General features: G+C 71.0%; 106 protein-coding genes and 2 pseudogenes (2 of these 108 cut by a window edge). 42 read left to right on the forward strand and 66 right to left on the reverse strand.

Going from position 1 to position 113283, the window contains the following annotated elements; translation table 11 throughout:
- The 12 genes from ACQP0N_RS17695 to ACQP0N_RS17750 all read right to left on the reverse strand — a co-directional run.
- Positions 1 to 1252, reverse strand: the 5' portion of a protein-coding gene (locus tag ACQP0N_RS17695) for a hypothetical protein (RefSeq protein WP_433111707.1). 776 nt of this gene lie to the left of the window's left edge; only the first 1252 of its 2028 coding nucleotides appear in the window; its start codon is at positions 1250 to 1252; its stop codon lies beyond the left edge, outside the window.
- Positions 1249 to 1896: a hypothetical protein gene (locus ACQP0N_RS17700; RefSeq protein WP_357118179.1), complete on the reverse strand. Its 648-nt coding sequence runs from the start codon at positions 1894 to 1896 to the stop codon at positions 1249 to 1251. The genes ACQP0N_RS17695 and ACQP0N_RS17700 overlap by 4 nt, the downstream gene beginning before the upstream one ends.
- A complete protein-coding gene (locus tag ACQP0N_RS17705) occupies positions 1896 to 2396 on the reverse strand; it encodes a hypothetical protein (RefSeq protein ID WP_053659787.1) in 501 nt (166 codons plus the stop codon). Before ACQP0N_RS17705 ends, ACQP0N_RS17700 begins: the two co-directional genes overlap by 1 nt.
- A gap of 2 nt (positions 2397 to 2398) precedes the next feature.
- The gene (locus ACQP0N_RS17710) at positions 2399 to 3148 is read right to left on the reverse strand and encodes a hypothetical protein (protein WP_433111711.1); all 750 of its coding nucleotides are present in this window, start codon (positions 3146 to 3148) and stop codon (positions 2399 to 2401) included.
- Positions 3145 to 3873: a hypothetical protein gene (locus ACQP0N_RS17715; RefSeq protein ID WP_433111714.1), complete on the reverse strand. Its 729-nt coding sequence runs from the start codon at positions 3871 to 3873 to the stop codon at positions 3145 to 3147. Before ACQP0N_RS17715 ends, ACQP0N_RS17710 begins: the two co-directional genes overlap by 4 nt.
- A complete protein-coding gene (locus ACQP0N_RS17720) occupies positions 3870 to 7091 on the reverse strand; it encodes a hypothetical protein (protein ID WP_433111717.1) in 3222 nt (1073 codons plus the stop codon). The genes ACQP0N_RS17715 and ACQP0N_RS17720 overlap by 4 nt, the downstream gene beginning before the upstream one ends.
- A gap of 2 nt (positions 7092 to 7093) precedes the next feature.
- A complete protein-coding gene (locus ACQP0N_RS17725) occupies positions 7094 to 7348 on the reverse strand; it encodes a hypothetical protein (protein ID WP_355051243.1) in 255 nt (84 codons plus the stop codon).
- Between the two features lie 28 nt (positions 7349 to 7376).
- Positions 7377 to 7805 carry a hypothetical protein gene (locus ACQP0N_RS17730; protein ID WP_355051244.1) on the reverse strand — a complete coding sequence of 143 codons (429 nt, stop codon included), beginning with the start codon at positions 7803 to 7805 and terminating at the stop codon, positions 7377 to 7379.
- Positions 7806 to 7821: 16 nt separating this feature from the next.
- Positions 7822 to 8991 (reverse strand): hypothetical protein, encoded by a 1170-nt coding sequence (locus tag ACQP0N_RS17735; RefSeq protein ID WP_433111721.1) that lies wholly within the window; start codon positions 8989 to 8991, stop codon positions 7822 to 7824.
- A 35-nt stretch (positions 8992 to 9026) separates the two neighbouring features.
- Positions 9027 to 9968 carry a hypothetical protein gene (locus tag ACQP0N_RS17740; protein ID WP_433111724.1) on the reverse strand — a complete coding sequence of 314 codons (942 nt, stop codon included), beginning with the start codon at positions 9966 to 9968 and terminating at the stop codon, positions 9027 to 9029.
- A 152-nt stretch (positions 9969 to 10120) separates the two neighbouring features.
- Positions 10121 to 10423, reverse strand: a complete 303-nt coding sequence (locus tag ACQP0N_RS17745) for a barstar family protein (protein ID WP_433111727.1) — start codon at positions 10421 to 10423, stop codon at positions 10121 to 10123.
- 36 nt (positions 10424 to 10459) lie between these two features.
- Complete coding sequence (locus ACQP0N_RS17750; protein ID WP_355051269.1) at positions 10460 to 10897, reverse strand: ribonuclease domain-containing protein; 438 nt, start codon at positions 10895 to 10897, stop codon at positions 10460 to 10462.
- Between the two features lie 242 nt (positions 10898 to 11139).
- Here ACQP0N_RS17750 and ACQP0N_RS17755 point away from each other — a divergent pair, with 242 nt between their 5' ends.
- From ACQP0N_RS17755 to ACQP0N_RS17770, 4 genes are all read left to right on the forward strand, one after another.
- A complete protein-coding gene (locus ACQP0N_RS17755; RefSeq protein WP_433111730.1) occupies positions 11140 to 11364 on the forward strand; it encodes a hypothetical protein in 225 nt (74 codons plus the stop codon).
- 5 nt (positions 11365 to 11369) lie between these two features.
- Positions 11370 to 11912: a hypothetical protein gene (locus tag ACQP0N_RS17760; RefSeq protein WP_433111733.1), complete on the forward strand. Its 543-nt coding sequence runs from the start codon at positions 11370 to 11372 to the stop codon at positions 11910 to 11912.
- A 61-nt stretch (positions 11913 to 11973) separates the two neighbouring features.
- A complete protein-coding gene (locus tag ACQP0N_RS17765; RefSeq protein ID WP_433111736.1) occupies positions 11974 to 12477 on the forward strand; it encodes a hypothetical protein in 504 nt (167 codons plus the stop codon).
- A 15-nt stretch (positions 12478 to 12492) separates the two neighbouring features.
- The gene (locus ACQP0N_RS17770; RefSeq protein WP_433111739.1) at positions 12493 to 12960 is read left to right on the forward strand and encodes a hypothetical protein; all 468 of its coding nucleotides are present in this window, start codon (positions 12493 to 12495) and stop codon (positions 12958 to 12960) included.
- A gap of 71 nt (positions 12961 to 13031) precedes the next feature.
- Here ACQP0N_RS17770 and ACQP0N_RS17775 read toward each other — a convergent pair whose 3' ends face one another.
- The 3 genes from ACQP0N_RS17775 to ACQP0N_RS17785 all read right to left on the reverse strand — a co-directional run bounded on the left by ACQP0N_RS17775 (position 13032) and on the right by ACQP0N_RS17785 (position 14751).
- Positions 13032 to 13982, reverse strand: coding sequence for a DUF559 domain-containing protein (locus ACQP0N_RS17775; RefSeq protein ID WP_433111742.1), 951 nt, complete (start codon positions 13980 to 13982; stop codon positions 13032 to 13034).
- Between the two features lie 127 nt (positions 13983 to 14109).
- Entirely contained in the window at positions 14110 to 14511 is a 402-nt protein-coding gene (locus ACQP0N_RS17780) for a hypothetical protein (protein ID WP_433111745.1), read from the reverse strand.
- Positions 14512 to 14751 carry a winged helix-turn-helix domain-containing protein gene (locus ACQP0N_RS17785; protein ID WP_433111748.1) on the reverse strand — a complete coding sequence of 80 codons (240 nt, stop codon included), beginning with the start codon at positions 14749 to 14751 and terminating at the stop codon, positions 14512 to 14514.
- Between the two features lie 198 nt (positions 14752 to 14949).
- On the opposite strand from ACQP0N_RS17785, the gene ACQP0N_RS17790 reads away from it, so the two are divergent.
- Positions 14950 to 15240, forward strand: coding sequence for a DivIVA domain-containing protein (locus ACQP0N_RS17790; RefSeq protein WP_355049631.1), 291 nt, complete (start codon positions 14950 to 14952; stop codon positions 15238 to 15240).
- A gap of 247 nt (positions 15241 to 15487) precedes the next feature.
- Here ACQP0N_RS17790 and ACQP0N_RS17795 read toward each other — a convergent pair whose 3' ends face one another.
- The gene (locus tag ACQP0N_RS17795; RefSeq protein WP_433111751.1) at positions 15488 to 16072 is read right to left on the reverse strand and encodes a hypothetical protein; all 585 of its coding nucleotides are present in this window, start codon (positions 16070 to 16072) and stop codon (positions 15488 to 15490) included.
- Positions 16073 to 16211: 139 nt separating this feature from the next.
- On the opposite strand from ACQP0N_RS17795, the gene ACQP0N_RS17800 reads away from it, so the two are divergent.
- Positions 16212 to 18923: a COR domain-containing protein gene (locus tag ACQP0N_RS17800; RefSeq protein ID WP_433111754.1), complete on the forward strand. Its 2712-nt coding sequence runs from the start codon at positions 16212 to 16214 to the stop codon at positions 18921 to 18923.
- An 8-nt stretch (positions 18924 to 18931) separates the two neighbouring features.
- On the opposite strand, the gene ACQP0N_RS17805 is transcribed toward ACQP0N_RS17800, so the two are convergent.
- The 4 genes from ACQP0N_RS17805 to ACQP0N_RS17820 form a co-directional block, all read right to left on the reverse strand.
- Positions 18932 to 19246, reverse strand: a complete 315-nt coding sequence (locus tag ACQP0N_RS17805; RefSeq protein WP_433111757.1) for a DUF559 domain-containing protein — start codon at positions 19244 to 19246, stop codon at positions 18932 to 18934.
- Positions 19247 to 19690: 444 nt separating this feature from the next.
- Positions 19691 to 20029 carry a hypothetical protein gene (locus tag ACQP0N_RS17810; RefSeq protein ID WP_433111760.1) on the reverse strand — a complete coding sequence of 113 codons (339 nt, stop codon included), beginning with the start codon at positions 20027 to 20029 and terminating at the stop codon, positions 19691 to 19693.
- A gap of 51 nt (positions 20030 to 20080) precedes the next feature.
- A complete protein-coding gene (locus ACQP0N_RS17815) occupies positions 20081 to 21604 on the reverse strand; it encodes a hypothetical protein (protein ID WP_433111763.1) in 1524 nt (507 codons plus the stop codon).
- A gap of 179 nt (positions 21605 to 21783) precedes the next feature.
- A complete protein-coding gene (locus tag ACQP0N_RS17820) occupies positions 21784 to 23562 on the reverse strand; it encodes an ABC transporter ATP-binding protein (RefSeq protein ID WP_433121683.1) in 1779 nt (592 codons plus the stop codon).
- A 93-nt stretch (positions 23563 to 23655) separates the two neighbouring features.
- Here ACQP0N_RS17820 and ACQP0N_RS17825 point away from each other — a divergent pair, with 93 nt between their 5' ends.
- Both ACQP0N_RS17825 and ACQP0N_RS17830 read left to right on the forward strand, forming a co-directional pair.
- Positions 23656 to 24084: a MarR family winged helix-turn-helix transcriptional regulator gene (locus ACQP0N_RS17825; RefSeq protein ID WP_433111766.1), complete on the forward strand. Its 429-nt coding sequence runs from the start codon at positions 23656 to 23658 to the stop codon at positions 24082 to 24084.
- A gap of 145 nt (positions 24085 to 24229) precedes the next feature.
- Positions 24230 to 26014 carry an N-acetylglutaminylglutamine amidotransferase gene (locus tag ACQP0N_RS17830; RefSeq protein WP_433111769.1) on the forward strand — a complete coding sequence of 595 codons (1785 nt, stop codon included), beginning with the start codon at positions 24230 to 24232 and terminating at the stop codon, positions 26012 to 26014.
- A gap of 46 nt (positions 26015 to 26060) precedes the next feature.
- Here the strand turns inward: ACQP0N_RS17830 and ACQP0N_RS17835 are convergent, their stop codons facing one another.
- The 4 genes from ACQP0N_RS17835 to ACQP0N_RS17850 all read right to left on the reverse strand — a co-directional run bounded on the left by ACQP0N_RS17835 (position 26061) and on the right by ACQP0N_RS17850 (position 30382).
- Positions 26061 to 27194 carry a carboxylate-amine ligase gene (locus ACQP0N_RS17835; protein WP_433111772.1) on the reverse strand — a complete coding sequence of 378 codons (1134 nt, stop codon included), beginning with the start codon at positions 27192 to 27194 and terminating at the stop codon, positions 26061 to 26063.
- A gap of 90 nt (positions 27195 to 27284) precedes the next feature.
- Positions 27285 to 28493, reverse strand: a complete 1209-nt coding sequence (locus ACQP0N_RS17840) for an RNA polymerase sigma factor (protein WP_433111774.1) — start codon at positions 28491 to 28493, stop codon at positions 27285 to 27287.
- Positions 28494 to 28495: 2 nt separating this feature from the next.
- Positions 28496 to 28849 (reverse strand): YciI family protein, encoded by a 354-nt coding sequence (locus ACQP0N_RS17845; protein WP_433111777.1) that lies wholly within the window; start codon positions 28847 to 28849, stop codon positions 28496 to 28498.
- Positions 28850 to 29083: 234 nt separating this feature from the next.
- Positions 29084 to 30382, reverse strand: a complete 1299-nt coding sequence (locus tag ACQP0N_RS17850) for an MFS transporter (RefSeq protein WP_433111780.1) — start codon at positions 30380 to 30382, stop codon at positions 29084 to 29086.
- 123 nt (positions 30383 to 30505) lie between these two features.
- Between ACQP0N_RS17850 and nudC the strand changes: the two genes are divergently transcribed.
- The 4 genes from nudC to ACQP0N_RS17870 all read left to right on the forward strand — a co-directional run bounded on the left by nudC (position 30506) and on the right by ACQP0N_RS17870 (position 33997).
- Positions 30506 to 31438 (forward strand): NAD(+) diphosphatase, encoded by a 933-nt coding sequence (gene nudC / locus ACQP0N_RS17855; RefSeq protein WP_433111783.1) that lies wholly within the window; start codon positions 30506 to 30508, stop codon positions 31436 to 31438.
- Positions 31439 to 31710: 272 nt separating this feature from the next.
- The gene (locus ACQP0N_RS17860; RefSeq protein ID WP_433111786.1) at positions 31711 to 32514 is read left to right on the forward strand and encodes a HalD/BesD family halogenase; all 804 of its coding nucleotides are present in this window, start codon (positions 31711 to 31713) and stop codon (positions 32512 to 32514) included.
- 26 nt (positions 32515 to 32540) lie between these two features.
- Entirely contained in the window at positions 32541 to 33686 is a 1146-nt protein-coding gene (locus tag ACQP0N_RS17865) for a fatty acid desaturase (protein WP_433111789.1), read from the forward strand.
- On the forward strand, positions 33683 to 33997 hold the full coding sequence (locus ACQP0N_RS17870; protein ID WP_355049645.1) for a hypothetical protein: 315 nt from the start codon (positions 33683 to 33685) through the stop codon (positions 33995 to 33997). The genes ACQP0N_RS17865 and ACQP0N_RS17870 overlap by 4 nt, the downstream gene beginning before the upstream one ends.
- Positions 33998 to 34059: 62 nt before the next feature.
- Here the strand turns inward: ACQP0N_RS17870 and ACQP0N_RS17875 are convergent, their stop codons facing one another.
- On the reverse strand, positions 34060 to 34692 hold the full coding sequence (locus tag ACQP0N_RS17875; RefSeq protein ID WP_433111792.1) for a hypothetical protein: 633 nt from the start codon (positions 34690 to 34692) through the stop codon (positions 34060 to 34062).
- Positions 34693 to 34802: 110 nt separating this feature from the next.
- Between ACQP0N_RS17875 and ACQP0N_RS17880 the strand changes: the two genes are divergently transcribed.
- On the forward strand, positions 34803 to 35789 hold the full coding sequence (locus tag ACQP0N_RS17880) for an ArsR/SmtB family transcription factor (RefSeq protein WP_433111795.1): 987 nt from the start codon (positions 34803 to 34805) through the stop codon (positions 35787 to 35789).
- 2 nt (positions 35790 to 35791) lie between these two features.
- Here ACQP0N_RS17880 and purU read toward each other — a convergent pair whose 3' ends face one another.
- From purU to ACQP0N_RS17940, 12 genes and pseudogenes are all read right to left on the reverse strand, one after another.
- Positions 35792 to 36658, reverse strand: a complete 867-nt coding sequence (purU, locus tag ACQP0N_RS17885) for a formyltetrahydrofolate deformylase (RefSeq protein WP_433121685.1) — start codon at positions 36656 to 36658, stop codon at positions 35792 to 35794.
- Between the two features lie 30 nt (positions 36659 to 36688).
- Positions 36689 to 37954 (reverse strand): annotated as a pseudogene (locus ACQP0N_RS17890) (methylaspartate mutase); the annotation flags it as partial.
- A complete protein-coding gene (locus ACQP0N_RS17895) occupies positions 37951 to 38409 on the reverse strand; it encodes a cobalamin B12-binding domain-containing protein (protein WP_433111798.1) in 459 nt (152 codons plus the stop codon). The pseudogene ACQP0N_RS17890 and the gene ACQP0N_RS17895, both read right to left, overlap by 4 nt.
- On the reverse strand, positions 38406 to 38843 hold the full coding sequence (locus tag ACQP0N_RS17900) for a rhodanese-like domain-containing protein (RefSeq protein ID WP_433111801.1): 438 nt from the start codon (positions 38841 to 38843) through the stop codon (positions 38406 to 38408). Before ACQP0N_RS17900 ends, ACQP0N_RS17895 begins: the two co-directional genes overlap by 4 nt.
- A gap of 43 nt (positions 38844 to 38886) precedes the next feature.
- Positions 38887 to 40170 (reverse strand): diaminobutyrate--2-oxoglutarate transaminase, encoded by a 1284-nt coding sequence (locus ACQP0N_RS17905; protein WP_433111804.1) that lies wholly within the window; start codon positions 40168 to 40170, stop codon positions 38887 to 38889.
- Between the two features lie 28 nt (positions 40171 to 40198).
- Positions 40199 to 41542, reverse strand: coding sequence for a phosphoribosylamine--glycine ligase (gene purD / locus ACQP0N_RS17910; RefSeq protein ID WP_433111808.1), 1344 nt, complete (start codon positions 41540 to 41542; stop codon positions 40199 to 40201).
- On the reverse strand, positions 41539 to 42849 hold the full coding sequence (locus tag ACQP0N_RS17915) for a glutamate synthase-related protein (RefSeq protein WP_433111811.1): 1311 nt from the start codon (positions 42847 to 42849) through the stop codon (positions 41539 to 41541). Before ACQP0N_RS17915 ends, purD begins: the two co-directional genes overlap by 4 nt.
- Positions 42846 to 43844: an asparagine synthetase A gene (locus ACQP0N_RS17920; RefSeq protein WP_433111814.1), complete on the reverse strand. Its 999-nt coding sequence runs from the start codon at positions 43842 to 43844 to the stop codon at positions 42846 to 42848. Before ACQP0N_RS17920 ends, ACQP0N_RS17915 begins: the two co-directional genes overlap by 4 nt.
- Positions 43841 to 45097, reverse strand: a complete 1257-nt coding sequence (locus ACQP0N_RS17925) for an ATP-grasp domain-containing protein (protein ID WP_433111817.1) — start codon at positions 45095 to 45097, stop codon at positions 43841 to 43843. The genes ACQP0N_RS17920 and ACQP0N_RS17925 overlap by 4 nt, the downstream gene beginning before the upstream one ends.
- The gene (locus ACQP0N_RS17930; protein WP_433111820.1) at positions 45094 to 46437 is read right to left on the reverse strand and encodes an ATP-grasp domain-containing protein; all 1344 of its coding nucleotides are present in this window, start codon (positions 46435 to 46437) and stop codon (positions 45094 to 45096) included. Before ACQP0N_RS17930 ends, ACQP0N_RS17925 begins: the two co-directional genes overlap by 4 nt.
- Before the next feature lie 48 nt (positions 46438 to 46485).
- A complete protein-coding gene (locus ACQP0N_RS17935; RefSeq protein WP_433111823.1) occupies positions 46486 to 47739 on the reverse strand; it encodes an ATP-grasp domain-containing protein in 1254 nt (417 codons plus the stop codon).
- Between the two features lie 44 nt (positions 47740 to 47783).
- Positions 47784 to 49013: an ATP-grasp domain-containing protein gene (locus ACQP0N_RS17940; protein WP_433111826.1), complete on the reverse strand. Its 1230-nt coding sequence runs from the start codon at positions 49011 to 49013 to the stop codon at positions 47784 to 47786.
- A 478-nt stretch (positions 49014 to 49491) separates the two neighbouring features.
- Here ACQP0N_RS17940 and ACQP0N_RS17945 point away from each other — a divergent pair, with 478 nt between their 5' ends.
- On the forward strand, positions 49492 to 50493 hold the full coding sequence (locus tag ACQP0N_RS17945) for a LuxR C-terminal-related transcriptional regulator (protein ID WP_433111829.1): 1002 nt from the start codon (positions 49492 to 49494) through the stop codon (positions 50491 to 50493).
- A 47-nt stretch (positions 50494 to 50540) separates the two neighbouring features.
- Here ACQP0N_RS17945 and ACQP0N_RS17950 read toward each other — a convergent pair whose 3' ends face one another.
- The 5 genes from ACQP0N_RS17950 to gntD form a co-directional block, all read right to left on the reverse strand.
- The gene (locus ACQP0N_RS17950) at positions 50541 to 51800 is read right to left on the reverse strand and encodes an MFS transporter (RefSeq protein ID WP_433111831.1); all 1260 of its coding nucleotides are present in this window, start codon (positions 51798 to 51800) and stop codon (positions 50541 to 50543) included.
- A 6-nt stretch (positions 51801 to 51806) separates the two neighbouring features.
- A complete protein-coding gene (locus tag ACQP0N_RS17955; protein WP_433111834.1) occupies positions 51807 to 53054 on the reverse strand; it encodes an ATP-grasp domain-containing protein in 1248 nt (415 codons plus the stop codon).
- Positions 53051 to 53284, reverse strand: a complete 234-nt coding sequence (locus ACQP0N_RS17960; protein ID WP_433111837.1) for a hypothetical protein — start codon at positions 53282 to 53284, stop codon at positions 53051 to 53053. The genes ACQP0N_RS17955 and ACQP0N_RS17960 overlap by 4 nt, the downstream gene beginning before the upstream one ends.
- A gap of 229 nt (positions 53285 to 53513) precedes the next feature.
- A complete protein-coding gene (locus tag ACQP0N_RS17965) occupies positions 53514 to 54323 on the reverse strand; it encodes a class I SAM-dependent methyltransferase (protein WP_433111839.1) in 810 nt (269 codons plus the stop codon).
- 2 nt (positions 54324 to 54325) lie between these two features.
- Complete coding sequence (gene gntD, locus ACQP0N_RS17970) at positions 54326 to 55351, reverse strand: guanitoxin biosynthesis L-enduracididine beta-hydroxylase GntD (RefSeq protein ID WP_433111842.1); 1026 nt, start codon at positions 55349 to 55351, stop codon at positions 54326 to 54328.
- A 146-nt stretch (positions 55352 to 55497) separates the two neighbouring features.
- Here gntD and ACQP0N_RS17975 point away from each other — a divergent pair, with 146 nt between their 5' ends.
- Together ACQP0N_RS17975 and ACQP0N_RS17980 are read left to right on the forward strand one after the other, a co-directional pair.
- Positions 55498 to 55644 (forward strand): hypothetical protein, encoded by a 147-nt coding sequence (locus ACQP0N_RS17975; protein WP_433111845.1) that lies wholly within the window; start codon positions 55498 to 55500, stop codon positions 55642 to 55644.
- Positions 55645 to 55754: 110 nt separating this feature from the next.
- Positions 55755 to 56741 carry an ArsR/SmtB family transcription factor gene (locus ACQP0N_RS17980; RefSeq protein WP_433111848.1) on the forward strand — a complete coding sequence of 329 codons (987 nt, stop codon included), beginning with the start codon at positions 55755 to 55757 and terminating at the stop codon, positions 56739 to 56741.
- 222 nt (positions 56742 to 56963) lie between these two features.
- On the opposite strand, the gene ACQP0N_RS17985 is transcribed toward ACQP0N_RS17980, so the two are convergent.
- Together ACQP0N_RS17985 and ACQP0N_RS17990 are read right to left on the reverse strand one after the other, a co-directional pair.
- The gene (locus ACQP0N_RS17985) at positions 56964 to 59603 is read right to left on the reverse strand and encodes a discoidin domain-containing protein (RefSeq protein ID WP_433111851.1); all 2640 of its coding nucleotides are present in this window, start codon (positions 59601 to 59603) and stop codon (positions 56964 to 56966) included.
- A 330-nt stretch (positions 59604 to 59933) separates the two neighbouring features.
- Entirely contained in the window at positions 59934 to 61136 is a 1203-nt protein-coding gene (locus tag ACQP0N_RS17990; RefSeq protein ID WP_433111854.1) for an ROK family protein, read from the reverse strand.
- Between the two features lie 237 nt (positions 61137 to 61373).
- On the opposite strand from ACQP0N_RS17990, the gene ACQP0N_RS17995 reads away from it, so the two are divergent.
- The 10 genes from ACQP0N_RS17995 (at position 61374) to ACQP0N_RS18040 (ending at position 71363) form a co-directional block, all read left to right on the forward strand.
- Positions 61374 to 62672, forward strand: a complete 1299-nt coding sequence (locus ACQP0N_RS17995; protein ID WP_355049669.1) for an ABC transporter substrate-binding protein — start codon at positions 61374 to 61376, stop codon at positions 62670 to 62672.
- Positions 62673 to 62742: 70 nt separating this feature from the next.
- Positions 62743 to 63735, forward strand: coding sequence for a carbohydrate ABC transporter permease (locus ACQP0N_RS18000; protein WP_433111857.1), 993 nt, complete (start codon positions 62743 to 62745; stop codon positions 63733 to 63735).
- Positions 63728 to 64567 (forward strand): carbohydrate ABC transporter permease, encoded by an 840-nt coding sequence (locus tag ACQP0N_RS18005; protein ID WP_357118087.1) that lies wholly within the window; start codon positions 63728 to 63730, stop codon positions 64565 to 64567. Before ACQP0N_RS18000 ends, ACQP0N_RS18005 begins: the two co-directional genes overlap by 8 nt.
- Positions 64568 to 64596: 29 nt before the next feature.
- A complete protein-coding gene (locus tag ACQP0N_RS18010) occupies positions 64597 to 65961 on the forward strand; it encodes a GH1 family beta-glucosidase (RefSeq protein ID WP_433111860.1) in 1365 nt (454 codons plus the stop codon).
- Between the two features lie 198 nt (positions 65962 to 66159).
- Complete coding sequence (locus tag ACQP0N_RS18015; RefSeq protein ID WP_433121687.1) at positions 66160 to 66657, forward strand: 2Fe-2S iron-sulfur cluster-binding protein; 498 nt, start codon at positions 66160 to 66162, stop codon at positions 66655 to 66657.
- A complete protein-coding gene (locus ACQP0N_RS18020) occupies positions 66654 to 67637 on the forward strand; it encodes an FAD binding domain-containing protein (RefSeq protein ID WP_433111863.1) in 984 nt (327 codons plus the stop codon). The genes ACQP0N_RS18015 and ACQP0N_RS18020 overlap by 4 nt, the downstream gene beginning before the upstream one ends.
- Positions 67634 to 69724 carry a xanthine dehydrogenase family protein molybdopterin-binding subunit gene (locus ACQP0N_RS18025; protein WP_433111866.1) on the forward strand — a complete coding sequence of 697 codons (2091 nt, stop codon included), beginning with the start codon at positions 67634 to 67636 and terminating at the stop codon, positions 69722 to 69724. Before ACQP0N_RS18020 ends, ACQP0N_RS18025 begins: the two co-directional genes overlap by 4 nt.
- A gap of 28 nt (positions 69725 to 69752) precedes the next feature.
- Positions 69753 to 70118, forward strand: a complete 366-nt coding sequence (locus ACQP0N_RS18030; RefSeq protein ID WP_355049675.1) for an ArsR/SmtB family transcription factor — start codon at positions 69753 to 69755, stop codon at positions 70116 to 70118.
- Positions 70118 to 70756, forward strand: a complete 639-nt coding sequence (locus ACQP0N_RS18035; protein WP_433111870.1) for an SRPBCC family protein — start codon at positions 70118 to 70120, stop codon at positions 70754 to 70756. Before ACQP0N_RS18030 ends, ACQP0N_RS18035 begins: the two co-directional genes overlap by 1 nt.
- A 28-nt stretch (positions 70757 to 70784) precedes the next feature.
- Positions 70785 to 71363, forward strand: a complete 579-nt coding sequence (locus tag ACQP0N_RS18040; RefSeq protein ID WP_433111873.1) for an NUDIX domain-containing protein — start codon at positions 70785 to 70787, stop codon at positions 71361 to 71363.
- Positions 71364 to 71864: 501 nt separating this feature from the next.
- Here the strand turns inward: ACQP0N_RS18040 and ACQP0N_RS18045 are convergent.
- From ACQP0N_RS18045 to ACQP0N_RS18055, 3 genes are all read right to left on the reverse strand, one after another.
- Positions 71865 to 73808, reverse strand: a complete 1944-nt coding sequence (locus tag ACQP0N_RS18045) for an ABC transporter ATP-binding protein (RefSeq protein WP_433121689.1) — start codon at positions 73806 to 73808, stop codon at positions 71865 to 71867.
- A gap of 93 nt (positions 73809 to 73901) precedes the next feature.
- Positions 73902 to 75341 carry an ATP-binding protein gene (locus ACQP0N_RS18050; protein WP_433111876.1) on the reverse strand — a complete coding sequence of 480 codons (1440 nt, stop codon included), beginning with the start codon at positions 75339 to 75341 and terminating at the stop codon, positions 73902 to 73904.
- Positions 75338 to 76996: an FAD-dependent oxidoreductase gene (locus ACQP0N_RS18055; protein ID WP_433111879.1), complete on the reverse strand. Its 1659-nt coding sequence runs from the start codon at positions 76994 to 76996 to the stop codon at positions 75338 to 75340. Before ACQP0N_RS18055 ends, ACQP0N_RS18050 begins: the two co-directional genes overlap by 4 nt.
- Before the next feature lie 145 nt (positions 76997 to 77141).
- On the opposite strand from ACQP0N_RS18055, the gene ACQP0N_RS18060 reads away from it, so the two are divergent.
- Positions 77142 to 79394, forward strand: a complete 2253-nt coding sequence (locus ACQP0N_RS18060; protein ID WP_433111882.1) for a hypothetical protein — start codon at positions 77142 to 77144, stop codon at positions 79392 to 79394.
- 25 nt (positions 79395 to 79419) lie between these two features.
- Positions 79420 to 79914, forward strand: a complete 495-nt coding sequence (smpB, locus tag ACQP0N_RS18065; RefSeq protein ID WP_433111885.1) for an SsrA-binding protein SmpB — start codon at positions 79420 to 79422, stop codon at positions 79912 to 79914.
- A gap of 1 nt (position 79915) precedes the next feature.
- Here smpB and ACQP0N_RS18070 read toward each other — a convergent pair whose 3' ends face one another.
- Positions 79916 to 80782, reverse strand: a complete 867-nt coding sequence (locus tag ACQP0N_RS18070) for an aldo/keto reductase family oxidoreductase (protein WP_433111888.1) — start codon at positions 80780 to 80782, stop codon at positions 79916 to 79918.
- A 141-nt stretch (positions 80783 to 80923) separates the two neighbouring features.
- Here ACQP0N_RS18070 and ACQP0N_RS18075 point away from each other — a divergent pair, with 141 nt between their 5' ends.
- The 5 genes and pseudogenes from ACQP0N_RS18075 (at position 80924) to ACQP0N_RS18095 (ending at position 84556) form a co-directional block, all read left to right on the forward strand.
- On the forward strand, positions 80924 to 81367 hold the full coding sequence (locus tag ACQP0N_RS18075; RefSeq protein WP_433111891.1) for a winged helix-turn-helix transcriptional regulator: 444 nt from the start codon (positions 80924 to 80926) through the stop codon (positions 81365 to 81367).
- A gap of 97 nt (positions 81368 to 81464) precedes the next feature.
- Positions 81465 to 81890, forward strand: coding sequence for a TOBE domain-containing protein (locus ACQP0N_RS18080; protein ID WP_355049684.1), 426 nt, complete (start codon positions 81465 to 81467; stop codon positions 81888 to 81890).
- Positions 81887 to 82681, forward strand: a complete 795-nt coding sequence (gene modA, locus ACQP0N_RS18085) for a molybdate ABC transporter substrate-binding protein (RefSeq protein WP_433111894.1) — start codon at positions 81887 to 81889, stop codon at positions 82679 to 82681. Before ACQP0N_RS18080 ends, modA begins: the two co-directional genes overlap by 4 nt.
- Positions 82678 to 83492: pseudogene (locus ACQP0N_RS18090) on the forward strand (ABC transporter permease). The gene modA and the pseudogene ACQP0N_RS18090 overlap by 4 nt, the downstream one beginning before the upstream one ends.
- The gene (locus tag ACQP0N_RS18095; RefSeq protein WP_433111897.1) at positions 83489 to 84556 is read left to right on the forward strand and encodes an ABC transporter ATP-binding protein; all 1068 of its coding nucleotides are present in this window, start codon (positions 83489 to 83491) and stop codon (positions 84554 to 84556) included. The pseudogene ACQP0N_RS18090 and the gene ACQP0N_RS18095 overlap by 4 nt, the downstream one beginning before the upstream one ends.
- 69 nt (positions 84557 to 84625) lie before the next feature.
- Here ACQP0N_RS18095 and ACQP0N_RS18100 read toward each other — a convergent pair whose 3' ends face one another.
- The 4 genes from ACQP0N_RS18100 to ACQP0N_RS18115 are packed head-to-tail and all read right to left on the reverse strand — an operon-like array spanning position 84626 to position 87086.
- Entirely contained in the window at positions 84626 to 85039 is a 414-nt protein-coding gene (locus ACQP0N_RS18100; RefSeq protein WP_355049688.1) for a type II toxin-antitoxin system prevent-host-death family antitoxin, read from the reverse strand.
- A 42-nt stretch (positions 85040 to 85081) separates the two neighbouring features.
- Positions 85082 to 85654, reverse strand: a complete 573-nt coding sequence (locus ACQP0N_RS18105) for a GNAT family N-acetyltransferase (protein ID WP_433111900.1) — start codon at positions 85652 to 85654, stop codon at positions 85082 to 85084.
- Positions 85655 to 85712: 58 nt separating this feature from the next.
- Positions 85713 to 85835: a hypothetical protein gene (locus tag ACQP0N_RS18110; RefSeq protein WP_433111903.1), complete on the reverse strand. Its 123-nt coding sequence runs from the start codon at positions 85833 to 85835 to the stop codon at positions 85713 to 85715.
- Between the two features lie 33 nt (positions 85836 to 85868).
- Complete coding sequence (locus ACQP0N_RS18115; protein ID WP_433111906.1) at positions 85869 to 87086, reverse strand: hypothetical protein; 1218 nt, start codon at positions 87084 to 87086, stop codon at positions 85869 to 85871.
- Between the two features lie 157 nt (positions 87087 to 87243).
- Between ACQP0N_RS18115 and ACQP0N_RS18120 the strand changes: the two genes are divergently transcribed.
- The gene (locus ACQP0N_RS18120; protein ID WP_433111909.1) at positions 87244 to 88815 is read left to right on the forward strand and encodes an NAD(P)/FAD-dependent oxidoreductase; all 1572 of its coding nucleotides are present in this window, start codon (positions 87244 to 87246) and stop codon (positions 88813 to 88815) included.
- A gap of 31 nt (positions 88816 to 88846) precedes the next feature.
- Here the strand turns inward: ACQP0N_RS18120 and ACQP0N_RS18125 are convergent, their stop codons facing one another.
- A complete protein-coding gene (locus ACQP0N_RS18125; RefSeq protein WP_433111911.1) occupies positions 88847 to 89272 on the reverse strand; it encodes a hypothetical protein in 426 nt (141 codons plus the stop codon).
- Positions 89273 to 89419: 147 nt separating this feature from the next.
- Entirely contained in the window at positions 89420 to 90340 is a 921-nt protein-coding gene (locus ACQP0N_RS18130; protein ID WP_433111914.1) for an RNA polymerase subunit sigma-70, read from the reverse strand.
- A 135-nt stretch (positions 90341 to 90475) separates the two neighbouring features.
- On the opposite strand from ACQP0N_RS18130, the gene ACQP0N_RS18135 reads away from it, so the two are divergent.
- Positions 90476 to 91183, forward strand: a complete 708-nt coding sequence (locus ACQP0N_RS18135; protein ID WP_433111917.1) for a DUF899 family protein — start codon at positions 90476 to 90478, stop codon at positions 91181 to 91183.
- Positions 91184 to 91239: 56 nt separating this feature from the next.
- Here the strand turns inward: ACQP0N_RS18135 and ACQP0N_RS18140 are convergent, their stop codons facing one another.
- The 4 genes from ACQP0N_RS18140 to ACQP0N_RS18155 all read right to left on the reverse strand — a co-directional run bounded on the left by ACQP0N_RS18140 (position 91240) and on the right by ACQP0N_RS18155 (position 96466).
- On the reverse strand, positions 91240 to 92496 hold the full coding sequence (locus ACQP0N_RS18140; protein ID WP_433111920.1) for a cellulose binding domain-containing protein: 1257 nt from the start codon (positions 92494 to 92496) through the stop codon (positions 91240 to 91242).
- A 35-nt stretch (positions 92497 to 92531) separates the two neighbouring features.
- Positions 92532 to 94046, reverse strand: a complete 1515-nt coding sequence (locus ACQP0N_RS18145) for a cellulose binding domain-containing protein (RefSeq protein ID WP_433111923.1) — start codon at positions 94044 to 94046, stop codon at positions 92532 to 92534.
- Complete coding sequence (locus ACQP0N_RS18150) at positions 94043 to 95104, reverse strand: pectinesterase family protein (RefSeq protein ID WP_433111926.1); 1062 nt, start codon at positions 95102 to 95104, stop codon at positions 94043 to 94045. The genes ACQP0N_RS18145 and ACQP0N_RS18150 overlap by 4 nt, the downstream gene beginning before the upstream one ends.
- Positions 95105 to 95218: 114 nt before the next feature.
- Complete coding sequence (locus ACQP0N_RS18155) at positions 95219 to 96466, reverse strand: MFS transporter (protein ID WP_433111928.1); 1248 nt, start codon at positions 96464 to 96466, stop codon at positions 95219 to 95221.
- 118 nt (positions 96467 to 96584) lie between these two features.
- Between ACQP0N_RS18155 and ACQP0N_RS18160 the strand changes: the two genes are divergently transcribed.
- The 6 genes from ACQP0N_RS18160 (at position 96585) to ACQP0N_RS18185 (ending at position 102538) form a co-directional block, all read left to right on the forward strand.
- Positions 96585 to 97523 (forward strand): LysR family transcriptional regulator, encoded by a 939-nt coding sequence (locus tag ACQP0N_RS18160; protein ID WP_433111931.1) that lies wholly within the window; start codon positions 96585 to 96587, stop codon positions 97521 to 97523.
- A 250-nt stretch (positions 97524 to 97773) separates the two neighbouring features.
- On the forward strand, positions 97774 to 98160 hold the full coding sequence (locus ACQP0N_RS18165) for a YciI family protein (protein ID WP_433111934.1): 387 nt from the start codon (positions 97774 to 97776) through the stop codon (positions 98158 to 98160).
- Positions 98160 to 99386, forward strand: coding sequence for an RNA polymerase sigma factor (locus tag ACQP0N_RS18170; protein ID WP_433111937.1), 1227 nt, complete (start codon positions 98160 to 98162; stop codon positions 99384 to 99386). Before ACQP0N_RS18165 ends, ACQP0N_RS18170 begins: the two co-directional genes overlap by 1 nt.
- A gap of 51 nt (positions 99387 to 99437) precedes the next feature.
- Entirely contained in the window at positions 99438 to 100379 is a 942-nt protein-coding gene (locus ACQP0N_RS18175) for a PaaX family transcriptional regulator (protein WP_433111940.1), read from the forward strand.
- Between the two features lie 198 nt (positions 100380 to 100577).
- Positions 100578 to 101810 (forward strand): cellulose binding domain-containing protein, encoded by a 1233-nt coding sequence (locus tag ACQP0N_RS18180; protein WP_433111943.1) that lies wholly within the window; start codon positions 100578 to 100580, stop codon positions 101808 to 101810.
- A 74-nt stretch (positions 101811 to 101884) separates the two neighbouring features.
- The gene (locus tag ACQP0N_RS18185) at positions 101885 to 102538 is read left to right on the forward strand and encodes a GNAT family N-acetyltransferase (RefSeq protein WP_433121691.1); all 654 of its coding nucleotides are present in this window, start codon (positions 101885 to 101887) and stop codon (positions 102536 to 102538) included.
- A gap of 13 nt (positions 102539 to 102551) precedes the next feature.
- On the opposite strand, the gene ACQP0N_RS18190 is transcribed toward ACQP0N_RS18185, so the two are convergent.
- Genes ACQP0N_RS18190 through ACQP0N_RS18215 form a run of 6 tightly spaced genes read right to left on the reverse strand, consistent with a single transcriptional unit; the run spans position 102552 to position 107615 of the window.
- Positions 102552 to 102842, reverse strand: a complete 291-nt coding sequence (locus tag ACQP0N_RS18190) for a DUF1905 domain-containing protein (protein WP_355049904.1) — start codon at positions 102840 to 102842, stop codon at positions 102552 to 102554.
- A complete protein-coding gene (locus ACQP0N_RS18195; protein ID WP_433111946.1) occupies positions 102842 to 103657 on the reverse strand; it encodes a hypothetical protein in 816 nt (271 codons plus the stop codon). Before ACQP0N_RS18195 ends, ACQP0N_RS18190 begins: the two co-directional genes overlap by 1 nt.
- 28 nt (positions 103658 to 103685) lie before the next feature.
- Positions 103686 to 104336 carry a response regulator transcription factor gene (locus tag ACQP0N_RS18200; RefSeq protein ID WP_433111949.1) on the reverse strand — a complete coding sequence of 217 codons (651 nt, stop codon included), beginning with the start codon at positions 104334 to 104336 and terminating at the stop codon, positions 103686 to 103688.
- Complete coding sequence (locus tag ACQP0N_RS18205) at positions 104327 to 105544, reverse strand: sensor histidine kinase (RefSeq protein WP_433111952.1); 1218 nt, start codon at positions 105542 to 105544, stop codon at positions 104327 to 104329. Before ACQP0N_RS18205 ends, ACQP0N_RS18200 begins: the two co-directional genes overlap by 10 nt.
- Positions 105541 to 106881: an FtsX-like permease family protein gene (locus ACQP0N_RS18210; protein ID WP_433111955.1), complete on the reverse strand. Its 1341-nt coding sequence runs from the start codon at positions 106879 to 106881 to the stop codon at positions 105541 to 105543. Before ACQP0N_RS18210 ends, ACQP0N_RS18205 begins: the two co-directional genes overlap by 4 nt.
- Positions 106878 to 107615, reverse strand: coding sequence for an ABC transporter ATP-binding protein (locus ACQP0N_RS18215; RefSeq protein ID WP_433111958.1), 738 nt, complete (start codon positions 107613 to 107615; stop codon positions 106878 to 106880). The genes ACQP0N_RS18210 and ACQP0N_RS18215 overlap by 4 nt, the downstream gene beginning before the upstream one ends.
- Positions 107616 to 107824: 209 nt before the next feature.
- Here ACQP0N_RS18215 and ACQP0N_RS18220 point away from each other — a divergent pair, with 209 nt between their 5' ends.
- Complete coding sequence (locus ACQP0N_RS18220; protein ID WP_433111961.1) at positions 107825 to 111289, forward strand: ThuA domain-containing protein; 3465 nt, start codon at positions 107825 to 107827, stop codon at positions 111287 to 111289.
- Positions 111290 to 111375: 86 nt separating this feature from the next.
- On the opposite strand, the gene ACQP0N_RS18225 is transcribed toward ACQP0N_RS18220, so the two are convergent.
- Positions 111376 to 112608, reverse strand: a complete 1233-nt coding sequence (locus tag ACQP0N_RS18225; protein ID WP_433111964.1) for an MFS transporter — start codon at positions 112606 to 112608, stop codon at positions 111376 to 111378.
- Positions 112609 to 112910: 302 nt separating this feature from the next.
- A protein-coding gene (locus ACQP0N_RS18230; protein ID WP_433111967.1) for a hypothetical protein crosses the window boundary here: on the reverse strand, positions 112911 to 113283 show its 3' portion. The gene runs 155 nt beyond the window's last position; 373 of the gene's 528 nt are visible here — the last part of the coding sequence; the start codon falls outside the window, past its right edge; the stop codon is at positions 112911 to 112913.

The raw sequence follows: 113283 nt of genomic DNA on the forward strand, positions 1-113283 counted from the left end.
CCTCGGCGGCGGCCACCCCGGGTGATGACGCCGGAGAGGCCGGCTCGGCGGTACCCACGCCGGACGCGTCGCTCCAGGTGTCCCACGCACTCGCGCTCGACGCGACCTCGACACCCTGCACGACAGTCACGAACCCGGCGGTACGCGACAGCGTGTGCCGGGCGGCGCTGAGGTAGAGCAGCTTCGACCCCGCGCCCAGCTCCCCGGTCGACGGGGCGAACGGCGCGGCGAACGAGCCGAGCAGCGCCGCGCCGACGCTGCCCAGCGTGGTGGCCTCGTCGGTGGCGGGCGGGTCGAAGCGCACCAGGTCGCCGGGCTTCAGGTCGGGGCGGCCCTTGAGGGTCAGCGTCCACGCCCGACGGCGCGGCGCGGCGGTGCCGCCGGTCTCGGTGGCCGCGTACGGGTCGGTGTCCTGGGTGCCGTTCTCGGTGCAGGCGAGCAGGCCGGTGGCGAGGGTCAGCGGCTTCGGCTCGCCCTCCGGGTACGGGATGGGGCGCTTGCCGACGTGCACGGTGCCGTCGCGGATCAGCAACATCCCCCGCCCGTACGCGTTGAGGGACTGCTGCAACGCGCCGCCGAGGCGTTCCAGGGCGGCGCGGTAGAGCAGCCCGGCACCGAAGGCGACCCGTTCGTCGCCGGCCGCCTCGGTCGCGCCCCGGGTCATCGTGCCGTCCGGGTTGGCGCCCCACCCGGTCACGTCCACCCTGGTCCGTTCGCCGATGGCGCGGATCGCGGCGGTGAACGTGGCCGCCTCGAACCGTTCGGTGACCCGCTGCCCGAGCCGGGCGTACGCCTGCTCGACGAGGGTCAGCTCGGTGTCGTACGTCCGCTCGCCGGTGAGCCGGCGCACCTTCGTGACGCGCAGGACGGCGACCAGCGCCTGGGTCAGCTCGGCCGGGGTCGGGCCGGCGTTCACGCCGACCAGGTTGGTGAAGAACGCGCCGACCGAGGTGTTGGCGTCGCGCCAGTACAGGTGCAGCTTCGCCACCAGCGGCGGTTGCCCCTCGGCGGTGCGCAGCGCGGCGAAGTGTTCGTCGACGAGCCCCTGCACGGTGACCGTGTACGCGCCGGGGCCCAGCCCGTCGGGCAGCGCGGCGTCGATGGCCGCGTAGTAGTCGGCGCTGGACAGGGTGAGCGCGGCGTCCGGGCTGATGCCGGTCGGGGTCTCCCGGTGGAAGGTGATGGTCCAGCCGGCGTCGTTGCCGACGGCGCCCTGGCGTACCTGGCCGGTCTGGAACGGCGTGAGCGTCACCGCAGCACCCTCCGCATCTTCTTGTCGAGCAGGTAGCGGTAGCGCAGCCGGGCGGGACCGAGGTCGGACTCGACGCGCTGCGCGGGCGGCCGGCGACGCCAGACGAACTCGTTGATCGGTGGTGGCCCGAACTGGTCCACCGCCCGGTCGGCGGGCCGCCAGGCCATGGTCAGGTAGGAGCCGTAGTCGCCGGAGCCGCGGACCGTCCCGGCGTGCAGCAGCCAGGCCAGCACCAGCACCTCGACGACGACCGGGGTGACGCCGGGGGCGGTCGGTGTGCCCGCGTCCGGGCAGACCCGGCGCAGGCCGGTGGCGAGCGGCACGGAGCCGAGGATGCGGGTGCCCTGGCGGACGACGAGACGCAGCGGCACCCGACCGACCAGCGCCGGTGGCCGGGACGTGGCCGTCGGCGTGGGTCGGGGCGCGAGGTCGTCGGCGGAGCTGCTGACCACGGCGAGTGGGTCGGTGGACAGCCACTGTCGGGCCAGGCCGGTGGGCAGGATCAGCACCGCGTGCACGCCCGCGCCCAGCTCGACGCGGTGCGGGAGGCCGGCGGTCAGGCCCTGGCGCACCTCGGTGAACCCGTCGGGCACCTCGATCGGTGTCTCCGGCAGCAGGTAGCGGTCGATCGGGAATGGTGGCATCAGTTGCCCAACCCGTCGGCGAGCGCGCCGACTCCGATGCTGGCCACGTCGAGCAGCTTGCCGAGCAGGCTGGGACGGGGCACGTGGACGAGGGTGATGGTGGTGTCCAGGACGTCGCGACGGGCGGCCGAGGCGTTGAAGGTCAGCGACTGCACCTGCATGTCGGTGCGGATGGTCATGGAGGTGACCAGGATCAGCCCGCCGAACTTCCCACCGGAGTACGCGGCGAGGGCGGTGCCGCGTTTGCTCGCCTCGGCCATCGTCTCCAGGGCGAACTTCCAGGCGTAGCGTTCCGCGCCGACGAGCACCCCGGTGAGCGTGATGGTGTCGTCGTGGGTGGCCACGATGGCCTTGTGGGCGGTGGAGCCGATCGGCGGCAGGTGGTACGTCTGGGCCAGGGAGATGGCGGTGACCGCCCACAGTGGGATGGGCAGCACCCCGTCGCTGATGATCGCCGACGGCACCGTGCCGTACCGCATGAAGCTGCTGGTGATCGCCATGCTCAGCGTCCTCCGGTGGGTGGCAGCGGCACCGGCGTACCGGTGGGTTCGACGGCCAGGCCGAGGTCGCGCAGGGCCTGGGTGATCTCGCGGACCTCGCCCGCGGCGCTGGTGACGCGCAGCCGCAGCCGGCGCTCGGCCAGGGCCGCGCTGATCCGGACGGGCCGGGTGGACGCGGACCCGCGCCGGTTGATCCGGTCGATCTCGGCGGCGGCGTCCTCCATCCGGGAGATCGCGTCGAGGATGCGCGGGTCGGGGGTGAACCCGGGGTCGTCGCGCTGGAGGCGGGCGATGGCGTCGCGGAAGTCGGCGGCGTCGCGGCGCAGGTTGGCCACGAGGTTGTCGGTGAGCGCGCTGACGCCGCTGACGCTGGCGGCCCGGTGCGACTTGTCGTCGAGGAGCCACACCCAGCCGTCGTGCCCGATGCCGACGAGGTCGGTGCCGGCGACCTTGACGTTGGCGTCCGGTCCCTTGAGGAACAGCTCGATGCTGCTCAGCGAGAACGCCGCGCTGTACTCGCCGAGGACGCCCCGGCCGTAGGTGACCATGTCGTGGCGCAGGTAGGCGCGGAAGCCGGGACCGTCGTCGGCGCGTCCGCCCCCGTCGCGGAAGCGCCGCCAGAGGGTGGCCAGCGCTTCCGGGTTGTGCACGGCGAGCTGCTGGGTGAGCCAGACGTCACCGCCGGCCACCACGGCCCGCAGGTCCGGATCGCCGATGCGGGCGAGGGCGTCGGCGAGCCGGGCGTCGCTCATCTGCAGGCCACGCGAGCGGGCCCGGCCGAGGTCGTCGACGGCGGTGCGCAGCCGGGCCAGCTCGTCGGGGTGAGCCGGCCGCCGAGGCGGGTCTGCAGGTCGGCGACGGCGGACCGTTTGCCGGCCTCGCTCTCGGCGGCGACCGCGCGCCACAGCGCGGCCGGTTCCAGCTCGGCGGCCCGGCGCAGCGCCGCCTGCCGGTCCGCCGGCATGGCCCGGAACGCGTCACCGACGATCGCGGCCGGCTCGACGTGCCGGCCGGCCGCGCCGCCGCCGTCGAACTCCCGCAGCAGCGAGTCGGCGTACGCGCCCGCGTCGTCGGCAAGCCGCAGCGGCGCGTCACCGACGATGCCCTCGCGGGGTCGGCTCAGCTCGCGCATCTCGGTGCTGAGCTGGTCGAAGTACTCACCGAGGGTGGCCACCCGCACCCCCTCGGGCAGGGTGCCTCCCTCCAGCACGTGGTCGAGGATCGCGGCGATGTTGTCCCGCAGCACGGCGATGCGTTCCAGCCGGTTGAGCGCGTTGCCCAGGTGCAGGTCGCCGACGTCGTCGACGATGCGGCGGATGAGGTGTTCCAGTAGCCGCCGGGAGCGCACCTCACCGGCCTCGCTGTGCTCGGCGATGGTCCGCATGAAGCGCCGCAGCCGGGGGTTCGCGTCGGCGGCGGCGTGCACGGCGGCGGCGTCGAGGAACCGGCCGGCGCGGAACCGGCGGGGCCCGGTCACGGCCGCACCACCGGCACGCGCGGGCCGGCGGCGGCACCGCCGGGCTGCGAGTCGAGCACCATGAGGATGAACCGGGCGCCCTCCGGGCCGCCGACGGCGCCGCTGAGCATCGCCTCGCGCTCCACGTACGCGAGGATCGGCTCCATCAGCTTCTGCACGACGCGTTCCAGCACCTCGTTGAGCAGGATCTCGGTGAGGAACCCCTGGAGCAGGTCGCGGGACGCGGCCTCGACGATCTGTCGGGTGACCCGGCGTACCACGTACCCCCGGGCGGCACGCAGCCCCGCGCGGACGCCGAAGCGCAGCGCGACCCGGCCGCCGCGCACGGCCGCGCCACCGATGGTGCCGGCCTCCGGGATCAGCGACATCGCCAACCCGAGGTACGCGGCGAACAGCTCGACCTCGATCTCGGTGCGGGTGAGCACCAGCTCCGGGTCCAGCATCGAGGAGTAGAGGCGCTCGCGTTGGTGGGCGTGCGCCACGTCGACGGCGGCGACGGCGACCCCGACCACGAAGCCCAGCGGCGGGCAGAGCAGCGACAGCGCGATGATCCCCACCATGACGGCGAAGGCGCTCAGCGCCTCCCGGCCCAGCTCGGTGCTGAACAGGCTGTCGACGCCGCTGGCGTAGTAGGGGTTGCCGCCGAAGAACTCGCCGAGCTGCTGGTGGGTGACGAGGTGGATGCCCTGCAACGCGTAGCGTCCGCCGGCGATGGTGGCCGACGGGATGTGTTCGCTGATCCGGCTGGACCGGAAGGCGAAGTGCGCGTCGGTGCGGGCGCGGCCGAGCATCTCGGTGTTGTGGCGTCGCATGTCCTGCAACACCCGCCACAGCTCGTCGCGGATCGCCGACCGGTTACCGGCGAAGCGGGCCAGCACGTCGGGCAGGTCGCTGATCTGCTTGACCAGCGGGTCGACGCCCTCGGCCTCGCCGCGCTGGATGACCAGCGCCTGTTCGATCTCGCCGAGGGTCCAGAGCACCGCGTGCGAGTCGCGGATGCGGGTGACGCCGTCGCGTTCGACGATCTCGCCGGCCGCGCCGGGGCTGGTCAGGGCCGCCTCGGTGGCGAGGAACGCGCTCGAGATGGCGCGGGCGGCCCCGTACCAGGCGGTGGACGGGTTCAGCATGCTCAGCGTGGCGACGGCGCCGCCGCCGAGGTCGGTGTGCTCTTGCGTCCACCGGGCGGCCTCGTGGCGGCGCAGCCGCTCGCGCAGCCCCTGCAACTCGGCGTAGTCGGTGAGCTGGGAGACGATCAACCGCTCGAAGATCGGCGCGTACTGGTCGAAGTGGGCGATCCGCGCCTCGATACCGGTCCGGGAGCTCAGCAGGAGCTGTACCAGCATGGCCTGGCTGCCGACGACGAACAGCTGCCCGACCGCCGCGTTCACGGCCGGGCTGAGCGCCTGTACGAAGTGCAGGTTCCAGGAGGCCGACGTGTCGATCCAGCCGCCCTGGATCCGCCCGAAGTGCTCGGGCTGGCTGTAACGGCGCATGACGAGCTGGGCGAGGTGGTCCAGGCGGGGCACGACGCCGGCCAGGTGGCGCAGGAACTGCACGGCCGGCGAGGCGACCGGCCGGAAGTCCAGCGGGCCGAGTCGTCCGCTGCCCTCGGGTACCGGCCGGGTGAACGCTTCCCGTTCGGCCGAGCCGACGAGCAGGCTGATCGCGGCGGCCCGGCCGCGCAGCACGGCGGCGGCCTGGAGGCAGAAGTTCGCCGGGTAACGGCAGGGTTCGCCCATCTGCAACCGGAACGCGATGTCGTCCATGAGTCGGCGCAGCTCGTCGCCGTCCGGGCCGAGCGCCGCCAGCTCCGGCTCGCCATTGAACGACGCGCAGGCGGGCATCGTGGAGTGCCCGGTGCCGACGGCGGGGAACCGCCGCCCCTCGACGCCCGGCGGTGCGCTGGGGCTGCTCGGGTCGAAGACGAACCCGCCCCGCCGGGCGGCCGTGCCACCGTCGCCGGTGCCACCGGCCCCGCCACCGGGACCGCTACCCGTGCCGAGGCCGCCCGCCCCGGTGCCGCCCGGGCCACCGCCACCCGGGCCGCTGCCCGCTCCGCTGCCGGCTCCGTTCCCCGCACCGGCCCCGGTGCCCGTGCCGACGCCACCGCCGGGCGGCGCGTTCGGATCCGGCGCGGCGACCGGACGCTGCTCGACGCTGATCGGCAACAGGTTGGCCGTACCGGTGAAGTGCAGCGTGGCGTCGGTCTCCTCGGTGCTGACCAGCAACAGGGAGACGCCGCCGATGTCGACCACCACCAGGCTGGTCGGCGTGGCCCCGCCCACCGACGCGAGGATCGCGTCGACCCGCCGCGTCACCTCGGCGTCGACGGCCCGCTCGATCTGCGCCTGGTACTCCTCGACGCTCGTGGTCTCGCCGCGCGGCGAGGCGATCCGCAGCCGCCGCCGGATGTCGCCGCTCAACTCCTCGTCCACCATGGCGACCAGGGCGCTGCGGTCGGCGACCGGTCGCCGCTGCACCGTCCCGGGTTGCGGGCTCGGCACCCGCGCCTCGACCTCGAAGTGGGGTTGCGGGGTGGCCCGGAACACCGTCTCGCCGAACTGCTCGAAGGTCAGGACCGACAAGGGAGTGGTGGTCACCATGATCGCCCAGACCGGGCGTCCGTCCACGCCGATGACCCGGGCGATGATCCCCTGCGGGGTGCCCGACGGGAGGCCGCCGTGCTGGCGTACCGCCTCGCGGGCTAGCTCGGCGAAGTGACCGGCCAGGTAGGCGGCCGGGCGCAGCAGCCACTGGTAGGTCACCCGCGGCGGCTCGGGGCCGTCCACCGGCACCTCGGCGGCGTCCCCACCGGCGTCGTAGGACGGCACCCGGTACAGGGCGAGCAGGTGGCGCATCCGCTGCGGGTCGAACAGCTCGGTAGCCGGTTCGCTCAGCGGCAGGGGCACCCCGGGCGGCAGGCCCGGGTCGAGCCGCGCGGCGGTGACGACCTCGTCGACGCGCCGGCGCAGCCGGGCCTCGAAGGCACGACGCTCGTCCGGAGTCACGTGCTCCCGCGCCGCGCCGGTCCAGCGGAACTCCGGCGCGTCGGTGCGTACCTCAAGGTAGCCACCGTGCGGCACGACCGCCTCCTGGCGGGAGCGTTCCAGCGCGCGGGCCAGGCCGGCGGCGAGCGCGTCGGTCACGGCCTCCGGCCGCTCGGTCACCGACCGGGCGTCCAGCCGGATCCGCACCGGCACGTGCACCGAGATGGCCACCGTCAGAACCGCCCGTCCAGGTGCTCGGCGAGACGGGCCAGCGCGAGGTCCGCGAGCGCGTCGGCGTCGAACGCGCCGCCGGCCGCGACCACCTCGATCTCCACCGGGAAGTGGTACGCGATGACGGCGCGATCGTCCTCGGCCACCTGCTCGGCCTCGGCCTCGCTGCCGGCCGCCGGCAACACCAGCTCACCCGCGTGCACCAGGGCCAGCCCGGTACGGGTGACCCGGGCGGCGCGGCCAGCTCCGGTCGCCATCTGATACCTCCGGTTGATCCTGGTGGGGTTACGGCAGGACGGACGGGTCGCCGGTCTTCGGGTCGACCGAGGCCGCCAGACTGAAGCCGCTGAACGTCGCCGCCGGTGCGCCGGAGATGGTGGCGGTGGTCGGCGTGGCGCTGGTGATCAGGCAGTCCTGCAAGACGAAGGACGAGAACGCCCAGTCGTCGCCGGTGTGCTCCAGCAGCGCGATGTCGAACAGCTCGCCGTCGAGGGCCAGCTTGGTGAGCCGGCCGGCGACGTCCCCGATCGCCTTGACGGTCATCGTGAAGTTCATCGACACGGGCGCGTGGATGGCGCCCATGTGGGTCACCTCGCACGAGTGCAGCGCCTCGACGTTGAGCGAGAAGGACGGGCTGAACGAGTCGATCGGGCTGATCAACACCGTCTCGGTGCCCTTGGTGTACTGCACCGCGAGGCGGGTCTTCCACTCCATGGTCTGGTTCCTCCGGTCAGAACTTGGCCACGAGCGTGACCAGCAGGCGGCTCACGGCCGGGCCGTAGGTGACGGTGACGACGAGGTCGACGGTGCGGTCGGCCCGGGCGGTGGTGACGATCGACGTGTCGGTGGCGGTACGGGCGGCCTCGGGGATGGTGAGGATGTCCAGCACCGGGATCTCGATGCGGTAGTCGTCGATCACGGCCTGCCGCTTGAGCGGGCCGAGGATGCCATCCACCTGGGTCTTGAGCAGGGTCATGCCCGGCTTGGTGATGCGGGCGTCGCCGACCAGGCCGATGAGTCCGGCGCGGAGCATGAACTCGATCTGATCGAGGGTGCGGACCAGGTCGACGTGCAGCAGGCTCGCGTCGCTGGTGAAGAGCCGCCCGTCGGCGAAGTGCAGGCTCTCGCCGGTGATCAGGGTGGGGTCGATGATCGGTGTGAGGTTGGCCTCGGAGAGTCCCTTGATCTCGGCCGGGCTGTACTGCTTGGCGACCGGGATGGCCACCCCGCGGATCTTCTTGAGCACGATGCTGTGGTGCACCGGCAGCCCGGCCACGGCGGCCATGGCGGCGGTGGCCGCGTCGCCGTCCGCGCCCCGGGCGGCGATCATCAGCATCCGGCTGGTGCTGCTCTTGAGCGGGTTCGCGGCGGTGGTGATATCGGTGACGTAGGTGGGGCTCTTCTCGGTCGCCGGGTTGACCATGGCGAAGCCGATGCGGCGTTGCCCGGCGGCGGACATCGTCTCGACGTGCGCCTTGAGCGCGTGCAGCCCGGTGGGCGCGCCCGCTCCGGCGGGGTTGCCGACGGTCGACTCGTTGGCCAGCGACACCATGGTCACGTCGTCGGCGGCCTCCAGACCGCTGAGCGCGGCGGCGTAGTCGTCGCCGGCGACCTTGACGCCGTACACCTTGGCCGGGCGCGGGTCCTGGAGGAACGCCAGTTCGAGCGAGTTGTAGAGGGCGTTGCGGACGACGTTGCCGGCCTGTCGGCGGGCGAAGTTGGTGACCGCGTCGTCGAGGGTCTCGATCCGGACCGGTGTGTTGGCCGGGGCGGAACCACCGTCGGCCGTGGACGGCGTCTTGCCCACCACGGCGATGACGCCCGGCGAACGCTGGGCCAGCGGCGCCGGGGGCGGCACGATCCGGACCTCGATGAACGGGAATGCTGCTGTCGGTGCCACGGGTCCTCCCGGACGAAGTTGCTGCTGGTCTGATCTCAGGTCGGGACTGCGGCGAGCCCGATGCCGCTGCGGGCGAGCCACTGACCGGCACGGGCGAACCGGGCGGCCCGCTTCTGCGCGGCGGTGCCGGTGTCACCGCCGGGCCATCCGTCGTCGTCGAACGTCTCGACGGGCACCACCCACACGGCGACCACCCGGTGCCGCCGCCGGACATCCTCCGGCGCGGGCACGTCCAGCCCCAGCTCCTCGGCGCGGGCCCGGACCAGCCGCGTCTCGACGAGCAGGTCGGCCAGGGAGAAACCCTTGTCGCGGACCAGCACGGCGGCGGCGAACGGCAGCGGACGGGGCGTGGGTGGGGTGGCCGGCGGCGCGGCGTAGCGCAGCCGCACGGTCGCGCCGGCGGCCTGCCCACGCATCCGGTCCACCAGGTCACCGGCGTTCGCCGCGCCGACACCGGCGAGCAGCCGGTCCAGGTGCGCGTCGGTGAAGGCGGCGGGCTGGTGCAGGCCCGCCCGCAGCCGGGCCACCAGTCGGGTACGGCGCTCGGTCTCCAGCAGCGTCGGATCGGCCGGCAACGCGCCCAGGTCGGCGATGATCTGCGGGTCGACGTCGAAGGAAGGCATCGCCACGTCGAGGTCCTCGACCCGGTCCCGGGCGGCGCTCGTGCGCACCACGAGGCTCCCCCGCCAGAGCGCGTCGATGCGCAGCGCCGACCCGCCGAGGCCGTGCAGACGCACACGCAGCTCGGTACGGGCCGTACCGCCCTCGCCCAGCCACTCCCCCTCGGCGAGGGTCACCGGCGCGGCGGCGAAGCCGAGGGTCAGCTCATCGAAGACCGCCGCGTACGGGGGCGCGACGGGCATCGCCTCGGTGTCGTACGCGGCGTCGACCAGGTGGGCCAGCGAGGCGTCGTCGAAGAGCGCGGCGCGGGTGCCCGGGTCGGCCAACCGCACCAGCACACCGTCGACGAAGTCCACGCCGCCGCCTCCCCCGCTGCCCACGCCGGGGCACACCGCCCGGTCCGGCACGAGGATCGCGAAGGGGCCGTCACCCGAGCGTCACCGCCACCGTCACCGCCCTCGACCATCGGCCGAACTGTCGGCAGCCCGACCGGTGACCGCTCCCGGCCTCAGGGGCGCAGGACCACGCGCAGGGGGTGCGGGGCGGTGCTGGCGAGGTCGTCGAGCACGGCCCTCAGCAGCGCGTGCTGGCCGGGCGGCTCGTCGGCGAGGAGCTGACCGGCGTCGGTGAGCAGCAGGGTCAGCGGGCCGGCGTCCAGCCGGTCCCGGAGCGCGTCGGCGAGGGCGTCCCAGGTGTCGCCCAGGTACGCCGGCAGGGCCAGCGCCTCGGACAGCGCGGCGAAGAGCGCGGGCCGGGTGCGGACCGCCGCCCCGGCCAGCGCCACCGCGCCAACCTGCTCAGCGTCGTCCATGCGCGTTCCTCCTGGACCGGCTGGCCACCGGGTCGGTCAGAGCCGGTAGAAGTCGGTGTAGTGGTTGGGTGAGAACCAGGTGACGCCCGTGCTGCGGTTCACCACGATCCGGTACGCGTCGCGGGCGGCGCCCTGGGTGCGGGGGTACACGTCGTACTCGTAGTAGGTGGCGTTCGTGGGCAGTTGACCCTCGTAGTTGTAGAACCGGCCACCGGCGAAGTTGGACAGCCCGCCACTCCAGGAGTACCAGCCGCGGCTGGTCGGGAAGCCCTTGGCGGACCAGCCGGACCGTGCGGTGCGCGCGTCCGCGCAGCGGCTGATGGTGCAGGAGCTGTAGACCGCCGCCGACGCGGAGTCCGTCAGCCGTGGGGTGACCACGGACGGGCCGACCAGCGCGGCGGCGACCAGGGCGAGGAGCAGGGCGAGGGTGGTGGTACGCCGGCGGATCGCGCCGAGCGTGGCCAGCGGGGACACGAGGGTGGACACAGGCTGCCTCCAGACCATCCGATCCATCGACCCACGTGAGTGGCGGGTCGCGCTCAGTCTGGCCGTTGCCCGCGCTCGGCAACAGTCCCGTCGGCCCAACTGCTCCACAATGCCCGGTGAACCGCGGGCAACCGACATTGTGTTGTACATCGGCGCGGCGGCGGGCATTTCGGTCATCCGTTGTTAGCGTGAGCTGCGGGCGCGCGGACCCGTGACCGTGAAGGGGTGCCATGACGGACGCTCCCGAGCAGAGACCGAGACCCCCGGATCTGTGGCGGCAGCGGAGCGTCCGCGCGCTGCGGATCACCCGGGACGGCAGCGTGCGCGGCTGGCGGTGGTGGGCGCGCACCTGGGACCGGTTGGTGGCCGCGCTCCAGGACGAGGCCCCGTCGGCGCCGGCGCCGGTCCGTCCCCGCCCGGCCCGCTGGTCGAGCAGCGCGACGCGCCCCGGCTGATCGCGGTGCCCGCGCAGGGGTACGTCTACTCGTTCTACGTCCGCGCCACCTTCGCCTGGTCGTCACCGGCGAGCCTGCGGGCCGAGGTGCTGAACTGGTACGTGGGGTACTTCCAGCCGAACGCCATCCAACGCCTGACCCGGCTCGCCGCCGATGCCGCCCGGGACCTGCCCCCGCACCGGGCCGCCGACCTGGAGGTGGCGTTGCAGCAGGCGCTCGCCGAGGACCCGGATTGGTCCTACCGGCGCGGGGACGTCCTCGTGACCTGCCGACCCGACGCCGCCGTACGCCTCGACGAGCGGATGATGCCGGCGCTACGACCCCACGTCGACGCGATGGTGCGGATGGAGTACCAGTTCGACGAGCAGATGCGCCGGGCGACCTACGCCGAGGAGTTGAGCCGGCGGTGGGCGACGATCCTCGGCGACCGCCTCGACGAGGACGCGGACCAGGAGATGGCGGACGCCCGCGAGCACCTGCTCGCCGCCCAGCGGGAGGCCGCGCGCTGGATCGGCGACCTTCTTCACCACCGGGTCACCAAAACTTGATCGCGACTGGTTAGCATCCTCCCGTCCTTCCGCCAGGGAAGGCACGGGGGAGGAACACACGATGCAACTTGAACGCAACTGGAAGCCGTACGCGAAGGGCCCGGCGCTGCTGGTCCTCGCCGTCGTCCTGCTGTTCTCGCCGGAACTGCTGGCGATGATGAACCAGGAGTTCACCTTCGGCAACTGGGTCGGGTACGCGATGGCGGCGCTGGCCCTGATCGGCGGCCTGGGCGCGGTGCGGGAGAGCCGCGAGGCGTTCGCCCTGCGCATCGGTGAGCAGGGCATCACCTGGACCAAGGGACCGAACACCACCGAGTTCGAGTGGTCGGAGGTGACCCGGGTGGCGATCGAGAAAAAGCCGAACGCCGGCAAGCTGGAGAAGCCGAGCACGCTCACCGTCTGGGTGGCCGACCAGACGCAGCGCGCGGTGCCGCCCGACGTCGAGCTGACCGGCCTACGCGGCTACCGCGTCGCCGACCTGCGGAACACCCGGCAGTCCCGCGACGAGGTCGCGGCCGCGCTGCGCCAGTACGGCGGAGACCGCTACCCCACGCCGGCCGCCTGAGTCTCGGAGCCATCAATGTCGACAATGCCCACTCCCGCGCCCGTGCCACCCCCTGCCCTGCGGCCACCCGCCGACGGGGAGTGCCAGTTCTGCGGCAGTCACCCCGCCGCGCGGGTCTCGTTCCAGTCGATGACGAGCATCGTGATCCTGTACGTCGTCTCCTCCCAACGCGGCTGGATGTGCCGCGCCTGCGGCCTCTCGCTGTACCGCCACCACACCAACAAGACCCTGCTGGCCGGCTGGTGGGGAATCGGGATCATCGGCATTCCGATCTTCCTCGGCGTCGACCGCTTCCGGTTGCGGCGCATCCTGCGGCTCGCCCCGCCCCAGCCGACGCCGGGCGTCGCGGCGCACCTGCCCGCGCCCCTCGACCCCGGCAAGCCGGTCATCCAACGCCCCGGCGCGATCGTGAGCCTCATCCTGCTGACCCTGTTCCTCCTGATCGCCGCCTGCGGCGCCCTGGCCTTCGCCACAACCCCCTGACGCGGCTTTTCATGATCACTTGATGGTGACCAGTTGCCAGAGGTCCCGGAGAGCTGGTGACCATCAAGTGATCATGAGGATGGGCGGCGGCTGGCCAGGATCGCCAGGGTCTGCTGGCGGACGTCGGCAGGGTTCGCCAGCAGGCGGCGGTGGGTGAAGCGGACGACGAGGATTCCCGTGGTTGCCAGCAGGGCATCGCGGCGAAGGTCGATCTCGCGTTCGGCCGGGTCGCCGTGGGTGGTTGCGCCGTCCAGCTCGACATTGACGCGCTCGGTCTCGGCGAACATGTCAAGGTAGATGGTCCGGCCGCCGACTCGCACCGGCGCCTGTCGGATGAACGCCGGCATGCCGGGGGCCGTGAACACACGGTCGTGGCCCCAGATCTCCAGCGGGCTACGGCAGCCGGCGGCGAGCCGGTCCACCAGGCCACGCAGAGCCGCGCGGTCGGTCAACCGGGGCTCCTCGGCCAGCGCGACGACGAGCCGCTGCGGTGTGGTGCGCCGGTCGTTCACCGCGCGGATGACCGGCCCGGGACGATCGACCGCCGGCAGCAGCGACCAACAGTCCACCAGGGTCCGGTCGAGTCGCGTCACCGGGAGCCCAGCCCGTACCACCACCTGGGGCGGCTCGGCCGCGAATCCGGTGCGGTGACGCAGAATCAACCCGGGCCGGCCACGCAGACCCGAGCCGATCGGTACGTCCACGTACACCGGCTCGCCGGGTGGCTGGCGGCGTAGGCCCGACACGTCGAGCGCGGTCAGCCGGCTGAGCGCACCCCGACCGTCGGCGTACGCGAGAGCCGCCCGCCGTGTCACTTCGGGTTCGACGCGGGCCAGGAGCGGTTCCGCGGTGCTCGTCCGGGAGAGCAGGGTGGCGTCCAGGTAGACCCCGGGCAGCGCCCGGACCAGCCGACCGGCCCGGCACGCGGCCTGAACCGTCCATTCGGGTGCCGCCCGCACCATCTCCCGCCAGGTGCACACCCCACCACCCGAAGCCACGAGCGCGCACAGTCGCGAGTCCATGGGCCGAACCTGCCGTACCGCGCCCCGGCACACCGGCCGCGCGGGTGCCCCTGTGGACAGCGCGCGCTCCTGTGGCCGCCGCCCCATACCGCGCCTCGACGTGGTATGTGACGGGACAGAGCGTGCGTCAACGCCGTTCGTCAGCGCGCGACCGCGCGGTGGGCCCGTTCCGGACCTCGATCCGCCCATCCACGTCGAAGTAACTGGACGCGGTGACGGACTCCTTGTCGAAGACGTCGTTCGGGCCGGCCACCACCGGCTTGTCCACGACAGCGGTCAGCTCGTGTGGTGCCGTGAGCAGCTGCCCCAGCCGGGCCGAGGCTCGTCGGGCCCCCGCAGAATCATCCGACTCGAAGACCCACACCCAGATCTCGCGAGGGTGTGCGTTCCAGCAGATGAGTTCGGGCCCGGGGAATTCGTCGGCAACGTCGCACGTCATGAGCGCGTCCGGAAAACGCTGCCGCAGGTCCGCCACGCGGGTGGCGAGACCGCCCGCGTAGGCGGCGTGTTCCGAGATGTCCCACGCCACCTACGGCTCCCGCATCCAGGTCTTCGGGTCGGTCACGAAGATGCCCTTGCCCTGGTGCCGCCGGATCACCCGCAGCGCCTCCAGGCGGGCGTAGGCCATCTGCACGGTCCCATGACTGACGTCGTAGCGGGATCGCAGTTCGGCGATCGAGGGCAACTTGTCCCCCGGCTTGAGCTTCTTCGACCTGACGTCGGCGATCACATCGTCGGCGATGCGCCAGTAATCCGGCACTTCTCGCATGGCACTCCTCGCGTGGCAATCCGATTTGATCACACCGCGACGCGCCTAACAAGCAGCGTTGACTCATCTAGCATGTCTAGATATGTTGATCCCGAGCCGCTCCTCGCGTGGCAACGAGTGCGGCTCATCCCCTCGGTCGGGGCGGGTGCGTGCACCCGCCCCGACCCCGCAATCCCCGCTGCCTCAGAGAGGATCGTCGTGGCTCAGGTGTATCGAGGAAGCCAACCCGAGCCGGCCGGCTACCCCGCCCGGCTGACGCCGTTCGAGGTGCGGACCCGCGAGTTCGCCGCCCGTCGGCGCGGCGTCGACCCCGATGAGGTACGCGAGTTCCAGGCCCGCGTGGCCGACGAGCTGAGCACACTGAACGAGACGGTACGGCTGCTCAGTCAGGAGAACGGCCGGCTCGGACGGGCGCTGCGCGACTGGCAGACCATGCATGCTCGGGAGTGCCGACCGCCGCATGATCAACCCAACTCCGGCCACTGGTGACCGCGCGCCCCTCCCCCGGCGATTTGCTCGTCGTCGACGGCCGAGCTTCGGTGCAGTTCGCCGGGGAACGCGCCCTGACCTTCCGCGTCGTGTCGGTGTCGACCCAGCCGACGTACGAGGGCTGGGTCTGGTTGACGGGCTACGTCCTCGACCGTCGGGGCGACGCGACCGTCAAACGCGAGATCTTCGTACAGCTTGCCGGTCTCCGACCTCCGACCGGCACCGGCAGAATCCGCTCCGCGGTTCGTCAACCGTCGTTGGCGCGCACGGCGCTGTCGGCTGCCACCATCGTCCGGTCGGTGAGCGCCTGACGCAGCGCCGCGGACTGCTCCACCGAGCCACCCCGGACACCAAGACTCTGTCGGGCCGCCCGGTAGTAGCCGTCTCGGGCCTCGTTGACCCGTGCCAGTTGCTCCGAGATGCCCGTCGGTGCTCCGACGATCCCTCGGGCGAGCCGCTCCACCTGCCAGACAGCGTCGCGCCACGTCGCGGCGGCCACCACCGTCGGCTCGTCGCCGAGGAGCAGCAGGTTCTCCCAGACGACGGTGCGCCGCGCGTCCGACTCGGCCAGCCGTACGAGACCTTCGTCCCGGTCGATCGGGTGGCTGTGGGACCCGGGCCGCAGGTGGGCCGTCATCCGCAGCGCCACCGCGTAGCTCTCCTTGAGTGCGTGTGCGTAGTCGACGTACGCGTCGAGGCGTCGCTCGTCCCAGCGCACGTTCTGACTACGCCGCCAACGTGCGCGGTCGGCGAGCGAGGTGGCGAGGATCGTGCCCAGCGTGCCGACCAGCACGCCGAGAAGCGCCGGAAGTTGCGTCAACAAGGTGCCCACGCTGCCGAGGCTGCCGTACCGGGGCGGGCCCTGCCACCCCCTGCTTCGATCGGAAACGTGACCTGATTGACGGACGCCCCGGTGGCACCCGGCGTCCATAGTGGTGGACGGTCGCGATGTCACACAGGACGGACAACCGATGATCAAAACGGTAGCCAACCTGGGCCGGTCGGGCATCTCCTCGGTCCCGCCCGACCTGCTGGAGCAGACCGAGCTTGAGGTGCTGTCGCTGTACGGCAACGAGATCCGCAGACTGCCGCCGGAGATCGGCGCCCTCGGGCAGCTCAGAAAGCTGGACCTCGCCGGGAACAGGCTGAGCGATCTCCCGCGCGAGATCGGTGAGCTGAAGCACCTCCGCGAGCTGGACCTCGGCGGGAATCGGCTCACCGTCCTGCCCGAGGAGCTTGGTGCGCTGCCCGATCTACAACTGCTGGACCTGCGGGGCAACCTGCTCAAGACCCTCCCGGCGAGTCTCGCGCCGCTGCTGATCCGGGGTCAGCTGACCATCCGACTCGACGACAACCCACTGGACCAGGCGCTGGTCGAGACGCTGCACCGTGGCGACGCCGCGCTGGGGACGTACCTGCAGAGCCTGGCTGACGGTGTTCCGCAGTACGAGGCCAAGATCCTGCTGGTGGGCGAGGGGAACGTCGGCAAGACGTCGCTGGTCGGGGCGCTCAACGGCGAGCAGTTCGTGCCGGGTCGTCCGACGACGCACGGCATCCAGATCCGGGAGTTGACCCTGAGGCACCCGTTCCTGAACGAGATGCTGACACTACGGACCTGGGACTTCGGTGGCCAGGAGATCTACCGCGTGACCCACCAGTTCTTCTTCAGCCGGCGCGCCATCTACCTGCTCGTCTGGCACCCCCGGGAGGGGCAGGAGCAGGGCGAGGTCGAGGGTTGGCTGCGCCGCATCCGGCTGCGGGTGGGAACGGCGGCCAGGGTGATGATCGTGGCGACCCACGCGGACGAGCGGCGGCCGGAGTTGGACTTCCCGCGCCTGAGCGAAGCCTTCCCGGGGATGATCGCGGGGCAGTACGCGGTGGACAGCGAAACGAACAAGGGCGTGGGAGCCCTGCGGGAGGCCATCGGCGGCGAGGCGGCACGGCTGCCGCAGATGGGCCAGTTGTTCAGCCGACGATGGGCCAGCGCGCGGGACGAGATCCTGGCGCAGGCCGGCGCTCAGCCACAGATGCCCTTCGAGGACTTCGCCGCGATCTGCCGTCGGCACCAGGTCCGTGACGACGAGGTCGTCCACCTGGCGGAGTTGCTCCACGACCTGGGCCAGGTCATCTACTACGGTGACGATGACGGCCTACGCGACATCGTCATCCTCAACCCCGAGTGGTTGACCAAGGCGATCAGTCACGTGCTGGAGGACCACGGCGTCCGGGCCAGCAGCGGGATCCTCGACCACCACGAGCTGCGGCGCATCTGGCGTCAGCGGGACGACGGGCTGTCGTACAACCCCGTCCACCACCCGTTCTTCCTGCGACTGATGGAGAAGTTCGACGTCTCCTACCGGCTGAGCGACCGGGACCGGAGCCTGATCGCCCAGTTGGTCCCGTACGAACGCGCGCAGCCGCCGTGGGAGGCGACACGGCCGCTGCCGGACGGCATTCGGGTGCTGAGGCTCACCTGTGAACTCGGTGAGAGCGCGCCGCCGGGCCTGATCTCGTGGATCACCGTGCGCCATCACGACGCGTCGACGGGCCAGCACTGGCGGCGAGGAGTGTTCCTGCGCCATCCGATCGCGGCGTACCGGTCCGAGGCGCTGGTGGAGTTGCAGGCTGACCACCGCTTGACGATCGAGGTCCGCGCGCCGTCACCCGACCTCTTCTTCAACGTGCTGCGGGACAGCCTGGAGCGTCTTCTTACGACGCGCTGGCCGGGCCTGCCCTTCGCGCTGTTCGTACCGTGCCCGACCCGTGGCAACGACGGTGTCGCCTGCACCGGGCGCTTCCCACTCGACGGGCTGATCAAGTTCCGGGAGCGTTCGACTCGTCCTGGGTCGGTCCGACCCGTCGGCCTGTTCGAGGCCACCCTGGGGGCCGGGGCGGACCGGCCGCAGGTCGTACTCCCCTGCCTGACGTGCCACCAGGACCACGACGTCGCCGGCCTGCTGACCGGCTTCGTGGCGCCGCAGCCCTTCGGCGCTGAGCTGCAGCAGTTGGAGCGGCGCCTCGGCGCCCTCAGCAAGGATGTCGGCGTCATTGGGGACCACGTTGCGGAGACCGCGTCGTTCGCCGCAGACACGGCACACCAGCTCCGTCGGTTGGTGCGGGCCGTCGGCACGGAGGTGAACGACTGCCCACGGTTGTTCACCGTCGCCACGATCCCGCCCGTCGGCTGGCGCCGTCTCTCGTTCGGGCAGCAGCCGATCCGGATCACCCTCTGGTGCGAACAGCCCGGCGAGTGGCACACCTGGGACGGGGCGAGTTACGAGGTGACCGAGCCGCGCGACTGGCTGCGGAAGGTCGGGCCGTACCTGAACCTGGTGTTCAAGACTCTGCGCCTCGTGTATCCGGTGGCGGCCGCGGTGGCCGGCTACGTCGCGCCGAACCTGGATCAGGCGCAGCGGGAACTGGACCTGATGAAGAGCCTCATCGACTCGTTGCCCACGGCGCTCGTCGAAGACGCGCTGGCCGCGCCGCCCGAGTCACGGCACACCCTGTCCGTGGCCGAGGGCGCCGCGCTGCGCTCGTTCAAGGTGCTGCTCATGCAGCTGGACGCCGTCCGCGCTTTCGGAGGGCTGGGCCGGGTGCTCACACCCACCGGGGAGTTCCTGTGGGTGTGCCCGACCCACCGACGCATGCACGACCCAGGGCTGCCGGTGCTACCCGCCTGAGACTCTGTTCAGATCGCCGTGCGGGTCGCGAGGATCGCCAGGGTCTCCCGGCGTACGTCGTCGGCCTCGTGGACCAGGCGGCGATGGGCGAAGCGGACCACCAGGATCCCGACGGTCGCCAGCAGGGCGTCCCGCCGCAGGTCGATCTCCCGCTGTCGGGTGTCGCCATGGGTGGTGGCGCCGTCGAGTTCGATGTTGACCCGTTCCCGCTCGGCGAACATGTCGAGGTAGACGGTGCGCCGCCCCAGACGGATCGGCACCTGCCGGCGGAACACCGGCATGGTCGGGCCGGTGAAGACGTGGTCGTGGCCCCAGATCTCCAACGGGCTTCGGCAGCCGGGTCAGCAGCGTCCGCAGCGCTGACCGGTCGGTCAGCTTCGGCACGGTCGCCACGGCGAGGGTCAGCCGCTCGGGGGTGGTCAGCCAGTCGGGATCAGGTCGTACCGACGAAAACCGGAGGTTCCGGTCCCGGTACCGCGGAGCCGACGGTCGAGGAGGCTTCCCGGGAACTACGGCGGGCGGGAGTCATCCGAACCGGCTACCGTCAGATCGTCGTCCACGATCTGGCACACCTACAACGGGTCGGCCGCTTAGGAAACAGCGGTCAGCACTGGTCCGCCAGTGCCAACTGACCCCCGTGTGGCTCACAGTCACCGAGCCGCGCATCCAACCGGGCGATCCGGTCCAGTCGACCAGGAGCTCATGTCAACAGGCCGCGCCCGTCCCCCGTGCTCACGGGTTGGGTGCCCCGTCAACGCGCACTTGCACTACAGGCTGTTGACGGCTTGGGAGACGCGCAGAACGGCATCGGCGACGGCGGTCACCGTTCCGGCACCGGCCAGCAGAGCCGGTAGCAGGCTGCGGATGCCCTCCACGTTGGGTCGCGGCTCGGCGGCGTAGACCGCTGCCGTGCCCGCCAACTGTGTCAGCCGATCGGCCTCGCGGACTTCCGTCCGGTGCTGCGCGATCTCCTCGATCAGGGCAGCGACGAGCCCGGCGAGGTCCGAGCCTCGGCTGAAGTCGTTGCTCCGGTTGTGCACCTGCGCGTGGTCCCCGAAGACGTTCCCCTCGCCGCTGATGTCACCGCTGAAGTTGAACTGGCTCATCTACTCATCCTTCCGGCCGGATCCGCAGAACAGAAGCAGAACAACAAGCGATCAATCCGACTGGTCGATGCGGTCGGCATTCGACACCCGCCCGTGGTTCCCGAAGATGTTCCCCCGGCCGGACACCTCCCCGATGTTGGTGATGTTGTTGATGATCCGCTGTCGTCCGGCGACCAGCTCGGACGTGTCGATTCCCTTGTCCCGCAGGAACCCGACCAGACAATCGATCACGCCTCGTTGCATCCGCAACAGACAGTCACGCACATCCGCGACTTCGAAATAGTTCTCGATGCTCGTGGTCGCCGCCAGTTCCCGGGCGCTGAACGCCGCCCCGTAGTCGTAACGTCGACCCTCCTGGAGTGCCTCGTAGTGATGCCGGGCCCGGTCATCGTGCGCCTCGTCCAGATCGATGCCCCGGTCTGAGCGCAGGAACAGCTCGGCAACGTAGGTGCGCCACGCCGCGACGGCAAGGGCCCAGGTGGTTGAGCGCCCGTGCAACGGGGTCAGATCATCGTCGAACAGCCCGTAGAACCCTGTGGCGGGCGCTGAGCCGCGGAGAATGGGCGGCAGGACGAAAGCGGCGAACTCGCAGGACAAGATGCCCTGTTCGAGGGTGTAGCGGACGAAGAGGGTGACGACGATTTCGCCACCAACGAGGCTCTTGGCCAGGCACACATACGTCCTGGCCTGCTCGCCGGGCGCGTCGCTGCCCACATCGACCCAGGTTTTGTCCAGCCGGGAGGGCGGGCGTACGTCGTCGGGATGGAACAGGCCCTCACAATCCGGCAGCACGTCCCCCCGCACATAGATCCGCTTGGTCACCTCGATGTCGCTCAGGCCGAGCCGTGACCGAGCGAGCCTTATCAGATCGTCGTGCAGCTCTCGGACGGAGAAGGTCGCAGGTGGTTTCGTATCGTCTCGACTCTCTTCCCGGCTACGGCTGACGTCGACGGGTGGCAGGGCCCATCGGCCGATCTCGGTGCCGCTGCCGACGAACGGGCTGCCCGCGGCACCGTCGAAGACGATCATGTTGGCGTCCTGCAGGGCGGCAAGCTCCTCTTCCAGGTCGGATTCGACCCCTGGCACCTGGGCGGCCAGAGCCTTTCCCTCCACCATGGTGCCGATCGCCGCCGCGCGGGTTTCCCGAAGACTGAGGAACGTCGTGCGCCACCCGACTCCGCACGCGACAGCTATCAAAGGCAGCGAGAGCGTCGCCGTCACCGGGCCGTCGCGCCAGAGGAGGAAGAGGCCGATCGCGACCAGACCGAGCAACGAATAACGCGTCATCGCGACCGCGTCGTACAGCTTTCGCCAATGGGTGTCGGCCGCCTGGGCGTGGCGCACCACCGCAACCGCGTCCACCCCGAAAGGAGGACACCACGCCTTGGGGTTGTCGATGCTGTAATGCAGCAACACTTGCGCAGCCAGCGGCGGACGCAGGTGCATGGCACAGCACAGCTCTCGGCTGGCCAGGTCTTTCGGCACCGAGGGCAGCGCCGACTCCCCGCTGGCACGGTCGCTCACCGTGTCGGCAACGTCTTTCGCACTGAGACTTCTGGAGATTGACGACGCCATGCCGGGACCGTAGTTCCCGCACGGCCAATTCGCTGTCCGCAATTTTGCAGTCCCGGCCGTCAGCCGACCCCGGCCACCACGAGCAGGGCGGGCAGTCGCAGCAGCGCGGCGGGCCACCGTCTACCGACACCTCGACGCGGAACAATGCGCCGGTTTTTAGTCGGATTCTGAGCCGACGTTCAGGCCGCCAGCGCGGCGTAGCGGCCGTTGCGGTTCAGCAGGGTGTCGTGGTCGCCCGACTCGACGATGCGGCCGTGGTCGAGGACCGCGATCTGGTCGGCGTCGCGGACCGTGGACAGGCGGTGGGCGATGGTGATCGTGGTACGCCCCTGGGCGAGCACGTCGAACGCCCTCTGCACGGCGCGTTCGGTCTCGGTGTCGAGGGCGCTGGTGGCCTCGTCGAGGACCAGGATGCGCGGGTCGCGCAGCAGCGTACGGGCGATGGCGAGCCGTTGCTTCTCGCCGCCGGAGAACCGGTGCCCACGCGAGCCGACCTCGGTGTCGTACCCGTCGGGGAGCGCGACGATGAGGTCGTGGATCTGGGCGGCGCGGGCGGCGGCCTCGATCTCGGCATCGGTGGCGTCCGGCCGGGCGTAGCGCAGGTTCTCCCGGACGGTGGTGTGCAGCAGGTACGTCTCCTGGCTGACCACGCCGACGATCGCGGCCAGGTCGGCCAGGCGCAGGTCGCGCAGGTCGACGCCGTCGATGGTGACGCGACCGGCGGTCGGGTCGTGCAGGCGGCTGACCAGGCCCGCGAGGGTGCTCTTGCCGGATCCGGTCTCGCCCACGAGGGCGAGGCTGGTGCCGGCGGGCACGTCGAGGGTGATGCCGGCGAGGGCGGCGGTGTCGCTGCCCGGGTAGCCGAAGGTGACATCTTCCAGGCGCAGGTGTCCCTGGACCCGGGCCGGGTCGAGGCGGACCGGTTCGGCGGGGTCGTCCACGTCGACCGGCAGGTCGAGGTATTCGAAGATGCGGGCGAACAGGGCCAGCGACGCGGTCAGCGACACGCCCACGTTGAGCAGGCCCATCAGCGGCCGGAAGAGGCCGCCCTGTAGGGCGGTGAAAGCGACCAGGGTGCCGATGCTCAGTGTCCCGGCGGCGCCGGGCAGGCCGGCGGCGAGGTAGATGACGGCCGGTACGGCGGCGAAGATGATGCTCATCGAGGCCATCCGCCAGCGTCCGGCCAGCTCGCTGCGCAGCTCCAGGTCGACGAGGCGGGCCGAGGAGGCGGTGAACCGTTCGATGAGGGCGGGCCCGGTGCCCAGGGTCTTGGCGAGCTGGACGCCGCTGACCGACAGCCCCTCCTCGACGGTGACGTTGAGGTCGGCGAGTTCGTGTTGGCGCTGGGCGGTGATCTCGCGGCGCATCCGGGCGACCCGGCGGGTCAGCCAGATGGCCGGTGGCAGCACCACGAGCGAGACCAGGGAGAGCTGCCAGGAGAGCGCGACCATCGCGACGGCGGTGGCGACCACGGTGGTGAGGTTGGCCGCGACGGCGGTGGCGGTGGACGTGACCACCGACTGCATGCCGCCGATGTCGTTGGTGATGCGCGACTGCACCTCGCCGGTGCGGGTGCGGGTGAAGAAGCCCAGTGACTGACGCTGGAGGTGGCGGAAGACGTCGGTGCGCAGCCGGTGCATGACCCGCTGGCCGACCTGGGTGGAGATCCAGGTCTGGACGACGCCGAGCGCGGCGGTCACGGCGGCGACGGCGACCATGCCGAGGACCAGCCAGACCAGCAGGGTCACGTCACCCTGCGGTAGGGCGCGGTCGATCACGGTACGGAGCAGGAACGGGCTCGCCATCGCGACGATCGAGGAGAGCACGATGATCGCGGTGACGATGGCCAGCGCGGGTCGGTGGGGGGTGAAGAGGCGGCCGATGCGGCGCAGGGACACCTGGCGGGCCTGCTCCTTCTCCTCGGCGCTGACGGTGCGGTGGCCGCGGTCGCGGCCCATCGGGGTGGGTTCCAAGGGGAACTCCTTCCGGAAGGATATGCTGAGGTTACCTCAACATGAGGGAACAACAGCATCGGCTGCTACCGTATTCCGGTGACCGAGGACACCGCCGACAGCGGCGACGAGAGCCTGGCCGAGACGTTCTGGGCGGTCGCGTCCCGCCTGCGCCGGCAGACCCGCGAGTCACTGGCCCCGTGGGACGTCACCCCCAGCCAGGCCCGGGCGCTGGGCGTGCTCGGCCGCCACGGCGAGGTACGCCCCGGCACCCTCGCCGAGCACCTGCGCATCGCGCCCCGCTCGGCCACCGAGGTCATCGACGACCTCCAGGCCCGGGGTCTCGTCGAGCGGCGACCCGACCCGGCCGACCGGCGGGCCACCCTGGTCGCGCCGACCGCCGAGGGCACCCGGGTCAGCGCCGCCATCCGGGCCGCCCGCCGCGCCGAGGCGGACCGCTTCTTCGGCCACCTCCCGGACACCGACCGGGCCGAGCTGGCCCGCATCCTGCGCACCCTGCGGGGCTGAGCCGGCCGCGAATTCCCCTGCGGGTTTGTCCGCCCGCTGCGCGGGTAGCCAGCGCCCCCGTTTTCACCGAGGGCCCCGCCACCACCAGTCGGGGAGACCTGACAGGAGGGGCCATGTCCGCCCTGAACCAGCACTGTCCCGCCTGATGTGCGGGATCAGCGGGGAGGCACGCTTCGACGGCCAATCGCCCGACGCGGCGGCCGTCACCCGGATGACCGAGGCGATGCGCTCCCGCGGACCGGACGCCGAGGGCCTGCTGACCGACGACTGGGTGACCCTCGGGCACCGCCGCCTGACCATCATCGACCTGTCCGACGCCGGCGCCCAGCCGATGGCGCGCGACGACCTGGGTCTGGCGCTGGTCTTCAACGGCTGCGTCTACAACTACCCGGAGCTGCGCGAGGAGCTACAGAACGCCGGGTACGCCTTCCGATCCACCAGCGACACCGAGGTGATCCTGGTGGCGTACGCGCACTGGGGCGAACGCTTCGTCGACCACCTGGTGGGCATGTTCGCGATCGGCCTGGTCGACCGGGTCCGGCGACGCCTCGTCCTGGCCCGCGACCGGCTCGGCATCAAACCGCTCTATCTCGCCGAGAGTCCCGGACGGCTCCGGTTCGCCTCCACCCTGCCCGCGCTGCTGGCGGGCGGGGACGTCGACACCGGCATCGATCCGGTGGCCCTGCACCACTACCTGTCCTGGCACTCCATCGTGCCCGCGCCGCGGACCGTGCTGCGCGGCGTCCGCAAGCTGCCGCCGGCCACCCTGCGAATCGTCGAGGCCGACGGGCGCAGCCGGGAGCAGGTGTACTGGCAGCCCGACTACGTACGGGAACCCGCCGACGCCGGGATGGACGCCGCCGACTGGCGGGCCGCCGTCGGGGACGCGCTGCGCACGGCCGTACGCCGCCGGCTCGTGGCCGACGTCCCGGTCGGTGTGCTGCTCTCCGGCGGTCTGGACTCCAGCCTCATCGTGGCGCTGCTCGCCGAGGCCGGTCAGGAGCACCTGCGTACGTTCAGCATCGGCTTCGACAGTCGGGGCGACGAGTCCGGCGACGAGTTCCACTACTCCGACCTGGTGGCCCGCGCGTACGACACCGACCACCAGCGGATCCGGCTCGCCGACGACGACCTGGCGCCCGCCGTACGCAACGCCGTGCGGGCCATGACCGAGCCGATGGGCAGCCACGACGTCGTCGCCTTCCACCTGCTGTCGGAACAGGTGGCGAAGCACGTGAAGGTGGCCCAGTCCGGGCAGGGCGCGGACGAGGTGTTCGCCGGCTACGGCTACCACCAGCCGCTTGTCGACGCGCCCCGGCACGGCGCCGCCGAGACGTTCGCGGCGGCGTTCTTCGACCGGGACCACGACGGGCTGGGTGCCGTCGTCGGCCCGGCGTACGCGCTGGACCATGACGCCAGCCGGGACCTGCTCGCCGGGCACCTCGACGCGCCCGGGGCGCAGACCGCGCTGGACGCGGTGCTGCGCCTGGACACCCACCTGATGCTGCCCGACGATCCGGTCAAGCGGGTGGACAGCATGAGCATGGCGTGGGGGTTGGAGGTGCGCACGCCGTTCCTCGACCAGGACCTGGTCGCCCTCGCCGCGCACTGCCCGCCGGAGCACAAGGTGGCCCAGGGCGGCAAGGGCGTACTCAAGGAGGTGGCCCGGGAGGTGCTGCCGGCCGAGGTGATCGACCGGCCGAAGGGCTACTTCCCGGTGCCGGCGCTGCGCAACGTGGACGGACCGGTGCGCGAGCTGGTCGCCGAGGCGTTGCAGGCCCCGGCGGCCCGCGAGCGCGGGCTGTTCCGTCCCGAGTACGTCTCGCGGCTGCTCGCCGAGCCGGACCGGGCCGAGGCGGCCGCCGGCAGCAACAAGCTGTGGCAGCTCGGCCTGCTGGAGCTGTGGCTACAGATCCACGGCATCACCTGAGCCACCACCGACTCCTGCGGCGTGCGAACGGGAGCGGCCCGGCCCGTCAGGCGGCGGCGGTCTGGGCGGCGAGGTCGTCGATGACGGCACGCAGGTCGCCAGTGTCGTCGAGCACCCGGCGCTGTCGGGTCGCGCCGGTGCCGTCGCGGCGCAGCCGGGCCAGTTGGGCCAGGACGTAGCCGAGGTCGCCGTGCCGCAGCAGCGCCGGGGCGATCGTCGCCATCAGGTCGTCGACCAGGTCCCAGGCCGGGCGGGCACCGCCGGCCCGCAGGTCGATCAGCTCGCCGTCGAGGCCGTCGTGGGCGGCCCGCCAGTGCGCCGCGGCGACGAGACAGTCGCGCACTGCCGGGGCGCGCACACCGGCGCGTACGTCGTCGGCGAGCGTCGCGACCAGGCTGCGGACCAGGGCGGCGACCAGCACGGTGTCGTCCACCGTCGGGCAGACGTCGCCGACGCGCACCTCGACCGTCGGGTACGCCGACGACGGCCGGGCGTACCAGTAGACCATCGCGGCGTCCAGCATGACGCCGGCGGCGATCAGCTCGTCGACCGTGCGGTCGTAGTCGGTGACCGAGTCGAAGTACGGGGTCGGCCCGATGCTGGGCCAGCGTTCCAACTGCATCGACCGCCAACTGGCGTGGCCGGTGTCGTACCCGTCGTGCAGCGGCGAGTTGGTGGTGAGGGCCTGCACCACCGGCAGCCACACCCGCAGGTGGTTGCAGACCTGCACGGCCAGCTCCCGGTCCGGGAGCCCGACGTGCACATGACAGCCGCACACCGCCGGATCGTGTGCCACCGGCCCGTACCGGCGCGACATGGCGTGGTAGCGCGGCTCGTCGGGCACCGTCCGGTGCGGCTCGCCCACCGGCGTCGCGCCGACGGCGACGAGCCGGGCCCCGGCCCGGGCGGCGGCCTGGACGGCCGATCGCCGCAGCGCCACCAGGTGGGTACGGAGTTCGTCGAGGTCGGCGCAGACCGGGGTGACCATCTCGACCATGCTGTGCCGGAACTCCTGGCGGCTCTGGTCGCGGGCCGGGCCGCGCAGCGCGGCCCGCACCTCGTCGGCGACCGGCAGGTTGCCTCCGCTGGACGGGTCGAGCAGCAGGAACTCCTCCTCGACGCCGAGGGTGAGCGTGTCGAGGTCGGCAACGGCGTCGACGGTCGCCGGACGGTACGCCATCTCCGCCTCCATCCGCTGCTGCGGCCCCGGGCGGGCAGCCGGGCCGACGGGCGGCTCGGTTTCCCGGTCGGGCCACCGGCAAACGCGCGGTCAGCCCGGGGCCAGCGCCGCCGCCCGTGCGGTGAGGAAGGCCCGCTCGGCCGCGTTGTCCGTCAACGCCACGGCCGTCCGGTACGCCTCGACGGCCTCGGCGTCGCGGCCGAGCCGGGCCAGCAGGTCGGCGCGGACGACGTGCCCCACGTGGTACCCGGGCAGGTCGAGGCGGTCCACCTCGGCCAGCGCCACGGCCGCGCCGGCGACCTCGGCGAGCGCGACGGCCCGGTTCAGCGCCACCACCGGGCCCGGGGCGACGGCCGTGAGCTGGTCGTACAGCGTGAGGATCTGTCCCCAGTCGGTGTCGGCGGCGCGGGGCGCGACGCTGTGCACGGCGGCGATCGCGGCCTGGATCTGGTACGGCCCCGGCCGGCCGCGGCGCAGGCAGCGGCGCACCAGCGCCTGCCCCTCGGCGACGAACACGGCGTCCCACCGGCTCCGGTCCTGCTCGGGCAACGGCACGAGGTCACCGCCGACGGTGGTGCGGGCGGCTCGGCGGGATTCGGTGAGCAGCATCAGCGCGAGCAGTCCGAGCGCCTCCGGCTCGTCCGGCATCAGCTCGACGAGCAGCCGGGCCAGCCGGATCGCCTCGGCGCACAGGTCGGCGCGGACCAGGTGCGGGCCGGTGCTGGCCGTGTAACCCTCATTGAAGATCAGGTACAGCACCGCGAGGACGGCGTGCAGCCGGTCGGGCAGGTCGGCGTCGCTCGGCACCCGGTACGGGATGCGCGCGTGGCGGATCTTCGACTTGGCGCGGACCAACCGCTGCGCCATCGTCGCCTCCGGCACCAGGAACGCGCGGGCGATCTCGGCGGTCCGCAGGCCACCGAGCAGACGCAGGGTGAGCGCGATCCGGGTGGCCGGCGCGAGCGCCGGATGACAGCAGGTGAAGATCAGACGGAGCCGGTCATCGCGCACGGGCCCCTCCTCGGCGGGTGGGTCGGGGGCGTACAGCAGGGCCGCCTGGGCGTGCCGGTCGGCACGGGTCGCCTCCCGACGCAGCCGGTCGATGGCCTGGTTGCGGGCGGTGGTGATGATCCAACCGGCCGGGCTGGGCGGTGGGCCGGTGGTCGGCCACCGCCGCAGCGCGATCGTGAAGGCGTCCTGCACGGCCTCCTCGGCGAGGTCGATGTCGCCGAGGAGGCGCACCAGGACGGCGACCGCGCGCCCGTACTCGGCGCGGAACACCGCCTCCACGTCGGGCACTGTCAACCTCCGGCGGCGGACCGGAAGGGGCGGACCTCGATCGGCAGGGTGGTGGCCAGCGCGTAACGGCGCCCCCAGCGCAGGGCGGCGTCCAGGTCCGGAACGTCGATGATGGTGACTCCGCCCAGGTGTTCCTTGCCCTCCACGAACGGCCCGTCGGTGACCAGGACGTCGCCGTCGCGGGGACGCAGCACGGTGGCGGTCTCCGGCCCGTGCAGGCCCTGACCGAACACCCACGACCCGTCCGCGACGAGCTCGTCCCGCAGCTCACCGACCTCGCGCATGACCTGGGCCAGGAACTCCGGCTCCGGTGTCCCGCCGTCGGGCTGGTGCATGCTGATCAAATAGAGCGTCATCGTTCCTCCTCGCGGGCGGCGGGTCGACCGCACGTCGACCCCTCATCCTCCACACGAACGGCGACCGCCCACATCGACAGGCCGACCGGACCGGGGTCGGCCCGCCGACGCCGAAGGGTCTACCGCCACGCCGACCACCGTCGCCCCGGTGGCCGGCCCAGGGCATGGCGAGACACCAGCGCGGGGGGGCTCCGCACCGGTGTCCGCCCTCGCCTACGCGGGGAGCGTGGTGGTTCAGGTGTTCTGAGCTACCGGCTCCTGGGTGACCACCGGCCGATCGGTCTGCCGACCGTGCACCATCTTCTCGAGCACCAGGACGGCCGGGGCCGCGGCGACGCTGAGCACGCCGAGGAAGAGCCAGGGCCACCACGGCTGGGCGGCCAGTAGGAAGGTCAGCAGCGCCGGGGCGGTGGTCTGCCCGAACGTCCAGGACAACTGGTAGACCGCGAGGTAGCGGCCGCGCATGTGGTCCGGAGCGAGGGTGACGCTCAGGTTTTCGTACAGTGGGGTCGCGGTCGTCTCGGCGGTCGTGTAAAGGACCGTGGCGGCGAACAGGCCGGCGATCACCGCCCATGGCGGTGCCGCGACGAGCACCGCGAAGAGACCGAACGCGACTGCATTGATCAAGCAGGAGATTGCGATGACCCGGGTCGCCCGGAATCGCTCCATGGCCCGGCTGACCACCGTCTGGGTCAGCGCAACCTGCACACTGTTGAGCACCAGCAGCGCCCCCGCGATCCAGGCGCCCTCACCCAGGCCCTCGATGATGTACACGCCCAACAGCAGACTCAGCACCAGAGCCGCGAACACGAACGACACGTTGATCGCTACCAGCAGCATGTACCGTCGGTCGCGCAACACCGTGCGGTATCCCACGGCAGGCAGGTCGGGCGTCTCGGCGGAGGAGGGCTCCGGCTTCCGCTCGTCGGGCTTCCAGCGCGCGAGCAGCAGCGCGGCCACCAGGTAGCTCAAGACGTTCGCGGCGACGAGGATGCGCAGGCCGGTGGATCCGTCGAAGCCCACCAGCAGTGCGCCGAGCGCGCCACCCAGCCCGAGACCGACGTTGCGCAACATGTGCAGCATGGCGAACCATCGGGTCCGCTGCGTTCCCTGCGCGGCCAGCGCCACCAGGCCGTTGCTGGTGGTCCAGTAGGTCACCGCGCCAACCTGGGTCAGCAGGGTGACCACGACGATCTTCCAGGCGCTGTCGGCGACCAGGAAGCCGGCGTAGCCGACCGCGGAGATCATGTTCCCGGTGAGCGCCGTCCGCCGTGGACCGATCCGGTCGGACAACGGCCCAACCAGGACAGCCGTGGGCACGGCGATGAGGCGGGCGATGGTGATGGCTGCGCCGATGGCGGGAAGCGACAGTGACGTCGTCTGCGCGAAGTAGACAACGATGAACGCCAACAGCATGCCGCTGCCGAGACTGTCGATGACCGCGGCGGACGCGAGATTGCGGTGCTGCGCCATACGGGGCAACCCGAGTCGGTCGGTGAGGAAGCCTTGCTGTTCGGATCGTGGAGCTGCCACGTCGGGTCTCCTTCAAGGGCTGCGGACCACTCCAGCATCGAAGGCCGTACCGGATCGACAGAGAGATTAGATCTGGATGGAATCTTGGCCCGCGGCAGCGACGGGCCGTGGTAGAGATCCCGCATGGCGTTCGATGATCTGGCCTACACCGGGACACCGCACGATCGCGTCCCGGCCCGGCGTGCCGACCCCGAGTGGGTGGCCGACCAGTTCGCCCGCCCCGACGTCCAGCTCGTACCGATGTGGAGGGACCGCTGCCTGCTGGCCGCCGGCGTCCCGATCGTCGCGACCGGACACCGGAGTCGGCAGATCGCGGCCGCCGCCGGCGAGTCTGTGCTGCTCGGCCTGGAGGACGGCACCCCCGTCTTCGCCGCCGACCTGAGCGCCGTCGACGAGCCCACCGCGCTGCGGCTGTCCGCCGCACAGGAAAGCACCGACCTGCGGAGGCTGGCGGCCAGGCTGTCGCATCCGCAGGCCGCGACCCTGGCGTACGCGCGCGGCCTGCTCCACTGGAACCGCCACACCCGCTTCTGCGGCGTCTGCGGGTCACCCGCGCGCAGCGCCCAGGCCGGCCACGTCCGGGTGTGCACCGCCCTGGACTGCGCCCGGGTGTTGTTTCCCCGGATCGAGCCGGCTGTGATCGTGCTGATCGAGAGTCCCGGCCCGGAGCCGCGCTGCCTGCTGGCCCGTCACCACGGCGCGGACCCGGACAGCTTCTCGTTGCTGGCCGGCTTCGTCGAGATCGGCGAGAGTCTGGAGGGCACGGTACGCCGCGAAGCCGCCGAGGAGGCGGGTGTCGCGGTCGGCACCGTCACCTACCAGGGCTCCCAGGGGTGGCCGTTCCCGTCCGGCATGATGATCGGCTTCGTCGGCCAGGCGCTCGACGACCGGATCGACGTGGACGGCGCGGAACTGCTCGAGGCGCGGTGGTTCACCCGCGACGAAGTGGTCGAGCGGATCGTCGACGGTCCCGGAGGGGGACCCGCCGACTCGATCGGTGGCTGGTTGCTGCGCTCCTGGGCCGGCCTCGGCGCGTCACCGGAAGATCGCCCCTGACCCGATCGGACTTTCCTCCGGACCTGGTGCGTCATCGTGCGATGCGAGTTTATGCATCGACGAAGCGCTTTGGATCGACCCGTCCGGGTGCGAGAGTCGACCTGCAACGTACATGAATCCGGCGTTATCGCTGCATGTGGTTGATCAGTCGTCACGACCGAGTCGCTTGCCCGTCTGGGATCGCCACGGTCCCAGCTGCGCCATGCCCGGAGGCCTCCGGGTCGCCCACGTGGCCTCACGCGTACTCATTCCGACATCCGGAAAGGACATTCATGGAAGCCCCCATCCTTCCGTCCGTCGCAACCGCCGAGGTGCAGCCCAGCTCGGTGGCCGAACTGATGGCCACCCACCTGGCCGAGAAGTTCCCGGCGGCGAGCCGTGCCGAACTGGCCGCCCGGTTCGCGGATGAGCACATTGTGACGCTGCCGGGCTTCTGCCCGCCTCCGCTCCTCGCCGCCGTCCGCGACGAGGCGGTCGACATCATGGCTCGGCACGGCACCTATCACGACCTGACCTTCGAGATCACCGACAACACCCCCCGTCGGATGCGTACGGTGGGCCAGCCGGTGATCCGCGACGAGGGTCCGCTGGTGCACAACTTCTACTTCGCCCCGGTGCTGCTGGACTTCGTCGCCGACGTGGTGGGTGAGCCGGTGCACACCTGCCCGTACGCGGGCGAGCACTACGTGATCAGCCGGCTCGACGCCAACGGTGACACCCACGGCTGGCACTGGGACGACTACACCTACGGCATCATCCTGGTGCTGGAGGCTCCGCATTACACCGAGGGTGGTTTCGTCCAGGCGGTCCCGAACACGCACTGGGACAAGGGCAACCCCGACGTGTACGGGGCCCTGCTGTCGAGCCAGGTCCGCTCCTACGCCCTGGAGCCGGGTGACGCGTACGTCGTGAAGACCAACACCACCATGCACCGCGTCCACCCGATCCGCGGCGAGGGCCGCCGCACGATTGTCAACATGACGCTGGCCAGCACCGCCGACCTCGACCGACCGATGACTCACGAGACCAACGACGCGCTCTTCGGTGGCGTACGCGACCCTCGGATCGGCAGTTGACCGGCGACGCGATGGAGGGAGAACCGATGCAACCTCGCGAATCCATGCGCGGCCTGCCGCGTCTCGTCCAGCCGTTCCTGACCTGGGTCACCGGCATGCCGCTGACCGGCGCCAAGCCCCGGGTGCTGTGGCGGCCGGTGCTCGCGCTGATCGCAGGCTTCGTGCAGACCGTGGTGGGCGTGACCATCGGTGTCGCGGGCCTGCAGGCGCGTTGGTATCTCGGGATTCCGTTGGTGCTGCTGTCCTGGCCGATCACCGCCGGCGGAATACGCCGGCTGGACGTGGTGGTGGTGCACCAGACGCTGCACCAGATGTACACCCCTTCGACCCGAGGGAATCGCATCGTCAGCGAGATTGTCACCACCCTGACGTGGCGCCCGCCGTACGACGAGAACCGCAAGGAACACCTTGTGCACCACGCCCACCCGTGTTCCCTGCGCGACGGCGACACCCTCTACCTGGCTTCAACCGGGGCGCGTCCGGGCATGACGAGGCGAGAATTCCGCGGCTACCTGTGGCGGGCGCTGATCTCGCCGCGGCACCACTGGTCATTCTTCGCCGGACGGATGCGTGGCAACTTCTTCTCCCGGCCGCCGGCGTACCGGCTGGCGATGAGCCTGAGCTACCTCGCCGCGACCGTGGTCTTCCTCGGGCTGACCGGCTGGTGGCTGCAGTGGCTGCTGCTGTGGTTCCTACCGGCAACCTTCTTCTTCCACAACCACACGCTGCTGTACACGCTGAGCGAGCACCGGTGGTGGCTCTTCCAGAACGCCGAGCGGCTCACCAAGCCCCAGCGTGACCAGCTGACCTTCGGGCGGTTCTGCGGTACGGCGGTGCCGCAGACCGGGGACGTCGGTCCGCTCCGCGCCGGCCTCGCCTGGACCGGCTGGTGGGCACGGATGCTGCTGCTGTACGCCCCGTACCGCTTGTGCATCCTGGTCGGCGACACCGTCCAGCATGATCTTCACCATGTGCGCCCCAAGTGCGACTGGGCGAACTCGTCCTGGGTACGCAACGCCGACCTCGGCACCAATCAGGCGGGCCGGTACTTCGAGGTGTGGGGCGGCCTGCTCAGCCACGTCTACGTCGGGAACAGCGTCTCCGACTGGATCACGGCGGAACCCTCCACGCCGTCGCGCCGTCCGGCGGTCAAGGAGGCGGTGGCCGCATGAGGCGGCAGTCCGAGTCGCTGGACCCGGCGGCGGTGCGGGCCGCCGTACGCGACATCGTCGAGGCTCCACGGTACGACGCCTGGCTTATGGAGATGCCGGACGAGATGCTGGTGCGGCTCGCGGCTCCGCTGGAGATGTTGCAGTTCCAGTTCTACCTCACGCCGCGGCTGGAGCGACACCTGGTCCGCGCGGCACGGGTCTGCTGCGAGGCGAGCGCCGTCGGCCTGGAAACCTGCCCCGCCGACATGCGCCAGGCGTTCCGGGTCCTGGCGGACGTGGTCGGGGTGCGAACCTCGCTCGAGCTCGGCTGAGACCGGTCTGGCGCGATCGAAGCGCGGGCGGGAAATCCCGCCTGCGCTTCGTCGTTTCCTGCTCAGATCATTCCGCAGCGGGTCCCGAGGATGTTGTCGGCGGGCAACGCCTGCTCGGCGAGGAGGCTCATCCACGACGAAAGCCCGAGGTCGCACACGCCCCGAGCCGGGGCCGGCAGCCGAGAGGCCAGGAACCATCGCTGGGCGGCGGCGGACGGCCCTGCCACGAACGTGATCCGCAGCCCGTGCTCCCCGGCGGCCCAGGTCAGCGCATGCCGCTGGGGTTCGCCGCGCGCGATAGCCCCCAGCCAGACCCCTTCGGGGGCCAGCGCCCCAGCCACCAGGGCGGTCAGGTCGGCCAGGTCGGGGCGCGCGATGACGGAGCCGTCGACGACGAAGTCCAGCCGGCCGGCGAAACGCTCCGACCGCAGGTCCGGCGCCGTCAGGCTGACGGGACGGCGAACTCCTCCCGGGCGGCGGCCACCGTGCCGTGACCGGCCCTCGGGCACCCGCCCGAGACGGTAATAGTTTCCGGCGGCCAGATAGGCGAGGGTGAACGGATTTCCGCCGACCGGCTCCGACGCCAGGTCCAGCAGACGGTGGTCCTCGCGCAGACCCGCCCGCAACAGGATCACCAGTTGTAGGGCGTCCGCGAGCTGGTCGTTGGCGGGGCGCGGAAGTGCCGCGAGGGTCATCTTCTCCTCCGGTTCTGCCTTGTCGGAACGATGGTCAGGCGGTTTCCCCGCCCGGCGGGCAACTGCGAGAATGAGCGCGGGTCCGATCGCGGGTGAAGGATGAGGGACGCATGCTGAGGCTGGAATTCTCGGTCGAGGACATCGCCCGGACCCGATTCGCCAGCTCCCCGCTGTGGGAGGTGGTAACCAGCGTTCAGGCGCTCAAGGATCCAGGCCGGCACGTTCTGCACCTGAGCTGGCACGATGTGACCCAGCGCCGGCTGAGCCGCGAGGGAGTCAACTTCCCGCTGCTCAGCGCACTGGTCCCGGTCCCGAGCTACTACGTGCCGGATTTCCTCACTCCGGTACCGGACACCGCGGCGCCCACCCTGGACGAGGAGCTGGCCGGTGTCGCCGCCACGCCGCCGGGCCTGGTGCGCACCGACCTGGAGCGGATGCCGAAGCCGTGGCCGGCCCTGGTCAGCGCGTTGCATCGCGACCCCGCCACCGGCCTGGCCCGACTGATCGACGAGATACGCGCCTACTGGGCGGTCGCGTTGGCGCCGCATTGGCCGCGCATCAAGCGCCTGCTCGACGGTGAGGTACTGCACCGCGCCCGGGCACTCGCCCACGGCGGCGCGGCCGCACTGTTCCAGGGACTCCATCCCCAGGTCAGTTGGCACGAGGCGAGTCTGCGGGTGGCACACCCCGCCTACGAGGCGACCCGGGCGCTGGACGCTGGCCTTGGCCTGGTGCTGGTGCCCAGCGTGTTCGTGTGGCCGGGGGTGTTCTCCCAGAGCAACCCTCCGGGCCAGCCCGGCCTGGTGTATCCCCCGCACGGCATCGGGCAGTTGTGGGGGTCCGGGGCCCGGCCGGCGCCACGCGCTCTCGCGGGGCTGATCGGGCCGTCCCGCGCCCGGATCCTGATCGAGCTGGAGGTGTCCACCTCGACGGCGGAGCTGTCGTCCCGGCTGAAGATGTCGGCGCCCAACGTCTCGCACCACCTCACCACGCTTCGCAAGGCAGGCCTCGTCGCCGCCCACCGCGCCGGGCACAGCGTCCTCTACCTGCGGACGGCGGCGGCCCAGACGCTGATCGCCGCCTGCGAGCCGGGCTGAGCTCACGAGAACACGACTGTGCGCTGCCCGCTGAGGATGACCCGGCGCTCGGCGTGCCACTTGACCGCCCGCGCCAGTGCCCTGGCCTCCAGATCGTGGTTCAGCGCGGCCAGTTTCTCCGGCGTGAACCGGTGGTCGGCCCGGGCGAAGTCCTGCTCGATGATCGGTCCCTCGTCGAGATCGGCCGTGACGTAGTGAGCCGTCGCACCGATGACCTTGACTCCGCGCTCGTGTGCTCTGCGGTAGGGGCTCGCGCCCTTGAAGCTCGGCAACAGGCTGTGATGAATGTTGATCACCCGCCCCGCCAACCGACGGCACAACTGGGGCGAGAGAATCTGCATGTAGCGGGCGAGCACGAGGGTGTCCGCCGAGTACGTGTCGATCAGCCTGACCAATTCCGCCTCGGCGTCCGTCCTGCCCTCGGCGGTGACCGGCACGTGGTGGAAGGGCACGCCGTGCCACCGGGCGATGTCCGCCAGGTCGACGTGGTTGGATACCACCGCGGACACCTCCACCGGCAGGGCGCCGGTGTGAGCCCGGAACAGCAGGTCGTTCAAGCAGTGACCGTACCTGGAGACCATCACGAGCACCCGGTGTGGGACGGAAAGGTCGTGTAGCTGCCACTGCATGCGGAAGCTCTCGGCGACCGGCTCGAACTCCTTACGGATCCGCTCGACATCAGCCGGCCCGGGCTCACCCCGCGCCTGCACCCGCATGAAGAATCGGTTCGCCGCGGTGTCGGCGAACTGCTGACTCTCCGAGATGCTCAGCCGCTGGTCGGCCAGAAACCCGGTGACCTCCCTGACGATCCCGCGCCGGTCGTCGCAGGCAAGCGTCAGGACGTAGTCGGGCTGGACCGGTTCGGGCATGGCGGGACTCCTTGCTTCTGTACTGGCCGGACGGGTGGCGGCGAGTCGGTCGTTCTTCTCGGCGGTGTACCGCAGCATCGTCAGAAGTTGGTGGGCCGTGACCCGGCCCGGCACGACCCGGGTCGACGGTGGCAACGGCAGTTTGCCCCGGTCGGACCAGCCGAGCCGGCCGTCCGGGCCGATCGCCGCCTGGGTGCGGCCGGCGTTGTCCTGGTGCAGGCAGTACGGCACGTCGAGCAGGCCGGCGGCGAACGCGGCCCGCAGTGCCGAACCAACGTCGTCGGAGAGTTGCAGGACGGCGTGTACCAGCGCGGACGCCTCGGCGAGCACCTCGCCATACCCCACCTGGCCGGGGTCCGGCAGCCCACGGTCGCGGCCGGCCGCCGCCGTCCGCGCGGCAGCGCGCAGGGCAGACACGTTCTCGGCCACGGTGGGAAGCCGGTGCGCTTCCACGGTGGTCTTGACGATGAGCCGCTCGGCTCCGCCGAGCACCGCGATCTGCGCGCCTCGGCCGGTGAGGAGCGCTGCGCCGGCCTCGGTGGCGGGGAAGACACCCATGTACGCGTAGAGCACCACGTGCCAGTCCACATCGGCGGGCAGCAGGTCACCGGCGAGGGCGCGCAGTGCGGCCAGCGCCTCGATATCCTGCACCGGATTGGTCTGCTGGGTATAGCTCAGTGAGATGCTCCGTATGCCCTGCTGCACAAAGAAGATGCCTTCGAGCACGCTCATCGCCACCAGCAGGGACGGAGGACAGAGCTGGCCCAGCAGGCAGCCGCCGAAGGTCTCCAGGTGGGCGCGTCGGCCCCGGGCGGCACATTCCTCGTGCAGCTGCCGCGACGCGTCGCGCCACCTGGCGACGGACTCGGCCAGCGGGGTGCGACCGTACGGCAGACAGTAGGACACCGGACCGCCTTCGCTGGCCGACAGACCCGCCTCCACCAGGGTGTGGAAGATCCGCTCCGGTGCGGCCGATCCGTGCCGGACCTGCACGGGTAGCGCACCGGCCGACGCCGCGACCCGCGCGGTGACCGCGGGCCCGTGGGCGACCAGCGGGAAGCCGTTCAAGGGGGCTCCACCGCGTAGGGCGGCCCGGGCCGCCCGCTCGTCGCCCACACGGGTGTAGCTGTCCACCGTGATGGTGGCCACCGCGCTGAGACCGGTGGCCGCAACCGCCCGCAGCCCGGCCGACATGTCCGCCGGATCGCTCATGCCCATGCGGGGCTGCACCACGAGCCGACCTGCCGCGCGCACGTGGGCCGCCAGGTCGCCGGCCGCAGCGGCCGAAGTGGTCACGCCGCCCTCGCGGACTCGCGGTCGCCGGTCTGGACCGACAATGCCTCCACCAGGCCGGGCAGCTCCGTCACGTCCGATCCCTGCGGAAAGACCAGGTCGAAGCCGGCTGCCGCGAGCCGCTCGACGTAGGGCCGGTCGTCCCCCGCGATGCCCAGCTTGCCGCCGATCACCGCCGGGATGTGCCGGATGCGGGCGTCGGCGCGAACCCGGCCGATCAGGCGGGCGCCATCGAGGTGACCGTGACCATTGACCGAGCTGATGACGATCACGCTCGGCCGCAACCGGGCGGCTGTCTCGACCAGCAGGTCGTCCGGCACGCACGCACCGAGGTTGGTCACCTGGTGTCCCGCCTCTTCCAGCAGCAACTGCAGGTAGACGAGATTCCAGGTGTGCGAGTCCGACGACACACTAGACAACAGGACCCGGCAGTGACCGGACGACCGCCGCGGCATCATGCCGCGCTCCGCTCGACCGGGTAACCCTGGCGCTCCCAATACTCCAGTCCACCCATCATCTCCTTGACCAGTAGGCCGTGCGCGGCCAGGTGCGCGCCGGCGCGGACCCCGCCGTTGCAGCCGGGTCCCCAGCCGTAGGTGACGTACACCGCCGCCGGGTCCAGCAGGTCCAGCGTCTCGGGCGTCATGTCCTGGTGCGGAATGTTGCGGGCGCCCGGGACGTGCCCGGCGGCGTACGCCGCGGGTCGCCGGACGTCCAGCACGACCAGGCTGGCGACTCCGGCCTCGAGGTCGTGGTACACGTCGTACGGATCGGTCTCGCACTGCAGCCGGTGTTGGAAGTGATCCCGCGCCGCGGCGTGCCGGGCGGGCGGGACCCCAAGGACGCGGGACGCGTACTGAGGCGACGCGACCGGTGTTGCCTCGTCGATCATGATCTTGCCCCTTCTGCTGGTTGGGTTTCCGCGAACGCCGGGCTCAGGGGGTGGGTGCGTCCTCAATCGCCAGGCGCAGCACGGTGAGGAGGACGTCCACCCCTTGGGCAAGGTGTTCTTCGGAGATGGTCAGCGGGGGCAGAATCTTGATCACCTCACCGTTGCGGCCGCAGGTCTCGACGATGAGGCCTCGGTCGAAGCACATGTTCGAGATCTTGCCGGCGGATACGTCCCGTACGGCGGACAGGTCGAGTCCCCAGATCAGGCCAACCCCGCGCAGTCGCGCACCGGCGTCCATCGCCGGTGAGCAGCCGATCCGGCGGGCGAGCTCACGTCCTTTCGCACGGACGGCGGCGGCGAACGCGCCGTCCGGCCCATCCGCCCAGAACTCGTCGAGCACCGCGGCGGCGGCGACGAACGCGAGTTGGTGACCGCGAAAGGTTCCGTTGTGCTGACCGGGACGCCACACGTCGTACTCTGGCTTGATCAGCACTATCGCCATCGGAAGGCCGTAGCCGCTGATCGACTTCGAGAGGGTGACCAGGTCCGGCACGATGCCGGCGCGCTCGAAGGAGAAGAACCGGCCGGTCCGGCCGCAACCGGCCTGGATGTCGTCGACGATCAGAAGGATCTGGTGCCGGTCGCAGAGTTCTCGCAGCCCGCGGAGAAACTCGGGCGGGGCGAGGTAGACGCCGCCCTCGCCCTGAACCGTCTCGAGCAGCACCGCAGCCGGCTTCGGCGTACCGGCGTTCGGGTCCTCGACCATCCGGCGCAGCAGGTCCAGGGTGTCGTAGCCGCCGAGCGGCGAGTCCGGGTACGGCAGGTGCGTCGTTCCGGTGAGCGTGCCGTGCAACCCCGCGCGGTAGTAGTCCGAGGCGGTGGCCGCGAGCGAGCCGGCGCTGACACCGTGGAAGGCGCCGCTGAACGCGATCACGTTGGTACGACCGGTCACCAGGCGGGCCAGCTTGAGGGCGGCCTCGACCGCGTTGGTACCGGACGGGCTGCAGAACTGCACCCGATAGTCCAGCCCTCGCGGGCGCAGCACGTGGCTTTGGAACGCGTGGAGGAAGTCGAGCTTGGCTGAGGTGGTCAGGTCGAGTCCGTGGGTAAGCCCGTCGCGTTCGAGGTACTCGATCAGCTGTCGCTTGACCGGTTCCGGGTTGTGCCCGTAGTTGAGGCTGCCGGCTCCGGACAGGAAGTCGATGTACGAGACGCCGTCGTGATCCCGAAGGAGGTCGCCCTTCGACGTGGTGAAGACGGTGGGGAAGGACCGGGAGTAACTCCGGACCTGTGACTCGCCGGCCCCCTGGTCATTGGTGAAGCTCATCTGGAAGGCTCCGCTCGTAACGGTCGGATCAGTGGTCGGCCGCCGTGAGTGACCGGACGGCACCGATGTCGTGGCGGTACCGGCAGCCGGGAAATTGCACGTGTCCGGCCGCGCGGTAGGCGGCGTCGCGCGCCTCGTTCAAGGTCTCCCCGCTACCGACGACATGCAGGACCCGGCCACCCGCGGTGACCGGATCACGGTCCGCGCTGAGCGCGAGGTGGCCGTAGAACAGTTGGGCCTGCGGCGAGGCCTCAGCGGCGGCGAGGCCGGTCACCGGTTGCCCGGTGACGAATTCCCCGATCGGCCAGCCGGGCGGCGCGGCCGGGTCGGCCGGATCAAGGCCGCCCTGAGTGAGCGCGACGGAGCATCGGTGCAGCCTGTCGACATCGACCCGGTGCTGGCCGAGCCGCCGGTCCAGGACCGCCCGGCACAGCTCGACGAACGAGGTGGTGATTCCGGGCAGCACGACTTCGGCCTCGGAGTCGCCGAACCGGGCATTGATCTCGATGAGCCGCAGTCCGGCTGGGGTGATCATGGCCCCGAGATACACGAAGCCCGTGAAGTCCAGGCCCTCGGCACTCAGGCCCCGCATCAGCGGGTCGAGCAACTGGTGGCGAATTTCCGCCCGGAGCGTCTCGTCCTCCTCCGGGTGCGGCGCGATCGATCCCATCCCGTCGCAGTTGCCGCCCCGATCGCCATCGAAGGTCCGCTTGTAGTCCAGAGCGGTCGGGAGCAGGACGTAGGAGCTGCCGTCGAGCAGCGCGAACACGGAGATCTCCTGGCCGTACAAGCGCTCTTCCACCACCACCCGGAAGGCATCCCCCAGTTCGTCGGCGAAGCGCCGGACGGCGGCCTCCGCCTCGGCGGTGGTCTCGCAGACGACGGCGCCGTCGCCGTTGAGCGTCAGCCCGTCGGCCTTCACGACGCAGGAGTACGGCTGGGACCGGATGTAGGCCAGCGAGGCGGCCGGGTCGCTGAAGGTACGGAATCTGGCGGTCGGGATGCCGTGTTGGGCGCAGAACCGCTTGCCCGTGGCCTTGCTCGACTCCAGGGCGGCGGCGGCCTGGGTCGGGCCGATCACCGGATAGCCGAAGCAGCGCAGCACGTCGACGTATCCGCGCGAAAGGGCGTCGATGTTCGACACGAAGACGAGGTCCATCGGGTTGGCCCGGAGGAACTCCAGCGCCGTGCGGGGGTTGTCGAGCGTCACCCCGCCCGCCGGGCGGATCCGGTCGTGCTTGATCACGCCGCATCCGGGTCCGTAGTACACGATCACGTCGGGATCGGTTCGGGTGAACAGGTCACAGATGGCGTGTCCGCGCCCGGTGCCGTCCACGACGAGAACACGGGTCTTCCGCCCTGCTGCGGTCATTGGCCGACCTCCGCACTTTCCATTAATGCACCTTTGTGTTCCAGCGCGGCCGGGGCACGGTCCGCCGGAGCGTGCGCGGGCTGCGGCCACAGGTCCGTCCGGTCGAGGTGGGAGATGTCGTACCTGCCGAGCGCGCTCGCGACCAACCGCAGCTCCAGCGCCAGCGCCTCGACCAGCCGGATCAGCCCGTGGTCGGGGTCCTCGTCGACCGCGATCAACGCAGCGCGACCCAGGCCCACCGCCCGGGCCCCCAGCGCCAGGCATTTGGCGGCACGAGCCCCGTCGACGATCCGGCCGGACGCGAGCAGACTCCGTCCCCGGGCGTCGACCTGGCCCAGGCAGTCGGCCAGTGACAGGCCCACGTGCTGGAGGAAGACGGTCGGTGCCCAGCCTGTGCCGCCCTCGGCACCGTCGACGGTCACCGCGTCCGCCCCGGCCGCCCAGCATGTCTCCGCCGCTTCACCGACATCACGCGCCGGCGGCAGCTTCACCCAGACCCGGCAGCGTGGGTAGTTGTTGCGCATCAGGCGTACCTGCTGACCGAGGATTTCACGGGTGAACGTGCCGGGGGTGCCGCTGCGCAGCACCGCGTCGGTCTGTCGGTCGTACAGGTCGGCGATGGTGAAACGGTCGGCCATCGCCGCGGCCTGATCGCGACGGAGCAGAGTCTGCCCGCCCAGGCCGGGCTTCGCCCCCTGCCCGACCTTGAGCTCAAACGCCAGCCGGCCCTGCTCAAGCAGCCTGCTCGCCGTCGGGTCGCTGTAGACGGTGTTCCACACCTCCGCATCGGCGTCCTGAGTGGACTGCTGGACCACCACGCCGCCGCCGCTCTCGCCTGCCTTCAGGTACGCCTCGATCCGGCCCAGGAGCGCACCCCGCTCCTGTTGGCCGAGCCGGCCATACCCGCTGACCGGTACGACGTTCTCCCCGATGACCAGAGGAATACCGAGTTCACCGGCCTGCCGGCTCAGGCTCACGCCCGCTCCGGTGGCGGACACGTCGGTGGAGCCGAACGCGCTGACGTACAACGGATACGGGGCGACCAGCCCGCCTACCACCGTGCTCAGCAGGACATCCTCCGGCCTGGGCTCCTCGCCCAACTCCAGCAGCCGCTCCAGCCGTTGGGGCACGAACACCGGCGGCACCAACCGCAGTTGGTCGATACCGTCGCCGACCGGCGCCGCGCGGTCCTCGCCGAACACCGTGCTGCCGTAGGCTCCCGGGTCGGGGAAGACCGCAGCGGCTCCCCGCCGTGCGCGGTCCCGAGCCTGCGCATCGGCGAATCCGGGCGCCTCCAGCCTGGTCACGGCGAGACCACCCCGGGAATCTTCGGGAAGGCACTCGCCTGCCAGACGGCCGGAAGTCCCGCCACGAACCGGGTGAGCCGCTCCAGGCCGATACCAAAGCCGGCGCTCGGCGGCAGCCCTTCCCGGGCGACGTCGAGGTACCAGCGGTACTTGGCGGGGTTCTCGGCCGTCTCCCGCATCCGCATGACCAGCCGGGCGTAATCGAACTCGCGCTCACCGCCACTCGCCACCTCGCCGTACCCGTCCGGCAGGACGAGGTCGAAGTTGCGTAGCACCCCCGGTTCGGTACGGCTCTCCCGGTCGTAGAAGCCGCGGGAACCCTTCGGGTAGTCCACCACGAAGAACGCCTGCCGGTACTCGCGCGACAGCAGTTCCTCGCCGACCCAGTCGAGCTCACTGCCGCCCTGCTGCTCGTGCCCCAACTGGTGTAGGGAGGTCACCGCGGCGCGGTGCGTCAGCAGCTCGAACGGTCCAGCCACGATCGACCCCAGGGCCGCCGGATCGCGGTCCAGGATTTCGAGGTCGTTACCGTGATGCTCGATGACCGCGGCGACCGCCGCCTGGATCAGCCGCTCGGCCACGTGCATGGCCTCGGTCCGGCTCGCTCCGGCCATCTCAATGTCGATCTGGTGGAACTCCGCCAGATGCCGATGGGTGGTGGCGGTCTCCAGCGGTTCGAGCCGGACGTTCGGCGCGATGTTGAAGATCTTGTCGAAGGCCAGAAGAGAAGCCTGCTTGTACAGGATCCCGCTGGTCATCAGCTTGTAGCGGTGACCGTAGTAGTCGATGTCGACCTGCTTCGCGCCGCGCGCCCCCGGGTCGGTCACCGGCCCGATGGTGGGCGGCATCAGCTCGACGAATCCGTCGGCGGCTAGCAGTTCCCGCACCGCCATGAGGATCCGCTGCTGGATGCGCAGGGTCGCGCGCAGCTGCGGGGAGCGCAGGCGCACCCGTGGGGGCGCGGGCGAGTCACTGGCCAGGACCGAAGTCGTCATCGGCTGCGCTCCGATCGATAGGTGATGGGTTGGTATCCGGCGAGCCGATAGAAGTCCTGGTAGAGCACGTCATAGTCCTTGTTGGACACGAGGATCGTTCCGCCGGCCGCGAAGAGGGAGTCCGTCTCGTCGACGAGGTCCCCGGGCTTGACCTTCCAGGTGATCTCGATGTTGCTGACCAGCGGCGGCCCGTGCAGTTGGTCAACCACCCCGGACCGCTTGGGGATCACCGCGTCGAAGCAGTAGATCTGCTCGTCGGGGTACGGCTCGCTGGCCACGCCGGCCTCCACCTGCAGGGCGAGGTTGACGAGGGCGATGCCGTAGTTGCGCTGCATGGCGGCGAGCCCGGCGAGACCCTTGAACCGGGCACCCACCTCGAGAAAGATGAGTTCGTCTGCCTCGGTGTGAAAGAGCTCCAGGTGGGAGGCGCCGTCGGGCCAGCCGAGAGCGGCCATGGCCTGGGTGGCGAACCCGACCATCCGCGCCACCCGTGGATCGTCGTCGGCGAGGTTGATGTCCGCGTTGACCTGGCCACGGCGGACGTCGAGGGTGTTCACGAGATACTCGGTAACCCCGCCGAACAGCACCCGCCGGTCCTGTGAGACCAGGTTGACGCTGTACATCGTGCCGGTGATCAGCTCCTCGAACTCGTAGTCGGCGTCGATACGCGCATCCGCCGCCCGCAGCTCGGCCAGGGTCGATATCACGTACACGCCGTGGCTGCCGGCCGAGTCGATCGGCTTGAGGATGAAGGGCAGTCCGACATGCGCGATGATGTGGTCGAAGTACCGTGCCAGGTCATCGCTGTCCACCGCCCGGTAGCGCCCGAAGCGCGGCACCCGAACATTCGCGGCGATCAGCCGTTCCTTCATGACGCACTTGTCACGGAACGGCAGGATGTCCGCCGGAAGCGGGCCTCGCAGTCCGAACTCGGCGCGTAGCTCGGCGGCAAAGATCATGCTGAGTTCGTCGAAGCAGTGCAGGGTGACCGGGCCAGGTGCCTCGGCGAGCACCTCACGCAGCGCGGCCCGGGCCGCCTGCGGGTCGACCGCCGAGCTGAGCAACGATCCACCGTCGGGCGCCGCACAGGGCACCACGTGCACCTGGTGGAAGTAGGCGTGCCGTTCGGCGTCCACCGTCGCCCACTCGAGGTCGGAGACGATCAGGACGATCCGGATGCCACGCGGATCGCGGAGCAGGTCGTGGCGGAACGCGCCCATGGCGCGGAAGGAGAGCACGACGGCTGTCTTCATCGGGCCGCCTCCCACCAGCCGGCCGGCTGAAGCGCCTCGGGGCGCCGGTCCGGAAGGTTCCGGCCGATGTACGGCGACCAGGCGAGCACGTTGTTCTGGTTGTCGCCCAAGGGCCGGCCGTTGACCTTGGTGTCCCGACGCGCGCGCAGCGCGGCCTCGTGCAGCTCGACCGGCGTGTTCGCGGTGATCACGAACATGCCGACACTGTCGAGCTGGTCGGCACGCCCGGACAGCGGCGTGCCGGGGGGCTTGGGCAACCGGTGACAGAACGTCCCCGGGGCGAAGTCGATGCTGTCAAACCGGGTCTCGTCGGGCGGCGGCAGCAGAATCATCTCCGCCGCGCTCCGTGGTGAGGCGCTCAGGAAGGACAGATCCGGGTGCCGCCCGCACCCCAGATCGGTGAGCACCTCCTCGAACCGTGTCCCGTACGCCTCGCTGAACAGAACGATCGACGCCGTGCCGGCCAACCGCGGGTTGAAGTCGATCAGCTCGATCGGCCCCTCGTCGGGCACCATCATCTCCATCTGGGTGGCGCCGTGCCGGAAGCCCAGGCTGTGGTGGACCTCGTCCGCCTTGGCGAAGATGTCGGGCAGCCGTGGATGCGGGTACGGGAACTGGAAGCCCATCTCGACGACCGGGTCGTCACGGAGGACGTACCGACCCATCAGTCCAATCGAACGGACCTGCCCGTCGTGGACCACCGACTCGACGGACAGCAACTCGCCGCTCGCCTCCCCCTCCACCACGAAGCTTCCGTTGGCCTCGATGTAGTCGCGCATCAACCCGTTGGCCACGGCCACCCGGCCAGCCGTCGCCGCGGCCTCGCGCAGCTCGGCCACCGACGAGACGACGAAGCAGAGGGCGCTGCCGGTGCCGTTGGCCGGCTTCACCACCGCCCGACCGGGAAAGCGCCAGTCGTCCCAGGTGAGCGCCTCTGCCAGCGAGGCCGACCGGAGGCCGCTGAGACCGTCGTCGTAGAGACGCCGGCGTACGGCCCGCTTGTCCAGCATCCCCCGGACCTCGGACGGGTCGTTGTGTGGCAGGCCGGCGAGTTCGCGAAGCATCGCGTCGTACGGCAGCGTCGGCTCGAAGCCGGCGTACGTGCCGCCGACGTCATGCCGCTCATGCACGTCGCGGATGTGCGCCTCCACGGCCGCGGTGTCCGACCACGGCGGCATGCTGATCAGCTCGTCGACAAAGCCCTCGGGTACGGCGTACGGCCCGGTGGCGCGTAGCGGTTCGCGGTTGAGCACCACGATCCGCATACCGCGCCGCTTGGCCTCCTGCGCGACCAGGAGCATCGGGTTCATCATTTCCAACAGCACGAACGACTGGGTCATGGCGGTCCTACGATCGATTGGGTGGTGGTTACCGGATTGCGAAAGCACTCAGGCCAGCGCCGACACAGGGTCGGCCCGCAACGTGGCCCGGACCTTCCCAGCCGCTGCCTGGGCCCGGGCGAGCGCCATGTCCGGCTCCGGGGCGACCGCGATCACGTGTCCGATCCGATCGGTGTTGCTTTCCGCCGCGACGAGCTCCGCACCCGGGTCGATGTAGAGCCCCACGTCCTGCACCCCGGGCATCGCCCGGGCGGCGGTGACGCCGTCGATCTGCTGCACCACGCCCTCCCCGCTGGGCAGGAAGACGATCGCGGCGGCGCACTCACGGTCTGGATCGAGTTTCGGCGCCTGTCCGAGGTGCATACCGATCAGCGCGGCCAGCAGATCGACGCCGGTCGCCAGGGCTGCGAGGCGGGTGATCCGGTCGCCGGCGGGCCTGCAATTGATCTCGATGAGCTTGGGGCCGTCAGCGGTGACCCGCACCTCCACGTGTGCCGCGCCGAACTCGTACCCGATCGCCGCCAGTGCCCGCCGCACCAGGTCGGCGCAGCTCCGCGCGGTCGATGCGGGCAGGTTCGCGGGAACCACGTGGCCCGCCTCGAGAAACAGCGGCGGCGGTGAGAGCAACTTCCGGGTGATTGCCACGATCTCGGTACGCCCCCCGTAGGTCAGCGTCTCGACACTGAATTCGGGGCCGTCGAGATACTCCTCGACAAGCACCACCGGTGTACGTCGCTGACCACGCTCGTTGGGCCGTACGCACCGCTCGAAGAGCGCCTGCGCGTGATTGCGCGCCTCGCCCTCGGTCAGGCACAGCTTGACCCCGCTGCTCAACACCCCGTCGACCGGCTTGACCACCCAGGGTGGGGGGAACCCGACGGCCGAGGCGGCGGGAAGTGTCAGTCGGTGGTAGGCCGGGATCGGCACGCCGGCTGCCGCACAGCGCTCGCGGGTGCGCGACTTGTCGCGGGCTGCGCGTACCGCGTCCGGGTCAGCACCGGCAAGGCCGAGGAGCGCGGCCGCCTCGGCTGCCACCACCACGTGCCACTCGCTGACGGTGAGCAGGGCTTGGGCGCCGCCGCACCGCGCCACCATCGAGGCGACCGTCCGGGCGTTCTCGGTGTCGCAGGTTATGACCTGGTCGATGAGGGAGTCGTCGAAACCGCCGCCGGCCCGTCGGTAGTAGTCGAGGTCACGGGTGACGAAGGTGACGTGATGCCCCAGGCGTCTGACGGTCTCGATGGCCTCGTAGCCGGTTCCGCTGAGGTTGCTCTCCACGAAGGCGATGCGCAGCTGCTGCAATGCGTGTACTCCTCGTTAGACGTGGACTGTCGGATGCGTTGGGGTCAGTCCGACGCGCCCGGCGTGGTGAGCACGGCGATCTTCCCGGCGAGCAGGTCGCAGGTCTCCAGGGCGGCCGCGGTGTCCACGCCGGTCGCCAACACCTGACCGCTGCGCTCGAAGTTGTCGGTGACCGGCACCCTCCGGTCGCCCTCCTTGACGAACATGTCCAACTCGATGAGCGCGGGGTGGCTGAGAACGTCCTCGGTCCCGGCGATGCCGGTCACGATGCCGGGCTCGGCGTTGATGAACCGGGTCGCGGCGGCGCGCAGCGGTTCTGGCCGGTCGGGCAGCTCCGGCAGCAGGCCGAACGGAGACGCCACGGCGTACTGCTCCAGGTCGATCTCGTAGGCGTCCCGAACCAGGTCCGGAATGCGTTCGCCGGCGATGCGGTCATGCGACTCGATCACCACCGGGCCGCCCGGGGACAGCTTGATCTCGGTGTGCGCGACGCCTTCGCGCAGCCCCATGGCGGTGAGGAAGGAACGGACGTAGGCCACCACCGCGGTCTCGTCGGCGTCGGTGAGCCGGGCCGGCAGAGCGTGCGCGGCCTCGACCACACCGTCCGTGTACTTTTCGGTGATCGCGACGACCGAGTGCCGGCCGCCGAAGGAGAAGGTCTCGACGCTGTACTCGGGTCCGGCGATATATTGCTCGACCAACATCCGGCCCACCGGGAAGAACTGGCCGAGGATGAGGTCGTCGCGGGTCCGCAGCGCGGTGACCGCCTGCCAGGCCGCCAGCACGCCCTCCTCCTGTTCGATGATCTGGACGCCCCGGCTGGCGGTATTGTCGATCGGTTTGAGCACGATCGGAAATCCGTGCCGACGGCCGAAATCGCGCACCTGCTCCGGGGCGTCGACCTGCTCGGCCGCCACCGTCGCCACCGAGCTCTCGGCGAGGTGTGCGCGCATAGCCAACTTGTCCTTGAACCGCGCGGCCACCTCGTACGAGGTGCCGCCGAGTCCCAGCAGGTCGTTGATCCGGCCCACGGTCTCCATGACCTGTTCACCGAGCGAGACGACCGCGGTGAACCCGTAGGAGGCGTGCGCCGCGAGCACGATGGGTCGGATCAGGTTCCAGTCGGTGTAGTCCACCATGAACAACGCGTCCGCGGCTTCCACATGGCCCGGCAGCATCCGGTCGCGGTGCTGCATGAACAGCACCCGCAGGCCGAGCTCTCGGGCCTTGACCAGGGTCTCCACCCGGCCACCGACAATCAGGATCGTCTCCACAGGCTTCCACTTCCGTCGTTGCGGGCAGATCTACGGTTGTCCGGTGGCGAGGTCGCCGCGCCAGATGCGGAAGCGGCGACCTGTCCTGCGGACTACGCGGGCACATGCGCGACAGCCGGCGGCCTGGACGACCGAGTCGGCAGCAGGCGGGCACGGCCCCGTCCGCCGAGACGCGTCGAGGTGGCGACGCGCCTCGGCCAGGCAGCTCGTTGTGTCAGTGCCGGCGGGCATCCTTCCCCCACCCGTGGTCCCTACGGGTGAAGGCGGCAGATTCAAGACAGGCAATTGATAAACGCATTGACATGATCCCCCGTGATCGTCGTCAAAGGCCAAACGTCAGCGACGCTGATCCGATTTGTCGGAATCCATCAGCGAAAGCCGGCTCCGGTGACCGAGGTTACTGGTCCCATTGGCGAGAATCGTCGCCATGATCTAGCATGTTTGCGCACTGCACAATCACGCGACGGGGGAGACGGACGTGAGCTGTGTCAATGTGGCGTGCCCAGCCGGCGATATCTGCGAGGCGGGTCTGGCGTTTCTGCCCAGGGCCGCGAGAGAGGGCCAGGTCGCCGCCGTCGACGCCCCGCGGTGCCTGCTGGCGCTCGGGCTGCTGCAGCCGCTCGCTACCAACCCCGACCAGCTCAGCGTCGTCCCACCGTCCACGGCCGCCGCGGTGGCGCTGCGGCCCCACCAACGGGCGGCGAGCGAGGCGACGGCCCAGATGAACACGCTCAACGAGACGTTTCGGCGGGTCGAGGCCGTGTACAACGCCGCCCATCAGGACCGGGTGCCGGACGTGGTCAGCCTGCACGGGCTGGCCACGATCAACCGGGTGATCGATGCCGCGGTGGCCGGCTGCACCACCGAGCTGATGACCATACAACCCGGTGGGAGCCGGCCGCCCGAAATCTTGGACGCGCTGATGTCGCGCAGCCTGGAGACCATCCGCCGGGGGGTCCGGCAACGGACCATCTACCAACACGCGGTGCGATCACACCGGCCCACCCTCGAATACGCGATGCGCGTGATGGCCGCGGGGGCCGAAATTCGCACCGTGGACAGAGTTATCGATCGCCTCATTATCTGCGACCGCCGGGTTTCCTTCATATCGGCCGATGACAACGCCGAGGAAGCGGCGGCTCTGGAAATACGAAATCCCGGAGTTGTCGGATTTCTCGTGAAGGCGTTCGAACACACCTGGGACCGGGCCATCGCAGTGAACGCGTCCTACGGCTTCCGCCCCGAGGACGTGCTGACCGACATTGAACTCAGCGTCGCCCGCATGATCGTCTCGGGGAGCACCGAGGACAAGATCGCTCGCAACCTGGGCATCGGCCGACGCACCGTCGCGGAGTACGCCAGCAGGCTCGCTCGACACCTTGGAAGCCGGAGTCGGGCGCAGCTCGGCTATCTGATCGCGACGCACGGACTACTGGAGGAGGTCGACGCCGAGCCCGGGTCGGCATCCTTCATGTCCTGATGCTTATGCAAACCTTTGGTGGCTTGTTCAGGTTGGATGCCGAATTGTCACGGGGAAACACTGGCGGGCTCCGGTTCGACCTTCGGTGGACTTACTGACGGCATCGCGCGCACTGAAGGGAACAGCAGGACCGCACCGCTGAGGAGCACAATTATCATGCCGCCAATGATCAGTGCCGGCTCCTGCGCCGATGTGCCCGCGAGCGGTGCGGCTACCGCGGCGCCCAAGGGCATCAGCGCGTACGAGCCTAGGGTGTCGTACGAGCTGACCCGGGACAGGTATTCAGCCGGAATGCGATGCTGGAGAGTGCTCTCCCAGAATACCGTGAACAGGTCGCTGCACACTCCGGTGACGAAGAGGGCCACCGCCACGGTCCAAAACGGATAATTCAACCCCAACAAGATCGGGGCCGGCGCAAATCCGGCCACGCTGTAGGCGGCCACGCGCAATGGGAATCGGGCGCGTACCCGCAACGCCACCGCACTGCCGGCAAACAACCCGACGAACATCGCCACCTGCACCAGCGCCCACTGGGCTGGCCCGTTCGGTGTGCGCACCGCGATCACCGGCCCGAGCACCCGGATACTGCCGGTGAAGATGGCGTTCACGATCGCGAACTGTGCGACGAAGGACCACACCCATGAGCGCGTTCGGAAGGCGTGCCAGCCGTTGACCAGGTCACGCCACGGGCTGAGGCCGTTCCCGCGCCGCACCACAGCGATCCGCCGCAGCCCCAGCAGCGAGATCACGGAGACGAGGCACATCGCCGCGTTCACCGCCACGGCGGTGCCCGCGCCGGCCCACGCGACCACTACGGCGGCGACGGCGCCCCCACTGATCGTGGCGGTGTTCTGGAGGACTCGCAGAACGCCATTGGCGGGTTGCAGAGCCTCCGTCGGCACGATTTCCGGGAGGACGGCGGTCGACGCGGGCATGAAGGCACCTGTTGCGGCCCCGGCCACGACGGACAACAGGATCAACGCCGTCTCGTCGTTACGCCCCATCAGGATCAGGGCGGCGGTGGCGGTATGCGAGACCGCCGCCACCCCGTCCGATACTGCCATCACGACGACTTTGGACATGCGGTCCGCCAGCACCCCGCCGGCGAGCAGCAGAGCCACCTGCGCGGCCGTGCGGACGGCCAGCAGGATCGCCAGCTCGCCACCGTCGCCACCGGGCAGCTGCAGGATGCCGAAGGCCAGACCGATCGGGCCCATCGTGTTGCCGAGCAGCACGGCGGTGCGGGCGATGACCAGCCTGGAGAAGTGCCGGTCGCGCAGCAGTCGCTTCTCGATCGGGGTGATCATGGGCACTCAACTCACCGAACCGTACAGCTCGCCGGACGCCTCGACCCCACGAATGGTCTCCGCGGCCCGATCCACCTCCTCGGCTGTGTCGGCCACCAGGTAGGCCAGGCCAGGGGAGGTGAAGAGGTCCCGTGTGCGGCTGATCGGGCGGCCCGGGTCCAGTGTTCCGCCCATGACGCCGGCCAGTTCCGGCATGGACCGGAGCCGGTCCAGCGCCGGACCGTCCAGCAGCTCACCATCGACGGCAGAGCGCAGTGCCACGATGCCGGCCGATTTTCTTAATCGGTATCGCGGAGGCCGGGCGAGGATCCGCTCGGGCGCCGTGTAGCAGTCGACAGTCAATGTGATGTGATTGTGGCCTACCGCTGCGATCAGTGCTTCCTGATGGATCAGCCCGGTCATCCGGGCCGCCGTCTCGATCAGCAGCGGGCCTCGGTCGGTAAACATCACCTCGGTGTGCGCAGGACCGTGCCGGATACCTAGCGCGTTCAGCACCCGAAGCGTGTACTCGACGATTTGGTCCTGCACCGGGCCGTAGGGCGACAACAGCTTCTGTCGGTCGTAGAGCTGGTGCGGACCGTCGTACGTGGAGTCGAACTGCCAAATTTCGCCGATGTAATGCCGGCCGTCCACGCTGACGGAGTTCACCAGGTACTGCTGGCCGGCCAGGAACTCCTGGCAGAGTACGGCGGTGTTGGTCAGACCGAGCTTGTTGGTACTTCCGATCAGCTCGTCGAACGCCCCGCTCACCTCGGCTGGAGTGGAGCAGATCGCCACTCCGTCCGAGCCCGCGCTGCGCAGCGGCTTCACCACCACCGGCCAGGTGTCCCGCCTGGTCGCCCACTCGACGAGGGGACCGGCTGAGTCAGCCACCGCGTGGTCCGCTGCCGGCACGCCCAGCACGCGCAGCCGGTCCGCCATGGCCGCCTTGTCACGACGGCAGGCGCTCAGGGAGCGGCCGTTCCCGGTGACCGCATACGCCTCGGCGAGCGCGTCAGCCAACTCCACGCCGGTCTCGGTCCCGGGTAGGACCGCGTCCACCCGACGGCCACCGAGCCGCTCCAGCGCCTCGGCAGGCTGCTCCGCCACGAAGTCGTCGAGGTAACGCTCGGGCCGATGGGACGCCATCATCGTCGGATTGATGCCGTGGCCAGACATTACCGAGATGGCGTCCCAGCCCTCTTGAGCGAACAGCGGCGCCAGGTGCGCGCCGCTGCCCACCGGGTCGACGATGAGCGCGATGGGCCGGCTCATACGCCACCCGCCCTGGTGAGGACACGGGCGCTGCCCGCCGCGTTGGCCCGCCGGACCACGTCGGTCCGCAGCCCGTCGTCGTTATGCCAACGGTCAGCCTGGTTCGGCGGGCCGGCGGTCATCGCGTGTTCACGCACCCGGGACGGCACCACGTGCACGAGCGCGTGGTGCCGTCCCAGCTCCGCAAACGTCGCGACAGTGTCGCCAACCGTCCACGTCGTCAACGCCACAACTCCTCCTGTTGGAGATGACCCTCGAAGAACTTCGCTTGACGATGGCTCCCAAGGGGACCTGTTAGGGCCTTTTCCATAAGGGCTGGCCGACCTGCGGCGGGCCCGGACGACGACCGGCGGCGTTGCGGTTTCGTCCGGATACGACACCGGTATCCGGAAGAAACCGCGCCTTGCCGGATCGCCGCCCGGACTCCGCCTCGGCTCGACCGCCCTTATGGAACAGGCCCTAGAGGAAGACCTGGGGCAGCACCGAGTCCCGGTCACCGGGTGCCAGCCGGTCCCGCAGGTCTGCCTTCAGATACTCCTCGTGGCTGAGGTCCGCGCCACCACGTGCCGAAACCTGGTCTCTCAGGTACTGCGACCAGCTGAAGACCGAAAGGTCTAGGTGCTGGGGCACCGGCCGCCGGCTGTGCCGGTGGCACGCCACGAACCACCGGTGGTTGAAGGTGTGCGGCCACTCCATCGCCTGCAGCCGCAGTCCATGGTCGACAGCTATCCGCTCCAGAGTGGCCGGCGTGTACCGCTGCACCTCGGGATAGGTCCAGGAGTCCTTGACCTCGTCTGCCTCGCTGGGCAGGAACGCGCCGACGAAGAGTCCGTCCTCGCTCAGTGTCTCGGCCACCGCCCCGAAACATTGAGCGACCTGTGCCGGTGCGGCGTGCATAAAGATGCCGCTGGCCAGCACGAAGTCGAAGTCGACGCCGAAGTGCTTGGCCGAGAAGTCGGAGTTCGTACTGAACCTAGGCTTCTTCAGCGCGACCAGGCCGTCGCTGACCTCGTACGCAACCCCGTCCTCAAGGATCTGCCGCTCCGGCTCGATGCCGTGGTACCGGCCCTCGTTGAGATATACCAGTGAGAGCCGTCCGCCGCGTAACGAGCCACAGCCGATATCCAGAAGCAAGTGATGTTCGCGCATCCCTAGCAGGACGAGGATGGCGAATTGCAGAGCGCCGATCCGGTCGTAGTAACCAGCCGGGCCGACCCAGCCGCGATGCTTCGCACTCCCGGCGTCCGCATGTGGAAAAGGCCCGGTCATGTTCAGTACACGACCCGGTCCTCGGCGGAGACCCGCAGGTGACGGGTCTTTCGTAGGTCTCGCACTACGAACGCGCGCTTGAGCCAGCGGTCGGTGCCGTCGTAGTGGCCGGGAATCCTGCGGCGGCCGTGTACGGACTTGAAGTTGTCGATGAACAACACGTCGCCCGGCTGGAGCACGACCTCCCGCAGCGAGTTGTTGATCGACTCTTTGAGCGCGTCGAACGCCGCGCACGCCTCGGGGTCGTCCCGGAAATCGTCGATGTAGTAGGGGTGCACCCGCAGATACGGCTTGCTGGGGCCGCCGAACAGTGCCGGCACCCGCTCCGGGTCGGTGTACATGTTCCGGACGCGCTCGTGGCTGGTCGTGATGAGGCTGGCGACCAGGCCGGTCGTGTCCGGCGGGAGTTCCCGGTCGGCGCGGTTGCCCTCGTCGGGCTGGAACGGGTAGGCCGGCCTGGCCAGCACTTCCCGCGTGGCGTCGTCCAACTTGAGGTCGTCCACGGAGGTGTACGTAGTGGCCACGTGGTCCTGGTTGCGGAGGCACATCAGCGCTACGTAGTCCATCCGCTCCGGATGGAACGCGTCTTCGGTGTGCCACTCCAGAGGGTCGGTGCTGGTGCCGAGCTGGCCTCCGTCGCTGCCCCGTATCGGCAGCACGTCGTGGATGAGCCGACCGCCCTGCTCAGTGGCCCAGGCAACCGCCTCGCCGATGACGTGGCAGCAGAGCATCAGATAGAAGTTTTCCCGGCGGCCATCCCGGTTGATCTCCGAGTCCATCCAGTGGCCCGGGGTCTTTCCGATGGCCGCGTCGTCCACCGGGTAGCCGGAGACCAAGCAGACCGGCTCCCGCTCCAGGAGCTTGAAGGTGAGCAAATCGCGCCGCATCCGCTCGGGAAGCGCCTGGGCGTGCAGGGCCACATCGCGCACGAATCCTGGGTCGTCCGCCGATGGATAGATGGCGGTTAGCCTGTCGAGCTGGCTGTTTACATCAGCGATCTCGTCTGCGGTGAGGTTGATCGTGAGCACCTTTCCTCCTTTTCTGAGTTAACTCGGGGTAGGGGTTGGGGCACGCCGGCTTCGTGCATGGTGAGGAACCGGAGCGGTGCCAGGCGGATTCGGGCACCGGATCCGCCCGGCTCGGCGCGGCAGTGTTACCGCCCGAGGTGCCCTGGGTGTCCCCGCCGCATGTCGAGCCGTCCGTAATCAAGACACCGGTGGCGGAAAGCGCGCTCACGCCGACCAGGAACAGCCACGGCGCCTCGGTCAACAGCAGCGTGAACAGAGCGACCATCATCGTGGTCGGCGCGGCCAGGAATTGAGCGAGCGGTCACGATGAATCGACCTCCCTGTGGTCGGTCCAGGACCCAACGAGACTCGCGCACGGTCAAGGGGGCCCAAAATGATTCGTTCCTGATGGAATCATCGACGGATGTTGGTACTGAAGTTCTCGGCACAGGACGTCGCCCGGACCAGGCTGGCCATCTCGCCGCTCTGGGAAGTGGTCACGAGTGTCCAGACCCTCAAGGAACCTCGCCGGCACGCGCCGCACCTGCGCTGGGTGGAGCGGTCCCAACAGCAGCTGCGCCAGCAGCGGGTCTCGATGGAACTGTTGTCCGCCCTGGTCCCGGTGCCCAGCTACTACATCCCCGACTTCCTGACTCCGGTGCCCGCCACAGCCGCACCGACCATCGAGGACGAGCTGGCCGTACTGGTCGCGACCACTCCGGAGGAGGTGCGCGCTGACCTGCATCGGATGAAGCGCCCGCTGGCGCCGGAACTGGGCGCGATGTACAGCGATCCGGTGGGCGGCCTGAACCAGCTGGCCACCGAGATCCGCAGTTACTGGGAGCGGGTGCTGGCCGCCTACTGGCCACGCATGCAGCGGCTGCTGGACGGCGAGATCCTGTACCGGGCGCGCACGATGGTGCAGGACGGCGCCGCCGGACTATTCGCTGACCTGCACCCGCAGATCAGCTGGCGGGACGACACGCTGACGGTGGCACATCCATGGTACGAGGCGACCCGTCAGCTAACCAATGGCCGCGGGCTGGTGCTGGTGCCCAGTGTCTTCGCCTGGCCGGGCGTATTCTCCCAGACCAACCCGCCGGGGCAGCCCGGCCTCGTGTATCCGGCGCGTGGGGTCGGCGCGGTCTGGCAGGTCGGTCTGGGGCCGGTGCCGAAAGGGCTGGCGCGGGTCCTCGGGAACTCTCGGGCGCTACTTCTGTCCGAACTGGGGATGCCGGCCTCCACCACGGAGTTGGCCTCCCACCTGAAGATGTCCGCCGCCAACGTCTCGCATCACCTGACCACCTTGCGGGAGGCCGGGCTCGTGAGGGCGTTCCGCACCGGGCACAGCGTGCTCTACGTGCGGACCGCCGTCGCCGACGAACTGCTGACTACCAGCCTCGAGGAATAGGGGAACGGGCCCACGCCACCACGCCACCCCGACATCCTCGCCGCCCAGCAGCCGGGGGCTCTGGCCGCGATCATCAGCGCGACCGCGCGAAGAGTCCTATGCCCGACGGGGACACGACCGTGGCCGGCCCGGTCTTCGGCGGGACCGGGCCGGCCTCGGCCCTGGGTACGACCCGCGCCGGTCCGGTCAGATGAGTCGACCGGATCGGCGCGGGCGTCCCGGTCAGGGGTAGTTCGTCAGGTACACCGTCTGGTTGGCCGCGTTCGCGGTGCCACCGGCGTTGTTGATCACCCGGTTGATGGTGCCGACGCCGCCGAGCGAGACGGTGACCATGTTGGTGAAGCGCACGTTCGGGTTGACCGGCACCTCGAACGAGTGCTCCTCGACCACGGCGGGGTTGACGTTGAAGTAGCTGTAGCTGCCCAGCCCGAACGCCTGGTGGCTGGTCACCGAGTCGGCCACCTTGTAGGCGGCGTAGCCCCGGGTGGACCCGTTCATCCAGGCCGCCTGGTTCGGCACGTCGTACGGCAGTTCGTTCTGGTAGAAGTACGTCCGCCCACCGTTGCCGTTCCAGATGGTCTGGTACTTCTGGTAGTGCTCGACGAAGAGGCCGTACATGGTGACGTCGTCGCCGTTGACGGTGAGCCCGGTGTCAGCGGTGTTCAGCGTCCACCCGGTGGGCACGCCCTGGGCGGCGTGGTCGGCCCGCCACAGCCACATGTGGTCACCGATCACGTTGTCGCTGTTGACGGTCAGCGTGTTGGTGGCCTTGCCGACGAGCGGACCGCCGATGCGGAAGAACACGTCGTGCAGCGAGGTCGGGTTGCTGGCGTGGCTCGCGGACGAGCCGGACCGGCCGACCTCCATGAGCACCGGCGAGTTGGTGGTGCCCGCCTCGAACATGATGCCGGCGACCTTCACGCCGTCCACGTCGGCGACCCGCATCCCGACGCTGCCGTTGTCGGCCTGGATGGTGGCCAGGCCGAGGCCGAGGATGACCGTGTCGGCCCGGTTGACCTGGATCGGCTCGGTGACGTGGTGTACGCCCGGGGTGAAGAGCAGGTGCTTGCCCTGGGCGAGGGCGGCGTTGATGGTGGCCGCGCTGGTGCCGGGCTGGACGACGAAGAACTGCGACAGCGAGATCGACGAGCCGGCCGGGGTCTTGTTGTACCAGCTCGTGCCGGTGGAGTTGGTGCGCAGCGCGGGCACGAAGACCCGGTACTCGCCGCTGCCCGTCACGTAGAGGAACGGCTTCTCGCGGACCTGGGGGGTCTGCGCGATGACGGTGTGCGACGGGTTGGGGAAGCTCGGCGGCGGAGCGCCGTTGACGCCCTGGAAGACCATGTTCCACACCGAGCCGGTCCAGCCGTTGCCGAACTCGCTGTTGCGCGAGTACCACTGCTGCTGCGAGCCGGAGACGACCAGGCCGTCGATGCGGGTGTCGGCCAGCAGGCCGCCGCTGGACCAGCCGTCACCGCCGTTCCAGAGCTGGATCTGGTTCTGCGCGCCGCGCAGGTGCATCCGTCGGTACGGCGCGGCCTGCGACACCGCCCACCGCTCCACGCTCACGCCGGACGGCAGGGTCACTGAGAGGTTCTCCGCGGACCGCCAGAAGTTCTGGGTGGCGTTGCCGCCGAACCAGGTCGCCTCGGCCCGGACGTGGCCGTTCAGGTTGACGTCGTCGGGGCTCATGCCGAGGCCGGCTACCTGGGTGAAGAAGCCGAGGTTGACGTCGGCGGTGTAGGTGCCCGGCTTGAACAGCACGGCGTAACGCTGCGCGCCGAACTGGTTGGTCTCCTGCTGCGTGAAGATGGTGTTCAGTCGACTCTGGATCGTCGAGGTCGGGGTGCTCGGGTCGAAGACGTACGTGTTCGCGCCGAGGTTGGGGTTGTACGGGTCGGTCGTGCCGACCGGAGGTTCGCTGGTGCCGCCGCCGGTCGTGTTGACCGCCACCTCCCACAGCGAGTAGCCGTAGGCGGTGCCCCGGGCGGTGCCGTACACGCGCAGGTAGCGTCCGGTACCGGTGACGGTGAGGCTCTGCGTGCCACCGGTGGCCGTGGTGGTGGAGTAGATCGTGGTCCAGGTGGAACCGTCGGCCGAGGTCTGGAGCTGGAAGGCCCGGGCGTACGCGGCCTCCCAGGTCAACGTGACCCGGCAGATGGTGCGGGTGCTGCCCAGGTCGACGCGCAGCCACTGCGGGTCGCTGGCGGCGCTGGCCCAGCGGGTGCCGGTGTTGCCGTCGACGGCGGCAGAGGCGGGGGTGCCGGCGTTCTCGGTGGACGAGGCGGTCACCGGGCTGCCCTGCGCCACGTTGGCGCTCCCGCAGGTGGACGTGTCGCCGCCGGTCTCGCCGTAGACCTGGAACTCCCACAGGGAGTAGCCGTAGGCGGTGCCCCGGGCGGTGCCGTACATCCGCACGTACCGGCCGGCGCCGGTCACGGTGAGGTTCTGCGTGCCGCCCGCGCCGGTGGTGGTCGAGTAGATCGTCGTCCAGGTGGCGGCGTCGTCGGAGGTCTGGATCTGGAAGGCGCGGCCGTAGGCGCCCTCCCAGAGCAGGTTCACCTGGCTGATGGTGGCCCGCGCGCCGAGGTCGACCTGGAGCCACTGCGGGTCGCTGAAGGCGCTGGCCCAGCGGGTTCCGGTGTTGCCGTCGACCGCGGCCGAGGCGGGGGTGCCGGCGTTCTCGGTGGACGAGGCGGTGGCCGGTCGGCCCTGCGAGAGCAGGGCCGGGGCGGCCTGCGCGGGTGCCGTGGCCACCGCCGGGGTCAGGGCTGCCACCAGGGCCACCGCGACTCCGGTGAGGAGGTGCCGAACGGTCCGCCGCCGGGGACGCGGGCGTACGGATGTAGCACGAGATGTCATGACATCGCCTGTCGATAGGGCGTTACGGACGCCGTGCGGGTGGGGTCGGTCTTCGCCCGTGGTGCCGTGGGTGGTGCCGCCGATGCGACGCCGCGGGGAGAGGAGAGCGCTCTCGTAGGAGTGTTGCGGCGAGATTGCGGCGGCGTCAAGACATCGATCTATAACTTCGTTATTTATCCCGAGGATCAGATTTTGTGTAATTCCACCCCGGCCCCACCCGTCTCCCGCCGTCCCCCGCCCCGCGCTGACTCCCAGTGATCAAGAGGTTCGCGTCAGAAACCGTGCCCGGCATGACGCGAACCTCTTGATCACCGCGCAAAAAAGGGGGGGTCAGGAGGGAGGGACGCCGCCGGCGGTGAGGAATCGGGCTATCGGGAGGGTCGCCGCGCCGAGGGCCACCGCGTCGACGCCCAGGCGGCACAGCTCGATCGACGCCTGCTCGTACGGCTGACGCAGCGCCTGCCGGCCGGCGGCCTCGCGGACGGCCGGCAGCAGGTCGCCCAGCGCCATCGCCGCCCACCCGCCGAGCACCACCCGCTCCGGGTTGAAGAGGTTGATCAGGTTGGCCACTCCCGCGCCGAGGTAGCCGGCCGTGTCGTCCAGCACCCGTCGGGCGGTGGCCGAGCTGTCGGCGGCGGCGACCAGAGCGGCGAGCTGGGACTCCTCGTCCTCGCCGGGAACGACGCGTCCCCGACGCGCCTCCCGGTAACGGTCGATGATCGCCTCCGCGCCCACGTACGCCTCGAGGCAGCCGCGTGCGCCGCACCGGCACGTGCGGCCGCCGTACACCAGGGTGGTGTGGCCCCACTCCCCCGCGCTGCTGGACGCGCCCCGATAGGTGGCGCCGTTGGTCACCACGGCGGCGCCCACCCCCGACCCGACCAGCGCGAAGACGGCGTGCCGGGCCCCGCGCCCGGCACCGAACCACATCTCGGCCTGCCCGAGGGTCTTCGCGCCGTTGTCGATGTGCAGCGGCAGGTCGGTGCCGACGCGGATGAGGCGTTCCAGCGGCACCCGGTCCCAGCCGAGGGCCTGGGCGTGCACGACCGCCTCGTCGCCCTGCTCGACCACGCCGGAGACGCCGATGCCGACGCCGAGCACGTCGGCGGTGGCCACGCCGGCCTGGCCGGTCACCATCTCGATGCCGGCCAGCACGTGCCCGGCCACCAGGTCCGGCTCGGTACGCGCCGGGTCGAGCGGGTACTCGACGCTGGCGAGCAGCGTCATCGCGAAGTCGAACAGCTCGACCCGGACCCGGGTCTCGCCGACGTCCACGCCGATCACGAAGGCGTACCGGGAGGCGACCCGCAGCAGCATGCTGGGTCGGCCGCCGTCGGACTCCGCGGCCCCGGCCTCGACCACAATGCCCTCGTCGATCAGGTCGGTCACCACGTTGCTCACCGCCGGCTGGCTCAGCCCGGTGCTGCGCACCAGGTCCTGCCGGGTCAGCGGGGCATCGAGGAAGAGCTTCGTCAGCAGGGCGGACCGGTTGCGCAGCCGGACGCTCCGGTTGGTGGCACGCGCCAGCTCCACTCGTCACCTCGTTCCCGTCGGCCGTAGGTGGCGACTGTAACCGCACCGTGCTTGACGACCCACCGGCCAACCACTTTAATGACGACATTCATTAAGCCGTGATGTAACTCCCGGGAAACGCCGAAGGACCTCCGACGGCGCGTCCGGAGAAACCCCGTCCGCAGCCGACCGCCGTCGCCTCACCCCTATCGACGACGACGACCGGCGGACCCCCACCACGTACCGGAAGGGCTGACCGTGTCGAGACGACACCTCGGGATATTCGCTGCCGCCGTACTGGCTGCCGCATCGCTGACCGCCTGCGGCGGCTCCGGCGACGACTCCGCCTCCTCGCCCAAGACCCTCACCTACTGGGCCAGCAACCAGGGCGCCAGCCTGGAGGCCGACAAGACCACCCTCCAGCCCGAGCTGGACAAGTTCGAGAAGCAGACCGGCATCAAGGTCAACGTCGAGGTGGTCCCCTGGTCGGACCTGCTCAACCGGCTGCTCGCCGCCGCCACCTCGGGCAAGGGCCCGGACGTGGTGAACATCGGCAACACCTGGTCGGCGTCGCTGCAGGCCACCGGCGCGCTCGTCGAGTTCGACGACGCCACCCTGCAGGCCGTGGGCGGCAAGGACCGGATCGTGCCCGCCGCGCTCGCCGCCGCCGGCGCGCCCGGCAAGCCGCCGGCCGCCGTGCCGCTCTACTCCATGGCGTACAGCCTGTACTACAACAAGAAGATGTTCGCCGACGCGGGCATCACCGCCCCGCCGACGACCTGGGAGCAGGTCGTCGAGTACGGCAAGAAGCTCAGCACCGGTGGCAAGTGGGGCCTCGCGATCGAGGGCGCCAACCCGTCGGAGAACGCCCACCACGCGTTCACCTTCAGCCAGCAGTACGGCGGCGAGTGGTTCGACTCGGCCGGCAAGCCGACCTTCGACACCCCGCAGAACGTCTCGGCCATCAAGCGCTACATCGACTTCATGGCCGCCGACAAGATCACCAACCCGAGCAACGCCGAGTACGCGCAGAACCAGTCGGTCTCGGACTTCGCCAACGGCAAGGCCGCCATGTTGCTGTGGCAGTCCGCCGGCTCGAACCTGAAGACGCAGAACATGGCCGCCGACGCGTACGGCGTGGCCCCGGTGCCGTTCCTGGCCAACCCGCCGGCCGGCGGCAAGAAGGTCAACAGCATGGTGGCCGGCATCAACATGGCCGTCTTCAAGCACACCAAGAACAAGGACGGCGCGCTGAGCTTCGTCAAGTTCATGACCAGCGACGAGGAGCAGACGATCCTCAACAAGACGTACGGCTCGCTGCCGGCCGTGAAGACCGCCGGCGCCGACCCGGCGTTCAGTGCCCCGGAGCAGAAGAGCATCCAGGAGACCCTGGTCACCACCGCGGCCCCGCTGCCGCAGGTGCCCGAGGAGAGCACCTTCGAGACCCTGGTCGGCACCGCGATGAAGGAGTTGTTCGCCGACGCGGCGAGCGGCAAGCCGGTCACCGAGGCATCGGTGAAGGCGAAGCTGACCGACGCGCAGCAGAAGATGCGCTGACCCACGCAGCGCCGGTGGCCGTGGTCGGGCTCGTCGCCTGACCACGGCCACCGCCTCCGAGAGGACCCCGATGGCAACCAGCACCACCGCGCCGGACGCCGACCGGCGCGCACCCCGGGCCGGGTCACCCGCCCGGGGGGCCGCCCGCCGGCCGCGCGGCCCCCGCCGTTCCCCCCTGCCGTACCTGCTGCTCGCGCCGGCCATCGTGCTGGAACTCGCCATCCACGTGATCCCGATGGTGGTCGGGGTCTGGATGAGCATGCTGGAGCTGACCCAGTTCCACATCCGCGACTGGTCCACCGCACCCTTCGTCGGCCTGGAGAACTACCGGGCCACCCTCGACTTCAACAGCGCCGCCGGCAAGGAACTGCTGCACTCGTTCTGGATCACGCTGGCCTACAGCGTGCTCTCGGTCGGGTTCGCCTGGCTGCTCGGCATCGCGGCGGCCGTCGTGCTGCAGAAGCCGTTCCGCGGACGGGCCATCCTGCGGGCACTGTTCCTCACCCCGTACGCGCTGCCGGTCTACGCCGCCGTGATCACCTGGAGCTTCCTGCTCCAGCGCGACACCGGCCTGGTCAACCACGTGCTCGTCGACCAACTCGGCCTGCTGAACGAACGACCGTTCTGGCTGATCGGCGACAACAGCTTCTGGTCGCTGCTGGTGGTGTCGGTGTGGCGCAACTGGCCGTTCGCGTTCCTCTGCCTGATGGCCGGCCTTCAGAACGTGCCCGGCGAGCTGTACGAGGCCGCCGCGATCGACGGCGCGGGGTTCTGGCGTCGGCTGCGCTCGGTCACCCTGCCCATGCTGCGGCCGGTGAACCTGGTGCTGCTGCTGGTGCTGTTCCTCTGGACGTTCAACGACTTCAACACGCCGTTCGTGCTCTTCGGCGGCTCCGCGCCCGCGCAGGCCGACCTGATCTCCATCCACATCTACCGCAGCTCCTTCAAGACCTGGGACTTCGGGTCGGGCTCGGCGATGTCGGTGGCGCTGCTGCTGTTCCTGCTGGTCGTCTCGGCCGCGTACCTGCTGATCACCAACCGCCGGAGGGACGACCATGCGTGAGACCGCCGGTGAGCGCTGGGGCCGGCGCATCGTGCTGACCCTGCTCACCCTCTTCGTCGTCATCCCGCTCTACGTGATGGTGACCTCCGCGGCGAAGCCGCTGCGGGACGTGCAGAACGGGTTCACCTGGTGGCCCAGCCGGCCCACCCTGCAACCGTTCGTCGACATGTGGAGCACCGTGCCGCTGGCGCGCTACCTGGTGAACAGCCTCGTGGTGTCGAGTCTCGCGGCGGTCTGCTCGGTCGCGATCGCCATCTTCGCCGCGTTCGCGGTCAGCCGGTACCGGTTCCGTGGCCGGGGCGTCTTCACGGTGACGGTGCTGTCCACGCAGATGTTCCCCGGCATCCTGTTCCTGCTGCCGCTGTTCCTCATCTACGTCAACCTGGGCAACGCCACCGGCATCGAGCTGTACGCCAGCCGGACCGGCCTGGTCATCACGTACCTGACCTTCTCGCTGCCGTTCTCGATCTGGATGCTGGTCGGCTACTTCGACTCGATCCCGCGCGGGCTGGACGAGGCGGCGCAGGTCGACGGGGCCGGGCCGTTGCGCACCCTGTTCCAGGTCATCCTGCCGGCCGCCGTGCCCGGCGTGGTCGCGGTGACCGTGTACGCGTTCATGACCGCGTGGGGTGAGGTGCTGTTCGCCTCGGTGATGACCGACGAGGGCAGCCGCACCCTGGCCGTCGGCCTCCAGGGCTACTCGACCCAGTTCAACGTCTACTGGAACCAGATCATGGCCGCGTCGCTGGTGGTCAGCATCCCCGTCGTCGCCGGGTTCCTGGCCCTGCAGCGGTACTTCGTCGCCGGCCTCACCGCCGGCGCCGTCAAGTGATCCACCCGAACCCAGAGGAGAGCCTTCCCGTGCCCGACCTGTCCAAGCTGCCACCCGACTTCCTCTGGGGTGTCGCCACGGCGGCGTACCAGATCGAGGGGGCCGTCGACGTCGACGGCCGGGCGCCGTCCATCTGGGACACCTTCTCGGCCGCTCCCGGCAACGTCGACAACGGCGACACCGGGGCGGTGGCCTGCGACCACTACCACCGGTGGTCAGAGGACCTGGCGCTGCTGCCCCGCCTCGGCGTGGACGCGTACCGGTTCTCGGTGGCGTGGCCGCGGGTGATGCCCGCGGGTGTGGGCCGGGTCAACCCCGCCGGGCTGGACTTCTACGACCGGCTCGTCGACACGCTGCTCGCCGACGGGATCCGGCCGTTCGTCACGCTCTACCACTGGGATCTGCCGCAGACCCTGCAGGACGCCGGCGGCTGGCCGGAGCGCACCACGGCCGAGGCGTTCGCCGACTACGCGGCGGTCGTGGCCGGTCGCCTCGGTGACCGGGTGGCCGACTGGTGCACGGTCAACGAGCCGCTCTGCGTGTGCTGGATCGGGCACCTGGAGGGGAACATGGCCCCCGGCGAGCGGGACCTGACCCGCGCGGTGCGTGCCTCGCACCACGTGCTGCTCGGACACGGTCTCGCCACGCAGGCGATCCGGGCGAACGCGGCCCGGCCCGCCTCGGTGGGCCTGGTCGTCAACCTCAGCCCGATCGAGCCGGCGACCGACCGGCCCGAGGACGTGGCGGCGGCGCGGCGGGCCGACGGGCACGTCAACCGCTGGTGGCTGGACCCGATCCACGGGCGGGGCTACCCCGCCGACATGGTCGAGACGTACGGGGTCGAGCCGCCGGTACGCGGTGACGACCTCGCGGTGATCGCGACGCCCACCGACTTCCTCGGGGTGAACTACTACTTCCGGCAGTTGGTGGTCGACGACCCGACCGGCCCGGCGCCGTACGCGAAGCAGGTGCCGGTCCCCGGCTCGGTGGAGACCGCGATGGGCTGGGAGATGTACCCGGCGGGCCTGGAGCGGCTGCTCGTCGACGTGCACGAGCGGTACGGACCGGCCCGGATCATCGTCACCGAGAGCGGCTCGGCCTGGCACGACGAGATCACCCCCGAGGGCACGGTCGAGGACAAGGAGCGCACCGACCACCTGGAGCAGCACCTGGCGGCGTGCGCGTCGGCGGTGGCCCGGGGCGTGCCGCTGGACGGCTACTTCGTGTGGTCGCTGCTGGACAACTTCGAGTGGGCGTACGGCTACGACAAGCGCTTCGGGCTGGTGCACGTCGACTACACCACCCAGCGGCGGACGATGAAGGCGAGCGGTCTGCGCTACGCGGAGCTGATCCGCGCGCATCGGAATCTTGCCCGGGCCACCCCGGTGGCCTGAGACGGGGGCGGGCGGACGGCCGCCCGGGTGGCGCTGCGGCGCGTACCCGGGCGGCCGTCGCCGTTTGCGGGGCGGACGCCTCACGGCGAAGCGCTCTTCGCGTTATTCGCCCGCATTTGTCCCCGGCATGGCTAATCTGGGGCGGTGTCCGCAGCAGCAGAGAGACAGACGGTCGTCGACGCGCAGCACGCTTCCCGGGTGGGGTTCGACGTCAACGGTGCCCCACGCGAGGTGACGCTGGACAATCGCACCACCCTGCTCGACACGCTGCGCGAGCATCTCGGCCTCACCGGGGCCAAGAAGGGCTGCGACCACGGCCAGTGCGGCTCCTGCACGGTGCTGCTCGACGGTCGCCGGGTGAAGAGTTGCCTGCTCCTCGCGGTCACCCTGGACGGCCGCTCGGTGGTCACCGTGGAGGGGTTGGCCGACGGGGAGGAACTGTCGCCCTTGCAGGCGGCCTTCATCGCGCACGACGCCTTCCAGTGCGGCTACTGCACCCCCGGGCAGCTCTGCTCGGCGCGCGGGATGCTCGACGAGGTCGAACGGGGCTGGCCCAGCGCGGTCACCGAGGACATCACCGCCGCTCCCGACCTCACCGACGTCGAGATCCGCGAGCGGATGGCCGGCAACCTGTGCCGCTGCGCCGCGTACCCGCACATCGTGGCGGCCGTCCGCGAGACGGCGGCGGCGCGATGAGGCCGTTCCGCTACCACCGGCCCACCGACGTGGCCGACGCCGTCGCCGTGCTGGCCGCCGAGCCGCAGGCGGCGTACCTCGCCGGCGGCACCAACCTGGTGGACCTCATGAAACTCGGCGTGCAGCGCCCCGACGTGCTGGTGGACGTGAACCGGCTGCCCCTGGACACCGTCGAGGAGCTGCCCGACGGCGGCTTGCGGATCGGCGCGACGGTGCGCAACAGCGACCTGGCCGCGCACCCGTCGGTCCGCCGCGACTACCCGGTGCTGACCCGCGCCCTGCTCGCCGCCGCCTCCGGGCAACTGCGCAACATGGCCACCACGGGCGGCAACCTGTTGCAGCGCACCCGTTGCCCGTACTTCCAGGACACCGGCAAGGCGTGCAACAAGCGCGACCCGGGCAGCGGATGCGCCGCCCTGCACGGCGAGAACCGCGACCTCGCGGTGCTGGACTGGTCCGAGCAGTGCGTGGCCACCCACCCGTCGGACCTGGCCGTCGCCCTCGCCGCGCTGGACGCCGTGGTGGAGGTGCACGACACCGACGGTGTCCGGGACGTCCCCATGGTCGACCTGCACCGCTCGCCCGGCGCCCATCCGGAACGGGAGACCACCCTGGCCCGGGGCACGCTGATCACGGCCGTACGGCTGCCGGCGCTGCCGGCCGCGCGCCGCTCGACGTACCTCAAGGCGCGCGACCGGGCGTCGTTCGCCTTCGCGGCCGGCTCGGTGGCCGCGGTGCTGGACCTCGACGGCGGCGTCGTCCGCGACGTGCGGCTGGCCTACGGGGCGTTGGCCCACCGGCCGTGGCGCGCGTACCGGGCCGAGCAGGAGCTGCGCGGCCAGCCGTTCAGCCCGGAGCTGGCGGCGCGGGCCGCCGACGCGGAGCTGGCCGAGGCCCGCCCGCTGAGCGACAACGGCTTCAAGCTGCCCCTGACCCGGTCCATCACCGTACGGGTGCTCAGCGAACTGGCGGCGTCGTGAGCACCGGGGCGATCGGTCAGGCGTACCCCCGGCTGGAGGGCCGGGAGAAGGTCACCGGCGCGGCGCGGTACGCGGTGGAGTACCCGGTCGACGGCGTCACCTACGGCTGGGTGGTGCCCGCGACCGTGGTGCGCGGTCGGATCACCCGGATCGACACCACCGAGGCGCTTGCCTCGCCCGGCGTGCTGGCCGTCGTGCACCACGGCAACGCGCCCCGGCTGGCGACCATGGTGGAGCCGGACCTGTGGCTGCTTCAGGATCCGGCCGTGCACTACCGGGGGCAGTACGTCGCGGTGGTGGTGGCCAGCAGCCTGGAGGCGGCCCGCGAGGGCGCCCGGCTGGTGCGCGTCGAGTACGACACGGGCCCGCACAGCACGGTGCTCACCGACGACCACCCCGGTCTGTACAAGCCCGACGAGGTCAATCCCCACTACCCGACGGACACCGCCGAAGGCGACTTCGACGCCGGGTACGCGGCCGCGCCGGTCCGGGTGGACGTCACCTACCGGACCCCGGCCTACCACAACAACCCCATGGAGCCGCACGCCACCACGGCGCAGTGGACCGACGGGCGGCTGCTCGTGCACGACTCCAACCAGGGCGCGTCATCGGTGCGGGCCACCCTCAGCGAGCTGTTCGACCTGCCCAGCGAGTCGGTCCGGGTGATCGCCGAGCACGTCGGCGGGGGCTTCGGCAGCAAGGGGTACGCCAAGGCCGCCGTGGTCTTGACCGCCCTGGCGGCCCGGCACGTGGACCGGCCGGTGAAACTGGCGCTGACCCGCCAGCAGATCTTCGGGCCGATCGGCTACCGCACGCCCACCATCCAGCGGGTCCGCCTCGCCGCCGACACCGACGGGCGACTCACCGCGATCAGCCACGACGCGATCAGCCAGACCTCCATGATCCGCGAGTTCGCCGAGCAGACCGCCGTCTACACCCGCAGCATGTACGCCGCTCCGCACCGCCGTACGACACATCGACTGACCCGCCTCGACGTGCCCACCCCGTTCTGGATGCGGGCGCCGGGCGAGTGCCCCGGCGCGTACGCGCTGGAGTCGGCGATGGACGAGCTGGCCGTGGCCGTCGGCATCGACCCGGTGGAGCTGCGTATCCGCAACGACCCCGAGGTCGACCCCGACCAGGGGAAACCGTTCACCAGTCGGAATCTGGTGGCCTGCCTGCGCGAGGGGGCGCGGCGGTTCGGCTGGGCCGACCGGAATCCGACGCCCCGGTCCCGGCGCGAGGGACGCTTTCTGGTCGGCTCCGGCGTGGCCGGCTCGGCCTACCCGACCCGGTCCCGCCCGTCCTCGGCGCGGATCACCGCCCGCCCGGACGGCGGTTTCCTGGTCCAGATCAACGCCACCGACATCGGCACCGGGGCGCGTACGGCGCTCTGGCTGGTCGCCGCCGACGCCCTGGGGGTGCCGCCCGAACGGATCGAGATCAGGATCGGTGACAGCGACCTGCCCACGGCCCCGTTGGCCGGTGGCTCGATGGGCACCTCCAGTTGGAGCTGGGCGGTGATCCGGGCGTGTGCGGCGCTGCGCGCCGAACTGCCCGACGGCAGACCGCCGGACGCCGAGGTGAGCGCCGAGGCGGACACCACCGACGAGATCGGCGAGCAGGCCGCACTCCCCCGGTACGCGTACGGGGCGCAGTTCGTCGAGGTCCGGGTGGACACCACCACCGGCGAGATCCGGCTCAACCGGATGCTCGGCGTGTTCGCGGCCGCCCGGATCGTCAACCCGACGACGGCGCGCAGCCAACTCATCGGGGGCATGACGATGGGCCTGTCGATGGCGCTACACGAGGGGGGCCTGCTCGACGAGCGGTACGGCGACTGGGTCAACCACGACCTGGCCACCTATCACATCACGGCCTGCCCGGACGTGGAGTCGATCGAGGCGTACTGGGTGGACGAGCACGACGACGAGCTGAACCTCGCCGGGGTGAAGGGCATCGGGGAGATCGGGATCGTGGGCGCGGCGGCGGCGGTCGCCAACGCGGTGTACCACGCCACCGGCGTGCGCATCCGTGACCTGCCGATCCAGCTCGACAAGCTCGTCGGAGTATCAGAGCTGGCTTAAATAAGCCAGGAGTGATACAACTGTCGCCGTGCACGCCTTCGACGTGCTGGGCGATCCGGTCCGGCGCCGCATCCTGGAACTGCTCGCCGACGGCGAGCAGAGCGCCGGCGCGGTGAGCGCGGTCATCCGCGACGAGTTCGGCATCTCCCAGCCCGCCGTGTCCCAGCACCTCAAGGTGTTGCGGGACAACGGCTTCGCCACCGTGCGTCCGGACGGCGCCCGGCGGCTCTACGCGGTCGACCCGCGCCCGTTGCGCGAGGTGGACGGCTGGCTGGAGCACTTCCGCCGATTCTGGGCGCCACCCCTGGCGGCGCTCGCCACCGAGCTGGCCCGGGGCCGACGCGAGCGGCGCCTACGCGGGCCCGCCGACCCACCCGACGAGAGGAACACCTGATGTTCGACGCCACCGAGCAGATCAACGCCGTCCAGCGACAGGTCGGCAGCCGCACCCTGGCCGCCGGCGAGGCCCGGGTGACCACGATCAGCCAGACCTACCAGGCGACGGCCGAGGACCTGTGGGACGCCTGCACCAACGCGGAGCGGATCCCCCGCTGGTTCCTGCCGATCAGCGGCGACCTGCGGCTGCACGGCACGTACCAGCTCGAGGGCAACGCGGGCGGCACCATCGAGACCTGCGAACCCCCGCACCGCTTCACCGCCACCTGGGAGATGGGCGGCGAGGTGAGCTGGATCGAGGTGCGGGTCACGCCGGTGGGCGACGATCAGGCCCGCCTCGACCTGGACCACATCGCGCACGTCGACCAGGACCGGTGGGCCCAGTTCGGACCGGGGGCCGTCGGTGTCGGCTGGGACCTGGGCCTGCTCGGCCTCGCCACGCACCTCTCCGGCGGCGTCGGCGTCCGGCCGGAGGACAGCGCCGAGTGGGTCGCCTCCGCCGAGGGGCGACGGGCCATGGAGCTGAGCAGCCACCTGTGGGGCGAGGCGAGCATCGCCGCCGGCACCGGCCCCGACGAGGCCAAGGCCGCCGCCGAGCGCACCACCGCCTTCTACACCGGCACGCCGATCGAATGAGCGCGGCCGGCGGGTAACGTGCTGCGGCATGACCGGTACGCCGTACTCGCACTGCTCCTACTGCGGCGCCGCCTACCCCGCGACGGCCGGCTGGCCGCGGGTCTGCGCGGCCTGCGGCGAGACCGTCTGGCGCAACCCATTGCCCGTCGCGGTGGCGGTGCTCCCGGTCCGCACGGCCGAGGGCCTCGGCGTGGTGGTCGTCCGCCGGGCCATCGAGCCGGCCCGCGGGCTGCTCGCACTGCCCGGCGGTTTCATCGAGTACGGCGAGGAGTGGTCCGACGCGCTGGTGCGTGAACTGTGGGAGGAGACCGGGCTGGTCGCGGACGCCGCCGATGCCCGGCTCCTCGCCGTACGGGGCGCACCACAGGGCGGCACCATGATGATCTTCGGGATGCTGCCGGAGCGGGCCGCCGAGGATCTGCCGCCGTCGCGGCCCACCGAGGAGGCGACCGAGTGGTTGGTCCTCACCGACCCGGTCCAGTTGGCGTTCTCCACCCACACCCGTGTCCTGGCCGACGTCCTCACCACACCCGCGTCCTGGCCGACGTCCTCGCCGCACCCCACCACGCCTGACCACGACCCCCGCGACCCGGCCCCCGCCGCCTGATCGACTCCAGATCACCGAGGTGGGGATATCCCCCCGCCGCGATGCCCCCACCTCGGCGACCTGAAGTGGATCACCGCACCCAAGCGCGATGATCCACTCGGGTTCGGTGATGTCGGGCCGTCCTCGGCGGCGAGACGCCCCGGGTTCCTTGAACCCGAGTGGATCGAGCCCGAGGCGAGGCTCACCCCGACCCCCACCAGGCCGCAGCTCCGCCGACCCGCCAGCCCAGCCCACCCGGCCCGACCCAGCCAGCCCAGCCAGCCAACCCCGCCCGCAGCCAGCCCGGCCAGCCGGCCGACCAGCCGACCAGCCAGCCCAGCCCTGCCCGCCCCAGCCCGCCCCGCCCAGCCCAGCCGGCCGACCGACCGACCGACCGGCGATCTTGCACTTTATGCGGCGACAAAGGGCGCATACCCACCGAATTCGACAACCGAAAGTGCAAGATCGCGGGGGCGGGGGCGACAGGCGGGAGCGGGGCGGGGGCGAGGGCGGGGGCGGGGGTCAGGGGCGGTGGGCTTCGCTGGTGTGGGCGCGGTAGCCGCTGGCCTGTAGCTCGAACAGCTCGCGGTAGAGGCCCCCGGCCGCCATCAGCTCGTCGTGACTGCCCTGCTGTACGAGACGACCCTGGTCCATCACGAAGATCCGGTCGGCGTGCCGGACGTTGGCCAGCCGGTGGGTGATCAGGACGACCGCCCGGTCGGGCCGGCGACGCAGGTGCTGGAACAGGGCGTGTTCGGCGCGGGCGTCCAGGGCCGCCGACGGCTCGTCGCAGATCAGCAGGGCGGCGTCCCGGTACAGGCCACGCGCGGCGACCAGCCGCTGCCACTGTCCGCCGGACAGCTCGTGGCCGTTCTTGAACTCCCGGTCGAGCAGGGTGTCGTAGCCGTGCGGCAGGCCCACGATCATGTCGTGGGCGGCGGCCGCGTCGGCCGCCTCCTGCACGCTGGGGCCGGGCCGGTCGGGCGTACGGTCGTGCCGGCCCACCCTGATGTTCTGACCGGCCGTGAACGGGAACTTCCAGTACTCCTGCGTCATCACCGCGACCTGCGCGCCGAGTGCGCGCGGATCCAGCTCGGCGGCGTCGACGCCGTCCCAGCGGATCGTGCCGCCGGTCGGCTGGTAGAGCCCGGCGATCAGCTTGGCGAGGGTGGTCTTGCCGGAGCCGTTCTCGCCAACCAGCGCCACCACCTCGCCGCGCCGGATCGTCAGACTGACCCGGTCCACGGCGGGCGCGTCGGTGTCGGGGTAGCGCAGGCTCACCTCGTGCAGGTCGATCGCCTCGACGCCGTCGGCCGTCCGGCTGCCGCCGAGGGGCACCCGGCCCTGCGCCCGGGTGAGGAAGTCCCGGTAGTCCTGGTAGTAGAGGGCGTCCTCGTACAGCGAGTTGGTGGCGACGACCGCGACGCCCAGGCTGGTCCGGGCGGACTGGAGGGCGAGCAGGGCGGTGGCCGCGGCGGCGAGGGCGACCATACCGGCGAGCAGCAGGCCACCGAGCACCGCGTACACGCCGAAGGTGGCCAGGCCCGCCACGGTGGCGCCGGCCACGCGGGTGCCGGTCTGCGAGCGGACCAGCCGCAGTTGGGCGCGGGTCTCGACGGCCATCACACCCCGGTACTCGGCGAGCAGGAACTCGCGCATCTGATAGGCGCGCACCTCGGCGGCGGTGTGCCGGTTGGCCATCAGGTGGGCGAGCATCCACATTCGCCGCCGACGGGTGATCCGGGCCAGCATCGCCAGGTACTCCCGGCGGGCCATCCGCACGGCCGTGACGGCCTGGGGCACCGCCGCGAGCAGCAGGCACGGCAGCAGCAGCGGCTGGATGACGGTCACCGCGACGGCGGTGGCGAGCATCCCGACCACCCCGGTGACCAGGTTGACGGTGTGGTCGACGATCCAGGCCGCCTCGCCCATCCCCCGATCGCGGACGCGGTCCATCTCCTCGGCGAACCCGGCGTCGTCGAACGCGGCCAGGTCGACCGCCGTGGTGGCTTCGAACAGCCGCAGCTCGACCTGGTAGTTGATCTGTGGGGTGAGCCGGGCCTGGGCCCACCCGGCGGCGATCGTCAGGCCGCCGCGCGCCGAGATCGCCGTCGCGGCCACGATCAGCGCCGGCAGGGCGGCGCGCACCCGGTCCGGGGTGGGACCGGCGGCGAAGAGTTCCCGCAGTGCGCCGGTCGTGGCGAGCAGGCCGAAGGTGGTCATCACCCCGGCGGCCACGTTCAGGCCGATGGAGGCGACCGTGTCCGTGCGGTTGGTGGCCCAGGCCAGGGCCACCGCCTCACGGACCAGCCTCGGCAGCCGGCGGGCCACCGCCCAGAAGCTGGTGTGCGCGAAGGTGTGCGCGTGGTGCATCCAGACGGCGTCCTCCAGCTCCGGCAGCACGGAGCTGTCGTCGGGGGGATCGTTCGGCTGGTCGTCGTGGGTCGCGGTACGCGGGCGGGCCATCGAGTCCACGGAAGCTCCTCGGGGGGCGGGAAGCACGGACGCCGCCCGAGACTACTGCCCGCAACCGTTCGATGTCTCTAGGTAGTCGGCGGGTCAGGGCAACGCGGCCGCGTCCTCGGTGATCGGCAGCAGGACCCGGAAGGTGGTGTGCCCCGGCTCGGTCTCCACCCGGATGTCGCCGTGGTGCTTGTTGACCACGATCCGGTACGAGATGTCCAGCCCCAACCCGGTGCCCGCCCCGACCGGCTTCGTGGTGAAGAACGGCTCGAAGATGCGCGGGCGCACCTCCGGCGGGATACCGGGACCGGTGTCGGTGATCTCCACCGCCAGCAGGTCGCCGATCCGTCCGGTGTGGACGGTCAGCACGCCCTTCTCCCCCATCGCGCCCAGCGCGTTGTCGACGAGGTTGGTCCACACCTGGTTCAGCTCCGCCGCGTACGCCGGGATCGGCGGCAGGCTCCGGTCGTACTCCCGGACGAGTTTGACCTCGGCCGGGATCTTGCCCTTGAACATGACGAGCGTCGCGTCCAGCAGGTCGTGCACGTCCACGACCCGGTGCGGCGCGCGATCGAGCTGGGAGTACTGCTTGGCCGCGCCCACCAGACCCGAGATCCGGGTCACCGCGTCGCCGATCTCCCGCATCAGAAGTTCGGTGTCGACCGTGTACGACAGCCACCGCACCGCGGCCTCCAGGTCAGCCGGCCCGACGGCCGCCTTCACCTGGGCGAGCCACGCCGCGTCCAGGCCCCCGGCGACCAGGATGGGCGCCAGGTCCCACGCGCCACCCACACCGTGGTCCTCCAGCCAGTCGGTGAGGATGTCCTCGGCGTCGGCGGTGGCGACCGGGGTCAGCTTCGGCGCGGTCGCCACCCGGGCCACCGCCTCCTCCTGCAACGCGACCAGCCCGTGCAGCGCCCGCCCGTCGAGCCGCCCGTCGGCGATCATCGCGAGTTTGTGCCGCATCCCCGCGACCCGGTCCCGCAACACCGACGTGGCCCGCACCGCAGCGGCGGCCGGATTGTTCAGCTCGTGGGTCAGCCCCGCCGAGAGCGAGCCGAGCGCCAGCAGCCGCTCCCGCTCGCCCACGATGGTCTGGCTGTCCCGCATGCCGAAGAACAGCCCCTCCAACAGGTGCATCGGCATCGGGAACCAGGACCGCAGGGCGTGCGCGAAGTCCTCCGCCGGCAGCACGAAGAAGTCGGCGTCGACGAGCGCGCGCAGGCTGTTGCGGTACGTCTGCTCGACCTGGTCGCCCAGGTACGCCTGGGTGGCCCCGCCGTACACGCCGCGCTGGTCGGTGCGGCTGACCTCGACGTCGTCGCCACGGACCTGCCGGCTCAGCGCCACCGCGCCGCGCAGCAGCACGAAGAAGCAGGTGGCGGCCTCGCCCTCGCCGTACACGAGGGTGCCGCCGACGCGCTGCTCCACGCGGCCGTGCTCGCTCAGCCAGTCGAGCTGCGCGTCGTCGAGGGCCTCGAACAGGAACAGCTCACGTAGCTGTGCCGGGGTCAGCCGATCGGACTGGCTGGTCATTGGGCCTCCAGGTAGCGGTGCACGAGCGACACGGCCATCGCGCCCTCGCCGACTGCCGAGGCGACGCGTTTGACCGACTCGGCACGGACGTCTCCGGCGGCGAACACCCCGGGCACGCTCGTCTCCAGGTGGTACGGGTCGCGGGACAACGACCAACCGGCCGGGCGTCGCCCACCGGCCAGCAGATCCGGGCCGGTGACGATGAAGCCCCGACCGTCCCGCACGAGCACGCCGTCCAGCCAGTCGGTGCGGGGTTCGGCGCCGATGAAGATGAACAGCCAGGAGGTGTCGACCGTGCGACTCTCCCCGGTGCGGGTGTCGCAGAGGGTGAGCCCCTCCAGGTGGTCGTCGCCGGCCGCGCCGACCACGGCCGTGTGCGGGTGCACGGTGATCCGGTCGATGCGCGCCAACTGGTCGATGAGGTAGCTCGACATCGACGCCGTCAGGTCCGCGCCGCGGATGAGCAGGTGGACGCGCGCGGCGTACCGGGAGAAGTGCACGGCCGCCTGGCCGGCCGAGTTGGCCCCGCCCACGATGTAGACGTCCTGGTCGACGCAGCTCGGCGCCTCGGTGGCGGCCGCGCCGTAGAAAACCCCCCGACCGGTGAAGTCGGCCAGTCCGGGGGCGTCGAGCACCCGGTACGACACGCCGGTCGCCAACACCACCGTGTGCGCGGCGATCTCGCTGCCGTCGCCGAAGCGCAGCAGCCGCGCGCCGCCGGCCTCGCTCAGGCCGACCACCTCGCGGGCGCTGAGCAGCTCCGCGCCGAACTTCACCGCCTGCCGGCGGGCCCGGTCGGTCAACTGCGCGCCGGAGACGCCGTCCGGGAAGCCCAGGTAGTTCTCGATCCGGCTGCTCTGCCCGGCCTGCCCGCCGGTCGCCCGCCGCTCGACGAGCACGGTCCGCAGCCCCTCGGACGCGCCGTACACGGCCGAGCCCAGGCCCGCCGGGCCGCCACCGATCACCACGAGGTCGTAGAAGTCGGACGCCGGCACCACGGTCAGCCCGGCCAACGCGGCCAGCTCGGCCTCGCTGGGGGCCACCAGCGCCTTGCCCTCGGCTGTCACCACCAGGGGTACGTCCGCCTCGGTGGCCCCGGCCGCGTCGAGCAGCCGGGCGCCCTCCGGGTCGTCCGAGAGCAACCAGCGGTACGGCACGAGGTTGCGGGCCAGGAAGTCACGGATCTTGAACGACGGCGCCGACCAGCGATGCCCGACCACGCGGATCTCGGCGCTCGTGGCGTCCGGGGTCACCGACCAGGCCTCGAGGAGCCCGTCGACGACCGGATACAGCTTCTCCTCCGGCGGGTGCCACGGCTTGAGCAGGTAGTGGTCCAGGTCCACCACGTTGATCGCCTCGATCGCCGCGTCGGTGTCCGCGTACGCGGTGAGCAGCACCCGGCGGGCCGCCGGGAAGATGTCCATGGCGGCCTCGAGGAACTCGACGCCGGTCATCTCCGGCATCCGGTGGTCGGCCAGCAGCAGCGCCACCTGCTCACCACGCAACTTGACCTCCCGCAGCGCGTCCAGCGCCTCCGGCCCGGAGGCGGCGCGCAGCACCCGGTAGCGGTCGCCGTAGCGGCGCCGGATGTCCCGGGCCACCGCCCGGGACACCGCGGGATCGTCGTCGACGGTCAGGATCACCGGGTTTGCCATGGCGCCAATAGAACCACCTCGCCGGGCCGCGCCGCACCACCGGTGGCAGCGACGCGAGGCGTGACCCGGCTCGGGGTGGGTAAGCGGCACCGCCGCGGGCGGCCGGCGCCGCGACCCGCCGGCTGTCACACACCTCGGGGGGCCCATGGCGGACGCGTCGCCGACCGGACCGGAGACGGGTCGGATCGTGGAGCTGCGGGTGCACGGCGTCTCGGGGGCGGGCGCCGACCGGGTGCTCAACCGGCCGTTCGTGCACCAGGTGGCCGGCGACCGCAGCGGTGGGTTCTACCGCCCCCGCCCCGGCTACCCGGACTCGACCGGCACGGACGGGGTGACGCTGGAGGCGTACCGCTGGAACGACCTGCCCTCCGGCACGGCCGTACGGACGCTGTCGCTGGTGTTCCTGTTGCCGTTCATGCTCTGCAACGTGGCGCTCTGGATGCGCCCCGCCAACGATTCGGCGAAGCACGCCCTCGTCGCGTTGGGTCGGGTGCTCGCACTCACCCTCACGATGCTCTACGTGCTCACCATCGTCGGGGTGGCGGTGGACCTCGTCGCCTGGCGGTGCATGGGCACGCCGAGCTGCCTGGACGGACGCAACTGGCTGTCCTGGCTCGGCGGGCGTTCGCCCGGCGTACGCCTGGGCGTGCTGGCCCTGGTGCCGGTCGCGGCCATCGGGATCGTGTGGCGGCTGTCCGCTCGGCCGAGCCACTCGTTCGACGCCTTCCGCACCGGGGCGGTCCAGGAGACGTCCGTGTCGCAGTTGAGCGCGGTCGGCCAGTGGGACGGCACGCCGGTGGTGGGACGGCTGCGCTCCGTGCACGTCGCGGCCGCGTTCGCCACGCTGGACGGCAGCCTGCTGGCCGCCTGGGACAGCGAGAACTCCTCGTGGGTGCGGGTGGCGCTGGCGGTGGCTACGGGCGTCGTGCTGCTCGCCTGCCTGGTCCTGCTGACCCAGGTGAGCGGCATGGACCGGACCAGCTTCGTACCCGGGCTGGAGAGCGTCACGCGCGGGCTCCGTACGATCGCCTGCGGCCTGACGATCCTGGTGATCGCGTACACCCTGGCCAGTGGCGAGCCCTGGCCGCACAGCGAGATGCTGCCCGGGTACAGCGCCACCGTGGCCTGGCTGTTCGTCAGCCAGACCTTCCTGCTGGTCATCCTCGCGGCGACGGTGCTCTGGGCGCGCGGCGGCGGACGGCGTGCCGACGGACAACGGCTCCCGCGGCTGCGCGCGCTGGGCGCGCCGGTCTTCGTCACGGTCGCCGCCGGACTCGCGGTCGCGTTCTCAGCCGAGTTGGTCTACCGCGTGGCGGACGTCTTGGACCGCGACGGGCGGCACATAGACCGGTTCGCGTTCGGCCCGCCGCTGGCGTACAAATGGGCGATCTTCGGGTTTTTCCTGGCGGTGGCCGCGGCGGTGCTGGTGGGCGTGCTGGTCACCGTCGCGACCCGTGCCAGCCGGTGGCGGGCCGCGCGGGCGATCGTGGCCGCCGACTACCCGGACGCGCCGCCGGAGGCGGCGACGCGGCTGCGACGGGTCGAGCAGGCGGTCGCCCGGGCCCGCTTCACCGAACGCGTGGAACCCCTCGCCGTGGTCTACGCCACATTCGCCGCGATTGGGCTGGCCACCACCCTGCTCGGCCTGTTGCAGCTCTATCCCGGCGACCTGTTCCAGGCGTACCTCGGTGTGCCCGACAGCTTCGTCAACTTCCTCATCGGGGCGGGCAACTACGCGATCGCCGCGATCCTGATCGGGCTCGTGATCGGTGGGTTCTTCGCCTACCGGACGGCCGGGTTCCGCCGGTACGTGGGCGTCCTGTGGGACCTGGGCACCTTCTGGCCCCGGGGAGCGCATCCCTTCGCGCCACCCTGTTACGCGGAGCGGGCGGTGCCCGAGCTGGCCAAGCGGATCACCTACCTCGTGGACCAGGGCGAGGGCGTCCTGCTGGCGGGGCACAGTCACGGATCGGTGCTGCTCACGGCCACGCTGCTGCAACTGCCACGGCGGGTCACCGACCGGGTCGCCCTGCTGACCTACGGGTCACCGCTGAGTCGGCTGTACTCGCGGCTGTTCCCCGCCTACGTCGACACGTCGACGCTGGAGGACATCGGCGAGCGCATCGGCTGGCGCTGGGTCAACCTGTGGCGCGACACCGACCCGATCGGTGGGTGGATATTCGCCCCGCACCGGTGCGGGGACGCCGGGCCGTCGACCGGGCCGGAGGCGGCGGTGGACCGCCGGTTGACCGACCCGCAGGGGCTCGTGCCCCCGCCCAGCGACAGCGTGCCGCCACCCATCCTCGCTCACCTGCCATGCGAGTCGCAGGAGGAGTTCGGGCAGGCGGTACGGGACCTGACCGCGCGGCTGCGTGCCGAGCGCCGGACGGGGGGCTGAGGCTGCGGCCGGATATCGTCGCCGGGTGAGCCCGTCCCGCAAGCCCGAACGCCGACTCATCGCCTCGAACAAGAAGGCGCGACACGAGTACACCGTGCTGCGCACGTACGAGGCGGGCATCGTGCTGGTCGGCACCGAGGTGAAGTCGCTGCGCGACGGGCGGGCCTCGCTCGTGGACGCGTTCGCGCACGAGCGCGACGGCGAGATCATGCTGTACGGGCTGCACATCGCCGAGTACCGCTACGGCACGTGGACCAACCACGCGCCCCGCCGTAACCGCAAGCTGCTGCTGCACCGCTCCGAGATCGGCAAGATCCTGGAAAAGGTCCGCGAGGGCGGGGTGACCCTGGTGCCGCTGTCGATGTACTTCGACAACGGGTGGGCCAAGGTCGAACTGGCCCTGGCCAAGGGCAAGCGCACGTACGACAAGCGGCAGACCCTCGCCGAGCGGGACGCCAACCGCGAGATCGCCCGGGAGCTGGGCCGACACCTCAAGGGCCATCCCCGCCACAACTCCTGAGTCAGCGGCCGATCGTGTCCAGCTCGACGAGGTCGTCGTCGGACAGGACGAGTGCCGCGCCCGTGACGTTCTCGCGCAGGTGTGCCACGGACGACGTGCCGGGGATCAGCAGGATGTTCGGCGACCGCCGCAGCAGCCAGGCGAGGGCGACGGACATCGGTGTCGCCCTCAGCCGCGTGGCGACGGCCGAGAGGACGGCGGACTGCAACGGGCTGAAGCCGCCCAACGGAAAGAACGGCACGTAGGCGACGCCCTGGTCGGCGAGCGAGTCGATCATCTTGTCGTCCTGGCGGTACGCGAGGTTGTACATGTTCTGCACGCACACGATCGGCGCGATCGACTGCGCCTCGGCGACCTGCTCCGGCGTCGCGTTGCTCACCCCGAGGTGCCGGATCAGGCCCTGCCGCTGGAGATCCACCAGCGCGTCGAGCGCCTCCGCCACCGGCCCGGGTTGGGGCCCCTCGGCGTTGCCGAGCCGAAGGTTCACCAGGTCGAGCACGTCGAGGCCGAGCGTCCGCAGGTTCGCGTGGACAGCTTGGCGCAGGCTCTGCGGATCGCGGGCAGGGGGCCATCCGCCCTGTTCGTCGCGGATCGCGCCGACCTTGGTCACGATGTGCAGCGACTCGGGGTACGGGTGCAGCGCCTCCCGGATCAGCTCGTTGGTGACGTGCGGCCCGTACGCCTCGGAGGTGTCGATGTGGGTGACACCGAGCGCGACGGCCTCGCGAAGGACGGCGAGTGCGCCGTCCCGGTCGGCCGGCGGTCCCATGACCCAGGGGCCGGCGAGCTGCATGGCGCCGTAGCCGAACCGGGTGACGTCCAGGTCGCCCAGCCTCCAGGTGCCGCCGGGAAGAGAGGGGGAAGCCATCTTCGTACCTCTGACTTTCACATCGCACCGCGCGTGGTGCCGGTGCCTCACTGTTACCGCAACCAACTATCAGCGTGTAACTTCCTAATCGGAAGTAGGCACCTCAAGGTGCGTAGCTCACCCTCAGGAAGGAGCAGGGCGATGGCGACTGCGACAGCGGCCCAGAAGAGGGCGCGGGCCAAGTCGGAGTACGACGCGTTCCTGGCGCAGTGTCCGAGCCGCAAGCTGCTCGACCGGATCGCGGACAAGTGGGTCACTCTGGTGCTGGCCGCTCTCCGTGGCGGAGGCTCGCCGCAGTCCGGTGCCGACTGCGCCGGCGAACCCCGGCCGATGCGCTACTCGGAGCTGTCGCGCCAGCTCGCCGGTGTCAGCCAGAAGATGCTCACGCAGACACTGCGCTCGTTGGAACGGGACGGCCTGATCACCCGGACCGTGGAGCCGACCGTGCCCGTCACGGTCACCTACGAGCTCACCGACCTGGGCCTCTCCCTGCACGAGGTGGTGCGGGGCCTGAAGGGCTGGGCCGAAACGCACATGGACGACGTGTTCGCCAACCGCGCGACGTACGACACCCGGGCCAGCTGAGCCCTGTCGCAGCTGCGATGGGAAACCGCCCTTGCGTACGCAGAATCGGGCTTCCTGGGCACTTCTTCCTCGCAGATGCGGCAGCTATGGTGATCCGGTGACGACCTTCCGGATCGGCGCGGCGGCCGACCTGCTCGGCGTCAGCGCCGACACGATCCGCCGCTGGGTGGACGCCGGGCGGCTGCCCGCCGGACGTGACGAGCACGGCCACCGGATCATCGACGGCGTCGACCTCGCGGCGTTCGCCCGGGCGCAGGCCGCCGACCCGGACGCGGGCGCCGAGTTCTCCTCGGCGCGCAACCGGCTGCGCGGCATCGTCGTCGACGTCCGCAAGGACACGGTGATGGCCCAGGTCGACATCCAGGCCGGCCCGTTCCGGGTGGTGTCGCTGATGAGCCGGGAGGCGGTCGACGACCTCGACCTGCGGGTCGGCTCGGTCGCCGTCGCCGTGATCAAGTCGACCACCGTGGTGGTGGAACGCGCCGCGCCCACCGCCCCGGCCGGAGCGAGGGGGAACGGATGAGGCCTCGAACCCGATTCGTCGCGGTGGCCTTGGCGGTGGCCATGCTGGCGACGGCCGGCTGCGACCGCGCCGGCGACCCGGCGACCGGGGGTGACACCCGGGACGGTCGGGTCAGCGGCACGGTGACCGTGTTCGCCGCCGCCTCGCTGACCGAGTCGTTCACCCGCATCGCGAGGGACTTCGAGGCCGCCAACCCAGGCGTCACCGTCACCCTCAACCTCGCCGGCAGCTCGGCCCTGGCCAACCAGATCACCCAGGGCGCTCCGGCAGACGTCTTCGCCTCGGCGGCGGCGAAGAACATGGAGACCGTGACTCAGGCCGGCGACGCCGACGGCATTCCGTTCGTCTTCGCCCGCAACCAACTGGTGGTCGCGGTGCCCAGCGGCAACCCGAAGGGCGTGACCGGTCTCGCCGACCTGGCCCGTCCGGGAGTGAAGGTCGCGCTCTGCGCCGAGCAGGTGCCCTGCGGCGCGGCGGCGCGTACCGCCCTGACCGCGGGCGGCGTCGCGCTGACGCCGGTCACCCTCGAACAGGACGTCAAGGGTGCGCTGGCCAAGGTCAAGCTCGGCGAGGTCGACGCGGCCCTCGTCTACCGCACGGACGCCCGTGCCGCGAGCGCCGACGTGACGGGTGTCGAGTTCCCCGAGTCGGCCCGGGCGATCAACGACTATCCGATCGTCACGCTGAAGAACGCGCCGAATCGGGCGGGCGCGCGCGCCTTCGTCGCGTACGTCCGCTCGACGCCGGCACAGGCGGTCCTCGCCGAGGCGGGGTTCCAGGCGGCGTCGTGAGCGTGGTCCGCGAGCCCACCACGTCGCGACGGCGCGCACGGGTGCCGGCGGCGTTGCTGATCCCGGCCGGGCTGGGCCTGCTCTTCCTGGTCCTGCCGCTGGCCGGGCTCGTGATCCGGGCACCGTGGGCGACGCTGCCGCAGCGGCTCACCGCGCCGGGGGCACTGACGGCGCTGCGCCTGTCGGTGCAGACCGCGACCCTGGCCACGCTGCTCTGCCTGCTGCTCGGGGTGCCCCTGGCGTGGTTGCTGGCCCGGGTCGACTTCCCGGCCGCCGGCTGGCCCGCGCCCTGGTCACCGTGCCGCTGGTGCTGCCGCCGGTGGTCGGCGGCGTGGCGCTGCTGCTGGTCTTCGGCCGGCGCGGGCTGCTCGGCGGCTGGCTCGACGCCACGTTCGGCGTCACCCTGCCGTTCACGACCGCGGGCGTGGTGCTGGCCGAGGCGTTCGTCGCCATGCCGTTCCTCGTCATCGCCGTCGAGGGCGCGCTCCGCGCGGCCGACCACCGCTACGAGGAGGCCGCCGCGACACTGGGGGCCAACCGGTGGACGACCTTCACGCACGTCACGTTACCGCTGGTGGCACCCGGAATCGCCGCCGGCGCGGTGCTGTGCTGGGCGCGGGCGCTCGGCGAGTTCGGTGCCACCATCACCTTCGCCGGCAACTATCCCGGGCGTACGCAGACGATGCCGTTGGCCGTCTATCTGGCGCTGGAGACCGACCTGGAGTCCGCCATCGTGCTCAGCCTGGTGCTGCTGATCGTCTCGGTGGGCATCCTGGCCGCGCTGCGCGACCGGTGGATGGCGGGCCCGTGACCGCCCCGCTGTTGGATGCCCGGCTGGTCGTCGACCGGGGCGCCTTCCGGTTGGACGTACCGCTGCGGGTCGCACCGGGTGAGGTCGTCGCGCTGCTCGGACCCAACGGGGCCGGCAAGACCACCGCGCTGCGCGCCCTGGCCGGGCTGCACCCGCTCACCGCCGGGCACGTCACCCTCGACGGCGTCGACCTGGACCGCCCGACGAGCCGGAGCTGGGTGCCCACCGAGCGCCGGCCGATCGGCGTGGTCTTCCAGGACTACCTGCTGTTTCCGCACCTCGACGCATTGGACAACGTGGCGTTCGGGCCGCGCCGGCACGGCGTCGACCGGCGGGCGGCACGGGCCACCGCGCGGAGCTGGCTCGAACGGGTGGGCCTCGCCGGCCAGACGCGCCGCAAGCCCCGCCAGCTCTCCGGCGGGCAGGCGCAGCGGGTGGCGCTGGCCCGTGCGCTGGCCGTCGGGCCGTCGCTGCTGCTGCTCGACGAGCCGCTGGCCGCCCTGGACGCCCGTACGCGCCTGGAGACCCGCGCGCAGCTGCACCGCCACCTGGCCGCGCACCAGGGGGCGACGGTGCTGGTCACCCACGATCCGCTGGACGCGTTGGCGTTGGCCGACCGCCTGGTCATCGTCGAGGGCGGGCGCGTCGTCCAGGAGGGCGACGGCCCGAGCGTCACGGCACGCCCGCGCACCGACTACGTGGCGCGTCTGGTCGGACTGAACCTCTACCGGGGTCGGGCCGAGGGCCACGGCGTACGCGTCGCGCCGGAGTTGACCCTGAGCGTGGCCGACCGGCTCGACGGCGACGCGTTCGTGGCGTTCCGCCCGGCGGCGGTGGCCCTGCACCCGGCGCGACCGGACGGCAGCCCCCGCAACACGTGGGCGGGCACGGTGAGCGGCGTCCAGCGCCACGGCGACAACGTGCGGGTGCAGGTGGACGGACCGGTCGGCGTGGCCGCCGACGTCACGCCGGCTGCGGCGGCCCAGCTCCGGCTGATCCCGGGCCAACGGATCTGGGTGGCGGTCAAGGCGACCGAGACCCACGCCTACCCGGCGACGAGCTGACCCCGCCGCACGGTGGGCAGGGCCAGGCCGGGCCGGGCGCGAGTCGCCACCGGCCCCGGTAAGCGGAGGTCAGTCGGCCAGCAGGTCGGCGTGCGCGGCGCGCAGCCGGGCCAGCGTCGGGTCGCTGCCCGGGACGACCCGGCGGTCCAGCTCGGCCCACACCTCGGCCAGCGCCGCGCGGACCGCGCCCAGCTCGGCGGCGTGCCGTTGGCTGCTGCGGCGGTGCTGCTCGTCGAGGCGGCGGGCCCACCCGGCGGTGACCGCGGCGAGCCGGTCGGCGTCGGCGCGGGCCTGGGCGGCGCTGCGGGCCGCGGCGGCGGGAACGATCGCGGCGACCGGGCGGGGATCGCCGTCGCGGGTGACGACGGTGACCGCGTCGGTCAGCTCGGCCAACGCGACGAGCTGACTGAACCGGGTGCGCGCCTCACGCAGCGGCACGGAGCGCGGCGGGTCGGTATGCGGGGTGAGCGCGGGGATGGCCATGGATGCATGCTGCCGCCCGGGTACGACAGAAATCAGTCGTCGTCAGTGGACGGTGGGTGGCGGCGGTGCGGACGCGGCCGGCCACTCGTCGGCCAACACCGACCAGATCTCCAGGTCGATGCGACCGTCCGGGCCCGGGTAGACCTGACGCAGGGTGCCGTCGTGGCGCAGGCCCAGCCGGCGGGCGAGGGCGATGCTGCGGACGTTGGCGGCGTTCGTCCGCCACTCGACGCGGTGGATGCCGCGCTCCCGCACCGCCCAGTCGACGATGCGCCGTACCGCGGGGGCGACGAAGCCCCGGCCCTGCGCCGCCGGCTCCACCCAGCAGCCGACCTCGCACAGGCCCAGCGTGACGTCGAACGACACGAACATCACCCCGCCGACCAGGGTGCCGCGCCACCACAGGCCCCAGATACCGCCGGCGTCGGCCGCCCAGCGGTCGGCGTAGCGCTGCAGCACGGCCCGGGCCGACGGCAGGTCGGTGGCGACGAAGGACGGCGCCACCCAGGGACTTATGTGGTCCCGCGCCCGGTCGAGGTGGGCGAGGAACTCCTCGGCCCGCCAGGGGTCCAACGCGCGCAGCTCGACATCCTCGTTCAGCGCCAGGGCGAACACCGGGCCTCCCCCGAAGTTGGCGACGACGGGTACCAGGCTCGCACAGGGTCGCCGGGACTCAGACCGGCAGGTGCGTCCGCAGGGCGGCGAACTGGGCCACCGTCAGGTGGTCGACGGTGTCCGCGTTGCCCTTGATCAGCCAGCAGCCCAGGTCGTCGAGGCGTACCCGTGGCGCGGTCATCGCCTCATCCTGCCCCGACCAACGTCCGTCCAATCAGATGATCATGTGGGTCCAGTAGGTGAGCCAGAGCACGAACAGCGCCCCCTGCACGAGGGCGAGCGCCGCCGTGAGCCACCCGTCGACGCTCGCCCGGCGGGCCCAGCGGGCCAGCACCAGGGCCACCGGGAACGCGGCCAGCAGGTACCGCAGCAGGCTCTTGTAGACCGCCGGACCCAGCGACAGCGGCACCACCACCATGAGCACGCCGTAGACCAGGTAGGGCAGCTCCCGACGGCGGAAGCCGGCGGCCAGGACGGCCAGCACAACCAGCGCGAACAGGACCCGGGCGGCGTCCCGCGGCTCGCCGGTGAGCCCGCCCAGGACCACCGGAAAGGGGTTCTGCGCCTCGATCCCCCAGCCGGCCTTCTGGGCGTGCTGGTAGGCGAACCAGTCCCCGCCCCGCCACTTGCAGAACGCCATGAAGGTGAACCATCCGGCGGGCAGCAGCAGCACCGGCCAGCCGGTCCGCAGGTATCCGAGCAGGGCACGCGGACCGAGCCGCCAGTCGTGCTGGCGCAGCAGCACGAGCGCCAATGGCAGGACGACGAGTAGTCCGAGCGACCGGCTCATCGCCAGGAAGTAGCCGACCACGCCGACCAGTAACCACCGACGGCGCTCGGCGTAGTAGAAGGCGGCCAGCGCGAGGCAGACGAATAGCGACTCGGTCAGCGCGGCCTGGAACAGGAACGCCGTCGGCAGGAGCACCAGGTAGCGGGTGAACCGACGAGCCGCGTCGGCGTCGCCGAGCAGCAGCTCGGCCAGCCGGTAGCCGTACACCAGGGCGCCCAGAAACGCGAGATTGCTGATCAACAGCAGGGCCAGCGCGTTGTCGCCGCCCAGCAGCGCGCCGACCGGCCGGGCGAGGAAGGGGTAGAGCAGCGGAAAGCCGAAGTCCCCCCACGGTCGCCCGGTCAGCGGCAGCTCGCTCAGCCGCAGGTAGAGCAGCGCGTCCCAGGCGAACCAGAAGGAGATCCACCGGTGCCCGGAGATCTCCCGCTGCTGCGCCCACATCAGCGCCTCGTCCGGCGGCGGCGCCCCGGGGATGCCGTCCCAGGCGTGCAGGACCAGGAGGCCGAGCAGGGTCAGCAGCAGCTTCCCGCCGAAAAAGAGCCCGATCAGGTACGGCCAGGGCGGCGGCACCCGGCGGACCAGTCGCGCGCCCGTCTGGACCAGCGCCGTCGCACGCCGCCGGCCGACCCGCCACCGGTGCATCCGCCCCGCTCCCCCGGTCCGCCGAACCGCCCGCTGCCCTCCCCGTTGTACGCCCCGACAGACCTCGCCGGAGGAGAAACCCACCAGGACCCGAGGTGACATCCCGGTCATAACGGGTACGCGGGCCGCCTCGACCAGTAACAGGGAGTACGGCGGCATGAGCGAGCAACACGGCACGGTGGTCATCGGCGCGGGGCCGGCGGGGCTCACGGCGGCGTACGAGTTGCTCCGGCACGGGCGGCCGGTCCGGGTCTTCGAGGCCGACGAGGTGGTCGGCGGGATCAGCCGGACCGTGGAACGCGACGGGTGGCGCTTCGACATCGGCGGACACCGGTTCTTCACCAAGGTCCCCCGGGTGGAGGCGTTCTGGCACGAGATCCTGCCCGACGAGGACTTCCTGACCCGGCCCCGGATGAGTCGGATCTTCTACCGGGGCGCCCTGTTCAACTACCCGCTGAGCGCGACGAACGCCCTGCGCAACCTGGGCCTGCCGGAGGCGGTGCGGTGCCTCGCCTCGTACGCCCGGGCGCGGGTCCGCCCACCGCGCGACCAGTCGCACTTCGAAGGCTGGGTGTCGGCCCGGTTCGGCTGGCGGCTGTACTCGATCTTCTTCAAGACGTACACCGAGAAGGTCTGGGGTATGCCCGCGGACCGGCTGCGGGCCGACTGGGCCGCGCAGCGGATCAAGAACCTGTCACTGGCCACGGCGATCCGCAACGCGGTGCTGCCCGGACGCCGCCGCACCGACGTGACCAGCCTGATCGAGGAGTTCCAGTACCCGAAGTACGGGCCGGGGATGATGTGGGAACGCTGCGCCGACCAGGTACGCCAGCGCGGCGGGGAGGTGTCGACCGGCACCTGGGTGACCGCCGTGCACCGCGACCCGAAACGACGCCGGGCGATCAGCGTGACGGTCAACGGCGCGGGCGGGCAGCGTACCGAGCCGGCCGACGACGTGATCTCGTCGATGCCGATCTCGGAGCTGGTCGCCGCGCTCCGCCCACCGGCGCCCCCGCACGTGCTGGCCTGCGCCGCCGACCTGCGCTACCGCGACTTCCTGACCGTCGCCCTGGTGGTACCGGCCGAGTTCTCGTTCCCCGACAACTGGATCTACGTACACGATCCCGCGGTGCGGGTGGGCCGGATCCAGAACTTCGGCTCCTGGTCGCCGTACCTCGTCAAGGACGGGCGCACCTGCCTGGGCCTGGAGTACTTCGTCTTCGAGGACGACGAGATGTGGCGTACCGCCGACGCCGACCTGGTGGCCCTCGCGACCGCGGAGCTGGAGCGGTTGGGCCTGGTCCGGCCGGGGGTCGTCGAGGCCGGCTACGTCGTGCGCATGCCAAAGGCCTATCCGGTGTACGACGAGCGCTACCAGCACAACGTGGACGTGATCCGGGCGTGGCTGGCCGAGGCCGTGCCGAACGTGCACCCGGTGGGACGCAACGGCATGCACCGCTACAACAACCAGGACCATTCGATGCTCACGGCGATGTTGACCGTGGAGAACATCGTCACCGGCAGCACCCACGACATCTGGTCGGTCAACGTGGAGCAGGACTACCACGAACAGTCGACCACCGGCGGCGCGCGCCGGGGCACGGGTCGGGACGCGCCGGTGCTGCCGAGCCGGATCATCACCGCCCCGATCAGCGCCCCGATCACCGCTGCCGAAGGCGTGCGCGCGGCCGGCGACGGCGGACGGTCCGCGCAGGCGCCGCTGGTCTGACGGACCGGGGCTCGTTACGCGAACGCCGGCGTCAGATCGGGCCGCTGGTGTAGATCTCCGTGCTGCTCTCGTTGCCGATGAACGGGTTGTTGACCGCCCACAGCAGACCCTCGTCGTACTCCGGCACGTCGAAGTTGCACATGACCCAGCCGGCGTCCGCGCCGCTGCTGTTGATGCACTGTCGGCTCCAGTCCGGTCCCTGGATCGTGCCGGCGGCCGGCGCGCCATTCGCCTTGGTGTCCTTCACCCAGACCCGGTCCCCGTACGCGGCGAAGCACGCCTTGGCGCCGGTCGTCGACACGCACCACACGTCGACACCGTTGGCCGCCGGCGGCGCACCGCTCGGCGTGCCCGTGGCCGCCGACGCCGCCGAGGCGGTGCCGACCAGAACGAGGGCCACTGTCGTCGGCACCATGACCAGGGCACCCGCCAACCGCGTGCTCGGCTTCCTACGCATCCCCGGCAACTCCCCACATCCACCATGATCGTCATTCCGGTGCTGGACGATAGCAGCCGGGCCGTCGTCGAAGCCGATGTGGACGGTGGCACATCATCTGCCTGCCGTTGAACGCAGACTCGGACACCTGGCTTGAGACCTACTCGTCTAGGGCTCGAGTGTGGCGGGCATGCTGAAGGCGGCGACGTGACGGGCACCGATGAAGGCGTTGCTCTCGACGATCTTCCCGTTCTCGATCCGGAGTACGTCGACGACCAGCGCCTCGTAGTGCGGGCTGCCGGGCCGGCGGAGATAGTTGATCAGTGCCGGGCGTCCGTTGGCCGAGGTGGGGAAGGTACGCCAGTCGAGCGGTCGGCCGAGGAACTCCGCGGCCGCGTCGATCCCGACGACCGGCGGCTCGGGCGGCATCGTGATCCGTACGTCCTCGGCGAGCAGTGCCCGGATCGTCTCCGGGCCCTTCGCGTTGGCGTAGCGGCGCAGGATCTCTTCGTCCTCCCTGGTGAGCTGCGGGCGGCGCCAGTCCTTCGGGTCCGACGGAGTGCGCCCGCGGAGGGTGTGGCGGGCCCGCTGGAGGAGGCTGTTGACGGCCGCCACGGCGGTGTCGAGCGCGGCGGCGATCTCCTGCGGCGTCCAGCCGTGGACGTCGCGCAGTACGAAGGCCGCCCGCTGCCGTGGCGGCAGGTACATGAGCGCTGCTATCACGGCCAGCTCGACGGTCTCCCGGGCGGCGAGACCGGTCTGCGGATCGTCGGCCAGCAGGGCGTCGGGATAGGGACCGAGCTCGGTGGACCACTCCAGCGGATCACCGTACGGTAACGTCCGGTGACCGGCCGCCTTGCGGCTGTCGAGGAAGACGTTCGTGGCGATCCGGTAGAACCAGGTACGCGCCGACGCCCGACCCTCGAAGCGGTCGCGAGCCCGCCAGGCACGCAGGAATGTCTCCTGCACCAGGTCGTCCGCGTCGGTGACGTTCCCGGCGAGGCGGTAGCAGTGGACGTGTAACTCGCGCCGGTGCTCGCCGAAGGCGCGCTGCAGCCAGACCGCCTGTTCATCGGTCGAGTCGGACATCTGATTTCCCCGGGGCTGAATGGTCCTCACCACCGTACTGACGACCGCGGACCCATCCGTCATCGGTCACCGATGACGATCGCCGACTCGGTCGTCTGTACCTGTGACCGATCCTCACCTACTAAGGAGAACGCCATGACGGCAACCCCCGCCTTCAGCGCCGCCGCGCCCCCGGTCGTCGACCGGGAGACCTGGCTGCGCGAGCGCGACGAACTGCTGGTCCGGGAGAAGGCCCATACCCGCGAAGGGGACGCGATCGCAGCCGCTCGCCGTCAGCTGCCGATGACCTTGATGCCGGCAGTGACGGTGCGGGGCCCTGGCGGGGACACCCCGCTGGTGGAGGTGTTCGAGGGCCGCCGGATGCTCATCGCCTACTTCCACATGTGGCACGACGACAAGCCGTACGAGCATCAGTGTGAGGGGTGCACCTTCTCGACCTGTCACATGCAGACGCTGGACTACCTGCACGCTCGGGACGTCACCTACGCCGTGTTCTGCCAGGGCCCCTACGACGAGAGTGCCCCGTTCGCGGAGTTCATGGGCTACCCGTTCCCCTGGTATTCGGCGAGAGACTCCGACCCGGCTCTGGCCGACGGTCGTGACTTCGGGTTCATCGCCTGCTACCTGCGCGACGGCGACAACGTCTACGAGACCTACTGGACCACCGGGCGGGGCGTGGAGGCGTTGATGACCACCTACCACGCGCTGGACCTCACCGTGTACGGCCGGCAGGAGAACTGGGAGAACTCGCCGGAAGGCTGGCCGCGGGTCACCGGGCACCCGTGGCGTCTCAACGGCCGCCCCACCGCGCAATGGTCACGCCCGGGCGTCGCACCGCGATGACGTCCTGATGATCGAGGTGATCATGCTCGGGTCGGCCGCGGTGTCAAAAGTGGCGGTCACCTCAGGTAGGCGGCGAGCGGGATGTTCTGCGCCCGCAGGGCGGTGGCGATCAGGCCGGCGATCTGTCGGGCCCCGGCCGCCTCGAAGTGGGTGTGGTCGTTGCAGAAGAACGCACCGACCGCGCCCGCCGAGTAGTCACCGTTGTTCGGACACAACCGGAGCGTGTTGTAGAGCGCGACACTCTTGGCGTGCAGGTCGATGACCGGTACGCCGTTGGCGGCGGCCGCAGCCGTCGTCTCGGTGACGAAACCGCGATTGCCGACGGCGGTGTTGCCGCTGCAGGTGATCGCCGCGACGGGCGTGACGAAGATCGGCTTCACCCCTCTGGCCTTGGCGGCCGTCGCCATGACGCCGAGCAGTTCCTTGAAGCGATTGGTGCCCACGTGTCGCGGGCAGGCCGAGTCACCGTCGTTGATGCCGAACTGGATGATCAGATAATCGCCGGCCTTGAAGCCACTGCCGCTGTCCAGCATCGCCGACCACCGCGCGCTGTAGGCGGTCGAGCTGAGCGTGCACTCGCCGGCCGAGTTCTTGGTGGAGGTCACGTTGCCCTCGTACAGCCAGGTCTGGATGCTGCGACCGCCGACGGCGCTGTTCTGCACGGTGACGTTCGACGTGAGGTAGGACGCGAACTGGCTGCCCCAGCCGATCGGACAGGAGCTGGCGTTCATCATCGTGGAGTCGCCGGCCATCCACACCTTGGTCGGCGCGGGCGTCGGTGACGTGGAGGGGCTGGCCGGCGGCGTGCTCGGACCGGTGCAGGGTGTCGGCGCCGGCGATGGCGTCGATGTCGGCGACGGCGCGGTGGGCGACGGCGTCGGCGCGGTGGGTGTTGCTGCCGGTGGACCGGCACAGGTGGTGCCGTTGAACGAGAACGACGACGGCACCGGGTTGCTGCCGCTCCACGAGCCGGTGAACCCGAAGTTGACCGACGCGCCGGTGCCGACGGCGCCGTTGTAGCTCACGTTGGTGGCGGTCACCGTCGAGCCGGTGACCGTGACGGCGGCGTTCCACGCCTGCGTCACGCCCTGCCCGGGAGCGAAGCTCCACGCCAGGCTCCAACTGGTCACCGCGTCACCGAGGTTGGTGACGACGACATCCGCGCCGAACCCGCCGGTCCACTGGCTGGTGACCCGGTAGTCGACAGCGCACGCCGGGGTGGCGGCCTGGGCGGTGGCGATGCCGAGCCCGCCGGCCACGACGGTCAGGACCGTTGCCGCCAGAACCACGAGACGCGATCGGCGAACCGTCATCGGGTTACTCCTGCCTCGATCGGAGGCGCTCGCCATCACGTGACGGCGGCGCACTGGGAGCCGTTGAGGGCGAAGCCGGTCGCTCCGCCGAGCGGGCTGTCGGTGATGAATCCGAAGCTGGTCGAACCGGCGGCCGGGATCACCGTGTTCCAGGCGACGTTCACCGCCGTGGCCGCGGCGCCGGACTGGGTGACCGTGGCATTCCAGGACTGCGTGATCCGCTGACTGCCCGGCAGGGACCAGGTCAGTGTCCACCCGTTGATGCCGACGGTGGAGGTGTTGTTGAGCGTCACGTCGAACTGGGCGCCCGTACCCCAGTCACCGGTCTTGAGGTAGGTGACCGTGCAGGCCCCGCCCCCAGGAGTGGTCGGCGCAGGAGTCGTCGGCGCGGGAGTCGTGGGGGGCGGCGTCGTCGGGGGCGGCGTCGTCGGGGGCGGCGTCGTGGGCGGCGGCGGCGTCGTCGGGGGCGGCGTCGTGGGCGGCGGCGTCGTCGGGGGTGGCGTCGTCGGGGGCGGCGCCGTGGTCAGTCGTGCGCTGAGGATCGGGGCCAGCCGGTCGGTGATGGCCTGGTGGCCGGCGTCGTTCGGGTGGACCGAGTCGCTCAGGCCGCCGGACGGCAGCCAGCCGGTGGTGTCCACGTAGAACACGTTGGCGTCACCCGCGGCGTTGCGTGCCCGCACCGCCGCCTCCGTCTCGGTCGCGTACCGACCGATGAACGTCCGCATGGCGAAGAGCTTGGCGTTCGGGAACTTGGCCCGGATCCTCGTCAGGAAGGTGGTGTACGTCGCCTGGAAGGCCGCGGCGCTCACGCCGTGGCTCTTGTCGTTGGTCCCCAGGTTGATCACCACGCCGTCGGCGGTGTAGCGGGAGAAGTCCCACGCGTCGGTGCCGGCCTGGCCACCGGAGGACATCCAGTAGCGTGTCGACTGCGCCCAGCATCCGTCGGTCGTCTCGGCCAGACACATGCCACCGATCGCGATCTGGGTGTGGTCGTACCCGAGCCGCTCACCGACCTTGAAGGCGTAGTCCGTCACGGCGAGTTGACTGCTCGTGGCCCCTGCGGTGATCGAGTCGCCGACGAACTCGACCAGCTTGGGGCGGGTCGGTGGCGCGAAGGTGCCCGCGCCGGAGTCGAGGATCAACCCCTGGAAGACCGCGTCACCGGTGTAGGAGCCGGCCACCTGCCGGTAGCTGACGATCAGCGTGTGGCTGCCGGCCGCCAGCGCGGTCGGCGTCAGGTTGATCGTGCCGGAGCCGGTGAAGGACGTGAACGCCCCACCGTCGATGCTCGCCCACAATTGGATGGTGTTGCGCTGCCGGAGCTTCACCGTTCTGCCGGTGAATCCGACGCGCAGGTACGCGCCGGCCCAGTAGGGCACGTAGGCCGAGGCGTTCGTCCTGTTCCACCGGCCGACGAAGCTGATGTTCGAGTCGGCCGGCGTGCCGTCGCCGGCCGCGGCCTGGGCGCTGAGTACCGGCAGGCCGGCGGCGAGCACCCCGGCGGCGACCGCGATGAGGGCTGCGGCACGCAGGGAACGGATCGTCGTCATCGGATGGGGTTCCAGCCGTCGGTGCCCGCCAGGTAGGCGGTGGGCGTGTACTGGGTGGCGGTGGAGGCGCTCATCTGGGGCCGGTTGGCGTTGACGACGGCGCCCGGCCCGCTGCTGCCGTACTCGGCGAAGCGCGCATTCCGCCACGAGAAGCCGGACATGTCGGTCCAGGGGTCGGTGCGGATGTGCGCGCCCATCGTGACGCCCCGATAGAGCACCTGTCCGCGGGCGTTGACGTCGCCGCTGGGGTGCCACGGCCGGCCCAGATAGACGGTCCTGGCGGGAGCGTTGCTGGTCAGGGTGGTTCCCCAGAACAGGAAGCCGAACTTGTTGTTGATGTCGGTGGCCGCGGCGGTGAGGTAGCCGTTGTTCGACGACGAGCCCCGGGCGAGCGAGTGCACGGTGCCGTTCTGGAAGACCATGGTGCCCCGCCCGAAGATGAAGTCGACGTCACCCTCCACGTAGGAGTTGCGGACGTAGAGACGCCGGACCGAGCTGACACTGGGCGCGTTCACCAGCAGGGTGTCCTGGTTGCCGAGAACGCGGACGTTGTCGAACTGCACCCGGTCGCCGGAGGTGTTGACAGCGACGGCCTGCTCCGCGTCGAGGGTGTTGGCGGCCTCGTCGAAGTCGTTCGACATGGTCAGGTTCCTGATCGTGGTGTCGTTGGCGTTGACGAAGACCGAGGCGCTGCCGGACGTGCCGTACGTGCCACCACCGGGCTTGGCCTGGCCGGAGGCATGCCCTTCGACGATCACCACCTGGGCGGCGGAACTGCCGGCGCCGACCAGGGTGAGGTAGGGCTTGTTGGCGGGAATGGTGACCACGCCCCGGTAGGTGCCGGGTTTGATGGTGATGGTGACCGGAACGCCGTTGTTCGCCGCGACACTGTCGATCGCCGCCTGCACGGTGGTGTAGGCCCCGCTGCCGTCGGCGGCCACCGTGATGGTCGTCGCGTCCGCGGCCGCGGACGCGGCCACCGGGACCGCGGTGGCGAGGGCGCACCCCGTCAGCACCGCCGCCGTGCGCAGCCCGAGCACCCTGCCGGACGTGGTCATAAGCGTTCTCCGATCCCCGGGCCGCTGCCGACGACCATGTCGACTGGCAGACGACGACGTTAAGTGAACGTTAACATCGACGTTCGGGAATATAAAGCGGATGTCCGCGGAAGGTCACCCGACCCGGACGTCGCGCCCGGACGTGCTCGCCTCGGGGGCCACCGACGGTGTCCGCCTGGGCAGCAACAGCGGGGTGGCAAGCAGCAGTACGCCGGACAGCGTGATCGCGGCGAGCGGGCTGGTGAGTGTGGCGAGAAGACCCCAGCCCACCATCAGGGCAGCCTGCAGGAGCTTGCCGACGGCACTCCACGTGCTGAGCACCCGCGCGGCGTGACCCGCGGGGACCCGGCGCAGGCGTTCGGTCGCGTAGATCGGATTGAAGACTCCCATGCACGTGATCAGCAGTCCCTCGACGATGATCACGGTGACGAGTCCGGGCACACCCGGCTGGACGAGGGCGAGGCCGAGTGGGAAGACCGAACGCAGCCAGCCGGAGACGATCATGACCCGGTGTCGGCCGTAGCGGCTCACGAGGCGCGCGGAGAGGCGGGCGCCCAGTAGCCCACCGAGCGCCGGGATGCCGAAGGCGAGGCCGTACTGCCACGCCGGCAGGTGGTACCGGCCCAGCAGGAGCACGGCCAGCAGCGGCGCGGTGGCCATGATGAGGCCGCCGACCAGGATCGAGTTGAGGAACAGCCCGCGCAGGACGCCGTCGCGGAGGATGAGCCTCCCCCCGTGCAGCAGGTCCGCGGGCCGCAGCCCCGCCGCGCGGCCACGAGGTGTGGCGACGTCGCCGCCCCCGACACGCAGGATCGCGAACGCGGACAGCAGGTAGCTGACGGCATCGGCCAGGACGGTCACGACCGGACCGAGCAGCCCGGCGAGCGCGCCGCCCAGGGGCGGCCCGGCCGCGGTCGCCACCCAGGCCGTGCCCTCGAACCGCCCGTTGGCCGCCAGCAGGTCGGCGCCACGCACCAGATTTTTCAGGTACGCCCCGGACGCGGCGGAGAAGGCGATGCCCGCAGTCCCCGAGATGATCGACACAACCAGTAGTTGACTGTACGACAGAAGTCCGAGGCCGTACGCGGCCGGGACGCTGACCATCGCGACGAAGCGGACGAGGTCCATCATGATCATCACCGGTCGCTTCGCACGGTGCTCGACCCATGGCCCGAGGGCGAAGGCCACAACCGCCGCGACCGCGAGACCGGCCGCCTCCAGCAACGCCACGGCGACCGCCGAAGAGTCCAGAACACGGACCGCGATCAGCGGAAACGCACCGAAGGCGAGCCAGGTGCCGTACGTGCTGGCGGCGTACGCCGACCACAGCCAACCGAAATCGCGCCCCAACCGCCCCCGCATGCGACCCTCCCGAATCCACCGACGTCCGGGGGCAGCACAACTCTCGCGCCCGCGCGGAAGCAAACAACTGGGATCCCGCGAGCCACAACCAGCAGTTGTGGATGGGCATAATGAGCCGGTGGATACCGAGGCGGTGCGGTCGTTCGTGCGGGCGGCCGAGTTCGGGCAGTTGCAGCACGCGGCCGACGAGCTGGGGGTGACGCAGCAGGCCGTGTCGAAGCGGATCGCCGCCCTCGAACGCGCGCTCGACGTGCGGTTGTTCACGCGTACCCCCCGAGGGGTCGAGCTGACACTCGACGGCCAGGCGTTCCTCCCGCACGCCCGGGGCATCGTCGCCGGGGTGGACCGCGCGGTCGCCGCGATCAGACCGGGCTCGCGGGCCCTGCGGATCGACGTTCTCGGTCTGCGCTCCGCGCAGGCCGTGGTCCTGCATGACTACTGGCGCTCCCATCCGCAGACCGACCTCGACGTGGTGACGCTGCGGGTCAACGACCCGCGTGAGGCGGTCGCCGCCGTCCAGGCGGGCGACGTCGACGCCTCGTTCCGGTCGGTCACCGACCCGGCGACGCTGCCGCGCGAGGTGCGGATGGTCCACGCCTTCGACTCGGCGCTGGAACTGCTCGTCGGTCCACGGCACCCGCTCGCCTCCGCGCGTACGCTGACGCCGGCCCAGCTCCGGGGGCACCGGATCTGGGTGCCGGGCATCGCGCCACGCAGTGAGTGGGCGGACTTCTACGACCAGCTCACCGAGGCCTTCGACCTACGGATCGACGCAGCCGGGCCGAACTTCGGCAACGAGGTGCTCCTCGACGTCCTCGCCGAATCCGCCGACGTGGCGACCCTCGTCGGCGCGCGCGACCGGTACCTCTGGCCGACGGGCCACGACCTGCGCCGCATCCCGATCGCGCGCCCGACGCTCGCGTACCCGCTCTCGCTCCTCCTGCGCCGCGCGAACCCGCACCCGGGGCTACGCGCGGTGCTCGACCACTGCGCGGGGCTGACGCCGCTGCCCGCGCCGACCTGGCGCCCCTCCTGGGCGTTAGGTCCTGTTTCATGAGAGCGGTCGAGCCGGGCGGAGTCCGGGCGTCGATCCGGCGGCATTGCGGTGGCGTCCGGGGACGCCGCCGACGAGGTCGAGCAGGGTCGCCGCCCGCGTCGACCACCTGTGACGGCCCGCTTCGCGGCATCGGCGCGAGTCCGCGCCGCACCGTCGGAGAATTCTCTGCGACGGTGTCGATGCGCGGTCAGCTCGTTCGACGAATAGGCGCGAGGGGCGAGCGGCGGCCCCGCCGAAGGAGGAGAAGGCAATGGCGAAGTACATGCTGATCATGCGGGGCACCGACGATTCGAACGCGGCCATGATGGCGTCGATCGACGAGGCGATGGCCGCGACCGGCCGGTTCATCGAGGAGATGCTGAAGGCCGGCGTGCTCCTCGCGGCCGAAGGGCTGGACGATCCGGGCCAGGGCGTCGTGGTGGACTTCGGCGGCGACGCCCCGATCATCACGGACGGCCCGTACGGCGAGACCAGGGAACTGTTCGGGGGCTACTTCCTGCTCGACGTCGCCTCGAAGCAGGAGGCCGTCGAGTGGGCCACGCGCATCCCGGCGGTCCGCGGGTCCAAGATCGAGGTCCGGCGGGTGGCGGAGGCCGACGAGGTCCCGCTGGGCAGCGGGAACGACGGCGAAATTTGATGGGTACGGCCGACGTCGAGGCCGTCTGGCGGGTCGAGTCGGCGCGGATCGTCGCCGCGCTGACCCGGTTCACCGGCGATCTCGGGCTGGCCGAGGACGCCGCCCAGGAGGCGGTGGCCGAGGCGCTGGTGTCGTGGCCGCGCGCGTCCCCGGCCAATCCGGCCGGCTGGCTGATGGCCACGGCCCGTCGACGGGCCATCGACACGATCCGCCGCCGGAGCGCGCTGCGCGAGCGGTACGCCCTCCTGGCGACCGACACGGCGGTCGGCTCGGCGCTGGACGAGGAGGTGGACCCCGACCGGATCGACGACGACATCCTCGCCCTGATGTTCGTCAGCTGCCACCCGGTGCTCTCCCCCGAGGCCCGGGTGGCGCTGACCCTGCGTGTGGTCGGTGGGCTGTCCAGCGAGGAGATCGCCCGCGCGTTCCTCGTGCCCGTGCCAACCGTGCAGGCCCGCATCACCCGCGCCAAGAAGACCATCGCGGCGGCCGGGGTGCCCTTCGAGCTGCCGCCGTCCAGCGAGCGCCGGGCACGGCTGGGCGGCGTGCTGCACGTCCTGTACACGATCTTCACCGAGGGGTCGACGGCCACGTCGGGCGACCACCTGCTGCGCCCGGACGTCGCGTACGAGGCGATCCGACTGGCCCGTGCGCTGACGGCGCTCCAGCCCGACGAGGCGGAGGTGCACGGTCTGCTCGCGCTGTGCGAGCTGACGGCCGCGCGTTTCCCGGCCCGGGTCGGCCCGGACGGCACGCCGGTCCTGCTCGAGGACCAGGACCGACGGCGGTGGGACGCCGCCGCGATCGGCCGAGGGCTGGCCGCGCTGGCCAGGGCATCGACCGGTCGTCTCGGCCCCTACGGTCTACAGGCCGCTATCGCCGCCACCCACGCGTCGGCGCCGTCGGTGGAGGCGACCGACTGGACCCGGATCGTGCGGCTCTACGACGCGCTGAGCCGGGTCGCGCCGTCACCGGTCGTCGAGCTCAACCGGGCCGTCGCCGTGGCCATGGCCTCCGGTCCGGCGCGGGCGCTGGCCATCGTGGACGAGCTGGTCACCGCCGGCCGACTCCCCGGATCACATCTGGTCCCGACCGTACGCGGCGAGTTGCTGGCCCGGCTCGGTCGGCGGGCGGAGGCCCGCGCCGAGTTGGAGGCGGCGGCCGGGCTCTGCGCCAACCAGCGCGAACGGTCGGTGCTGCTGCGCAGGGCGGCCGCGCTGACCTGACGGGCTGCACACCGCCCGGTGCGGCAATCTGGTGAGGTGAACGGTGATGACGTGCGAGCTCCCCGAGCGCAGACCGGGTCCAGCCCGCAGCACCTGCTGGCGACGGTACTCGGCGAGTATCTCGACTCGGCGGACGCCGACCTGCCGTCGGCGGCGGTCATCGCGATCCTCGCGGAGTTCGGGGTCAGCCAGTCCAGTGCCCGTGCCGCCCTGTCCCGACTGGTCAAGCGGGGCCTGATCACGATGAGGGCGAGCCGACGGCCCCCGGTCTACCACCTGACGCCCGAGGCGATCGCCCGGCATCGCGTGCGGATGCGGCACTTCCTGACGTTCGGCGCTCGGCCACCACACTGGACGGGCGACTGGGTGCTGGCCTCCTTCTCGATCCCGACTTCCGGGCAGGCGTCACGGCACGCCGTACGCAGAACACTGGGCGCGCTACGTTTCGCGGGCCTGTACGACAGCGTGTGGATCCGGCCGGGATCGGACGCCGCGCCGGCGCAGGGGGCGCTGAGCGAGCTGCTGGACCACGTCGAGGGCGCCCGGTGGTCGGTGATGCACGTCCGGTTCGACGAGGAGTCCGGACCACACGGTCCGGCCGGCGCGTACGACCTGGCCGCTCTCGCGTCGGAGTACTCGACCTTCACCCGGCGGTACACACCGCTGCGGGCGGCCGTACGCGACAACGAGGTGGACGCGGCACGGGCGCTGGTGGCCCGAACCTCGGCCATGGACTCCTGGCGGAGGTTCGCCGACCTCGACCCGGACCTGCCCGACCACCTGCTGCCGACGCCGTGGCCCCGACAGGAGGCCAGGAACACCTTCCTGGAGATCCACTCCGCGCTCGGCGCGCTCGCGCAGGCGCGGCTGGTCGAGGTGGCGACACCGCACTGGCCGGACGCCGCCGCGTGGATCACCCACTTCCAGGCGTCGGACGACCTCCCGACGGCCGGGTCGAGTGGCAGCGGGACGGCGGGTCGAGGCCGGCGTTGAGAAACCACAGACATTGACACTTTTCGTTGCGGCAGTGATAGTAACTGCACACCGCTCCCATCGGATCGCCTGTGGGGACCCCGCCGGGTGGTCGACGCGTACCTATCGACCTGGCCCGTGGCCTGCGCTCGCCGCGCGAACGTACCGCCGCCACCGCCGCCGCGGGGAGCCCCACCGTGACATCCGTTGGAGGCGCGCATGAGAAGAAGATCGAAGATCTACGCGGGGTTGGCGGTTGCCGTCGTACCGATCGCCTCGATGATGATTACGCTCGGCGCGACGCCGGCCGATGCCGCCGTTGGCGGTTCCGGCCCCTACCCCGCCGACTACGAGACCTCGGCCACCCTGACCAACCACACCATCTTCCGGCCGCAGACGCTTCCGTCCGAGCGCCTGCCCATCTTCGTCTGGGGCAACGGCGGCTGTTCGGCCAACGGCCTCTCGCAGGGCAACTTCCTGCGCGAGATCGCCTCGCACGGCTTCCTCGCGATCGCCAACGGCGCCCCGAACGGCTCCGGCTCGACCAACTCCCAGATGCTCACCCAGTCCATCGACTGGGCCATCGCGGAGAACTCCCGGCAGGGCAGCAAGTACTTCAACAAGATCGACACGACGAAGGTCGCGGTCGCGGGCTTCTCCTGCGGCGGGCTGGAGGCGTACGCGGTCTCCAACGACCCGCGCGTCACCACCACCGGCATCTTCAGCAGCGGCCTGCTCAACGACGCCGACGACTACCAGCTCCGCAGGCTCACCAAGCCGATCGCCTACATCATCGGCGGGCCCAGCGACATCGCCTACCCGAACGCCATCGACGACTGGGGCAAGCTGCCGTCCACGCTGCCCGCCTTCATGGGCAACCTCAACGTCGGGCACGGTGGCACGTACGACCAGACCAACGGCGGCGAGTTCGGCCGCGTCGCGGTGCTCTACCTCAAGTGGCGGCTCAAGGGCGACACCACCGCCGGCGCCAACTTCGTAGGGCCCAACTGCGGCCTGTGCCGTACCCAGTGGACGGTCCAGCAGAAGAACCTGACGCTTGACGACGGCACGCCGCCGACCACGCCTCCACCGACCACGCCTCCGCCCACCACTCCCCCGCCCACCACTCCGCCACCCACCACGCCCCCACCGACGGGCGCCGCCTGCACCGCGACCTACGCCGTGCAGGACCAGTGGAACGGCGGCTTCGTCGCCAACGTCACCGTCACCGCCGGAAGCACCGCCCTCAGCGGCTGGCGGGTCACCCTCAACCTGCCCAGCGGCGCCACGGTCACCTCGCTGTGGAACGGCGTCGCGACCGGTAGCAGCGGGACCGTCACCGTCGCCAACCAGAGCTACAATGGACGGCTGGCTGCGGGCCAGACCACCAGTTTCGGATTCCAGGGCACCGGAAACGGCGGCGGCGCCACCGCCACCTGCACCGGAAGCTGAACCCGACTCACCTCGGCGGTCGGCGCGTCACGCGCCGGCCGCCGAGCGCGTTCCGACGACCCGAGGAGACGACGATCGCCGAGAGTACGCTGGCCGACATCCTGCGCGCGGCGGCGAACGGGCTGTTCCCGCCGGCCGACGGCGGAACCACCGTCGTACCGCAGCCGTGCCACCGCGACGCCGGCGTCATCGCGTTCACCGCGCACTCCGTGGTGTTCACCGACGAGGACCCCGAATGGGTACGCCACACGCTGGCCACTCTCGACTGCGACGGCCTGGCGGCCACGATGAATCCGCGCTTCCTGGTCGCGCTGCTGGACCGCACCGGGCGCCGCACCGACACCATCGACCTCCTGACCGTCGCGAATCCGCTACCCGGCCCGCCCCCGCTGCGGCTGACCGAGGTCGCGGACGCCGGTCACGCCCGCGCCGGCCGGGCACGGCGACGTCGTGACGACGTCCGGGTCTGGTCGGCCGACGGCGGGGTGGTCGTGCTGGGCCGAGGCGTGGCGGGCCGCTGGGAGACGGCGATCGAGGTCGACGAGGACTGCCGCCACCGCGGCCTGGGGCGGGCGCTGGCCACGGCCGCCCGGCATCTCGTACCCGGCGGGCAACCGCTCTGGGCACAGCAGGCCGCCGGCAACGCCCGCAGCGTACGCGCCTTCCAGGCGGCCGGGTTCCGCCCGGTCGGCGCGGAGGCGCTGCTCCTGCCACCCGCTCGGCCGTAAATGGCGCTGCGCGTCAACGCGGCCGGACGGCGAGGCGGATGTGCACGACGTCACCGAGGGCGATGCCCTCCCTGTTGCGCACCGAGTCCCGCAGCGGGAGGAGATAGCCCCCGTCCTTCGGGAACAGCGACGTGCGCCACCGGCTTCGTCCGAGCCGGACCTCGACCGGGATCATGCCCCAGCCGTAGGTGACCGCCGACGCCACCTGCCGCACCATGTCGACGCAGTCGGTTGGGATCGTCACGAAGTGGTACGGCGACGGCCCGCGCCACTCCCAGACGGCACCCTCGAACTCGTACTCCATCACGGCATCACACGGTAGTGGGCGACGGTGGCATCGTCCGGAACCCGGGCGTCCGGGCCGCCGCCCGACTCGGCCTCGAACGCCCGGACGCGGTGGATGACGCCGGACGGCCCTTCGGCGGCGAGCAGATCGCGCACGCCCGGCCAGTCGGTCAGGCCGTACTGGCTGACGATCCGGCTGGCGCCGTTGCTGAGCACCGCGATGCCGTGCAACTCGCCGAGCGGGTGGCTGCCGGTCGCCGCCTCCCAGGCCGCCCGCGGATCGTCCTTGGCTATCCAGTAACCGCCCGGCTGGTTCCGACGAGCCCGCAGTGCCAGGGCGCAGGAGGCGCGGATGTGGTCGTACTCCGGGGTTCCGGGTGTGACGCCGGCCAGGGGCGCCGCGCACTCCCGCCGGGCGGCCACCTCGCGCTCGTCGGTGATCACCCGCACGCCGCCGCCAACCTCATCGAGCATGAGGTACGAGTCCGCGAGCAGGAGATGCTCGAGCCGTCCCCGGTGGGCGCGGGCCATCAGGACGGTCGCCTGAGGGCTGCTGGGATCGGCGATGTCGCAGGTGGCGCGATGGGCGACGGCCGTTTCAGCGATGGCGTCGGCGAGGATGGCCGCGAGGTCCCGCCCGTCGGCCCGGGACAGACCGCCGAGCAGCGTGCCGCCCAGGCGGTGGGTGTACCAGGCGACCCCGTGCGCGCAGAGCGCCTCGGCCCCCGGAATGCCGGCGCCGTCCAGCAGGACGACAGCCCCGGGGACCGCCCCGACGAAATCCTCGTTCGGCCGGTCGCCCCTACCGGCGCTCGTCGCGAGGCTGACCTGCATCGGCCGCTCCTTCCAACCGGGTCGGCGCTCAGCGCGGCGCGTTCAGATAGCGCAGCACGGCGAGAACCCGCCGGTGGTCGGTCCGCGCCTGGGGTAGGTCGAGTTTGGTGAAGATGGCCGTCACGTGTTTCTCCACGCTGCGCGGGGCGAGGTGGAGCGACTCGCAGATGGCGAGGTTGGACCGGCCCTCGGCCAGCATCCCCAGGACCTCACGCTCCCGCTCGCTGAGCCGGGCGACGCCCGCGTCCACCGACGGCGCCGCCAACAACTGGCGCACCACCTCGGGATCCAGAGCGGTGCCGCCGGCGGCCACCCTCCGCAGCGCGTCGATGAAGTCCTCGGTGCTGACGATCCGGTCCTTCAGCAGGTAACCGATCCGACCCGGGTGCTCGGCGATCAGTTGCCGCGCGTACCGGGTCTCCACCCACTGCGAGAAGACCAGCACGCCGGTGTCCGGGTGGGCCTCCCGGATCGCCAGCGCCGCTCGCAGGCCTTCGTCGGTGAAGGTCGGTGGCATCCGTACGTCGACCACCGCCGCGTCCGGTCGGTGTTCGTCGACCGCCGCGCGCAGGTCGTCACCGTTGTCCACGGTCGACACGACGGTGATCCCGTGATCGGTCAGCAGCAACGTGATGCCGTCGCGCAGCAACGGGTTGTCCTCGGCGATCACTACTCGCACGGCAGCTCCAGGGTGATGGTCGTCGGTCCACCGGGCGGGCTGTCCAGCCAGAGCGCGCCATCCAGCGATTCGGCTCGCCGGATCAGCCCCGCCAGACCCGTACCCCTGGTCCCGGATCGCGCCCCGCCGCGCCCGTCGTCGGTGACGGTCAGGCGCAGGACGCCATCCTGCGCGCGAAGGTCAAGCCGGATCCGGCTGGCCCCGGCGTGCTTCGTCACGTTGGTGAGGAGTTCGGCGGCGCTGAAGTACAGCGCCGACTCCAGGTCGGGCGTCGGGCGCTGAGGCAGGTCCACGTGTACCTCGACGGGTACCGCGCTGCGCGCGGCCAGGGTCTCGATCGCGGTGCTCAGGCCGGTGTCGAGCGCGGGCGGGTGGATGCCCCGCACGATGTCCCGCAGCTCGGTCAGCGTCTCCACCACCGCGCCCCGGGCCTGCGTCACCATCGCCTTCAGCTCCGGGTCGCCGGCACGCCGCTCGATGCGTGACAGACCCACGCCGAGCGCGACCAGCCGGGCCTGCGTACCGTCGTGCAGATCCCGCTCCACCCGCCGCAGCAGCGCGGCCGCGTCCGCCCGCAGCGCGGCCCGGCTGGCCTCCAGAGCCGCTATCCGGACCCGCTCGGGGCCCGGCTCGAGCAGGGCCCGCACCAACCACCGGTCCAGCGACACGATGAGCCGGAAGTACCACGGAAACACCAGCAGCGCGGCCAACCCCTGCGCGGCCAGTCCCCAGGTGCCGCCCCACGGCGGGTCTTGCGGAAAGCGGTGCACCCACACGGGGTAGGTGACGCCCACCAGCCCTCCGACGACGAGGGCCCCGCCGAGGTAGGCGGCCGCGGCCATCAGCGGCAGCCGGGCGAAGCAGTACGCGAGGGCCTTCCAGGCGCTGGCGTCCGTCAGCACCGCACCGGCCCAACGCACCGGGCCCGGCCCACGGCGGCCCACGGGCGGCGGGTTCGGCCAACTCCAGCCGAGGAACAGCCGGGCCGGCCCACGGAAGTACCGCACGGTCAGCCGCCCGAGCACCAGCACACCGGTCAGCAGTGGCAGCCCGATCGTCAGCAGCGACAGCGCGGAGAACACCACCCCCAGCAGTGCTATCGCGAACGTCGGCACGGCCAGCACGGTGCCGGTCACCGTGTAGCCGATTTCACGCCAGGTACGGGCGGCCGTCGGAGCACGCAGGACCGCGCTGACGACCGGCCTCACGTGTCCGCCGCCAACGATTCCACCGCCGGGCGGCGCATCGCGACCAGCGCCGGCACGACGGTGCCCAGCAGCACCAGGCCGATCACCGCGGCCAGGCCACCGGCCAGCTGCCCGGTTGGCAGGTACGGCGTCCACGTGCCCAGCATGCCGTGCAGCATCGGCACCATGGTGACCATCGCGACAACGGTACCCATCGCCAGGGCGGTCACCGTCACCAGCAGGGCTTCGCAGACGACCACGGCCAGCGCCCGCATCCTGCTCGCGCCGACCAGCCGGGTCACCGCAAGCTCGCGGCGTCGGGCCAGCAGCACGGTCGCCAGCGTGTTCACCGCGGCGACGGCGGCGAAGGCGACGTAGACGGCGGTCCCGGAGTACTCCGTCCACACCCGCGCCGCCGGCTCGGGAACGCCCCGCACGTGCACGGACGTGGTGTGCGTGACCACCTTCACCAGGGCGAACGCGATCGCCAGGACCAGTGGTACGAGAGCGCCGGACAGCGCCTTGGCACGCACCGCGAGGTTGTCCGCGGCCAGCGCCCCGGTACCCCCGAACAGTCGCGTCAGCGGAGCTGCCAGCCGCAGCAGGACCGGACCGAGGAAGCCGACCCCCACGCACATCGCCAGCATCGTGAAGAAACTCGACTCGCCGGCCTTCGCCGGGTCGCCGCCCGCGATCTGGATCGACAGCGCCACGCCGCCGGCCACGAGCACCACCCCGATCGCGGTACGTACCAGGCTGATCCGGCGCGGCGGAGCGGCCGTCTCGGTCAGCGCGGCGGCGGGGCGTACCCGTGCTGGGCGCAGCCCGGCGATCAGCGCACCGACCATCGACGCCCCGACGGCGATGCCCAGCGCCACGGGCAGTGCCGCAGACGACGGGTGGAACGTCACGCCGGGCGGGATCGCCCGGTGTCCGGTGAGCCCCGCCAGCCAGGCGTGGGCGAGCAGGGCACCGAGCGGTACGCCGAGCACGGTCGCCGGCACCGCCACCGCGGCGGCCTGGGCCGCCACCGCGCGGCGCACCCGACCGGGAGTGGCACCGAGCGCCCGTACCAGCGCGATGTCCCGGGCCTGCCGGGCGATCGACGACGTCATGGTCAACCCGACGACCAACGCGGTCAGGTACACCGACACCACCACGAACAGCGTGGCCATCTCGGGGATCGAACTCTCGGTCAGCACCTGCCGGGCGCTCGGGTCCAGCCTCGCACCGGACAGCGATGAACTGGCGCCCAACGCGCCGGACACCAGCGCGGCGGCCAGGCACTGCGTGACGAACGGACCGGCGAAGGACCACGGCTGCTTGCGCAGCGCCTGCCTGGTCAGCCCCGCGCTCATCGGGCCACCACCGGGTCACCCGTGGTGGCGCGCAACCGCTGGGCGATGCTTGCCGGATCGGGCGTCGGGACGTCCGCCACCACCTCGCCGTCGCGCAGCAGGACGAGCCGGTCGCTCCACACCGCGGCCAGCGGATCGTGGGTGACCATCACCACCGTCGCCCCGGACCGGTCCACCCCGTCACGCAGCAGGCGCAGCACCTGCTCACCGGTCGCCGGATCCAACGCCCCGGTCGGCTCGTCAGCGAAGACGACGGCGGGACGGCCAGCCAACGCGCGGGCGATGGCGACCCGTTGGCGCTGACCTCCGGACAACTCACCGACCGACCGGCCCGCCAGCCCGGACAGGCCCACCTCGGCCAGCACCTCGTCGAGCGGGCGCGGGCGCGGTCCACCCAGCCGCCGGGGCAGCAGCACGTTCTGCCGCACCGTCAACTCCGACAGCAGGTTGTACGACTGGAAGACGAAACCCACCCGGTCGCGACGCAGCCGGGTCAGCGCACCTTCGCGCATTCGGGTGACGTCCCGGCCGACCAGCCGGACCCGCCCCGACGTCGGCCGGTCCAACCCCGCCGCGCACTGCAGCAGGGTGCTCTTGCCCGAGCCGGTAGCTCCCATCACCGCCACGAACGTCCCCGCCGGCACCACGAGCGAGATGCCGCGAAGAGCGGCGATGGGCCGCTTGCGCGAGCCGTAGGTGCGGGTCACCCCGTCGAGTTCCACCACGTTGTCCATGCGTTCCACCCTCGACGCTGGCGGCGATCCGGACATCCGGGCGATCCGAACGATCCTGGTGCGGTTATCCGTACCCGCGTCGCGCTGCCACGGCCGCCAGGAAACCGCTTACCTCAGCTCTATTGACGTTCGTAACTGCGCGTCAGTACCGTGATGCGGGCAGCGAGAAAGCGCTTTCCGACCCTCACCGTCCGACAGGGAGCGCCCCCATGCCCAAACACCTGCGCGCGATCTGCCTCGCCCTGCTCACCGTCGCCACCGTCCTGAGCACCACCACCGCCCTGCCCGCCGAGGCCGCCCCGCGCTTCCGGGTGCTGGTCTTCTCGAAGATCACCAACTTCTACCACGACTCGATCCCGGCCGGCGTCGCCGCGATCCAGCAGCTCGGGGCCACCCACAACTTCGAGGTCGTCGCCACCACCGACGCGGGCGCCTTCACCGACGCCAACCTCGCCACCTTCGACGCCCTGGTCTTCAACAACACCAACTCCACCCCGGCCTCGGGTGACCTGCTCAACGCCAGCCAGCGCGCGGCGTTGCAGACGTTCATCCGCAACGGTGGCGGCTGGGCCGGCCTGCACGCCGCCTCGGCCAGTGAACGCGACTGGTCCTGGTACGAGGGCCTGGTCGGCACCATCTTCGACTACCACCCGGACTTCTCGGCCACCGGCGGCACGTACCCCGGGCGGGTGAAGGTCCTCGACCGCGCCCACCCCTCCACCCGCAACCTGCCGGAGCTGTGGGAGCAGAGCGAGGAGTGGTACAACTGGCGGACCAACCCGACCGGCAACGTGCACACCCTCGCGCAGATCAAGGTGCGGGACGGGATCAGCGGCCTGGACGAGGGCGTCGACCACGCGTACTCCTGGTGTCAGCGCTACGACGGCGGCCGGTCCTGGTTCACCGCCGGTGGACACGCCAGCTCCCAGTTCAGCAGCGCCACCTTCCTGGAGCACCTGCGCTACGGCATCGAGTGGGCCGCGGGCGCGGTCGCCGGCGACTGCTCGGCCACCAGGACCGGCACGTTCGAACGCGTCGGGCTGGTCACCGAGAACCTGGCCGACCCGTTCGAGCTGGCCGTCGCGCCGGACCGCAAGGTCTACTACATCCAGCGCACCGGTGCGCTCAAGGTGGTCGACTCGGACACGCTCCAGGTCACCACGCTGCTCGACTTCGCGTACACCTCGGCGATGACCGACCAGTCCGACGGGCTGCTCGGAATGACGCTGGACCGCAACTTCGCCAGCAACGGCTGGGTCTACCTGCTCTGGTCGGACAAGACCCTCAAGCAGCTCAACCTGTCCCGGTTCACGGTGGCGAACAACAGTGTCGCGCTCTCCTCGGAGAAGCGGCTGCTGACCGTCCCGACGTACCGGGGCGTGGGTCGGGCCAACTCACACATGGGCGGATCGCTGGCCATGGACGCCGCCGGTCGCCTGTACGCCGCGATCGGCGACAACACCGACCCCTTCGCGTCCAGCGGTTACACCCCGATCGACGAGCAGTCCGGGCGGGCCGCCTGGGACGCCCAGGGCACCGCCGGTAACACCAACGACCTGCGCGGCAAGATCCTGCGGATCACCCCGCAGGCCGACGGCACGTACACCGTGCCCAGCGGCAACCTCTTCCCCGCCGGCACGGCGCGGACCCGACCGGAGATCTACGCGATGGGCATGCGCAACCCGTTCCGGATCACCATCGAGCCGGGAACGAACGCGGTGCTCGTCGGTGACTACGGCCCGGACGCCCGCGCCGCGGACGCGAACCGCGGACCGGAGGGGACCGTCGAGTTCAACCGGATCACCGCCGCCGGCAACTTCGGCTGGCCGTACTGCGTGGGCAACAACATCCCGTTCAACGACTACAACTTCGCGACCAGCACCTCCGGGGCGAAGTTCAACTGCGCGGCGCCGGTGAACAACTCCCCCAACAACACCGGCCTGACCACCCTGCCGGCGGCGAAGCCGGCGCTGGTCTGGTACGCGTACTCCGCCTCCGCCCAGTTCCCCGAGGTAGGCACCGGCGGTGGCGGCCCGATGAGCGGGCCGGTCTACGACTACGACCCGGCGAACACCCGTACCACCAAGTTCCCCGAGTACTTCGACGGGAAGTGGATCACGTACGAGTTCACCCGCAGGTGGTTCAAGACGCTCTCGATCCACCGGACGGCGCAGACCTTCAGCAACTCGCGTTTCGCCCCCACGGCCGTCGGTGACCTCCAGTCGATCAACGGGATCTTCGAGAACATGAGCTGGATCCAGCCCTTCGAGGCGGAGTTCGGCCCGGACGGCTCGCTCTACGTCATCGACTTCGGCGAGGGCACCGGCAGCGGTCGCGGCGGCAGCAACGCCGGCGCCGGCATCTACCGGATCGACTACGTGGCGAACGGCCGCCCACCGACCGCGAAGATCACCGCCACTCCGGACACCGGGCGTACGCCGCTGACGGTCGGCTTCTCCTCGGCCGGCACGACGGCCGGCGACGGCACCGCCCTCAGCTACGCCTGGGACTTCACCAACGACGGCACCACCGACTCCACCGCCGCCAACCCGAGCTTCACCTACTCGGCTGCCGGCAAGTTCACCGCCCGGCTGACCGTCCGCAACAGCGGCAACGGTCTGACCGCCACCGCCGTCACCGACGTGGTGGTCGGCAACACCCGGCCGACGGTCACCCTCACCGTGCCCGACGGCGGCTTCTTCGACTTCGGCGACAAGATCCCGTACACCGTGACGGTCAGCGACCCGGAGGACACCACCATCGACTGCGCGAAGGTGACCGTGCAAACCCAACTCGGCCACGACACGCACGCCCACCCGCTGGACGTCTACACCGGCTGCTCCGGGTTGCTGGCCACCGAGGCGGACGCCGGCGACGGGCACGGGCCGGGACAGAACCTCTACACCCTGATCACCGCGCAGTACACCGACGGTGGGGCGGCCGGCGGCGTACCGGCGCTGACCGGCTCGACCCGGATCCAGTTGCAGCCCAAGAGCAAGGAGGCCGAGCACTTCAGCGCCCAGTCCGGCCTGATCGTCAACGACCGGACCACCGCCCGCGCCGGCAAGCGGCTCGGCGACGTCGACCACAACGACTGGGCGGCGTACGGGCCGGTGGACCTGCGCAACATCGGCTCGGTCACGCTCGGGGTCACCAACGGCGGCCTCGGCGGCACCATCGAGCTGCGAACCGGTTCACCCACCGGGACGCTGATCGGTACGGCCACCATCGGCTCCACCGGCGGGTGGGACAACCTGGTGTCACCCACGGTCACGCTCACCAACAAACCGACCGGCACCACCACCCTGTACGCGAAGTTCGTCAACACCGCGCAGGTCGGCGGCACGCCGGACCTGATGTCGCTGGACTGGATGCGGTTCAACGGCGCCGGCGTCAAGCAGGAGCCGGGCGGGAGCCTGGCGATCGCGGCCAACCCGACCGGCGGCGCCGCGCCGCTGACCACCACGTTGACCGCCACCGCGACCGCGCCGTCCGGGCAGAGCATCACCGACTACGCGTGGGACTTCGGCGACAACACCACCGGTACGCACGGCGCGACGCTGCGGTCGACAAGTCACAGCTACGCGCGAAAGGGCACCTTCACCGCCCGCGTGACGATCACCTACACCGGCGGCGAGACCCGCTCACTCAACCTGACCGTCACGGTCACCTGATCAGGCGGTCGGTTCTCGGCGATCGTGGGCAGTTTCCGTCACCTCCGACGGAAACTGTCCACGATCGCGCCTTGATCCGTGCCGCGTCACTCGGGCATCGGTGCGGCGAGCTGGTCCTCGACGAACCCGGGCTTCGCGAGCGTGATCGCCGGGATGGTCGCCACGAGGGCGACAGCGAGCAGGAACAACAGCGGCGGGGTCCACCCGCCGCTGGAGTCGTGCAGCAGCCCGACGATCAGCGGACCGAGCGCGCCGAGCGCGTACGCGACCCCCTGGGCGAAGCCGCTCAGCGCGACGGTGCCACCCTGGGATCGGGTGCGTACGTTGATGAGCACGAGGCAGACCGGGAACAGGATCGACCCCGAGCCGATGAGCAGCACCCAGAGCAGCGTGAGTGTCGCGGGCGCGAGCAGCAGGCCGAGGTAACCGAGCACGAAGCTCGCGACACCCGCGGCGATCAGCCAGCCGACATTGCGCAGCCGCGCGACGAGCAGGGGCGCGATGAGCGCGCCGGGCACGCTGATGAGGCCGGTGACGGCGAGCAGCACACCGGCCTCGGTCGGCGTCGAGCCGGCGACGTCGCCGAGGATCTCGGGCAGCCACGCGAACGCGGCGTACGTGCAGATCGTGCTGGTCGAGAACACGACGGTGATCGACAGGGCCACGCGTGACCGCCACAGTCGCGTGACGAGGGCGGGGGGCGAGGAATCGACGGCGCCGGCATCCGAGAGTCGCTGGCGGCGCTCCCGCGCGATGATGACGAGCCACGGAACGAGCGCGACCACGGAGGTCACCGACCAGATGCCGAGCGAGAACCGCCAGCCGATCTGCTCGGCGACCGGAGCGGCGACCGCGGCGGGCACGGCAGTGCTCACGCCCACGATGCAGACGTAGACGGCGGTCAGCAGCGCCACCCGGTCGGGGAAGTAGCGCCGCACGATCGGCGGCAGCAGCACATTGCCGATGCCCGTACCGGCGAGCGCGACGACACTGCCGACGAGCAGCACCGCGAAGCTCGGGGTGACCGCGCGCACGAGATGGCCGAGGGTCATGAGCAGGAGCGCGAGCACGATGCCGCCGTCGAGGCCGACTCCGCGGGCGACGCGCGGCGCGATGAACCCGGACGCCGCCAACAGGATCGGTGGCAACGTGCCGAGCAGTCCGACGCCGATGTTCGATATCGGGATGTCCACCCGGATGTCGCCGAGGATCGGCGATACCACCACAACCGCCTGGCGCAGGGTGAGAGCGACGAGCACGATGCCCAGCAGCGCGGCCGTGCGTCCCGCCCAGAGCGGAAAGGGGCGGTGCTCGGACATCTCCTTACTCTAGTGCTCGTGATCATGGGCCCACTGAGCGCCCCGTCCGGCGTGATGGCTGCTCATCCCCGGGCGTAACGGTGGTGTCGGCGGATGGACCCGAGCAGGGGCGGCGGGCGGGTTCGAGACAGAGCCGGCTAGGGCCTGTTTCATAAGGGCGGTCGAGCCGAGGCGGAGTCCGGGCGGCGGTCCGGCAAGGCGCGGTTTCGGCCGGATACCGGTGTTGTATCCGGCCGAAACCGCAACGCCGCCGGTCGTCGTCCGGGCCCGCCGCAGGCCGGCCAGTTCTTATGAAACAGGCCCTAGTTCGACAGGGACGCTGGTACAGGTAGCTCGAGATGTGCCAGGAGGGCGGCGACCTCGCGGTCGAGCTGCCGGCCGACCTCGTGGATCGCCTCCACTCCGAACGACCCGAACGTGCAGCTGGGCTGCTCGATCACGAACCGCACCCCACCGTCGGGCACATCGCCGATCATGGTGCGCAACGGCGCGTACAGCATGGCGGTCGGGTCGTGCCGGTACATCTTCTCGGCGATGGTGTGATTGCCCATCAGGTACTCGACAGCGTTGCCGGCGTCACCCGCGAGGCCCATCATCGGCCGCAGCTCGCCGCTGCTCCAGTAGATGAGGAAGTCGTGGGGCGCACGCTCGCGCATCAGGGCGAGCACGTCGTCC

This window comes from Micromonospora sp. CA-246542 (assembly GCF_050942905.1).
Taxonomy (GTDB): domain Bacteria; phylum Actinomycetota; class Actinomycetes; order Mycobacteriales; family Micromonosporaceae; genus Micromonospora.

What these genes read in the sequence shown, in the direction of transcription:
- ACQP0N_RS17700 (WP_357118179.1), bottom strand. Translation starts at nt 1,896, where the DNA reads ATGCCACCATTCCCGATCGACCGCTACCTGCTGCCGGAGACACCGATC.
- ACQP0N_RS17705 (WP_053659787.1), bottom strand. Translation starts at nt 2,396, where the DNA reads ATGGCGATCACCAGCAGCTTCATGCGGTACGGCACGGTGCCGTCGGCG.
- ACQP0N_RS17710 (WP_433111711.1), bottom strand. Translation starts at nt 3,148, where the DNA reads ATGAGCGACGCCCGGCTCGCCGACGCCCTCGCCCGCATCGGCGATCCG.
- ACQP0N_RS17725 (WP_355051243.1), bottom strand. Translation starts at nt 7,348, where the DNA reads ATGGCGACCGGAGCTGGCCGCGCCGCCCGGGTCACCCGTACCGGGCTG.
- ACQP0N_RS17730 (WP_355051244.1), bottom strand. Translation starts at nt 7,805, where the DNA reads ATGGAGTGGAAGACCCGCCTCGCGGTGCAGTACACCAAGGGCACCGAG.
- ACQP0N_RS17745 (WP_433111727.1), bottom strand. Translation starts at nt 10,423, where the DNA reads ATGGACGACGCTGAGCAGGTTGGCGCGGTGGCGCTGGCCGGGGCGGCG.
- ACQP0N_RS17755 (WP_433111730.1), top strand. Translation starts at nt 11,140, where the DNA reads ATGACGGACGCTCCCGAGCAGAGACCGAGACCCCCGGATCTGTGGCGG.
- ACQP0N_RS17765 (WP_433111736.1), top strand. Translation starts at nt 11,974, where the DNA reads ATGCAACTTGAACGCAACTGGAAGCCGTACGCGAAGGGCCCGGCGCTG.
- ACQP0N_RS17770 (WP_433111739.1), top strand. Translation starts at nt 12,493, where the DNA reads ATGTCGACAATGCCCACTCCCGCGCCCGTGCCACCCCCTGCCCTGCGG.
- ACQP0N_RS17775 (WP_433111742.1), bottom strand. Translation starts at nt 13,982, where the DNA reads ATGGACTCGCGACTGTGCGCGCTCGTGGCTTCGGGTGGTGGGGTGTGC.
- ACQP0N_RS17785 (WP_433111748.1), bottom strand. Translation starts at nt 14,751, where the DNA reads ATGCGAGAAGTGCCGGATTACTGGCGCATCGCCGACGATGTGATCGCC.
- ACQP0N_RS17800 (WP_433111754.1), top strand. Translation starts at nt 16,212, where the DNA reads ATGATCAAAACGGTAGCCAACCTGGGCCGGTCGGGCATCTCCTCGGTC.
- ACQP0N_RS17810 (WP_433111760.1), bottom strand. Translation starts at nt 20,029, where the DNA reads ATGAGCCAGTTCAACTTCAGCGGTGACATCAGCGGCGAGGGGAACGTC.
- ACQP0N_RS17815 (WP_433111763.1), bottom strand. Translation starts at nt 21,604, where the DNA reads ATGGCGTCGTCAATCTCCAGAAGTCTCAGTGCGAAAGACGTTGCCGAC.
- ACQP0N_RS17820 (WP_433121683.1), bottom strand. Translation starts at nt 23,562, where the DNA reads ATGGGCCGCGACCGCGGCCACCGCACCGTCAGCGCCGAGGAGAAGGAG.
- ACQP0N_RS17830 (WP_433111769.1), top strand. Translation starts at nt 24,230, where the DNA reads ATGTGCGGGATCAGCGGGGAGGCACGCTTCGACGGCCAATCGCCCGAC.
- ACQP0N_RS17835 (WP_433111772.1), bottom strand. Translation starts at nt 27,194, where the DNA reads ATGGCGTACCGTCCGGCGACCGTCGACGCCGTTGCCGACCTCGACACG.
- ACQP0N_RS17845 (WP_433111777.1), bottom strand. Translation starts at nt 28,849, where the DNA reads ATGACGCTCTATTTGATCAGCATGCACCAGCCCGACGGCGGGACACCG.
- nudC (WP_433111783.1), top strand. Translation starts at nt 30,506, where the DNA reads ATGGCGTTCGATGATCTGGCCTACACCGGGACACCGCACGATCGCGTC.
- ACQP0N_RS17860 (WP_433111786.1), top strand. Translation starts at nt 31,711, where the DNA reads ATGGAAGCCCCCATCCTTCCGTCCGTCGCAACCGCCGAGGTGCAGCCC.
- ACQP0N_RS17865 (WP_433111789.1), top strand. Translation starts at nt 32,541, where the DNA reads ATGCAACCTCGCGAATCCATGCGCGGCCTGCCGCGTCTCGTCCAGCCG.
- ACQP0N_RS17870 (WP_355049645.1), top strand. Translation starts at nt 33,683, where the DNA reads ATGAGGCGGCAGTCCGAGTCGCTGGACCCGGCGGCGGTGCGGGCCGCC.
- ACQP0N_RS17875 (WP_433111792.1), bottom strand. Translation starts at nt 34,692, where the DNA reads ATGACCCTCGCGGCACTTCCGCGCCCCGCCAACGACCAGCTCGCGGAC.
- ACQP0N_RS17880 (WP_433111795.1), top strand. Translation starts at nt 34,803, where the DNA reads ATGCTGAGGCTGGAATTCTCGGTCGAGGACATCGCCCGGACCCGATTC.
- purU (WP_433121685.1), bottom strand. Translation starts at nt 36,658, where the DNA reads ATGCCCGAACCGGTCCAGCCCGACTACGTCCTGACGCTTGCCTGCGAC.
- ACQP0N_RS17895 (WP_433111798.1), bottom strand. Translation starts at nt 38,409, where the DNA reads ATGATGCCGCGGCGGTCGTCCGGTCACTGCCGGGTCCTGTTGTCTAGT.
- ACQP0N_RS17900 (WP_433111801.1), bottom strand. Translation starts at nt 38,843, where the DNA reads ATGATCGACGAGGCAACACCGGTCGCGTCGCCTCAGTACGCGTCCCGC.
- ACQP0N_RS17905 (WP_433111804.1), bottom strand. Translation starts at nt 40,170, where the DNA reads ATGAGCTTCACCAATGACCAGGGGGCCGGCGAGTCACAGGTCCGGAGT.
- purD (WP_433111808.1), bottom strand. Translation starts at nt 41,542, where the DNA reads ATGACCGCAGCAGGGCGGAAGACCCGTGTTCTCGTCGTGGACGGCACC.
- ACQP0N_RS17920 (WP_433111814.1), bottom strand. Translation starts at nt 43,844, where the DNA reads ATGACGACTTCGGTCCTGGCCAGTGACTCGCCCGCGCCCCCACGGGTG.
- ACQP0N_RS17925 (WP_433111817.1), bottom strand. Translation starts at nt 45,097, where the DNA reads ATGAAGACAGCCGTCGTGCTCTCCTTCCGCGCCATGGGCGCGTTCCGC.
- ACQP0N_RS17930 (WP_433111820.1), bottom strand. Translation starts at nt 46,437, where the DNA reads ATGACCCAGTCGTTCGTGCTGTTGGAAATGATGAACCCGATGCTCCTG.
- ACQP0N_RS17950 (WP_433111831.1), bottom strand. Translation starts at nt 51,800, where the DNA reads ATGATCACCCCGATCGAGAAGCGACTGCTGCGCGACCGGCACTTCTCC.
- ACQP0N_RS17955 (WP_433111834.1), bottom strand. Translation starts at nt 53,054, where the DNA reads ATGAGCCGGCCCATCGCGCTCATCGTCGACCCGGTGGGCAGCGGCGCG.
- ACQP0N_RS17965 (WP_433111839.1), bottom strand. Translation starts at nt 54,323, where the DNA reads ATGACCGGGCCTTTTCCACATGCGGACGCCGGGAGTGCGAAGCATCGC.
- ACQP0N_RS17980 (WP_433111848.1), top strand. Translation starts at nt 55,755, where the DNA reads ATGTTGGTACTGAAGTTCTCGGCACAGGACGTCGCCCGGACCAGGCTG.
- ACQP0N_RS17985 (WP_433111851.1), bottom strand. Translation starts at nt 59,603, where the DNA reads ATGACATCTCGTGCTACATCCGTACGCCCGCGTCCCCGGCGGCGGACC.
- ACQP0N_RS18000 (WP_433111857.1), top strand. Translation starts at nt 62,743, where the DNA reads ATGGCAACCAGCACCACCGCGCCGGACGCCGACCGGCGCGCACCCCGG.
- ACQP0N_RS18005 (WP_357118087.1), top strand. Translation starts at nt 63,728, where the DNA reads ATGCGTGAGACCGCCGGTGAGCGCTGGGGCCGGCGCATCGTGCTGACC.
- ACQP0N_RS18020 (WP_433111863.1), top strand. Translation starts at nt 66,654, where the DNA reads ATGAGGCCGTTCCGCTACCACCGGCCCACCGACGTGGCCGACGCCGTC.
- ACQP0N_RS18035 (WP_433111870.1), top strand. Translation starts at nt 70,118, where the DNA reads ATGTTCGACGCCACCGAGCAGATCAACGCCGTCCAGCGACAGGTCGGC.
- ACQP0N_RS18040 (WP_433111873.1), top strand. Translation starts at nt 70,785, where the DNA reads ATGACCGGTACGCCGTACTCGCACTGCTCCTACTGCGGCGCCGCCTAC.
- ACQP0N_RS18045 (WP_433121689.1), bottom strand. Translation starts at nt 73,808, where the DNA reads ATGGCCCGCCCGCGTACCGCGACCCACGACGACCAGCCGAACGATCCC.
- ACQP0N_RS18050 (WP_433111876.1), bottom strand. Translation starts at nt 75,341, where the DNA reads ATGACCAGCCAGTCCGATCGGCTGACCCCGGCACAGCTACGTGAGCTG.
- ACQP0N_RS18055 (WP_433111879.1), bottom strand. Translation starts at nt 76,996, where the DNA reads ATGGCAAACCCGGTGATCCTGACCGTCGACGACGATCCCGCGGTGTCC.
- ACQP0N_RS18060 (WP_433111882.1), top strand. Translation starts at nt 77,142, where the DNA reads ATGGCGGACGCGTCGCCGACCGGACCGGAGACGGGTCGGATCGTGGAG.
- ACQP0N_RS18070 (WP_433111888.1), bottom strand. Translation starts at nt 80,782, where the DNA reads ATGGCTTCCCCCTCTCTTCCCGGCGGCACCTGGAGGCTGGGCGACCTG.
- ACQP0N_RS18075 (WP_433111891.1), top strand. Translation starts at nt 80,924, where the DNA reads ATGGCGACTGCGACAGCGGCCCAGAAGAGGGCGCGGGCCAAGTCGGAG.
- modA (WP_433111894.1), top strand. Translation starts at nt 81,887, where the DNA reads ATGAGGCCTCGAACCCGATTCGTCGCGGTGGCCTTGGCGGTGGCCATG.
- ACQP0N_RS18100 (WP_355049688.1), bottom strand. Translation starts at nt 85,039, where the DNA reads ATGGCCATCCCCGCGCTCACCCCGCATACCGACCCGCCGCGCTCCGTG.
- ACQP0N_RS18110 (WP_433111903.1), bottom strand. Translation starts at nt 85,835, where the DNA reads ATGACCGCGCCACGGGTACGCCTCGACGACCTGGGCTGCTGGCTGATC.
- ACQP0N_RS18115 (WP_433111906.1), bottom strand. Translation starts at nt 87,086, where the DNA reads ATGCACCGGTGGCGGGTCGGCCGGCGGCGTGCGACGGCGCTGGTCCAG.
- ACQP0N_RS18120 (WP_433111909.1), top strand. Translation starts at nt 87,244, where the DNA reads ATGAGCGAGCAACACGGCACGGTGGTCATCGGCGCGGGGCCGGCGGGG.
- ACQP0N_RS18125 (WP_433111911.1), bottom strand. Translation starts at nt 89,272, where the DNA reads ATGCGTAGGAAGCCGAGCACGCGGTTGGCGGGTGCCCTGGTCATGGTG.
- ACQP0N_RS18130 (WP_433111914.1), bottom strand. Translation starts at nt 90,340, where the DNA reads ATGTCCGACTCGACCGATGAACAGGCGGTCTGGCTGCAGCGCGCCTTC.
- ACQP0N_RS18135 (WP_433111917.1), top strand. Translation starts at nt 90,476, where the DNA reads ATGACGGCAACCCCCGCCTTCAGCGCCGCCGCGCCCCCGGTCGTCGAC.
- ACQP0N_RS18140 (WP_433111920.1), bottom strand. Translation starts at nt 92,496, where the DNA reads ATGACGGTTCGCCGATCGCGTCTCGTGGTTCTGGCGGCAACGGTCCTG.
- ACQP0N_RS18145 (WP_433111923.1), bottom strand. Translation starts at nt 94,046, where the DNA reads ATGACGACGATCCGTTCCCTGCGTGCCGCAGCCCTCATCGCGGTCGCC.
- ACQP0N_RS18150 (WP_433111926.1), bottom strand. Translation starts at nt 95,104, where the DNA reads ATGACCACGTCCGGCAGGGTGCTCGGGCTGCGCACGGCGGCGGTGCTG.
- ACQP0N_RS18155 (WP_433111928.1), bottom strand. Translation starts at nt 96,466, where the DNA reads ATGCGGGGGCGGTTGGGGCGCGATTTCGGTTGGCTGTGGTCGGCGTAC.
- ACQP0N_RS18165 (WP_433111934.1), top strand. Translation starts at nt 97,774, where the DNA reads ATGGCGAAGTACATGCTGATCATGCGGGGCACCGACGATTCGAACGCG.
- ACQP0N_RS18170 (WP_433111937.1), top strand. Translation starts at nt 98,160, where the DNA reads ATGGGTACGGCCGACGTCGAGGCCGTCTGGCGGGTCGAGTCGGCGCGG.
- ACQP0N_RS18180 (WP_433111943.1), top strand. Translation starts at nt 100,578, where the DNA reads ATGAGAAGAAGATCGAAGATCTACGCGGGGTTGGCGGTTGCCGTCGTA.
- ACQP0N_RS18190 (WP_355049904.1), bottom strand. Translation starts at nt 102,842, where the DNA reads ATGGAGTACGAGTTCGAGGGTGCCGTCTGGGAGTGGCGCGGGCCGTCG.
- ACQP0N_RS18195 (WP_433111946.1), bottom strand. Translation starts at nt 103,657, where the DNA reads ATGCAGGTCAGCCTCGCGACGAGCGCCGGTAGGGGCGACCGGCCGAAC.
- ACQP0N_RS18210 (WP_433111955.1), bottom strand. Translation starts at nt 106,881, where the DNA reads ATGAGCGCGGGGCTGACCAGGCAGGCGCTGCGCAAGCAGCCGTGGTCC.
- ACQP0N_RS18215 (WP_433111958.1), bottom strand. Translation starts at nt 107,615, where the DNA reads ATGGACAACGTGGTGGAACTCGACGGGGTGACCCGCACCTACGGCTCG.
- ACQP0N_RS18220 (WP_433111961.1), top strand. Translation starts at nt 107,825, where the DNA reads ATGCCCAAACACCTGCGCGCGATCTGCCTCGCCCTGCTCACCGTCGCC.
- ACQP0N_RS18225 (WP_433111964.1), bottom strand. Translation starts at nt 112,608, where the DNA reads ATGTCCGAGCACCGCCCCTTTCCGCTCTGGGCGGGACGCACGGCCGCG.